Annotated in this window: 98 protein-coding genes and 2 pseudogenes (2 of these 100 running past the window's edge); 56 read left to right on the top strand and 44 right to left on the bottom strand. The window is 62.3% G+C overall.

Going from position 1 to position 115,343, the window contains the following annotated elements; translation table 11 throughout:
• The 8 genes from NG900_RS05900 to NG900_RS05935 all read left to right on the top strand — a co-directional run.
• A protein-coding gene (locus NG900_RS05900; RefSeq protein WP_252677827.1) for an SDR family oxidoreductase crosses the window boundary here: on the top strand, positions 1 to 300 show its final stretch. 504 nt of this gene lie to the left of the window's left edge; only the last 300 of its 804 coding nucleotides appear in the window; its start codon lies beyond the left edge, outside the window; its stop codon occupies positions 298 to 300.
• On the top strand, positions 293 to 2,008 hold the full coding sequence (locus tag NG900_RS05905) for a thiamine pyrophosphate-binding protein (protein ID WP_252677829.1): 1,716 nt from the start codon (positions 293 to 295) through the stop codon (positions 2,006 to 2,008). The genes NG900_RS05900 and NG900_RS05905 overlap by 8 nt, the downstream gene beginning before the upstream one ends.
• A 32-nt stretch (positions 2,009 to 2,040) precedes the next feature.
• Positions 2,041 to 2,844: an aspartate dehydrogenase gene (locus tag NG900_RS05910; RefSeq protein WP_252677831.1), complete on the top strand. Its 804-nt coding sequence runs from the start codon at positions 2,041 to 2,043 to the stop codon at positions 2,842 to 2,844.
• A gap of 16 nt (positions 2,845 to 2,860) precedes the next feature.
• Entirely contained in the window at positions 2,861 to 4,357 is a 1,497-nt protein-coding gene (locus NG900_RS05915; RefSeq protein WP_252677840.1) for an aldehyde dehydrogenase, read from the top strand.
• A 99-nt stretch (positions 4,358 to 4,456) separates the two neighbouring features.
• Entirely contained in the window at positions 4,457 to 5,722 is a 1,266-nt protein-coding gene (locus NG900_RS05920) for an MFS transporter (RefSeq protein ID WP_252677842.1), read from the top strand.
• Positions 5,723 to 5,834: 112 nt separating this feature from the next.
• Positions 5,835 to 6,797 carry a VOC family protein gene (locus NG900_RS05925; RefSeq protein WP_252677844.1) on the top strand — a complete coding sequence of 321 codons (963 nt, stop codon included), beginning with the start codon at positions 5,835 to 5,837 and terminating at the stop codon, positions 6,795 to 6,797.
• A gap of 21 nt (positions 6,798 to 6,818) precedes the next feature.
• Entirely contained in the window at positions 6,819 to 7,775 is a 957-nt protein-coding gene (locus tag NG900_RS05930; RefSeq protein WP_252677846.1) for a PDR/VanB family oxidoreductase, read from the top strand.
• 158 nt (positions 7,776 to 7,933) lie between these two features.
• A complete protein-coding gene (locus NG900_RS05935; RefSeq protein WP_252677848.1) occupies positions 7,934 to 9,043 on the top strand; it encodes a porin in 1,110 nt (369 codons plus the stop codon).
• A gap of 73 nt (positions 9,044 to 9,116) precedes the next feature.
• Here the strand turns inward: NG900_RS05935 and NG900_RS05940 are convergent, their stop codons facing one another.
• Positions 9,117 to 9,995: a 2-hydroxy-3-oxopropionate reductase gene (locus tag NG900_RS05940; RefSeq protein WP_252677850.1), complete on the bottom strand. Its 879-nt coding sequence runs from the start codon at positions 9,993 to 9,995 to the stop codon at positions 9,117 to 9,119.
• Positions 9,996 to 10,297: 302 nt separating this feature from the next.
• Here NG900_RS05940 and NG900_RS26595 point away from each other — a divergent pair, with 302 nt between their 5' ends.
• Positions 10,298 to 10,420, top strand: coding sequence for a hypothetical protein (locus NG900_RS26595; protein ID WP_289813672.1), 123 nt, complete (start codon positions 10,298 to 10,300; stop codon positions 10,418 to 10,420).
• 11 nt (positions 10,421 to 10,431) lie between these two features.
• On the opposite strand, the gene NG900_RS05945 is transcribed toward NG900_RS26595, so the two are convergent.
• A complete protein-coding gene (locus tag NG900_RS05945; protein WP_252677860.1) occupies positions 10,432 to 10,956 on the bottom strand; it encodes a cupin domain-containing protein in 525 nt (174 codons plus the stop codon).
• A gap of 186 nt (positions 10,957 to 11,142) precedes the next feature.
• On the opposite strand from NG900_RS05945, the gene NG900_RS05950 reads away from it, so the two are divergent.
• Both NG900_RS05950 and NG900_RS05955 read left to right on the top strand, forming a co-directional pair.
• Complete coding sequence (locus tag NG900_RS05950; RefSeq protein WP_252677862.1) at positions 11,143 to 11,715, top strand: DUF4337 domain-containing protein; 573 nt, start codon at positions 11,143 to 11,145, stop codon at positions 11,713 to 11,715.
• A 126-nt stretch (positions 11,716 to 11,841) separates the two neighbouring features.
• Positions 11,842 to 12,543 carry a hypothetical protein gene (locus tag NG900_RS05955; RefSeq protein WP_420804127.1) on the top strand — a complete coding sequence of 234 codons (702 nt, stop codon included), beginning with the start codon at positions 11,842 to 11,844 and terminating at the stop codon, positions 12,541 to 12,543.
• A 43-nt stretch (positions 12,544 to 12,586) separates the two neighbouring features.
• On the opposite strand, the gene NG900_RS05960 is transcribed toward NG900_RS05955, so the two are convergent.
• The gene (locus NG900_RS05960) at positions 12,587 to 13,483 is read right to left on the bottom strand and encodes an AraC family transcriptional regulator (RefSeq protein WP_252677866.1); all 897 of its coding nucleotides are present in this window, start codon (positions 13,481 to 13,483) and stop codon (positions 12,587 to 12,589) included.
• Positions 13,484 to 13,582: 99 nt separating this feature from the next.
• Between NG900_RS05960 and NG900_RS05965 the strand changes: the two genes are divergently transcribed.
• The gene (locus NG900_RS05965) at positions 13,583 to 14,332 is read left to right on the top strand and encodes an SDR family oxidoreductase (protein ID WP_252677868.1); all 750 of its coding nucleotides are present in this window, start codon (positions 13,583 to 13,585) and stop codon (positions 14,330 to 14,332) included.
• A gap of 20 nt (positions 14,333 to 14,352) precedes the next feature.
• Here the strand turns inward: NG900_RS05965 and dbpA are convergent, their stop codons facing one another.
• From dbpA to tssB, 10 genes are all read right to left on the bottom strand, one after another.
• A complete protein-coding gene (dbpA, locus tag NG900_RS05970) occupies positions 14,353 to 15,750 on the bottom strand; it encodes an ATP-dependent RNA helicase DbpA (protein ID WP_252677869.1) in 1,398 nt (465 codons plus the stop codon).
• A 13-nt stretch (positions 15,751 to 15,763) separates the two neighbouring features.
• Positions 15,764 to 15,949, bottom strand: a complete 186-nt coding sequence (locus tag NG900_RS05975) for a hypothetical protein (RefSeq protein ID WP_252677871.1) — start codon at positions 15,947 to 15,949, stop codon at positions 15,764 to 15,766.
• A 337-nt stretch (positions 15,950 to 16,286) separates the two neighbouring features.
• Positions 16,287 to 16,721: a type VI secretion system baseplate subunit TssE gene (gene tssE, locus NG900_RS05980; protein ID WP_252677873.1), complete on the bottom strand. Its 435-nt coding sequence runs from the start codon at positions 16,719 to 16,721 to the stop codon at positions 16,287 to 16,289.
• Positions 16,718 to 19,420 carry a type VI secretion system ATPase TssH gene (tssH, locus tag NG900_RS05985; protein WP_252677882.1) on the bottom strand — a complete coding sequence of 901 codons (2,703 nt, stop codon included), beginning with the start codon at positions 19,418 to 19,420 and terminating at the stop codon, positions 16,718 to 16,720. Before tssH ends, tssE begins: the two co-directional genes overlap by 4 nt.
• 109 nt (positions 19,421 to 19,529) lie before the next feature.
• Positions 19,530 to 20,015, bottom strand: coding sequence for an Hcp family type VI secretion system effector (locus NG900_RS05990; protein ID WP_252677884.1), 486 nt, complete (start codon positions 20,013 to 20,015; stop codon positions 19,530 to 19,532).
• 15 nt (positions 20,016 to 20,030) lie between these two features.
• A complete protein-coding gene (locus NG900_RS05995) occupies positions 20,031 to 21,746 on the bottom strand; it encodes an OmpA family protein (RefSeq protein ID WP_252677886.1) in 1,716 nt (571 codons plus the stop codon).
• A gap of 11 nt (positions 21,747 to 21,757) precedes the next feature.
• A complete protein-coding gene (locus NG900_RS06000) occupies positions 21,758 to 22,420 on the bottom strand; it encodes a DotU family type IV/VI secretion system protein (RefSeq protein WP_252677888.1) in 663 nt (220 codons plus the stop codon).
• Entirely contained in the window at positions 22,417 to 23,763 is a 1,347-nt protein-coding gene (tssK, locus tag NG900_RS06005) for a type VI secretion system baseplate subunit TssK (RefSeq protein WP_252677896.1), read from the bottom strand. Before tssK ends, NG900_RS06000 begins: the two co-directional genes overlap by 4 nt.
• A gap of 117 nt (positions 23,764 to 23,880) precedes the next feature.
• On the bottom strand, positions 23,881 to 25,428 hold the full coding sequence (gene tssC / locus NG900_RS06010) for a type VI secretion system contractile sheath large subunit (RefSeq protein ID WP_252677898.1): 1,548 nt from the start codon (positions 25,426 to 25,428) through the stop codon (positions 23,881 to 23,883).
• A 27-nt stretch (positions 25,429 to 25,455) separates the two neighbouring features.
• The gene (gene tssB, locus NG900_RS06015) at positions 25,456 to 25,974 is read right to left on the bottom strand and encodes a type VI secretion system contractile sheath small subunit (RefSeq protein ID WP_252677900.1); all 519 of its coding nucleotides are present in this window, start codon (positions 25,972 to 25,974) and stop codon (positions 25,456 to 25,458) included.
• A 209-nt stretch (positions 25,975 to 26,183) separates the two neighbouring features.
• Here tssB and NG900_RS06020 point away from each other — a divergent pair, with 209 nt between their 5' ends.
• From NG900_RS06020 to tssJ, 10 genes are all read left to right on the top strand, one after another.
• Positions 26,184 to 28,658 (top strand): type VI secretion system Vgr family protein, encoded by a 2,475-nt coding sequence (locus NG900_RS06020; protein ID WP_252677902.1) that lies wholly within the window; start codon positions 26,184 to 26,186, stop codon positions 28,656 to 28,658.
• Between the two features lie 95 nt (positions 28,659 to 28,753).
• Positions 28,754 to 30,328, top strand: a complete 1,575-nt coding sequence (locus NG900_RS06025; RefSeq protein WP_252677904.1) for an esterase/lipase family protein — start codon at positions 28,754 to 28,756, stop codon at positions 30,326 to 30,328.
• Positions 30,325 to 31,407: a T6SS immunity protein Tli4 family protein gene (locus tag NG900_RS06030; protein WP_252677906.1), complete on the top strand. Its 1,083-nt coding sequence runs from the start codon at positions 30,325 to 30,327 to the stop codon at positions 31,405 to 31,407. Before NG900_RS06025 ends, NG900_RS06030 begins: the two co-directional genes overlap by 4 nt.
• Positions 31,408 to 31,433: 26 nt before the next feature.
• Positions 31,434 to 32,726 carry a hypothetical protein gene (locus NG900_RS06035; protein ID WP_252677907.1) on the top strand — a complete coding sequence of 431 codons (1,293 nt, stop codon included), beginning with the start codon at positions 31,434 to 31,436 and terminating at the stop codon, positions 32,724 to 32,726.
• Positions 32,723 to 33,013 carry a PAAR domain-containing protein gene (locus NG900_RS06040; RefSeq protein ID WP_252677915.1) on the top strand — a complete coding sequence of 97 codons (291 nt, stop codon included), beginning with the start codon at positions 32,723 to 32,725 and terminating at the stop codon, positions 33,011 to 33,013. Before NG900_RS06035 ends, NG900_RS06040 begins: the two co-directional genes overlap by 4 nt.
• 57 nt (positions 33,014 to 33,070) lie before the next feature.
• Positions 33,071 to 36,553 carry an ImcF-related family protein gene (locus tag NG900_RS06045; RefSeq protein WP_252677916.1) on the top strand — a complete coding sequence of 1,161 codons (3,483 nt, stop codon included), beginning with the start codon at positions 33,071 to 33,073 and terminating at the stop codon, positions 36,551 to 36,553.
• Positions 36,553 to 38,115 (top strand): type VI secretion system protein TssA, encoded by a 1,563-nt coding sequence (gene tssA, locus NG900_RS06050; RefSeq protein ID WP_252677924.1) that lies wholly within the window; start codon positions 36,553 to 36,555, stop codon positions 38,113 to 38,115. The genes NG900_RS06045 and tssA overlap by 1 nt, the downstream gene beginning before the upstream one ends.
• Positions 38,116 to 38,119: 4 nt before the next feature.
• Positions 38,120 to 39,919: a type VI secretion system baseplate subunit TssF gene (gene tssF, locus NG900_RS06055; RefSeq protein ID WP_252677926.1), complete on the top strand. Its 1,800-nt coding sequence runs from the start codon at positions 38,120 to 38,122 to the stop codon at positions 39,917 to 39,919.
• Between the two features lie 53 nt (positions 39,920 to 39,972).
• Positions 39,973 to 40,938 carry a type VI secretion system baseplate subunit TssG gene (gene tssG / locus NG900_RS06060; RefSeq protein WP_289813673.1) on the top strand — a complete coding sequence of 322 codons (966 nt, stop codon included), beginning with the start codon at positions 39,973 to 39,975 and terminating at the stop codon, positions 40,936 to 40,938.
• Positions 40,939 to 40,940: 2 nt separating this feature from the next.
• Entirely contained in the window at positions 40,941 to 41,558 is a 618-nt protein-coding gene (gene tssJ, locus NG900_RS06065) for a type VI secretion system lipoprotein TssJ (RefSeq protein ID WP_252677928.1), read from the top strand.
• Positions 41,559 to 41,773: 215 nt separating this feature from the next.
• Here the strand turns inward: tssJ and NG900_RS06070 are convergent, their stop codons facing one another.
• Positions 41,774 to 42,193, bottom strand: coding sequence for a cupin domain-containing protein (locus NG900_RS06070; protein ID WP_252677930.1), 420 nt, complete (start codon positions 42,191 to 42,193; stop codon positions 41,774 to 41,776).
• 202 nt (positions 42,194 to 42,395) lie between these two features.
• On the opposite strand from NG900_RS06070, the gene NG900_RS06075 reads away from it, so the two are divergent.
• The 5 genes from NG900_RS06075 (at position 42,396) to dapA (ending at position 48,875) form a co-directional block, all read left to right on the top strand.
• Positions 42,396 to 43,823, top strand: a complete 1,428-nt coding sequence (locus NG900_RS06075; protein WP_252677932.1) for an FAD-binding oxidoreductase — start codon at positions 42,396 to 42,398, stop codon at positions 43,821 to 43,823.
• Positions 43,824 to 43,912: 89 nt separating this feature from the next.
• Complete coding sequence (locus tag NG900_RS06080) at positions 43,913 to 44,998, top strand: ABC transporter substrate-binding protein (RefSeq protein ID WP_420804128.1); 1,086 nt, start codon at positions 43,913 to 43,915, stop codon at positions 44,996 to 44,998.
• Between the two features lie 32 nt (positions 44,999 to 45,030).
• A complete protein-coding gene (locus NG900_RS06085; protein WP_252677936.1) occupies positions 45,031 to 46,128 on the top strand; it encodes an ABC transporter ATP-binding protein in 1,098 nt (365 codons plus the stop codon).
• Between the two features lie 99 nt (positions 46,129 to 46,227).
• On the top strand, positions 46,228 to 47,940 hold the full coding sequence (locus NG900_RS06090) for an ABC transporter permease subunit (protein ID WP_252678462.1): 1,713 nt from the start codon (positions 46,228 to 46,230) through the stop codon (positions 47,938 to 47,940).
• A 29-nt stretch (positions 47,941 to 47,969) separates the two neighbouring features.
• Positions 47,970 to 48,875, top strand: coding sequence for a 4-hydroxy-tetrahydrodipicolinate synthase (dapA, locus tag NG900_RS06095; protein WP_252677937.1), 906 nt, complete (start codon positions 47,970 to 47,972; stop codon positions 48,873 to 48,875).
• Positions 48,876 to 48,878: 3 nt separating this feature from the next.
• On the opposite strand, the gene NG900_RS06100 is transcribed toward dapA, so the two are convergent.
• Positions 48,879 to 49,706: an IclR family transcriptional regulator gene (locus NG900_RS06100; RefSeq protein WP_252677945.1), complete on the bottom strand. Its 828-nt coding sequence runs from the start codon at positions 49,704 to 49,706 to the stop codon at positions 48,879 to 48,881.
• 73 nt (positions 49,707 to 49,779) lie between these two features.
• Here NG900_RS06100 and NG900_RS06105 point away from each other — a divergent pair, with 73 nt between their 5' ends.
• Both NG900_RS06105 and proC read left to right on the top strand, forming a co-directional pair.
• A complete protein-coding gene (locus tag NG900_RS06105; RefSeq protein WP_252677947.1) occupies positions 49,780 to 50,958 on the top strand; it encodes an alpha-hydroxy acid oxidase in 1,179 nt (392 codons plus the stop codon).
• A gap of 21 nt (positions 50,959 to 50,979) precedes the next feature.
• A complete protein-coding gene (gene proC / locus NG900_RS06110; RefSeq protein ID WP_252677956.1) occupies positions 50,980 to 51,804 on the top strand; it encodes a pyrroline-5-carboxylate reductase in 825 nt (274 codons plus the stop codon).
• A gap of 454 nt (positions 51,805 to 52,258) precedes the next feature.
• On the opposite strand, the gene NG900_RS06115 is transcribed toward proC, so the two are convergent.
• Positions 52,259 to 52,495, bottom strand: coding sequence for a helix-turn-helix domain-containing protein (locus NG900_RS06115; RefSeq protein ID WP_252677958.1), 237 nt, complete (start codon positions 52,493 to 52,495; stop codon positions 52,259 to 52,261).
• Between the two features lie 83 nt (positions 52,496 to 52,578).
• Between NG900_RS06115 and NG900_RS06120 the strand changes: the two genes are divergently transcribed.
• Positions 52,579 to 53,001 carry a hypothetical protein gene (locus NG900_RS06120; RefSeq protein WP_252677966.1) on the top strand — a complete coding sequence of 141 codons (423 nt, stop codon included), beginning with the start codon at positions 52,579 to 52,581 and terminating at the stop codon, positions 52,999 to 53,001.
• 822 nt (positions 53,002 to 53,823) lie between these two features.
• Here NG900_RS06120 and NG900_RS06125 read toward each other — a convergent pair.
• The gene (locus tag NG900_RS06125; protein ID WP_252678464.1) at positions 53,824 to 54,528 is read right to left on the bottom strand and encodes a DDE-type integrase/transposase/recombinase; all 705 of its coding nucleotides are present in this window, start codon (positions 54,526 to 54,528) and stop codon (positions 53,824 to 53,826) included.
• Between the two features lie 5 nt (positions 54,529 to 54,533).
• A pseudogene (locus NG900_RS06130) lies at positions 54,534 to 54,764 on the bottom strand (transposase); the annotation flags it as partial.
• 337 nt (positions 54,765 to 55,101) lie between these two features.
• Here NG900_RS06130 and bktB point away from each other — a divergent pair.
• The 4 genes from bktB (at position 55,102) to NG900_RS06150 (ending at position 58,424) form a co-directional block, all read left to right on the top strand.
• Positions 55,102 to 56,283 (top strand): beta-ketothiolase BktB, encoded by a 1,182-nt coding sequence (bktB, locus tag NG900_RS06135; protein ID WP_252677968.1) that lies wholly within the window; start codon positions 55,102 to 55,104, stop codon positions 56,281 to 56,283.
• A 34-nt stretch (positions 56,284 to 56,317) separates the two neighbouring features.
• Positions 56,318 to 57,043 (top strand): NAD(P)H-dependent oxidoreductase, encoded by a 726-nt coding sequence (locus NG900_RS06140; RefSeq protein WP_252677970.1) that lies wholly within the window; start codon positions 56,318 to 56,320, stop codon positions 57,041 to 57,043.
• Positions 57,044 to 57,067: 24 nt separating this feature from the next.
• Positions 57,068 to 57,847: an enoyl-CoA hydratase-related protein gene (locus NG900_RS06145; RefSeq protein ID WP_252677972.1), complete on the top strand. Its 780-nt coding sequence runs from the start codon at positions 57,068 to 57,070 to the stop codon at positions 57,845 to 57,847.
• Between the two features lie 100 nt (positions 57,848 to 57,947).
• Positions 57,948 to 58,424, top strand: coding sequence for an RrF2 family transcriptional regulator (locus tag NG900_RS06150; protein WP_252677974.1), 477 nt, complete (start codon positions 57,948 to 57,950; stop codon positions 58,422 to 58,424).
• Positions 58,425 to 58,433: 9 nt separating this feature from the next.
• On the opposite strand, the gene NG900_RS06155 is transcribed toward NG900_RS06150, so the two are convergent.
• The 5 genes from NG900_RS06155 to NG900_RS06175 all read right to left on the bottom strand — a co-directional run bounded on the left by NG900_RS06155 (position 58,434) and on the right by NG900_RS06175 (position 65,124).
• Positions 58,434 to 59,636 carry an MFS transporter gene (locus NG900_RS06155; protein WP_252677975.1) on the bottom strand — a complete coding sequence of 401 codons (1,203 nt, stop codon included), beginning with the start codon at positions 59,634 to 59,636 and terminating at the stop codon, positions 58,434 to 58,436.
• 46 nt (positions 59,637 to 59,682) lie between these two features.
• Complete coding sequence (locus tag NG900_RS06160) at positions 59,683 to 60,837, bottom strand: DmpA family aminopeptidase (protein ID WP_252677977.1); 1,155 nt, start codon at positions 60,835 to 60,837, stop codon at positions 59,683 to 59,685.
• 51 nt (positions 60,838 to 60,888) lie between these two features.
• Entirely contained in the window at positions 60,889 to 62,346 is a 1,458-nt protein-coding gene (locus NG900_RS06165; RefSeq protein WP_252677979.1) for a coniferyl aldehyde dehydrogenase, read from the bottom strand.
• Between the two features lie 40 nt (positions 62,347 to 62,386).
• Positions 62,387 to 64,036 (bottom strand): 3-(methylthio)propionyl-CoA ligase, encoded by a 1,650-nt coding sequence (locus NG900_RS06170; protein WP_252677981.1) that lies wholly within the window; start codon positions 64,034 to 64,036, stop codon positions 62,387 to 62,389.
• 149 nt (positions 64,037 to 64,185) lie between these two features.
• A complete protein-coding gene (locus NG900_RS06175) occupies positions 64,186 to 65,124 on the bottom strand; it encodes a helix-turn-helix domain-containing protein (RefSeq protein WP_252677983.1) in 939 nt (312 codons plus the stop codon).
• A 263-nt stretch (positions 65,125 to 65,387) separates the two neighbouring features.
• On the opposite strand from NG900_RS06175, the gene NG900_RS06180 reads away from it, so the two are divergent.
• The 9 genes from NG900_RS06180 (at position 65,388) to NG900_RS06220 (ending at position 77,180) form a co-directional block, all read left to right on the top strand.
• Complete coding sequence (locus NG900_RS06180; protein WP_252677985.1) at positions 65,388 to 65,978, top strand: hypothetical protein; 591 nt, start codon at positions 65,388 to 65,390, stop codon at positions 65,976 to 65,978.
• A 13-nt stretch (positions 65,979 to 65,991) separates the two neighbouring features.
• The gene (locus tag NG900_RS06185) at positions 65,992 to 67,578 is read left to right on the top strand and encodes an FAD-dependent oxidoreductase (RefSeq protein ID WP_252677992.1); all 1,587 of its coding nucleotides are present in this window, start codon (positions 65,992 to 65,994) and stop codon (positions 67,576 to 67,578) included.
• Between the two features lie 15 nt (positions 67,579 to 67,593).
• Positions 67,594 to 67,791 carry a hypothetical protein gene (locus tag NG900_RS06190; protein WP_252677994.1) on the top strand — a complete coding sequence of 66 codons (198 nt, stop codon included), beginning with the start codon at positions 67,594 to 67,596 and terminating at the stop codon, positions 67,789 to 67,791.
• Between the two features lie 481 nt (positions 67,792 to 68,272).
• Positions 68,273 to 69,640, top strand: coding sequence for a DUF1329 domain-containing protein (locus NG900_RS06195; protein WP_252677996.1), 1,368 nt, complete (start codon positions 68,273 to 68,275; stop codon positions 69,638 to 69,640).
• Between the two features lie 75 nt (positions 69,641 to 69,715).
• Complete coding sequence (locus NG900_RS06200) at positions 69,716 to 71,551, top strand: DUF1302 domain-containing protein (RefSeq protein ID WP_252677998.1); 1,836 nt, start codon at positions 69,716 to 69,718, stop codon at positions 71,549 to 71,551.
• Positions 71,552 to 71,614: 63 nt separating this feature from the next.
• Positions 71,615 to 73,975: an efflux RND transporter permease subunit gene (locus tag NG900_RS06205; protein ID WP_252678008.1), complete on the top strand. Its 2,361-nt coding sequence runs from the start codon at positions 71,615 to 71,617 to the stop codon at positions 73,973 to 73,975.
• Between the two features lie 15 nt (positions 73,976 to 73,990).
• On the top strand, positions 73,991 to 74,962 hold the full coding sequence (locus NG900_RS06210) for a WD40/YVTN/BNR-like repeat-containing protein (RefSeq protein WP_252678017.1): 972 nt from the start codon (positions 73,991 to 73,993) through the stop codon (positions 74,960 to 74,962).
• A gap of 253 nt (positions 74,963 to 75,215) precedes the next feature.
• Positions 75,216 to 75,713: a hypothetical protein gene (locus tag NG900_RS06215; RefSeq protein ID WP_252678019.1), complete on the top strand. Its 498-nt coding sequence runs from the start codon at positions 75,216 to 75,218 to the stop codon at positions 75,711 to 75,713.
• 75 nt (positions 75,714 to 75,788) lie between these two features.
• Complete coding sequence (locus tag NG900_RS06220; RefSeq protein WP_252678021.1) at positions 75,789 to 77,180, top strand: NAD(P)/FAD-dependent oxidoreductase; 1,392 nt, start codon at positions 75,789 to 75,791, stop codon at positions 77,178 to 77,180.
• A gap of 362 nt (positions 77,181 to 77,542) precedes the next feature.
• Here the strand turns inward: NG900_RS06220 and NG900_RS06225 are convergent.
• Positions 77,543 to 78,705, bottom strand: a pseudogene (locus tag NG900_RS06225) (IS3 family transposase).
• 119 nt (positions 78,706 to 78,824) lie between these two features.
• Positions 78,825 to 80,381, bottom strand: a complete 1,557-nt coding sequence (locus NG900_RS06230) for an MFS transporter (RefSeq protein ID WP_252678023.1) — start codon at positions 80,379 to 80,381, stop codon at positions 78,825 to 78,827.
• 569 nt (positions 80,382 to 80,950) lie between these two features.
• Between NG900_RS06230 and NG900_RS06235 the strand changes: the two genes are divergently transcribed.
• Both NG900_RS06235 and NG900_RS06240 read left to right on the top strand, forming a co-directional pair.
• On the top strand, positions 80,951 to 81,172 hold the full coding sequence (locus NG900_RS06235; RefSeq protein WP_252678025.1) for a hypothetical protein: 222 nt from the start codon (positions 80,951 to 80,953) through the stop codon (positions 81,170 to 81,172).
• Between the two features lie 63 nt (positions 81,173 to 81,235).
• Positions 81,236 to 81,742, top strand: coding sequence for a flavin reductase family protein (locus NG900_RS06240; protein WP_252678034.1), 507 nt, complete (start codon positions 81,236 to 81,238; stop codon positions 81,740 to 81,742).
• A 32-nt stretch (positions 81,743 to 81,774) separates the two neighbouring features.
• On the opposite strand, the gene NG900_RS06245 is transcribed toward NG900_RS06240, so the two are convergent.
• The gene (locus tag NG900_RS06245) at positions 81,775 to 82,347 is read right to left on the bottom strand and encodes a nuclear transport factor 2 family protein (protein WP_252678036.1); all 573 of its coding nucleotides are present in this window, start codon (positions 82,345 to 82,347) and stop codon (positions 81,775 to 81,777) included.
• A gap of 292 nt (positions 82,348 to 82,639) precedes the next feature.
• Here NG900_RS06245 and NG900_RS06250 point away from each other — a divergent pair, with 292 nt between their 5' ends.
• The 6 genes from NG900_RS06250 to NG900_RS06275 all read left to right on the top strand — a co-directional run bounded on the left by NG900_RS06250 (position 82,640) and on the right by NG900_RS06275 (position 89,212).
• Positions 82,640 to 83,578, top strand: coding sequence for an alpha/beta hydrolase (locus NG900_RS06250; protein WP_252678038.1), 939 nt, complete (start codon positions 82,640 to 82,642; stop codon positions 83,576 to 83,578).
• Between the two features lie 46 nt (positions 83,579 to 83,624).
• Positions 83,625 to 85,301 (top strand): flavin-containing monooxygenase, encoded by a 1,677-nt coding sequence (locus NG900_RS06255; RefSeq protein ID WP_252678040.1) that lies wholly within the window; start codon positions 83,625 to 83,627, stop codon positions 85,299 to 85,301.
• Positions 85,298 to 86,068, top strand: a complete 771-nt coding sequence (locus NG900_RS06260; RefSeq protein ID WP_252678042.1) for an SDR family NAD(P)-dependent oxidoreductase — start codon at positions 85,298 to 85,300, stop codon at positions 86,066 to 86,068. The genes NG900_RS06255 and NG900_RS06260 overlap by 4 nt, the downstream gene beginning before the upstream one ends.
• A 40-nt stretch (positions 86,069 to 86,108) precedes the next feature.
• Positions 86,109 to 87,323, top strand: a complete 1,215-nt coding sequence (locus NG900_RS06265) for an ABC transporter substrate-binding protein (protein ID WP_252678044.1) — start codon at positions 86,109 to 86,111, stop codon at positions 87,321 to 87,323.
• 300 nt (positions 87,324 to 87,623) lie between these two features.
• Positions 87,624 to 88,382 carry an IclR family transcriptional regulator gene (locus tag NG900_RS06270; protein WP_252678046.1) on the top strand — a complete coding sequence of 253 codons (759 nt, stop codon included), beginning with the start codon at positions 87,624 to 87,626 and terminating at the stop codon, positions 88,380 to 88,382.
• Between the two features lie 50 nt (positions 88,383 to 88,432).
• The gene (locus tag NG900_RS06275; RefSeq protein WP_252678048.1) at positions 88,433 to 89,212 is read left to right on the top strand and encodes an IclR family transcriptional regulator; all 780 of its coding nucleotides are present in this window, start codon (positions 88,433 to 88,435) and stop codon (positions 89,210 to 89,212) included.
• Positions 89,213 to 89,255: 43 nt separating this feature from the next.
• Here the strand turns inward: NG900_RS06275 and NG900_RS06280 are convergent, their stop codons facing one another.
• The 4 genes from NG900_RS06280 to NG900_RS06295 form a co-directional block, all read right to left on the bottom strand.
• The gene (locus NG900_RS06280) at positions 89,256 to 90,734 is read right to left on the bottom strand and encodes an aldehyde dehydrogenase (RefSeq protein WP_252678050.1); all 1,479 of its coding nucleotides are present in this window, start codon (positions 90,732 to 90,734) and stop codon (positions 89,256 to 89,258) included.
• 24 nt (positions 90,735 to 90,758) lie between these two features.
• Positions 90,759 to 92,381 (bottom strand): GMC family oxidoreductase, encoded by a 1,623-nt coding sequence (locus tag NG900_RS06285; protein ID WP_252678052.1) that lies wholly within the window; start codon positions 92,379 to 92,381, stop codon positions 90,759 to 90,761.
• Positions 92,382 to 92,393: 12 nt separating this feature from the next.
• The gene (locus tag NG900_RS06290) at positions 92,394 to 93,680 is read right to left on the bottom strand and encodes an MFS transporter (protein ID WP_252678054.1); all 1,287 of its coding nucleotides are present in this window, start codon (positions 93,678 to 93,680) and stop codon (positions 92,394 to 92,396) included.
• A 455-nt stretch (positions 93,681 to 94,135) separates the two neighbouring features.
• Positions 94,136 to 95,068: an alpha/beta hydrolase gene (locus NG900_RS06295; RefSeq protein WP_252678056.1), complete on the bottom strand. Its 933-nt coding sequence runs from the start codon at positions 95,066 to 95,068 to the stop codon at positions 94,136 to 94,138.
• A 211-nt stretch (positions 95,069 to 95,279) separates the two neighbouring features.
• Between NG900_RS06295 and NG900_RS06300 the strand changes: the two genes are divergently transcribed.
• Positions 95,280 to 96,176, top strand: a complete 897-nt coding sequence (locus tag NG900_RS06300) for a LysR family transcriptional regulator (protein ID WP_252678058.1) — start codon at positions 95,280 to 95,282, stop codon at positions 96,174 to 96,176.
• A 73-nt stretch (positions 96,177 to 96,249) separates the two neighbouring features.
• Here NG900_RS06300 and NG900_RS06305 read toward each other — a convergent pair whose 3' ends face one another.
• Genes NG900_RS06305 through NG900_RS06330 form a run of 6 tightly spaced genes read right to left on the bottom strand, consistent with a single transcriptional unit; the run spans position 96,250 to position 101,634 of the window.
• Complete coding sequence (locus NG900_RS06305) at positions 96,250 to 97,032, bottom strand: SDR family oxidoreductase (protein WP_252678060.1); 783 nt, start codon at positions 97,030 to 97,032, stop codon at positions 96,250 to 96,252.
• 39 nt (positions 97,033 to 97,071) lie between these two features.
• Positions 97,072 to 97,776 carry an ABC transporter ATP-binding protein gene (locus tag NG900_RS06310; protein WP_252678062.1) on the bottom strand — a complete coding sequence of 235 codons (705 nt, stop codon included), beginning with the start codon at positions 97,774 to 97,776 and terminating at the stop codon, positions 97,072 to 97,074.
• A complete protein-coding gene (locus tag NG900_RS06315; protein ID WP_252678070.1) occupies positions 97,763 to 98,521 on the bottom strand; it encodes an ABC transporter ATP-binding protein in 759 nt (252 codons plus the stop codon). Before NG900_RS06315 ends, NG900_RS06310 begins: the two co-directional genes overlap by 14 nt.
• Complete coding sequence (locus NG900_RS06320; RefSeq protein WP_252678072.1) at positions 98,518 to 99,522, bottom strand: branched-chain amino acid ABC transporter permease; 1,005 nt, start codon at positions 99,520 to 99,522, stop codon at positions 98,518 to 98,520. Before NG900_RS06320 ends, NG900_RS06315 begins: the two co-directional genes overlap by 4 nt.
• A 2-nt stretch (positions 99,523 to 99,524) precedes the next feature.
• Entirely contained in the window at positions 99,525 to 100,406 is an 882-nt protein-coding gene (locus tag NG900_RS06325) for a branched-chain amino acid ABC transporter permease (RefSeq protein ID WP_252678073.1), read from the bottom strand.
• A gap of 22 nt (positions 100,407 to 100,428) precedes the next feature.
• Positions 100,429 to 101,634 (bottom strand): ABC transporter substrate-binding protein, encoded by a 1,206-nt coding sequence (locus NG900_RS06330; RefSeq protein ID WP_252678075.1) that lies wholly within the window; start codon positions 101,632 to 101,634, stop codon positions 100,429 to 100,431.
• Positions 101,635 to 101,942: 308 nt separating this feature from the next.
• Between NG900_RS06330 and NG900_RS06335 the strand changes: the two genes are divergently transcribed.
• The 4 genes from NG900_RS06335 to NG900_RS06350 all read left to right on the top strand — a co-directional run bounded on the left by NG900_RS06335 (position 101,943) and on the right by NG900_RS06350 (position 108,017).
• On the top strand, positions 101,943 to 103,280 hold the full coding sequence (locus NG900_RS06335) for an ABC transporter substrate-binding protein (RefSeq protein ID WP_252678077.1): 1,338 nt from the start codon (positions 101,943 to 101,945) through the stop codon (positions 103,278 to 103,280).
• Positions 103,281 to 103,313: 33 nt separating this feature from the next.
• A complete protein-coding gene (locus tag NG900_RS06340) occupies positions 103,314 to 104,564 on the top strand; it encodes an MFS transporter (RefSeq protein ID WP_252678079.1) in 1,251 nt (416 codons plus the stop codon).
• A gap of 237 nt (positions 104,565 to 104,801) precedes the next feature.
• Positions 104,802 to 106,301 carry an aldehyde dehydrogenase family protein gene (locus NG900_RS06345; RefSeq protein WP_252678081.1) on the top strand — a complete coding sequence of 500 codons (1,500 nt, stop codon included), beginning with the start codon at positions 104,802 to 104,804 and terminating at the stop codon, positions 106,299 to 106,301.
• 84 nt (positions 106,302 to 106,385) lie between these two features.
• On the top strand, positions 106,386 to 108,017 hold the full coding sequence (locus NG900_RS06350; protein WP_289813707.1) for a GMC family oxidoreductase: 1,632 nt from the start codon (positions 106,386 to 106,388) through the stop codon (positions 108,015 to 108,017).
• Positions 108,018 to 108,186: 169 nt separating this feature from the next.
• On the opposite strand, the gene NG900_RS06355 is transcribed toward NG900_RS06350, so the two are convergent.
• The 8 genes from NG900_RS06355 to NG900_RS06390 form a co-directional block, all read right to left on the bottom strand.
• Positions 108,187 to 108,642 (bottom strand): nuclear transport factor 2 family protein, encoded by a 456-nt coding sequence (locus NG900_RS06355; protein WP_252678085.1) that lies wholly within the window; start codon positions 108,640 to 108,642, stop codon positions 108,187 to 108,189.
• A 43-nt stretch (positions 108,643 to 108,685) separates the two neighbouring features.
• Positions 108,686 to 109,852 (bottom strand): CaiB/BaiF CoA transferase family protein, encoded by a 1,167-nt coding sequence (locus NG900_RS06360; protein ID WP_315862367.1) that lies wholly within the window; start codon positions 109,850 to 109,852, stop codon positions 108,686 to 108,688.
• Entirely contained in the window at positions 109,842 to 111,077 is a 1,236-nt protein-coding gene (locus NG900_RS06365) for a CaiB/BaiF CoA transferase family protein (RefSeq protein WP_252678466.1), read from the bottom strand. The genes NG900_RS06360 and NG900_RS06365 overlap by 11 nt, the downstream gene beginning before the upstream one ends.
• 97 nt (positions 111,078 to 111,174) lie before the next feature.
• Complete coding sequence (locus NG900_RS06370; protein ID WP_252678095.1) at positions 111,175 to 111,594, bottom strand: Zn-ribbon domain-containing OB-fold protein; 420 nt, start codon at positions 111,592 to 111,594, stop codon at positions 111,175 to 111,177.
• A gap of 18 nt (positions 111,595 to 111,612) precedes the next feature.
• The gene (locus NG900_RS06375; protein ID WP_252678097.1) at positions 111,613 to 112,824 is read right to left on the bottom strand and encodes a thiolase family protein; all 1,212 of its coding nucleotides are present in this window, start codon (positions 112,822 to 112,824) and stop codon (positions 111,613 to 111,615) included.
• Between the two features lie 19 nt (positions 112,825 to 112,843).
• Positions 112,844 to 113,344: a MaoC/PaaZ C-terminal domain-containing protein gene (locus NG900_RS06380; protein ID WP_252678099.1), complete on the bottom strand. Its 501-nt coding sequence runs from the start codon at positions 113,342 to 113,344 to the stop codon at positions 112,844 to 112,846.
• Between the two features lie 32 nt (positions 113,345 to 113,376).
• Positions 113,377 to 114,525 (bottom strand): acyl-CoA dehydrogenase family protein, encoded by a 1,149-nt coding sequence (locus NG900_RS06385; RefSeq protein ID WP_252678101.1) that lies wholly within the window; start codon positions 114,523 to 114,525, stop codon positions 113,377 to 113,379.
• Between the two features lie 150 nt (positions 114,526 to 114,675).
• On the bottom strand, positions 114,676 to 115,343 hold the 3' portion of the coding sequence (locus NG900_RS06390) for a LysR family transcriptional regulator (RefSeq protein WP_252678103.1). It continues 283 nt past the right edge of the window; 668 of the gene's 951 nt are visible here — the last part of the coding sequence; the start codon falls outside the window, past its right edge — the gene reads right to left on this strand; it ends in the stop codon at positions 114,676 to 114,678.

The raw sequence follows: 115,343 nt of genomic DNA on the forward strand, positions 1-115,343 counted from the left end.
CTGGTGCGCTCGATGGCCACCGAGTTCGCGCCCAAGGGCGTGCGCGTCAACGGCATCCTGATTGGGCTGGTTGAATCGGGCCAGTGGCGCCGCCGCTTCGAGGCGCGCCCCGATGAAGACCGCCACCTCGACTGGGCCGCGTGGACGCGCCGCCTGGCCGTGCAGAAACACATTCCCCTTGGCCGTCTGGGCCTGCCGGAAGAGGCAGCCCGCGCCATTCTGTTCCTTGCCTCGCCGTTGTCTTCGTACACCACGGGCAGCCATATCGATATCTCCGGAGGACACTCCCGTCATGCGTAACGAACAACAACTGGTCACGGTGGGCTATGCGATTGCCGCCTTTCTGGAATCCTGCGAGGTCAAGGCCGCCTTTGGCGTGATCTCCATCCACAACATGCCCATCCTCGATGCGATGGGCGAGCGCGGCAAGATCCGCTTCATCATGGCGCGCGGCGAAGCGGGCGGCACCAACATGGCCGACGCGTATGCGCGCACCACGGGCAGCCTGGGCGTCTGCTTTACCAGCACGGGCACGGCAGCGGGCAACGCCGCTGGTGCGATGGTCGAAGCGCTGACCGCCGGCACGCCGATGCTGCATATCACGGGCCAGATCGAAACGCCGTACCTGGACCAGAGCCTGGCGTACATCCATGAAGCGCCGGACCAGCTCACCATGCTCAAGGCCGTGTCGAAGGCGGCCTTCCGCATCCGCAGCGCCGACACCGCGATCAGCACGATGAAGCTGGCCGTGCAGACCGCGCTGACGGCCCCGACCGGCCCGGTGAGCGTGGAGATCCCGATCGACATCCAGGCCGCGCTGATTCCGATGCCGGAAGACCTGCGCCCGCTGCTGGTGCCGCAACATGTGCCGTCGGAACACGCGCTGGATGAACTGGCCGAGCGCCTGTCGCGCGCGCACCGTCCGATGCTGTGGCTGGGCGGCGGTGCCCGCCATGCCGCAAGCCAAGTCAAGCGCCTGATGGACCTGGGCTTTGGTGTGGTCACCAGCACGCAGGGTCGCGGCATCGTGCCGGAAGACGATCCGCGCTCGCTGGGCGCCTTCAACCTGCACAAGCCGGTCGAGGCGTTCTACCAGACGTGCGACGCCATGCTCGTCGTCGGCTCGCGCCTGCGCGGCAACGAAACGCTGAAGTACGAACTGAAGCTGCCGCGTCCGCTGTACCGCATTGATGCAGACGCCTCTGCTGAAGGCCGCTGCTATGCCAGCGACTACTTCGTCTGCGGCGATTCGGTCCTCGCACTGGATGGCCTGATCGCGCGGCTGGAAAACAAGATGCAGATCGACGCCGCATTTGCGGGCGACCTGCGCGCCGCGCACGAAAAAGCGGTGGGCGGCCTGATCGACGGCCTGGGCCCGTACTCGAAGCTGGTGGATGCACTGCAGGCCGCCGTTGGCCGCGAGTTCAACTGGGTCCGCGACGTGACCGTCTCGAACAGCACGTGGGGCAACCGCCAACTGCGCATTTTCGACTCGCGTGCCGGCGTGCACGCACTGGGCGGCGGTATCGGCCAGGGCCTCGCCATGGGCATCGGCGCGGCCATCGGCTCGGCCGCAACCGCATCGGGCAAGAAGACCTTCTGCCTGGCCGGCGACGGCGGCTTCATCCTGAACCTGGGCGAGCTGGCGACGGCCGTGCAGGAGCGCGCCAACCTCGTCATCGTGCTGATGAACGACAAGGGCTACGGCGTCATCAAGAACATCCAGGACGCGCAGTACGGCGGCCGCCGTCACTACGTTGATCTGCACACGCCGGACTACGCGGCGCTCTCGCAGTCGCTGCAGCTGCGTCATCGCCGTGTGTCCGATCTGGCGGACGTCGGCAAGGCGCTGGAAGAGGCCACCAGCGAGGACGGCCCGTTCCTGATGGAGATCGACATGCTCGCCATTGGCAGCTTCAAGACCGCCTTCGCTGGCCCGCCGGTCAACCAGCAAGCACCGAATGGCCAAGGCGAGCGCGCAGCCGAGCGCACTACGGTGGTGGCGTGAGCCCACAACTGAGCCAATCCAAGGAGCCGGACATGCTGCATGTATCGATGGTCGGTTGCGGAGCGATCGGGCAGGGCGTGCTGGAGCTGCTCAAGAGCGATCCGGACGTCTGCTTCGACGCCGTGATCGTGCCTGAGCACGCGATGGACAAGGCGCGTGCGGCCATCGCCCCGTTCGCCCCCAACACGCGTGTGACGACGCGCCTGGCGGCGGATGCGCGTCCCGACCTGCTGGTCGAATGCGCGGGCCATGACGCGCTCGAAGAGCACGTGGTGCCGGCGCTTGAGCAGGGCATCGACTGCCTCGTGGTGTCGGTCGGTGCGCTGTCCGAACCGGGCGTGGCCGAGCGGCTGGAAGCGGCGGCACGGCGCGGCAATGCGCAGGTGCAGCTGCTGTCGGGCGCCATCGGCGCCATCGATGCGCTGGCCGCTGCGCGCGTGGGCGGGCTGGATGCGGTGGTCTACACCGGCCGCAAGCCTCCGCGGGCCTGGAAGGACACGCCGGCCGAGCAGCAGTTCGACCTCGATGCGCTGCGTGAACCGACCGTGATCTTTGAAGGCAATGCACGCGACGCCGCGCGCCTGTTCCCGAAGAACGCCAACGTGGCCGCCACGCTGTCGGTGGCGGGCCTGGGGCTGGAGCACACGCACGTCAAGCTGCTGGCCGATCCGACTGTCGACGAGAACATCCACCACGTGGAGGCGCGTGGCGCCTTCGGTGGCTTCGAGCTGACCATGCGCGGCAAGCCGCTGGCGGCCAATCCCAAGACTTCCGCGCTGACGGTGTTCAGCGTGGTGCGTGCGCTGGGCAACCGCGCGCACGCCGTGTCGATTTGAACAAGGCTTTCGCGCCATGACTGTTTCCACCATGAACGCAACCGCAACCTCCCTGCTTCCGATCTGCATCGCGGGCGAATGGCGCCTCGGCACCGGCGAGCGCTATGTCACGCGCTATCCGGCCACGGGCGAGGTCGTCGCAGAACTCAACGCCGCCAGCGTGGCCGATGTGGAAGAGGCCGTGGCCGGTGCTTACCGCGCCTTCCTGTCCAGCGGCTGGGCCCAGCGCAAGCCGCACGAGCGTGCCGCCGTGCTGTACCGCGTGGCCGAGCTGATCCGCTCGCGCAGCGAAGCCCTGGCCCAGCGCCAGCGCCTGGACAACGGCAAGCCCATCAACGAAACGCGCGCCCTGGTGGCGAGCGCCGCTGCCACATTCCAGTTTTTCGGCGCCGCCTGCGAGACGCTGGAAGAATCGCTCACGCCCGCGCGCGGCGATTGCCTGACGATGAGCGTGCATGAGCCCATGGGCGTGGTGGCCGCCATCACGCCGTGGAACTCCCCCATCGCAAGCGAGGCGCAGAAGATGGCGCCCGCACTGGCCGCCGGCAACGCCGTCGTCGTCAAGCCGGCGGAAGTCACGCCGCTCATGGCGCTGGAACTGGCTGCCATTTGCGAAGAGGCCGGCATCCCCAAAGGCATGATCAGCGTGCTGCCGGGCAAGGGCTCGATCATCGGCGATGCCATCACCAAGCATCCGCTGGTGCGCCGCGTGTCGTTCACGGGCGGCACGAACACGGGCAAGCACATCGCCCACATTGCGGCCGACAAGATGATGCCGGTGTCGCTGGAGCTGGGCGGCAAGTCGCCGACCATGGTGTTTGAAGATGCCGACCTGGACCACGCGGTGAACGGTGTGCTGTACGGCATTTTCAGCTCGTCGGGCGAGTCGTGCATTGCGGGTTCGCGCCTGTTCGTGGCGCGCTCGCTGTACGAGCCGTTCATGGACCGCCTGGCTGCCGGTGCCGCACGCCTGCGCGTCGGCAACCCGGCTGATGCGGCCACGCAGATGGGTCCGCTGATCACCGATCGCCACCGCGAGACCATCGAGTCGTACGTGGCGATGGGTGTGGAAGAGGGCGGCCACCTGCGCACGGGCGGCCTGCGCCCCCACATCGCCGGTTGCGAATCGGGCTACTTCTACACGCCGACCATCATCGAAGGCCTGACCAACAGCGCGCGCATCTGCCAGGAAGAGATCTTCGGCCCGGTGCTCGTCGCCATGCCGTTCGACGATGAGGATGAACTGATCGAGCAAGCCAACGACAGCGTCTACGCACTGGCCGCCGGCATCTGGACGCGCGACTACAAGCGCGCCTGGCGCATTGGCCGCGCCGTGCAGGCCGGCAATGTGTGGATCAACACGTACAAGCAGTTCTCGATCTCGACGCCGTTTGGCGGTTGGCGCGACAGCGGCCTGGGCCGCGAGAAGGGTCGCCTGGGCATCCTGCAATACATGGAACAGAAGAGCCTCTACTGGGGCCTGAACGAACAACCGCTGGCCTGGGCGAACTGAAGCCGGCGCAGTGTGGAGGAGACAAAACATGAACACCATTTTGGGAAAAGGCTTCGTCATGAATCCGACGCAAGCACCGGTCACGCAAGGGAGCGCGCAATGAAATCGAACCCGCAACGCTGGCTGGGTGTCGTCGTACTGTTTCTGGTTGTCGCCATCTCGTATATCGACCGCATCAACATTGCGGTGCTGATCACGCAACACGATTTTCTGCAGCATGTGGGCCTCGCCGCCAACGACCGCAGCAGCCAGGGGCTGCTGGCCACGGCGTTCATGGTCGGCTATGGCTTTTCCGCCATCGTGTTCACCCCGTTCTGTGCCGCGCTCTTTGGTGTGCGTCGCAGCCTGATCTATGGCCTGGCGCTGTGGGGCGGCATCACCATGATCTCGCCCTGGTTCAACGGCTACGGCGAGTTGCTGCTGTCGCGCTTCATCCTGGGCTTTGCCGAGGGGCCGCTGTTCTCGCTGGGCGCGTCGTATATCAAGGCGCATTTCGACAGCCGGGAAAGCGGCAAGCCAAACGCCATCTTCAACATGGGCACGGGTGTCGGCCTGGCCGTGGGTTATCCGCTGGTCGGGTACGCCATTGCCAGCGTCGATTGGGAGGCGTCATTCCACCTGCTGGGTCTGCTCAATCTGCTGTTGGGTATTCCGCTGGTGCTGGCGTTCGTGCGCATGCCGGAACGTTATGCGGCCATGCCGAAGCCCGAGTCTGTGCCGGCAGCGTTGACGACCGTGCGGGAGATGTTCCGCGGCGCTTTCCATACGCGCCATATCTTCACCATGACGGTGCTGACGGCGGCCTTCCTGTCGTACCTGTGGGGCAGCAGCAACTGGTTGCCGACATACCTCAAGGAAGCGCGTGGATTTTCGCTGCGCGAGATGGGCTGGATGGCTTCGATGCCGCAGTACGCAACCGTGCTGGGGGTGGTGCTGGGCGGTCTGCTGCTGGATATCCTCCCGCGCCGCCGCATTCCGCTGATTTTCGTACTGGGTAGCGTGGGCGTGGCCGTGGCGGTGTTGCTGGCCATCAACAGCACCGATCGCTACGCCGCCGCTTACTGGCTGACGGCCGCCAGCCTGTGCTGGGGCCTGCAGAGCCCGGCGATTCCGAGCACCGTTCAATACAACGCGGCACCCGAGCATGTGGCTTGCGCGTTTGGCGTGACCAACGGGGTGGGTAGCCTGGTGGCGGGTTTCATGCCGGCCATCATGGGGGTCGTCATCGCGATGGGAACGGGCGGCGGTCTGGCCGCTGGCTTCGGCAGCCTGGTGGGTACGCAGTTGGTCGTGCTGTTGTGCGGCCTGGCCCTGTTGCGCAACGGCGCAACCGCAGGGCAAGCCGTTCCCGGCGGGGCGCATTGATCGCCGCGGGCAGATTTGCAGGCGCGAATCTCAAGCAGCGCGCGTAGCCCCTCAATGAATCACAGTCGCCGCTGGCCACCCGAGGCCGGTCGGCGCAAAGCAGGAGATGAAGATGAATACCATTCGGGGCATCGACGAGATCGTCTATGGTGCCGACGACCTTGCCGCCTGCAAGCAGTTCTTCCTGGATTGGGGCCTTGCGCTGCAATCGGAAGATGCAGACGGCCTGCTGTTCGAAACGCTCAACGGCTGCCGCGTGCGCGTCAAGCACAGCGACGACGCCACGCTGCCGCCCGCCATGGAAGCCGGCCCGACACTGCGTGAGGTGATCTGGGGCGCAGATTCCCAAGCCGTGCTCGACCGCCTGGCCGACACGCTGGCTGACCAGCCCGGCTACGTCAATGCCGACGGCCGCGTGGGCTGCATCGACCCGAACGGCCTGGCCGTGCGCGTGCAGCTGACCGCCAAGCGCGACGTCGACGTGCAGTGCGCCGCCATGAACACCTGGACCGACAAGCCGCGCCGCAATCAGCCCAGCCCGATCTACGAACGCGCCACGCCCATCGAAGTGGGCCACGTGGTGTTCTTCGTGAAGGACGTGGTGGCTACGGAGCGCTTCTATACCGAGAAGCTCGGCTTCGTGCCGTCTGACCACTATCCGGGGCGCGGCGCCTTCCTGCGCTGCGAACCCGAAGGCGGCCATCACGACCTGTTCCTGCTGCAAACCCCGCAGCCCAAGAGCGGGCTCAACCACGTGGCCTTTACGGTGCGCGATATCCACGAAGTGTTCGGCGGCGGCATGCATGTGTCGCGCTGCGGCTGGGATACGCAACTGGGCCCGGGCCGTCACCCGATCTCGTCGGCGTATTTCTGGTACTTCAAGAACCCCGCCGGCGGGCTGATCGAGTACTACGCCGACGAAGACCAGCTCGACGCCGACTGGCAGCCGCGCGATTTCGAACCCGGCCCGACCGTGTTTGCCGAATGGGCCATCGATGGCGGCATCGACGGCAACACGCGCCGGCAGAAGAACGTCAGTGGGCCGGAAGGCAAGTTCCTGACGGAAAAGCGCTGAACCGAAGCTGAGAGACGTGCCATGAGTACCAATCCCTTCCTCACCCTGCGCGTGCATGCGATGCGCTACGAAGCCCAGGGCATCGTGAGCGTGGAGCTGCGCGATGTCGACGGCAAGACGCTGCCGGAATACGCTCCGGGCGCGCACATCGAGCTGCACCTCGGCAATGGCCTGGTGCGCAGTTACTCGCTGTGTGGCGCGCCAGAGGTGCGAGATCGCTACGTGGTCGGCGTGCTGAACGATCGCAACAGCCGTGGCGGCTCGCGCTACGTGCACGAGCAACTGCGCGTGGGTTCGACGCTCAAGATCGGCGGCCCGCGCAACCACTTTGCGCTGGATGAAAGCGCGCCGCGCACGGTGCTGGTGGCCGGCGGTATCGGCGTGACGCCCATCGTCTGCATGGCGCGTCGTCTGGCGGAGCAGGGCAAGACGTTCTCGATGCTGTACTGCGCGCGCTCGCGTGCCGAGGCCGCCTTTGCCGATGAACTGGCTGCGCATGGCGATGCGGTGCGCTTTCACTTTGATGCCGATGCCGGCGGCCCGCCCGATCTGCAGGCGCTGCTTGCGGGGCATCCGGCCGACACGCACTTCTATTGCTGCGGCCCCGGCCCGATGCTGCGCGCCTTCGAGGCCGCATGCGAGGCGCTCGGCTACACCAACGTCCATATCGAACGTTTTGCGGCCGACCCTGGCGTGGAGTCGGTGCAGGACGGCGAATACCAGGTCAAGCTCGCACGCACTGGCTCGGAGCTGTGCGTGCCGCCAGGCAAATCGCTGCTGGATGCGCTGCTCGAGATTGGCGTGGAAGTCGAGCACAGCTGCAAGGAAGGCGTGTGCGGCTCGTGCGAAACCCGCGTGCTGGAAGGCGAACCGGACCACCGCGACAGCGTGCTGTCCAAGAGCGAGCGCGAGTCGAACCAGACGATGATGGTTTGCGTCTCGGGCTGCAAGGGCAAGCGCCTGGTGATTGACCTTTAAGGATTGGCGCGCCGGCCTGACCAGCCGCGCGTTCTTTTTTGCGTGCAGTTATTTTTTAAACACCGTTTCGTATACGAAACGCGCACAACCAGCCCGTCCATCAAGGCGGCGATAACAACTGGCGGGGCGGATACCTTGGCCAGCGGAGGAAGCAGCAAATGAAGACAACCCTGTTCGCCGTTGCGGCGATGACTTTGGCGACGGCGTCCACCATGGCTGCCGCGCAGAGCAACGTGACGCTGTACGGCAGCATCGATGAAGGCGTGGCCTACATCAACAGCCTCAAGAGCGGCGCAAACAGCGGCTCCGCCCTGCGCATGGACCCGGGCACGATGCAGCCGGACCGCTTCGGCCTGCGTGGTTCGGAAGACCTGGGCGGCGGCACGCAAGCCATCTTTCAGCTGGAATCGGGCTTCCTGGGCGACACCGGCAACAGCGTGGTGTCGGGCAAGCTGTTCAACCGCGCCGCGTGGGTCGGCCTGACGAACGATCGTCTGGGCAACATCCAGCTCGGCCACCAGGCGGACTTCATGTTCGATTACCTCGGCCGCCTGAGCAACGGCTTCCAGCTCACCAACTTCTACCTGTTCCACCCGGGCAACTTCGACAACCTGGCCAACCAGTTCCAGATCGACAACGCTGTGCGCTACGTCTCGCCGGTCTTCGGCGGGCTGCAACTGGGCGGTATGTACGGTTTTGGCGAGGTGCCGGGTTCGCCGTCCAAGAGCCGCAGCTACAGCCTGGGCGCGTACTACACCAACGGCGGTTTCCGCGCGGCTGCGGCGTACACGGCATCGAATGACCGTGCGCTCGACATCGCCGGCCGTCTGGGCATCACCAACACGCTGGGCACGACGCTGGTGCCGGGCGTGATGACGCCGATGAGCTCGGTCAAGTCGTTCGGCGCTGGCACGCTGTACCAATTCAGCGGCCTGCCGGTGCAGATCAATGCCGTCTATACGCAGACGCGCATCACGCTGGGCGGCGCCAATGCCCGCGCGCAGAACGTCGACCTGGGTACGGCATGGCACTACAGCGCGGCCAACACGCTCAACGTGGGCTATGGCTTCAGCAAGTACGAAGGCGCGCGCTGGAACATGCTCAACGTGGGCAACGTGTACGCGTTCTCCAAGCGCACGCAGGTGTATCTGCAGGGAACGTATCAGCGCGCATCGGGCGATGCGCCGTCGGCGGCCATCAACGGTGTGGGCGTGTCGGCCAACCGTAGCCAGATCGTTGTCAGCACCGGGGTGCACCACTCGTTCTGACACCCTGATGCACTGACCAACGAACGCGGCGTCGCCGGAGAAATCTGGCGACGCCGCGTTTGCCTTTGTGCGATCAGGCGACGGTGTGATTCGCCATCAGTTCGAGCGCGCGCACCATGGCCGAGTGGTCCCACGCCTTGCCGCCGTTGGCCGCGCACACGCTGAAGAGCTGCTGCGCGCCGGCCGTGTTCGGCAGGGCAACGCCGAGCTTGCGTGCGCCTTCCAGGGCCAGGTTCAAGTCCTTCTGGTGCAGCTCGATGCGGAAACCCGGATCGAACGTGCGCTTGATCATGCGCTCACCATGCACTTCCAGAATGCGTGACGAGGCAAAGCCGCCCATCAGCGCTTCGCGTACGCGCGCCGGATCGGCGCCGGCCTTGGATGCAAACAGCAGCGCTTCGCCGACTGCCTCGATGGTCAGCGCCACGATGATCTGATTCGCCACCTTGCAGGTCTGCCCGGCCCCGGATTCGCCCACATGGGTGACGTTCTTGCCCATCAGCGCGAACAGCGGCTTGGCGCGTTCGAACGCTGCTTCCTTGCCACCGACCATGATCGTGAGCGTGGCATCGCGCGCGCCGACTTCGCCGCCGGAAACGGGCGCATCCAGGTAATCGGCGCCGAGTGCTTCGATGCGCTTGGCAAAGGCCTGGGTTTCGATGGGTGAGATCGAGCTCATGTCGATGAACAGCTTGCCGGCCGACAGGCCCTGCGCAACGCCGTCTTCACCGAACAGCACGTTGGCCACGTCCGCCGTGTCCGGCACCATGGCGATGACGATGTCGGCCGCCTGCGCCACGGCGGCTGAATTGGCGACGACGGTGGCGCGTGCGCGCAGATCCTCAGGCACGGAATGCTTGCCGCTGACGATCAGGGTGTGCTCGCCCTTGAGGAGGTTGCGGGCCATATGGGCGCCCATGATGCCCAGGCCGATGAATCCGATGGTTGCCATGATGGTTTTCCGAAGGCTTGTCTGTTTGAGTGTGAAAGGGGAGATGCCGTCACGCCGCAGCGCTTGTGACAAGCGTAGATCAGATACCCCGGCGCAGGCTAGTCGGTCGCCGCGCTGTGCGCTCGAGCATGCTTTGGACCGGCACCGTACGGGTTTCTGCGGCGCGCGATGCCCATCCGGAAACCAGGTCCGGAAATAAGCGCCAAGAAGCGTCATTGTTCGCGCAATGGTTTTGCGCGGCCCCTTCATAGACTGAAGCCGTGCCGATCAGAGCGATCGGGAAGGTAGGGATGGGAGGGGATATGTCCACCACGGCAGCCAGTTGGATCGTCGTCCTGACATGCGCGTACATGGAGTACAGCACGTGGCGGGGCATGAGCGTCTACCGCCGCACGGTCGGCTACGAGAGCGTGGTGTGGTGCTAAGTCGTGCCGCCCTAGTGCGCTGCGGGCACCGCAGGCTTGGGCAGCAACCTCCGGATGAGATCGCCATGTGCAGAATGACTTGCCAGCAGCACGCCGCCGTCAGCGAGTTCGAATTCGCTGAACTCAAACCCCGGCGCGACCGTGCAGCCGACCAACGAATAGCCGTGCCCGCCGGCCACGCGTTCGGCGGCAAACCACCGGCCTGCCGGCACCACCGCCTGGTACACCGTCATCTCGTCGTCGGCCGCATGGCCCAGGCGATGCGTGCGCACCGTACCGTCGTTTTCCAACACATGCACATTGAGTGAGTCGCCTGCATGGAAGTGCCACAACTCGTCCGATTGGATCCGATGCCAGGCGGAATATGCGTCATCCGCCAGGAGGTAATAGATGGCGGTGGCAGCCGCACGTTCGACGGCAGGGATGCCGCGTTGGACGCGTTCCTCACTGCGATAGGTTTCGCGATAGAAGCCGCCTTCCGGATGCGGTTCGAGACCGAGGCGGTGGATGAGGCGCAGGGCGGCAGCGGTGGGCATGACAAGGCTCGGCTTTTCTGAAGGCGATAGGTCAAGCTCAGTATTGCAGAAGACACGCGGCGTACCGGTTTTGTTGGGCGGCCGCATCGTGCAGCGTTGCCTTTCCGCGTGAGTCCATGCATTGTGGGGGCCGCGCCTGACGGGGCGCATGATCACACAAGACCAGACTCACACCGGGGAGCCACCATGTCCGAAGGATTCCACGTGCACGGCGCGCACGATCACGTGCTGGAGCACGCCGCGGAAAGCGGCCACGCCGACAGCTTTGCCGGCCGCATCGCCGTCATGACGGCCATTCTTTCCACGGCCGGCGCCATCTTCGGCTACCAGGGCGGTGCCACGCAGAACGCCGCGCTGCTCGCCAAGAACGAAGCCGCCATCCACAAGACGGAAGCTGCCAACCGCTGGGCCTACTACCAAGCCAAGGGGCAGAAGCAGGCGATTGCTGAGCTGACCGCCCAGTTGCCCGGCACCGATCAGGCGGCCGCCAAGCGCGATGCCCAGCGCTACGCCACCGAAAAGGAGGACATCCGCCGCCAGGCCGAAGACCAGGAGCGCCAGGCCAAGGAAGCCGATGACGCCAGCGAACTGGCCGTGCACCACCACCACCGGTGGGCGCAGGCGGTGGTAGCCATCCAGGTGTCGATTGCGCTGGCGGCCATTACGCTGCTGTCGCGGCGGCGCTGGCTGCAGGCGCTTTCGTACGGCGTGGGCGCGGTCGGGGGCGTATTGGCTGTGCTCGCAATGCTGCATATCTGAGTCGACACACACACGTGCATCGCCTAGCGGTTGCGCCACACCGCGCGCAGCCGCCAGAATGGCGCTCTTGCAGGGGGCGCCCGCCTCCGTGAATCTGGAGCGAACACGATGACACTCGGAATACGGATGCGGCGCGCGTTGATGATCCTGGGCCTGTCGGCCAGCGCATGGGCCATGGCGGCCGGCCCGGCGGTCGAGCCAGGGGAGTACGTCTACATCCTGGGCGGCAGCGCGAGCGGCGCGCTCACCGTGAAGGGCAACAGCTTCAGCATCACCACCATCGGAGGCAACTGCCACACGTGCGCGGTGGACGGTACGTTCCAGGGCCGCATCGGCGTGGACAAGGACGAGGGCAAGTGCCGCATCGCCGTATCGGGCGGCAACGGTGCGCTCAAGCTGGATTCATCTGCCACCGCCGACGCCTGCCGTGAGTTCTGCGGCATGCGCGCCATGTTCGACGGCGAGTACCGCCGTGCGCCGGCTGCCTGTACGGATCGCCAGCGCCAGGCGCGCGTCGGTCAGGCGCACAAGCAATACGCCGCCAAGAACTACGACGCCGCCCGCACGACGCTGCGGGCGCTGCTCTCCGAATGCGACACCTTCATGGACTGGATCGAGCGCGACAAGGCCCGAAGCGACCTGGCCGTGACGGAGTACCACCGAGGTGACAACGCGCAATGCCTGGCGGTGCTGTCCGATACCGTTGCCGTGCGCATGCAGAAAGACAACTCGAGCTTCCTGCCGCCGTGCGACGCCGACAACTACGCGTCGACCAGCAAGGCAATCCTCTACAACCAGGGCTTGTGCAAGGCGCCGGCGAAGAAGTGACGATTACGGACTCCGGCAGGGTCCCATTGTTCATCTCGTTGCGTCAATGCAAACGCGCATAGCGGCCGGGCGGATGCCCGACGTACCGGCTGAATGCTGTGCTGAACGCGCTTGCGGAGCCATACCCCACGCGCTCAGCTACCGCCGCGATCGCCACATCACCACGCCGGAGCATGTCCTTGGCCAGTGCCATGCGCCAGGCCAGCAGGTACTCCATGGGCGGAAGCCCCACCGCAGAGGTGAACCGATCGAAAAACGCAGACCTCGACAGCGCGGCCTTCTTGGCGAGTGCATCGACGGTCCATGAGCGAGACGGGTCGCTGTGCATGAGCCGCATCGCTGTGGCCAGCCTGACGTCAGCCAGGCCACGGAGCATACCGACGGGTGCATCGCTGTTCGCGGTCGAGCGCAACGCTTCGACCAGCAGGATCTCTACCAGCCTGACCAAGACATGATCGCGGCCCGGACGCTGCGCCAACGACTCATCTCTGACGAGCTGGGTCAGCACGGAAAGCCGGTCGACACCGCGCACATGCAGGAGAACCGGCAGCAGCGATACCAGCAACGCCGCATCGGGTGAGTCAAACACGAAGGCACCGCCGAGCATGCGCACGTCTGGTCTACCACCGCGCCTGCCGTGCCGGACTTCCCCGGTTGGAGCGGGCATCACCTTGGGGTCGACGTGCTCCGGCGTTACCGGGTCGAAGCCCGATATGACAAAGCCAGGCGTTGCCGGCATCAGCACAAAATCGCCCGCCTTGAGCGTGATGGCCTCCTGCCCGTCGACGGCCAGAAGGCAACTGCCCTCCAGGACAGTACAGAAGCTCGGCTGCTCAAACGCGGCGTAGCGGATGCCCCACTGGCCGGCTCCGCTAATGAGTTTGCTGAACACCGTGCGGGGACGAAGCAAGGTGATGACTTCAGATAACGGATCCACCACGGCTGGACTCTTGATAATAAAAAATGGACTTCTGATTATAGAAAGTCCAAGCCTCGGCCGCTATCGTGACATCACCATCCACCACCCGAGCAAGACAGCATGGACACCGTACTGATTACCGGATGCTCATCAGGCTATGGCCTGGAGACCGCCCGCTTTTTCCTGGCCAAGGGCTGGCACGTGATCGCCACGATGCGAACTCCGCGCGAAGATATCCTGCCGCAAGCCGAGCGACTGCGCGTGCTTCCGCTTGACGTCACCTCGCCTGAGAGCATCGCCGCCGCAATCGGCGCAGCCGGCCCGATCGACGTGCTCGTCAACAACGCAGGCATTGGCGTGGTTGGTGCGTTCGAGGCCACGTCGATGCACACCGCCCGCGAGGTGTTCGAAACCAACACTTTTGGCGTGATGGCGATGATGCAGGCGGTCATCCCGCAATTTCGTGCCCGGCAATCGGGCGTGATCGTGAACGTGACTTCCAGCGCGACACTTGCCGCGATGCCGCTGGCCGGCGTCTACACCGCCAGCAAGACCGCCATTGCTGGGCTTACGGGTTCCGTGGCTTTCGAGCTGGCGGCCTTTGGCATTCGCGTCAAGCTGGTTGAGCCGGGCTATGCGCCGACCACGCGATTTGCTGAAAACGGTGGTGCGCGCATGCAGGGGTTGATTCCCGAGGCGTATGCCGCGTTTGCGCAACCGATCTTCAGCGCCTTCGCAAATCCGGCTGCGGTCACCACCGAGGCAGACGTGGCCGAAGTGGTCTGGCAGGCCGTGAACGATGCATCAGATCGGCTTCACTTCGCTGCTGGCGCGGATGCGCGTGCGCTGGTCCAGGCCACGTCAATGTAGCGGCATGGGGACAGTCGGCATCACTCGTCCATCAACCGGACCCGGACCTTCTTGCCCTTCAACGTGCCTGCGTTGAGCTTGCGCAGCGCGTCGCGTGCGATGCCGCGCTCGACCGCGACGTAGGTCGAGAATTCGGTCACGTTGATCTTGCCGATCTGGTCGCCGCGGAAACCCGCGTCGCCGGTCAGCGCGCCGAGCACGTCGCCGGGGCGGATCTTGTCCTTGCGTCCGCCGAGAATCTGCAGCGTTTCCATGGGCGGCAGCAATGGCCCGTCGTTGCTGGTGTCCAGCTCGTCGAGCCGATGCCATTCGACCTCGCGTCCGAGCGCCTCCTCGATGTTGCCGACACGCCCCATCTCGTCCATGCTCGCCAGGCTCAGCGCCCAGCCGTTCTCATCGGCACGGCCTGTGCGGCCGATCCGGTGCACGTGCACTTCCGGGTCGGGCGTCACGTCGACGTTGATCACCGCTTCAAGCTGCGCGATGTCGAGCCCGCGCGCGGCGACGTCGGTTGCCACCAGCACCGAGCAACTCCGGTTCGCGAACTGGATCAACACCTGATCGCGTTCGCGCTGCTCCAGCTCGCCATGTAGCGCGAGCGCATGGATACCCTGCGCGCGCAGCACGTCGAGCAGGTCGCGGCATTGCTGCTTCGTGTTGCAGAACGCAAGCGTGCTGACGGGGCGGTAGTGCTTGAGCAGCAGCCCGACCGCGTGCAGCCGTTCGTTATCGGCTACCTCGTAGAAGCGCTGGCGGATCTTGCTGTCGTCGTGGCGCTCTTCGAGCTTCACTTCCTTCGGGTTGCGCAGGAACTGCCGGGTCAGCTTCGCAATCCCCTCCGGGTAGGTTGCCGAGAACAGCAGTGTCTGCCGCTCGGGTGGGCATTGGCGCACGACCGTAGCGATGTCGTCGAAGAAGCCCATGTCGAGCATCCGGTCCGCTTCGTCGAGCACGAGCGTCTTCAGCGCGCCGAGCGCGAGATTGCCGCGTTCGAGGTGATCCATGATGCGCCCCGGCGTACCGACGATGACATGCGCGCCATGCTCAAGGCTCACCGCCTGCGGGCGCATCGGCGTACCGCCGCAGAGGGTCAGCACTTTCACGTTTTCCTCGGCGCGCGCGAGACGGCGGATCTCCTGCGCGACCTGATCGGCAAGCTCTCGCGTCGGGCAGAGCACCATCGCCTGCACATCGAAGCGCCGTGCATCGAGCCGGGCGAGCAGCGCGAGCGCGAACGCTGCGGTCTTGCCGCTGCCGGTCTTTGCCTGCGCGATCAGGTCGTGGCCCGCAAGGGCGATCGGCAGGCTGGCGGCCTGGATCGGCGTCATGTCGGTGTAGCCGAGCTGCGCGAGATTCGCGAGCACGGCGGGGGCGAGCGCAAGGGTGCTGAAGGGCGCAGCGGTCGGTTCGATAGTCATGTGGTGCGTTGGATCAGTTGAGCGGCTTGCCTTCGATTTGCTTGTAGACGACCGTGCCGTCCTTGGTTTCGATGCGCTTGACGTAGTTGCGCGCGCCGCACAGTGCGCAGCGGAACAGCGGCCCCTGGCCTTCGTCCTTGATGACGACGTCGGACGGCTCCCACTGCGTGCCGCAGCTCTGGTTGATGCAGGTGAACATGGTTTTCTCCGGATGATTCGGGCGCGTCATGGGTGATGCTCGGGGTGAATCGGGGAGGCGCACCCGCGATCGAGGTCGCAATGGTAAAAGAGTTTCGGCACAAACCTGGCTACGAGCGAGCCATAGTGCGGGCGCCGCGATGTGGATTGAACAGCGAGTCGTCGGGGTGTTACGCCGCGCATCAGCATGGCGGCATCATACCTTCCGCCGTCACTCCCCACATCCCGCCATACCGAAGGCGGCCAGATCCGGTTGGTTTCGCGCCGAGGTCGTGCTGGCGCCCAGCATGGCGCATCGCGATCCATCACGTTTCATCACGTAGTGATCGCAGGAGGGTTCAACCTCGGTCCAGTTCCGCTTTGAGCAATTGCAGCCGCGTGCCCCCGTCCGGCATGAAGTGCGTGCCATACCTGACAAGCCCAAGTTGCTGTAGATGGCAACTCATCGTGAAACTCAACAGCATTCCCGGCTCGGGTTCGTCGATTTCGATATCGATCGATTTCAGCCGCGGCTCATACGCAAGCAGTGTCGATTCGATCTCCCGCTTGAGCGTGTGCGCAGATGCGGGCAGGTGCCGATACACTTTCGAGAGATCGCCCAGCCCATAGTCAGGTACATGCGCGAGGCTGTCGCGACGGCTGTTCAGAATGCGTTGGATGTTGTCTTGTACAGACAGGAATGTCTGCGTTGCCTCATCAAACGCGTCGATTGGGGCCCCATTCGCAAAGTGCCCCGTGATTGCCTCGAACAGCCCTGGTCCACCGCGCGTCATGCTGCGACTTCAATGGGATGCTCATCGAAGCTCACCGCCATGCCATCGACCTCATCAAGAGAGAGCCGAATTGTGGCGAGTTTAGTGCGACTGCCATCGCGCAGGAGCAATTCACGGGCGAGCACGGGCAGGATCTGCTGATCGAGCAGGCTATCGATGTTGCGGGCACCGGAGTCGGGCAACTGACATGCCTGCACGAACCGCTCCACGATCGCGTCTTCGTAGATGAATGGCGCCCCGAAACGCTGGACAATGCGCTCAGCGACCTTGTCGAGCTTCATCCGCACGATTCGGCCCAATACCTCTGCTGAGAGCGGGCGGAACGGAATGGTCTGAAAACGGGCAAGTAGCGCGGGTTGGAAGTGTTCGGTTAGCAGCGGCCGGATGGCTTCCATCAGCATGCCGCCGGTGACTTCGCTGCCGGCTTGGGCCCCTGCCTCCAGCGCCGCCATGATCTGTTCGCTACCGAGGTTGGAGGTCATCAGGATCACGGTGTTGCGGAAGTCGATCACGCGGCCTTCGCCATCACGCATGAAGCCACGGTCAAAGACTTGGTAGAACAGGTTCAGTACGTCACGGTGGGCTTTCTCCGCTTCGTCGAGCAGGATCACGCTGTAGGGACGTTGACGCACGGCTTCGGTCAATACGCCGCCCTGCCCGTAGCCGACGTAGCCCGGCGGCGAGCCCTTCAGTTGCGACACCGTGTGCGCTTCCTGATATTCCGACAGGTTGATCGTGACGAGCGAGCGCTCGCCGCCGAACATCAGGTCGGCCAGTGCGCGTGCGGTTTCCGTCTTGCCCACGCCGGAAGGGCCCGTGAGCAGGAATACGGCCAGCGGTGCATCTTCGGATTTGAGCCCAGCCTTGGCTGTACGCAGGCTCTGGCCCAGCGCGGCAAGCGCCGCGTCCTGACCAATCACCACGCGGCCAAGGCGGGCCTCCAATTCCAGCAGCGTAGCCAGTTCATCTTCGAGGAGGCTGCCGACAGGCACGCCCGTCCAGTCCGCAATGACTTGCGCGATCACGCCTGCGTTGACCTCCAGCGGCACCAACGCCGCCGTGTCGGCTTGCTCGACAAACGCGGCACGCTGTGCCCGGATGGCGTGCTCCAAATCACGCCGGGCCGATTCATCGGGGGCGTTTTGCCAGGCTTCGCGCAAGCGTTCCAGCGCGCGTGCGGCATCCTGCTTCTGGGCCACCGTCAACTGCAACGTTGTAAGCTGCGCATGCAAGGCGTTGCGACGCGCCTCGATGGTGGCCAATCGCTCCCGAACATTCGTGGCCATCACACCCTCGTCCGCGAGCAGTGCCTGGCGTTCCACACCGAGTGCAGCCCACTCGCTTTCGACTTGGCTGATGGCCAAGGGCGTGGATTCGAGCCCCAAGCGCACGCGGGCGGCGGCAGTGTCGAGCAGATCGACGGCCTTGTCCGGCAACTGGCGCCCGGTCAGGAAGCGGCGCGACAGTTTGACGGCCGCCGTGACCGCAGCATCGGTGATGTGCACGTTGTGGTGCTTGGCGTAGCGATCTTTCAGGCCGCGCAGCATCAGGCAGGCGTGGTCGTCGTCCGGCTCGTCCACTTTGACCATCTGGAAGCGACGTTCCAGCGCGGCGTCGCGCTCGAAGTACTGCTTGTATTCGGACCACGTGGTGGCAGCAATGGTGCGCAACTCGCCGCGCGCGAGCGCCGGCTTGAGCAGGTTGGCCGCGTCCGCCCCACCCGCCGTGTTGCCCGCGCCGATGAGCGTGTGCGCCTCGTCGATGAACAGCAGAATCGGCGTGGCCGACTGCTGCACGGCTTCGATCACGTTCTTCAGCCGCTGCTCGAATTCGCCCTTCACGCCCGCGCCAGCCTGCAGCAGCCCGAGGTCGAGTGTGAGCACGGCCACGTTGGCGAGCACGGCCGGCACGTCGCCTTCCGCAATCTTGAGGGCTAGTCCCTCCACCAGCGCCGTCTTGCCGACGCCGGGTTCGCCCACCAGGATCGGGTTGTTCTTGCGACGGCGCATGAGGATGTCGATCATCTGGCGGATCTCCATATCGCGCCCGAAGACGGGGTCGATGCGGCCGTCGCGTGCCTTTTGCGTGACGTCGATGGTGAAGCGTTGCAGAACGCTGACGTCGGCTTGGCCGGGCAGCGGCGTGGATGGCGTGGTGCTGGCCGATTGCGCCGATGCAGACTTCGCTATGTTGGGGGTGGTGTCTTGCACAGGCGCCGTCTTGGGCGCCTCGGTAGAAATCTTGTCCAGCTCCGGCATCAGCCGCTGGATCTGGGTGGCCGACACCGACAGCAGCGGCCAGGCATCCGGCGCGCGCAGCAGGCTGGGCGACTCCACCAACGCCGCGAACAGATGCGCCGAGCGGATGGCCGATTGGCCTTCTTCCAGCGAGGCACGCACCCATGCCGCCTCCAGCAATTGGCCCAGGCGGTTCGACAGACTCGGCTTGCCGCGCAAGTCATGCGGCAGGCGCTCAATGGCAGTGAGCAGCCCGTTCCAGATGGCATCGGTGTCCAGTTCATAGCGGCGCACGATCGCCACCAGATCGCCTTCGCCTTGCTCCAGCAGTTTGATGAGCCAATGCTCGACCTCGATGTCCCGATGGGCGCGCGTTTCGCACAAGCTTGCCGCATCGGCAAGGGCTTGGGCGCAGTGCGGGTTGAGTCGACGCAGGAACGGGGAGAGATCGCGGGCGGTCATGGCGAAAGAGGGCGGCAAAAGTGAATGCAGGCGGGAACAAGCCAAAGCAGCCTGGCGTAAAAAAAGCGGCACCCGCATGCTGCAGCGGGTGCCGGTGTCGAACTAGGCGTTACGCGCGTTCGTTCCAGCTATCAGCGTGGATGATGTTGCCGTCTTTGTACGACCACGTGATCTTTTCGTAGCGCAGTTCCACGTCTTCCAGGTGGTTGTGCTTTTCGAACGCCGGGTTCTTGATGTCGAGCATCTTCGGGCGCACGGCCACGACTTTCACGTTGTCGAGCTTGGTGTTGAAGTACTCTTTCTCCTTGCCCGCATCGTCGATCTTGTACCACTTGATCTCGACCGACTTGAGCGTCTGGCCGCTGGTGACGGCCTTGTACAGATACGGCGTGGCCGCGTCGGTTTCCTTGGTGAAGGTGATCGGCTTGTGCACGCGCGTGCCGGTCAGCTTGCCGGTGTTGCCGTCGGTGGGGATGTTGACGCTGTGATCCAGCGCCACCACTTCCACGCTGCCCTCGCGACCTTGCACCGTCACCGAACCCTTGATGTCGGCGCCGCCATCGTCCTTGATCCACATGTATGCCGGAATTGCCATTGCTTAGAGCTCCTTCTACTCGAATGAACAGGCCGGTTGGCCTGGGGGGGAATGGGTTGCGCGCGCAGTTGTTCCATCGCTGCGGCAGTCGGGGATGAGCGTGATTTCGACGCGGCGGTTGGCTGCGCGCCCCGCGTCGGTGTCGTTGGGGGCCTTGGGGCGCGTGTCGCCGTAGCCCTGAATGGCGAAGTGCGAGAGCGGAATGCCCGACGCATCGGCCAGCCAGTCCCGCACGGACGCGGCGCGGGCTTCTGACAGCTTCATGTTGTTGGCCGGGTTGCCGGTGGAATCGGTGTGTCCGGCCACCAATACGCGCTTGTCGGGGTGGGCCTTGATCATCTCCAGCGCGCCGAACATCACCCGGTTGGAGCCCGGGTTGAGTTGCGCGTTGCCGGTCTTGAACAGCGACAGGCCGTTCAGTTCGATCATGGGCGGCGGCGGTTCGGGCGGCTGGTAGCTGGCGATCAGCGTGTTCAGCGTCGGCAGCAATGCCCCCGCCCGATAGAATCCGAGGCTCAGCCGGGGCGGCAGGCCGCTGCGCGCATAGCGTTCGAGTTCGGTCCGGTCACGGCGGAGGGCGGAGAGCGCATCTGAGCGTGCGGCATCATGTTCCGGTGGAACGGCCTGATAACGCATCATGTTCGCCTGAATGCGTGCCACCAGCGCGCGGTTTTGCCATGCAGAGGCGCCTGCCGCCGCGCAGAGCGCCACCGCCAGGCCAACGAACGCGTGTGCCAGTGCGCGTGGCAGGGGGTGCTGCATGGGTTGCAGGGCAATCCCGCGTAGCAACGCATCGGGCAACGGCAGACGCGCGTGTGCGGCCGTGAGCGATGGCTGCTTCAGCCCGGTGATGGCATTCGCATAGTGGCCCACCAAAGAGTCTGATGAAACAGCGCCCTGTGCGGCCGTCACACCGAAAGCCACAAGATTGACGCTGCGTGTGCCGCGCCCGCTGTCCGTCAGCCCAGGCAAGAGCGCCCCGGCCGCCCATCGCGCGGCGGCGTCGAGTTGCGCGACACGGTAGGCCCATCGCGCGCGTTCGCCTTGCGCAACCCACCGCGCATGGGCGAGTGCGGAAGCGGCAATCTGATCGGTCAGCGCACTCCGTTGTGAAGGCAGCACGCCGGACAGTCCAAACCACGGACACGGTAATTGAGACACAGCGGATTCCGCCGCATAGACCGCAACGCAAACCGGCAGCGCATACCCGACGGCACGGCTCGTTTCATCCACGGCAGTGCGCCAGCGGAGGGTTGCGGCGGTCAGGGTAGCGGCATCGACAGTGCTGTCAGTGTCGACCAGATACGCCACGGCGTCTGGCCCTTGGCCTTCTCGCCAGCGTTTGAGGGCGTCTGCGATGTACTTGAGCTGGACCGGGTCCTCCACACGCACCCAGATGGCCACATCTGTGACGTGCACGACGTCGTTGCCGAACGCGCGAGCCAATACACCGCTGGATTCGCCGACTGCGAGCACCAGTGGTGTGTTGCGCCGAATGTTGCCGGGCAGCGTGCGGAGGGCGCTGTCCATGGCGGACAGCACCTGCCGGCTGGCTGCACGGCCAGCGCGGATGCGTCGTGTTGCGGCGGCAAGCGCAATGCAGGCCACCAGCGCCACAGCGGTGCCGATGCCAAGGTTCCAGGCCACGGACCAGGGCGAGCACGCCGCCAGCCAGAACAGCGCGAGCACTGCGCCCCACACGAACACGGTGCGATACGGATAACCAGTCAAGCGTGGCCCCGTCAGTGCGGTAATGCGTCAATCGACGCGCTCAGCCAGTGTTGCGCGCCGAGATAGAACAGACCGGACACCACGCACGCCAGCACCACCCAAGTGAGTGGTGACAAGCCAGTCCAGCGGCGTGGGGTTCCTTGCCGCACCAGCACAGTGTCGGTCATGCCGTGGTCTGCCCTGCCCAGCCGTTCGTTGACGGCGCGCATCAAGGCCGCACGCGGTTCGGCTCCGTGCAGGGCGAACTTGCCCTGAAAGCCCAGGCCCAGCACCGCGCCGAAGATGGCCAGCAGCGGCAAGACCGGTTGCGGCTCGGCCAGGCGACGTTCGATGCGTTGGATCAGCGCATTGCCAGCGTCGTGGCTATTGAAATTCCGCACCTGCAACGGCTCGCGCTCCCAGGCGTCGCGGTCGAACCCTTGCAGATACTTGAGGGCGCTTTCGTCCAGCAGTGCGCATTGGGCGTACACCGCATCGTCGATCACGTCTGCTGCGCAGCCCGCGGCAGCGAGTTCGGCGCGCAACTGGGCGATTTGCGCGTCGCAACGTTCAGCAAATGTGCCGAATGCATCCGGCTGTGCGGCGCTTGCCAGGCGCGCGACAGTGAGCGCCGTATCACGCAGCGCGAGCGGCAACAGGGTAGGGGAAGAAGAGGCAACGGTCATGGATGTCATGCCGGCAGAACGGCATAGAGTTCAAGCGAGACATCGGGCACCGATGCCGGCACATAGAACTGGCACGCGCGCGCGTCCAGCATGCGGCTGAAGGCCGGGTGCGCGCGGTCGAGCGCGAAATACTGGTTCTCGATCCGCACGGGAATCGCCGCCGGCAGCCGCGACATGGTCTGCAACGGAATGCCGGTGAGCGCGGAGTTGACGATCTGCTCGACCTCGTCCGGCGCGCCGGCCTTGCACAGGCGCGGGAACTGTTCGAGCAGCGCATGCGCCGGCAGGGCCGATTGCACGGAGAGGTAATAGTCCGCCCCGTCGACCAGCCGCTCGTCGTGGATCTTGCCCGTCCACACGGTGGGCTTGATGCGCTCCAGCGCAATCGGCACGACGCGCGAAGGGACGACGGTATCGAGCAGCGCGCGGATCAGATCTTCCAGCGCTGCAAACACCGGCTCCGGCGCAGCGTGCTGATACGGCGGGATGGCCTTGAGCGTCTCGGTGGTGGAGAACGTGAGCAACGCGCCCGCGAGGCGTGCGAGCACCGCGTACAGACGCTCGGGATGCTGCTCGGGCGCGGCGCACAGGCGCGCCAGCTCCGGCCAACTGCTGTTGACGCTATGCAGCAGCCAGAACAGCGCCACATCGGCCACGGCAAAATCGGCGATCTGATCAGAACGCTCGCGCCGGCGCACGGCAAGGCTGGCGCTCTTGGCGCTGAGGATGTCCGACAAGCGCTGCATGCGCTCGGTCAAGCGCGCACTGGCAGAGAGAAACAGGCAGGGCGGCACGAAGGCGGTGTCCACTTCGAGGCGCCCCTGGGTGTTGCGCACCAGCCGCGCGATCGGGCAGGTGACGTAATCCTCGTGTGCTTCAAAGTCGAACAGCAGGGCCAGCGCATGCCGTTCCACGCTGATCTCCTCGTGGCCCTCGCCGTTGAGGTCGGGCACTTCCCGGTACTCGCGTACGAAGCGGCGTGGGCGCGCGGGCTTCTGACCGGCCTCGATGCAGTTGCCGCCTTGGGCGTCCATCAATGGCAGGCCGGCCAGCACGACGATGGCGTCAACCGACGCTGGTACATCGCCCAGGCTGCGCGCGGTTGGCAGCAGGTCAGCGGTTTGCGTATCGACCAGCGTACCGTCGGGCAGGCGCACATCCAGTGTTGTCAATTGCAGCCGATCGATGGCCAATGCATGGGTATCGACGTCGACACGGCGCACACCCCATGGGTCTGGCCACGCCAGCCGCGCGATGCGCTCATCGGCAAAGCCGTTCCACAGGGTTTGTTGCTGGAAGTGCTGGGGCGTCATGAAAATGCCCTGTGCCCACAGCGGTCTGGTGATCTTCATTGTGATGATGGAGCGTGCGAGCGGGTGCGAGCCCGCTTCGCATGAATACCGCCGCGCGGCGCCTGGACTGGCACCGCGCGGCACAACTGCGACAGATTGGAAGCGTGGCCGGCTGGCTTAGCTCTTCGCCTTCGGCATCTGCGAGACGAGCGACAGGTTGATGTCCATGCCTTCGATCTGGAAGTGCGGCACGATGAACAGTTTCACGCGGAAGAAGCCCGGGTTGTCTTCGATGTCTTCCACGATCACCTTGGCTTCGCGCAGCGGGTGCGAGGCTTGCAGATCGTCGCCCGGGTCCGTCATCTCGGTCACCAGCGTCTTGATCCACGTGTTCAGCTCCAGCTCAAGCACGCGGCGGTCCTTGGTGGTGCCGATGTTTTCGCGCTGGATCAGCTTGAGGTAATGCGCGATGCGCGAGAGCAGGAAGATGTACGGCAGGCGTGCGTTGACGCGGCTGTTGGCGGTCGCTTCCTTGGTGTCATACAGCGTGGGCTTCTGCGCCGAGTTGGCCGAGAAGAAGCACGCGAAGTCGTGGTTCTTGTAGTAAGACAGCGGGATGAAACCCAGGTTGGCGAACTCGAACTCGCGCGTTTCCGGAATCAGCACCTCGGTCGGGATCTTCGCCTGATTGCCGGTGCCCAGGTCATACAGGTGGATCGGCAGGTCTTCCACCAGGCCACCCGCTTGCGGGCCGCGAATCTGTACGCACCAGCCGTTCTTGATGAAGCTCTGCACCATGTTGGCGGCAAAGGCGAACGCGGCATTGGCCCACAGATAGCGGCTGTGGTCCGGCCCCTTGACGGCTTCCGTGTAGTTGAACGCGCGCACCGGCACCGTTTCCGGGCCATAAGGCAGACGCGCCAGGAAGCGCGGCATCGTCAGGCCGATGTAGCGCGCGTCGTCCGAATCGCGGAAGCTCTTCCACTTCAGGTATTCCGCGCGGTCGAAGTAGTTGCCGATGTCGCGAATGGCGGCCACTTCTTCCATCGACTCCTTGCCGAAGAACTGCGGCGACACCGCGCCAACAAACGGCATATGGGCCGCAGCCGACACCTTTGAGATATTGCGCAGCAGCGCGATGTCTTGCGGGCCGCGGTCGAATTCGTAGTTGGAGATCAGCGCGCCGATGGGCTCACCGCCCGGCGTGTCGTACTCCTGAATGTAGGTGTGCAGGTACAGACCGCTCTGGATGACTTCCGGTGTGTCTTCAAAGTCCTGGCGCAGCGCATCCTTCGACACGTCCAGCAGCTCGATCTTGACGTTCTTGCGGAAGTCCGTGCGGTCGACCAGGAACTTCAGGCCGCGCCAAGCCGATTCAATCTGCTGGAACTGGGCGTCGTGCATGATCGCATCGAGCTGACGGCTGATCTGCTGGTCCAGCTTCTCGATGTGGAAGTCGAGCAGGCTCTTGTCCAGACGGTCCACCTGCTGCGACGACTCCTGAATCATCTTCAGGAACACGTTCATCGCCTGTGCAACGCGCTCGTCCAGCGACGATTCCGACAACGCATCCGCGCTCTGGAACGATTCGAACGGACGCGTGGCCGTGACCGGCGTCAGGTTGATTTTCTCGCAGAGGGCCTCGTAGACGCTCTTGCCGGGTGCATCCAGCACCACCGTTTCCGCTGCACCAGATTCGAATTGGCTGTTTTCTTGTTTTGCCATGTTTGATTTACCTCAAGAACAGCGGATTTATTGGAGATTGTTAGAAACTGACGGCGTGTTTTCACCGATTTTTTGCAAATCGGCACGCAAACGATCGGACAACGTCGGGTCTTTCAGGATTTTTTCCAATTCGCGACGGAATGTAGCGTTATCCAACAGATTGGATTTCAAATCGCGCAGCAGATTGCGTGCGGCCATCAGTGCGCGCAGTTCCGGCACCTTGCCTGCCACGACGTCGGGCTTGAAGTCGTCCATCGACTTGAAGTCCAGGTCGATCGGCAGCTCGGAGCCGTCGCCCGCCAGGGTGTTCTCGACCGCCAGCTTCGCCTTGGGGTTGAGCTCCGCCAGCACCGAGTTGAAGTTGTTCTTGTCGATCGAAACCTTGGTGCGTTCGGCCAGGGGCGCGGTGCTCTGGCCGTTGCTGTAGTCGCCCATCACCAAGAGCTTGAGCGGCAGCTCAACCTTTTTCTGCGCCCCACCTGTGTGAAGGTCCAGCTTGATGTTGACGCGTGCCTTTGGCACCTCGTTCTGGAAGCTCTCGGCCATGTTCTATCTCGCTTAGATCAGAGTTAAAAAATACTAATCAACTGTATTTTTATACAGATATCACGCCGCCAAATCAGGCGTAAATCAGACGCTTGTCAAATTATGTGACTTTAGAATTGTTGATCGATTGCTGTTCACCTAACGAGAAAACTTGTTTATCGTCCGCTCCCAAACGCAAATGCGTGAGTCGGGAAAAAGGGTGAAAAACAATGACGAATTGGCAGGCGGATCCAACGGCAATCAGCACGCGCACTGCAGCGCAAATCCTGACCGGACGCCAGCCGTATCACCTCGATGTGCAAGGGCCCGCCAATGGCATCGCGCTATCCGTTGTCTCGTTCGAGGCGGTGGAGCGCATGGGCGAGCCCTACCGCATCAGCATTGAGCTCACCCACCCCGCTGACCTGCAACGTTCCGACTACCTCGGCCACGACGCCACGTTCACCATCGACGCGGCGGATGGCGCTGAACCGCGCACCTTCTGCGGCTGCATCACGCGCTTTTCCAAGCTCAAGACCACGGCGGATTTCAGCAGCTATCGCATCGTCGTCGAGGCGCACATCGCCCGTCTGCGGCTCACGCGCACCAGCCGCATTTACCAGCACCAGAGTGCGCCGCAGATCATCGATGCCATCCTGCGCCGGCACGGCTTCAAGGGGCACCAGTTCCAGTTCAAGCTTCGCCGCGAGTATCCGCAGCACGCCTTCCGCTTTCAGCACCAACTGGCTGACTGGCCGTACATCCGCGTGCTGATGGAGCAGGAGGGCATCTACAGCTACTTCCAGGCCGGCAAGCACGGCGACGTGCTTGTGTTCGCCGATGACGTCGACCACTACGAATATCAGCCCGAACTCAACGTCCCGTACCGCGAAACGGCGGGGTTGGAGGCGGGTATCGAAGCCATCTTCGCCCTGCAAACGCACACCGAGACGGTGCCTGAATCGTTTCTGGTGGCTGACTACAACCCCGCCCAGGCATGGGAGCGCATCAAGGCCGACGCCAACATCGCGCGCAAGGACACGACGACTTTCGGGCAGCCCTACATCTACGGCACACATCACCTCGATCAGGACGGTGCCAAGTGGGAAGCGCAACTGCGCCACGAAGCCGCCATCGCCCGGCAAGTGGTGTACGAGGGGCAGGGCAACGTGCTGGAACTGCGCCCCGGGCGCGTGCTGCACCTGGATGTGGACCAGCCCGACGCGCAAAACGGTCAGGTGGTGATTGAAGTCACCCACAGCGGCGCGCGCGACGTGGCCTACTGCAACACGTATCGGGCCATTCCGGCCGACCGGCGTTTTCGCTTACCGGTGGAAGAGCGCGCCTGGCCGAAGATCAACGGTACGCTGAGCGCGCGCGTGACTTCGCCCGGCCAGTACAAATACGCCTACCTCACGCAGCAAGGGCACTACGTCGTGCGCTTCGATTGCGATTTCGACGAATGGAACCCCGGCGGCGAGAGCGTGCCGCTGCGGCTGGCCAAGCCGTTTGCGGGTGGGCTGCAAACGGGTTTCCACTTTCCCGCGCTGGATGGCACCGAGGCGGTGATCGCCTTCCGCGACGGCAACCCCAACAAGCCGTACATCAGCCAGTTCCACCACAACAGCCAGCAGACAGACCTGATCACGAATCAGGACCGCTGGCTGTCACGCAACGTCATCCGCACGCAAAGCGACAACAAGTTGCAGATGGAGGACTGGGCAGGGGAGGAGCACGTCAAGCTATCGACTGAGCATTCGGGGAAGAGTCAGCTCACGCTGGGGCACATGGTCAATGGGCGGCGGGAGAAGCGGGGGGAGGGGTTTGAGCTGCGGACGTCGGGCTGGGGGGCGATTCGGGGTGGCAAAGGTCTGTTCATCTCCGCTGACGATCGGCCCGGGGCTAGTGGTACGCAGCTCGACATGGAGCGAGCCCACAGCTTGCTGCAACAGGCACTGCAAATCAGCGAATCACTAGCCGAGGCAGCCAATGCAGCTCAGGCCGTTGCTGCCGACTACGCCCGTCAAAAATCGCTTCTGAATGACACGCTCGATCAACTCAAGCGTGCAGGCATGCTTGCCAGCGCCCCGTCAGGAATGGCCTTGGTCTCCGGCGCCGACCTGCAATTGACCGCCAATGACAACCTGATCGCTACGGCGGGTGGCAATGCCGACGTGAGCGTGCTTAAGCGCTTCACTGTCGCGGCGGGTGAGTGCATCGGTATGCTCGCGCAAAAGCTCGGCATCAAGCTTGTCGCCGCCAAAGGCAAGGTCGAGATTCAGGCGCAGCGAGATGAGGTGCGCTTGCTTGCAGATCAGAACGTGACTGTCACTAGCGCCAATGGGCGCGTTGTCATCGAGGCCAAGGAGGAGCTGCTGCTTAAATGCGGTGGCTCATATCTGCGCATGTCGGCTACCGGTATCGAGGACGGTACTCGTGGTGAGCGCACGATCAAGTCCAATGGGTTCGGCCGGCAGGGGCCAGCCTCGCTGGGCCAGGAGATGAATACCTGGAAGGATGCCAAGTTTGACGAACAGTTTGTCCTGCGGTGGCCATACGACGGAAAACCCATGGCTAACCGGAAATTCTCAGTGGTACGAGAGGACGGCAGCATTATTCGCGGCGTTACCGACGCAGAGGGCAAGACCGGCTTGCAGAGGAGTCTGTTCGTAGATGGTCTGCGACTACGTGTCGATCCGGAGTAGGACGCACAGACATTCAAGCGCCAACGTCGGCAGTTTTCAGGCCAACGTCAACGAATCAAACCAGAACCAGATCAAGCGAACCGGAGCACGCCCAGATGGCAACCGAAGAACGCATTCTTCCTCATACCATCGCCAAGGATGGCGCGGTGGAGTTTCATTCCGTCACGTCTCCATCGGATGACAGCATTGCGGTGTGTCATGTGCCGCCGGATCGCGTCATTCCGGTCATCTTTGTGCCGGGGGTGATGGGGAGCAATCTGAAAAACAAAGAGACGAACAAAGAGGTCTGGGTTGTCAACAGCGAGGCGGGAATGGGTTCGTGGCTCTTCAAAAAAGCGCCGCAACGCAAGGAGTTGCTCGACCCCAAGAAAACAACGGTATTCGACGGCGGCAAACTTCCTGAAGGCACGTCCCTGACTGATGCCGAAAAGAGGAGGCGGGGGTGGGGCACAGTGGCGAGGACTAGCTATGGCGACTGGTTGGTCTGGCTGCAAAATGCCCTGAATGACTGCACGGCTGGCACTGAGTATGGCCGCAAGGGTGTGCGAAAGAGCTTGACTGAGAAACCAGTTGCTCCAGGACAGACGCCGCTGACAGACCAAGAGGTGGCTCTGTCATACCGGTATGAGTTGCCGGTTCACGCAGTTGGCTACAACTGGCTGCAATCAAACGCCGATTCTGCTCAGCATCTGGCGAACGAAATCGATCGGATCATGGCGAGCTACCGCAATGCCGGCCGCCGCTGCGAGAGGGTGATTGTCGTCACCCACTCCATGGGCGGGCTGGTAGCCCGACATTGCTCCGAGGTGCGCGGATACCGCGAGAAAATCCTCGGCATCCTCCACAGCGTGATGCCCACCACGGGTTCCGCTACGGCGTACAGTCGCGTCAAGGCTGGTTGGGAAGGCTCAGGCCTTGCACGTAAAGTGCTGGGCGAAAACGCCAATGAGATCACGGCGGTCTTTGGGCAGTCGGCCGGGCCATTGCAACTGCTGCCAAGCACAGAGTATGGCGACGGCTGGCTGCAGATTCAGAGCGCGGAGGGTCAGTTCGTGCACTTGCCGCAAAAAGGCGATCCGTACACGGAAATCTATACCCAACGCGGGAAATGGTGGGGGTTGATTGACGACTCCTTGCTCAATCCGCTGGACAAGACCAAGCGACAGATTGAGCAGGATTGGAAAAGCTATGTGGAGTTAATCAATCTGGAGGTCCGCAAGTTTCATGACGCTATCAGTCGCCGCTATCACCCGCAAACCTATGCCTTCTACGGTGACGACACCAAGCACAAGACTTGGGGGGATGTAATTTGGGCGCGCACGCTTAGGCCACACCTTCGTAATGCGCAGCCCAAGCCGGTTGTTGCACCGCTGGACCTCGCTCTTGTCGATGACAACCGCGTCGGCACTCAGTTGCTGACAGAGAACCCAAAGCTTCTCGCCAGCAGTATGGAGGAGTTCACTCTGCGATCTCCCGCAGAGAATGGTGACGGTACCGTGCCCATCCGCTCTGGGCGAGCCCCGGCTCAGTACGCCAAGGCGTGCGTCGCATTCACCGGCGTGGATCATGAGGGTGCCTACAAGCCGACCGCTTGCCGTCATTTCGCACTGTGGGCCGTGGCACGCATTATTGGCAATGTCAAGGGCACCCCCATGGAGTACACCCGATGAAACGCATGACAGCTGGCTGGCTACTTTGCCTCGCATTGTTGTCCGCCTGTGGCAGCAAGGTGCCGCCGCTTACAGAACAGGAGAAGACCGTGGTCCACGAACTTACAACGAACATGCAACCCCACTGCGTGGGGCGATACTTGATCGATCTGCCCGCAAACGTGCAGGCTGTTGGTTCTGCCAAACTCAATGGGGTTGAGATTGAGTCGAAGCCTCAGCCTCAGCGCGCTTTCGAACTGGAAATGCGTCGACGTGAGGCCGAGCTGAAATCAATGAAGAGTTTGCTCGGCTATTCACGCTTTCTATTCGACCAAGGAAAGGTGCACGGCGCGGAGCATACGCAGTATTTTGTTTCACTTGGCGATCCTGGGGCATCAAGTGACGCAAAGCGTGTGATTGAGGCCTACAAATGGGACCGAGGTTATCGGATCAGTCTGCAAATCGAGGGCGCTGATTGGACACAATCGGTGGATAAAGATCAATCCTGGGTGAAGGATATGGGCACACCCAATGACATTCCCGAGAAACTCCATCTCGCTTTCGACCTGATCGATCGCCTGCAAGGACGCGCGGAGGATGTAATTCCGACTGAACCGGGGGCTTGTTTTTTTGGAGGCTTTTTTCTAGGCAAGGCGATCTCTGAGGACGAAGTGATTACGTCGGCTTTTGCGCTACCGAGCAAGCCCGACGTCATGTTCGACTGGAAGAGCTCCATCGACCAGAGTAACGATACGCTTATCTCACGTGCCAAGACTCCTGCGGTTCAGGAACCTCTCAAAGCCGCGAACGGGCGCATTCTTCGCCTCGATTCGTTTGTTTCAAATAGTGGCATCAAGGCTGACGAGGCGTTGGCGAGTGGGCTTACCACAAATGAAGTTCATGGACATCTGTTCTCACTGGAGGCTAACTATCGGGGCAGCATGAACGCTCCACGCATCGTGTTGGACATGACGTCTGGGTACTCGACCTTTCTAGTGGAAGGCGATGCCATCCCTAAAGCCTCGCTTTCAGATCCAGAGGCCGTGGCGCTCTGGGATGCGGTGTCACGCACGTTGCGTCCACGCCCCAATGCATTCTGATGGCGCAGGAATGCAAGTGATCTGACATGGCTGTAGATTTCTCCCTGCTGCCACCCGAAGAGACCTTCGACGATCCGCCACCGAATAAGGTGTTGTGGAGCATCGTCTTCGTCGTGCTGGCTGCGCTCTGTGTGGGCGCGGTGCTCCTGCTCTGGCCCAAGGGCATGCCCGCCCACACTCTCAAATTTTGGGCCACGCTGCTCGCTTTCCCGATCGGCGTGTCGTCGCTCGTCGTCCTGCATCGCTACCGCGCCCACGAAGCTCGCAAGCTCGATGTTGAGACACGCAACCACGCCGCACGCCAGTTCACCGAGTGCGTCTTTAACGCAGCCAGCATCCCGCTCGCGGTCGCTGGTGCCGCCTATCGCTATTCCGCTGACGAAAAAGAAAACGCCCTCGCAACCATCCGCGAAGGCAGTGCCAGACTCAAAACCCAAGTCCCCTATGCGCTGGCCGCCGAGCCCGTCAAAGCGCGTTGGCTGGTCGCCCCCGAGATGCGCAAGGAGTACGGCGACCTAGGCGACGACCTCAAGCGCCGCCAGCACGTCACCCAATGGCTGTTCGACGAACTCCTCGGCGAGCTGTCGCCGCACATCGAAGCCCTGCCCGCCAAGGTACCGCTGACTGTCCAACTGCTGGTGGCCAACGGCCATCCCTACGAGCAGAACAAGCAACTGCTCGAAGAGCGTTGGTGCGCCAAGCTGCACCGAGCCCACGATGTGGCCCCGGAACCCAGCACGCCCGCCGACCTGACGGTACTCGACCAATGGATGGATCGTGCCATCGAAGGCGAGAGCCAGCACGCGACGCTGTACCTTGCCATCCAATTGCATCCTTTGCTCCACGCCGCACCACCGGAGAATGCGGCCGAAGTCGGCGTGGCGCTCTTGCTCATGCCGGATGCACAGGCCACCCAACACAACGTAGCGCGTGTGGCCAATCTGCACCGGCCGGTACGTGGCACGTTCGGGCAACCCAGCACGGCATTGTCAACAGGCCTGCGCTGGGGCGGCGCACAAGCCGACCAAATCCAAGGCGGTTGGCAAGCCGGCATCGATGTCAGCCAAGCTGGCATGTTGCGCGAACCCGCCATCAAACTTGGCCTGACCGCACACGCCACGGACCTGGACCAAACCGTTGGTCAAGCCGGTATCGCCGCTCCGTGGCTGGCACTCGCCTGCGCATCGCTTGCGAATGACGCTCCCGAGCAAATCGTTCTCACTGGGCAAGGTGAGCAGTTCGACTGCGCCGTCATGAAGTTCGCGGGCACCAAGCAAGGCGCCTCCGACACCACAACCCCACAGGAAACTCCCGCATGACCCGGCGCTACGACATCCTCAAAGGCGATAAAACCACCGCTGGCGGCACCGTTGAAGGCGGCGACCCCAACGACCGTGTCGGCAACCGCGAGCAAGCCTACGAGAGCGATCCCGTTTGGTGCCCCGCCTGCAAAACCGTGGGTCGCATCGTCTGCGTCGGTGTGCACCTGTCCATGACCGGCCCCGATGGCCGCCAGGGCGCGCTCTCCGACGACCTGTGCGTCTGCAAATGCACCCCGAGCCCGCTGCTGATCCCGTCTCAGCACAGTTCCTACATGGACGTGTGAGCGAACCGGCCCCATCAACCGGGTAAGCCGGTCAAGAAACGAAGAGATTGTGAAGTCATGAAGTTGTTGCGATTGAGCCTGCTGAGTACGCTGATCCTTGCTGGTGTACTTGTTGCCGGCATCCTGCTGTGGGGCGAGTTGATCGGCCTCAACACCCCTGAAGCGCGTAGCTCGTGGGCCGTTATCGTTTCGGGATGCGCGCTCGTGTTGGCGATCATCTTGTCGTTCGACCTTTGGGGCCGAATGGGAGGCGCGTTCCATTGGCTTGGGCAATGGTTGCAGGTCAGGGGGCCCGAGATGGCAGGCACCACGCAGGCCAGTGTGCTTGCACAGGACACACCAAAAGCCCACGCAGCCCAACCGTTTCAATCGCTGTGCGACCACCTACGTGGCGCACATGGCAGGCGTTGCCGCTACCGCCAACCCTGGCTACTGCTGACCGGCGACACCGCCACCATCCAGCGCCTACATCCCACCATCACCGAAACCGGCTGGCATCAAACCGACAACGCCATCCTCCTATGGAACGGCGCAGGCGAACACGGCCAACCCGACGCCACCTGGCTCAAGCAGCTCTACAAACTCCGCCGCCGTCGCCCCGTCGACGCCATCGTCATGGTGCAAGACGGCGAAGCCGAACTCGCCGCGCAAAAGCGTGGCGTGGGGGCCGACAGCCTTAACCTCACCCGCATCGCCGAGGCGCTCAAGTGGTCCGCGCCCGTCTATGTGCTCGATGTTGCTGACACCGATGCCGTGCATATCGGCACTACGCCCATCATCGGATGCGAGTTCGCTTCCCGCGTTGATGCGCCGGCCATCGCCAATGCGCTGCTGCGCCTACGCAACCAACTCAGCGAGCGCGGCATTGCCGAGCTCGCTGCCAATGTTCACGACGGCTACACCGCCGAGCTCTCGCTCCGCCTGGACGCTCGTAGCCTGCCGCTGGCCGCGTGGATCGCCAGCCTGTCAGGCAAACAGCGCCGCCATCAACCCATCAGCGGGGCCTTTTTCGCGCCGTACCCGCAAGCAGGGCTGGGTGAAGATTCCGCTCGCATGGACCTGTCGGTGTGGCATCACCTGGGCCGGCTCGCACGCAAGGCGCGAGGGCAGCGCGTCGGCTTCCACCCCATCACCGTCTTCTCCACGATTGCGCTTGGGATTGTCGGCGCATGGACTGCCGGCATGGTGGTCTCCGCCGCAAGCAATGCCCGCGAGGTACATCTAACCAGTTCGGCTCTGCAAGCCCTCAACAAGGCACGGGATAGCGCCACCGGCCTGCGCGCCTTGCTCGACGTTCAACACCGCATCGAGTTGTACGAACACCGCGTGGACACGCACGCCCCCCTCTGGACCCGCTTCGGTCTGAACCAGGACCGCGCAACACTGGCCGCGCTCTGGAAGCCTTACGACCAGGCAGCCAATCGTTTGCTGGTCGCGCCCATCGCGCAGAACATCGAAGCCGAGTTGGTCGACCTGACCCAGATGCAGACCGACCAGCTCGACGAGCACACCAACAAGCTCGCGCTTGAAGGCCACCACGCTCTCAAGGCTTACCTGATGCTCGCCGAGCCCAGCCGGGCCGACGCCGCCTTCCTCACCCCGCAGCTCACCCGCCACTGGCGCACCAGCGCCAACCTGAGTCCGGGTGCCAAGCTCGACCTGTCCGAGCGCCTGCTGGGCTTCTACGCGGCGCACTTGAAGACGCATGCGGACTGGCGCATCGAACCCCAAGCCGACTTGGTTGGCGAGGCACGTCAGAGGCTACTCGCCGTCATCGTCGTCAAGAACTCGGAGGACACCATCTACCAGAGCATCCTCGATGCCGTCGGTAACAAGTACCCCGACCAGACGCTCGCCACGCTCACGCCCGGCACCGACCCACGCGGTCTGTTCCGAACGAACGCTACCGTCCCCGGCGCATTCACCCGCCAAGCATACGAAGGCACCATCGCCGCCGAGATCGACAAAGCCGCCGAGCGCAGCGCCGTCGCTGGCGATTGGGTGCTCAACACCCAAGCCAGCCAACGCGAGCAAGACGGTCTGACCGGCGACGCCCTGAAAGCCGAACTCACCGCCCGCTACTTCGCCGACTACGCCGACGAATGGCAAGCCTTCATGAACAGCGTGCAATGGGAAAACGCCGCCACCATGCCGGCTGCCATCGAGCAATTGAAGCCCATGACGGACGCCCGGAACTCGCCCGTCATTGCGTTGATGAGATCGCTCGAATACCAAGGCAAGGCCGGCGCCCCCAAGGCGAGTCTCTCTGACACCCTGGTCGCCAAAGCGCAGAACGTTTTCGGCAAGAAGGACGAAACGCCCGAAGCGCAGAAGCCCGATCCCGCCGGCCCGCTCGGCCCCGCCTTCGGCCCGATCCTGCGCCTCATGGCCCAGGACACCGCAGCCGCTACCGGCGACTTGAGCCTGCAACGCTACCTCGACCGCGTCACCGCCCTGCGCCTGAAGCTGCAACAGATGAGCAACAGCCCCAACGCCGACGCGCAAGCCAAGCAAGTCGCGCTCGCCCTGTTCCAAGGCAAGGGCTCCGATTTGGCCGACATCCAGAACTACGCTGACCAGATCGCCGCCAGCCTCGGCGCGCAATGGGCCGGTATGGGCGATGCCTTGTTCGTGCGCCCGGTTGCCCAGGCCACGCAGACCGTCTTGCTGCCCGCGCAAGCGAGCCTGAACGACGCATGGCGCCAAACCATCGCTGCGACCTGGAACAAGTCCTTCGCTGGCCGCTACCCGTTCGCGAACACAGAAAACGATGCGTCCATCCCCGAACTCGCGCGATTCCTGCGTCCGCAAGGGGGATTGATCACCAGCTTCCTCGGCACCCAACTCGCCGGCGTGCTGGAGCTGCAAGGCGATCGCTGGGTGCCTGCCGGCCGCGCCTTTGGCACCGCCGCCGGTGGCGACAGCCTTGCCTTCGATCCCGCGTTCCTCAAGGCCATCAACACGCTGCAGAAGATCGCGGCGCACATGCTGGTGCAAGGCGAGCCGCAGTACCGCTTCGATTTCCAGCCGGTACCGACGCCTGGTCTGACCGACACCAAGCTCACCCTCGACGGCCAGAGCCTGCACTACTACAACCAGCGCGAAACCTGGCACGCACTCACCTGGCCCGCGAACAACCCACAGATGCTCGGCACCCGCCTGCAATGGCAGACCGAACAGGCCGGCACCAACAAGAGCTTCGAATACACGGGCCGCTGGGGCCTGGTGCGCATGCTTGAGCGCGCCAGCGTCGAACCGATCGATAACGCGACCTTGCAGTTGACGTGGCGGGCCTTGCCAGATGCAGCACCGAAGCAAGAGAAGCTGCAAGACGAAGCCCAAGTCGCGCAGGAACCGCTGACCCCGGCTCCGCAAAACGTCACCTATCCGATCCGCTACCTGATGCGTACGGAAGTCGGTGCCGGCCCGCTGGAACTGTTGGCGCTGCGCGGCTTTGTGCTGCCGCAGCAGATCTTCCTGGGCAGGCAAGGTGGTGCGTCCGCACGCGTGGCGCGCACCGCCAATCCGGAGACCTACTGATGTTCGCCAACCTCCTGCAAACGCTGTTTGGCACGCGCACGCCGTCTGACCTCGCCCGCTCCACCCAAGGTCGCTGGGACGACTGGCTACGCCCCATCAGCGAAGCGGCCCCTATCGGCACCGACCCCGCCTACGACGACGACTTTCTCGCCATCAAAGACGAAGTCGCCAAGCTGTCGGACATCGACGACACCCTCATCGTCAGCACCACGGAGCAGTTACTCAAGCACAGCGCTAAAGACGTGCGCGTCGCCGCGTACTACGTCTACGGCCGCATGCGTCGCGATGGGGCAGAAGGGCTCGCCTCCGGACTGGAATTGCTCTCCGCGCTGGTCGATCGTTTCGGCGACACGCTCTTGCCCACCCGCGCCGAAACCCGCAAAGCCGCGCTTGAATGGCTCGCCGGTACCACTTTCGCCAATCGCCTCGATCGGGTAGAAGGCCTCACGGACGTACTGCTTGAGCGCACCCTGTCAGCGCTCGCCCTGATCGCCGAACGCACCGAAGCCTGGCCAGACAACGCCCGCCCTGATCTCGGCCCGCTGCTGCGCCGCTTCGAAGACAAGGTCGAAGCCCCACAGCCCACAGCAAGCGCACCGAGCCAACCCGCAGGTATGACCAGCTTGCCCGCCGCAGGCGAAATCACCTCCACCCGCGACTTGCTCGACCGCGCCCGCCACATGGCGGCCTTCCTGCGCGAGCAACCGCAAGGCTATCTGGCGGCCTATCGCCTGATGCGCTGCGTGCGTTGGGACACCCTCACCGAAGTGCCCCCGCACGAAGTGAGCGGCAAGACGCGCCTGCCAGCACCACGTGCAGAACTGCGCGCCCACCTCCAACGCCTCATCCTGCAAAAGCAGTGGCCCGAACTGTTGGAAAAAATCGAAGCCGCCTTCGCCGAAGGTGCCAACCATTTCTGGCTCGACTTGCAGTACTACGCCTTCAAAGCGCAAGAGCAGGCCGGTGGCGAATATGCCCAAGTGCGCGACCTCGTCACCACCGACTGTGCCCTCATGCTCGAACGCTTGCCGGGCTTGGAGCGCCTGTCGTTTACGGATGGTTCACCGTTTGCCGACGACACCACGCGCGAATGGATCGCCCGCCACGCCACCGTACGCGATGTCGAGCGCGGTGAAACCATGGCACCCGTCGCCATCGACGCCGCCGGCACCGACTGGGCAGAAACCGAAACCCAAGCCGCCGAAATGGCGCACCAGCAAGGCATCGAAGCCGCCTTCGCCTGGCTGCAACGCCTGCCCGCGCAAGACGGCGAACGCGACAAGTTCCTCCGCCAACTCGTCATGGCTCGCGTCGCCGAGCGCGCGGACAAGCCCGACACCGCGCTGCACCTGCTGACTACGCTCGATGCCAACAGCGCGCGCTATCAACTCGCCGCCTGGGAGCCCACGCTCGCGTTCGACACCAAGCTCCACCTGCTGCGCTTGCTCAAAGTGCGCATCCATCGTAAGGATGCCGACAAGCCCGCGCTCGCCGCGCGCATCGAAGCGCTAACCGGCGAACTCACCGCCATCGATCCGGCCCGCGCCATTGCCCTGGCATAACACCATGCGCACTCCCACCCAAGACAACGACATCCTCCGCTACTACGAAGCGGAAATGCGCTACCTGCGCGAGGCCGGTAAAGAGTTCGCGCGTGCGTACCCCGACCGCGCGCGCATGCTCAACCTCGACCGCATCGGCGAGCGCGACCCCCACGTCGAGCGCCTCTTCGAAGGCTTCGCCTTCCTCATGGGCCGCCTGCGCCACAAGCTCGACGACGAACTGCCCGAGCTGACCGAAGGCATCGTCAGCATGCTGTGGCCGCACTACCTGCGGATGATTCCGTCGCTGTCCATCCTCGAGCTGCAACCCGCCGTCGGCACGCTGCAACGCCACGAAACCATCGCCCCTGGCCTGGAAGTCACCTCCGACCCGCTCGGCGAAGACCGCATCGAGTGCATCTACCGCACCACGCAAGACGTCGACCTGTATCCGCTCAAGCTGTCCGAAGCCAGCACCTACGCCCGCGAAGACGGCCGCTCCGTCCTCCGCCTGCGCCTGACCATCCAGCCGCAAGCCCAGCGCGAGCAACTGACGGTGCCGCGCCTGCGCCTGTACCTGAACGCCGACCGCCCCGTCGCACTGGCCCTGTACGCTGCACTGACCGCCAAACCGGTCGCCATGCAAGTGCGCGTGCCAGGTTACCCGCAAGACCGCCCCGGCGCCCCGCAACCCATGCCCGGCCTGCGCCTGGAACCCGTCGGCTTCGCAGCGGACGAACGCCTCTGGCCCAAAGCCGACAACGCTTTCGGCGGCTACCAACTGCTGTTGGAGTACTTCACCTTCCCCGAGAAGTTCATGTTCGTCGACCTGCTGGGTCTGGACATGCAAGCCATCCCACAGGAGGCCAGCACCGTCGACGTCGAAGTCGTGCTCGACAAGCCGTACCCCGACGACATGCGCTTCACCGCGGAAAACATCCGCCTGTACTGCACCCCCATCATCAACTTGTTCGAACTCGAAGCCGACCCGATCACCGCCACGCAGTTCGAAACCGAATACCGCGTCCACGCCATGGAGCAGTACGGCGAGCACGTCGACGTGTATTCGGTCGACACCGTGCAAGGTTTTGAATCCGGCAACGGCCGGCGCTTTGAATACGCACCGTTTGCCGCCTTCCGCCATCGCGGCGGCATGCTGCGCCACGAGATGCCCGAGCGCTACTTCCACACCCGCGTGCAGCGCGGGCCGTCCGGGCGCTTCGATACGTGGGTCATCCTGGGCGGCCATGCGTGGGAGCACCAGCACACGCTGCCGAAGGAAACGCTCTCGCTCTCCGTGACGGGCACCAACGGCATGCTGCCGCGTAAGAGCCTGCGGGAAGCCAGCATCCGCCGCATGCGCAGCGGCTTTACCAACGTCGAAGCCGTGCGCAATCTCACGGCCCCTACGTTGCCCGTCTACCCACCCACGGGCGACCGCTTCCACTGGCGCGTGCTCTCGCACCTCGCCCCCAACTACCTGTCCTTGCTCGACGCAGAAATTCTGCGCGGCAGCCTCGCGCTCTACGACTGGACCGATGGCGAGCTGAACAAGCGCCGCATTGACGCCATTACCGACGTCAAGCACCGCCCGCTGCAAAAGCTTGTCAAGGGCGGTTTGCAGCGCGGCGTGGAAATCGAAGTCACGCTCGACGGCGGCCAGTTCGCAGGGGAGGGCGACATCGACCTGTTTGGCGCCATGCTCAACCGCTTCCTCGGCCTGTACGCCACGCTGAATCTGTACACCCGCCTCGTCACCGTCTCGCAGCCCACGGGCAAGCGCACAGTCTGGCCGGACACCAAAGGGGAGGGCGCACCGTTTTGAATGCCCCAGACAAGCTGCCCCAACGGGACACAGGCCGAACCCTGCTGTCCGCGTTGCTCCAAGACGCCACGCAGATCAACTTCTTCCGCATCTGCGAGCTGATGGAGCTGGCGGCGCCGGAAGCCCCGCCGCTGGGCGCCACCGATTCACCCAAGACCGAACCGATCCGCTTCCGCTCCCGGCCCAAGCTCGGCTTCCCCAATCGGGAAATCGACGCCGTCGAGTTCGACCCGGACGACGCCAACGCGCCGCCCGCCGTGCGTACCACGTTCTTGGGCCTGTACGGCGTCGATGCCCGCATGCCGTCGTACTTCATCGACGAAGTGGCACAGAACCGCGATGGCGCCGAACCGTTGGCCGCGTTTCTTGATCTGTTCCACCACCGCATCGTCACGCAGTACTACCGTGTGTGGCGGAAGTACCGTTATCCAGCAGGCTTTCGCAAGGATGCGAGCGACAAGGTGTCCAGCTACCTGCTGAGCCTCACGGGGTTGGGCATCGGCCCCCCCGAGATCCGCAACGAGGTCGATACCCGCACGCTGCTCTCCACGCTCGGCTTGACCGGGCAACGGACTCGCACGGCGGAGGGCTTGTCCGGTGTACTGCAGCACGTCGTGCCCGATGCCGCCATCGCCGTTACGGAGTTCTATCCGGTGTGGGTCAAAGTGAACGATGCGGAGCCGACGCCCTTGGGCGAAAACTGCCTGCTGGGCCGTGGCTTTACCGACCGCAGCAACACGGTCCACGTGCGAATCACCCCACAGATGCGCGACACCGTACTCGGCCTGATGCCCGGCCAGCCCATCCACGACATGGTGATGGCATTGCTGCGCTACTACCTCGGCTACGAAGCTCAGGCGCAGCTGGAGATGAGCGTGCGCGCGGAGTTGATGCCACAGCCAGCCTTCAACTCCACCCAGGTGAGGCTGGGTTACAGCACGCTGCTGCCGAAAATCGATACGCCACAGGCACCTATCAGGGTGCAACTCGGCACTTGGGGTGAACAACAACCGATGTAATCATGAACGCCATACAACGACGAATCGTACTGACTGCGCCTGCCGCGCTGACGGCCATCTCTCTGGCTGGCTGCGGGGTGGGGCAGGCCATCAAAGACAACACGGTCGACGCCGCCAAATGGGCCTTTACCACGCAGGTCAAGTCCATGAACATCGACCTGGACAGTCGGATAGAACTGAATCCCAATGGCCAGGGACAGCCGCTGTCCACCGTCGTACGGCTGTACCAGCTGAAAACTGCACAAAGTTTCGAGGCGGCGGACTACGCGCAACTGCAGTCGAATGATCTGGAGACGCTCAAACCGGACCTGCTCACCACCAAAGACGTGGTGTTGTGCCCGGGCGCGGCTGTCAGCGTGGCCGAGCCGATGAACGAAGACGCTGAGTTCGTGGGCGTGGTGGCGTTCTTCCGCAAGGCCGATCAAAGCGCGACGTGGAAATTGGTCATTCCCAAGAAACAATGGAAGAAGACCGATCCGGTCAGGATTGTGGCGAGCGGCAGCACGTTGGCACTCGCAGGTGCCAACCCCGCACCCGTCAATCGCACGGCGCCGATACAGAGTGCACCAAACGCTTCGAGAACGGAATCCGCGTCTACCGTGGGCACGGAGCGACCGTAAAGGGGAGAGCGAAGATCACCCGGCGTGACATAGGGTTCTACTCTGCTTGGTTCAGCTGCCCTAAGGCGACTACCCACTGCTCTTGGCTGGATCGAGGATCGGGGACACTTGAGTGCTGCTCGTCGCGACTCCGCACATCGCGTTGTGACCGCATTTCGCGCGCTGGTGCCGGACTGGGGATAACCGGCACGGGCTTGCCCCATTCCTGCTTGGGGCTAGCACGTGCGGTCACCACCGCTACTGTGCCTTCGGATGCGTGTGCCAGGCAGAGCGGCGCCGGGCTCGAAGGTGACATACGCGCCCGCGGCTGGGATGTCGACAGGGTCTGGGTACAGCGGATCGATGCGGACCCGGCCAGCGATGTTCTGCTGCCCATCATCGACGGCCCCCTGCGCTCCAATGATGGTCACGCGTTGCGCGGCGGCGGTGAAGGGCGCGGTATCGGCACCTTCGACAAAGGCGGTTGCCGTGCCCGCGTACGGCAGGATTGCCTCCGATGCGGCGTGCCAGTGCCGTTTTGCCAGGGCGATCCAGACCACGTCGCCCGGGTGGATCACCTGAGCGGGCTGGCCTATTGCAGCTAGAAACCGCTGCCCGCCGTGACGCGCCGTGACGGTCAAGGTTTGCACCAGCATGTTGCACGCCACTTGATGCGTGCACCGGGCCCCATCGCGACTTGCAGCCGTCCCCTGACGGATCGGTGGAAACCCTTGCTTTCGCACATAGTAATTGCATAGTAATCGATTCGATTCCAATGCGAATTTTCTGATCCTATTCTTTGCCCAGCGATAGAGACCGATCACTGCGTCTCATGTGTAACCAATCGAGGGCTGGCAAATGAACACAGGTACGGCATTGATTCGCCGCCTGATTGCTGAACTGGGTGAGGATGCCGTGCTGACGGCAGCGTCGGACGTGGGCGGGTTCACCGAAGATTTCCGCGGCCGCTACAAGGCAGATGCTTTGTGTGTCGCGCAACCGGCCACGACAGAGCAGGTGTCCTTCGTGGTCCGTGCTTGCGCCGAATCCGGAACACCGGTGCTGCCGCAGGGCGGAAACACCAGTCTGTGCGGCGGTTCGATACCTTCAACTGAAGGTGCGCGGCCAGTGATCGTCAGCCTTGCACGCATGCGGCGTGTTCGACATATCGATGCGGCAAACGGCTCAATGGAGGTCGAGGCCGGTTGCGTACTGAAGGCTGTCCAGGATGCAGCAGCCGAGGTCGGGCGCCTGTACCCGGTCAGCCTTGGGGCCGAGGGCTCATGCCAGATCGGCGGAACGCTGTCGACGAATGCCGGCGGCACGAGCGTGCTGCGCTACGGCAATACCCGAGAGAACGTGCTCGGACTGGAAGTTGTGCTCGCCGACGGGTCAGTCTGGAACGGATTGCGCGGGCTTCGGAAAGACAACACCGGTATCGATTTGAAGCAACTCTTCATTGGTGCGGAAGGCACGCTGGGCATCATCACGGCCGCCACACTGAAGCTGCATCCACTGCCGACGCACCAATCGCTTGCATGGTTTGCACCGGTGGATCCTGAAGCGGCGCTCCGCATTCTGGGGATGTTTCAGGAGCGTTGCGGGTCGTCGCTATCGGCGTATGAGCTGATGAATGCGCGGCAGCTCGAACTTGTGATAGGGCATGTCCAGAATCGGCGCAACCCGCTTGACGGAAAACACGCCTGGCATGTGCTCGTCGAGCTGTCGAATTCACGCGGCGCCGATGCAATGGACGAATTGCTGGTGCAAACACTCGAACTGGCAGCCGAAGCTGGACTGATTGAAGACGCAATCGTCGCGTCCAGCGATACGCAGCGCGCAAGCCTGTGGGAGATCCGGCACAGCGTGACTGAGGCGAACAAGAAAGCCGGCGTTGGCCTGACCACAGATTGCGCGGTGCCAGTGTCTGCCGTGCCGAGGTTTATTGCCAGTGCAAGCGAGGCCGTTCGGGACATCGTACCGAACATCGATCTCGTGATTGTTGGCCACATGGGTGACGGCAATGTGCACTTCATCCCGATGTTCTCGTTCGACGAATGGCGTGCGATGCCGGATGCCGCGGCGACGGGCGCCACGCTACGGCGCCGCGTCAATGATGTTGCGCACCAGCTCGGCGGTACGTTCAGCGCCGAGCACGGTGTCGGGCAAACGGGCTTGCAGGAGATGGCGCATTACAAGTCCGACATTGAGTTGACCCTGATGCGCGCCGTCAAGCAGGCGCTGGACCCGAAGAACCTCATGAATCCGGGTCGTCTCGTTCCGTAAGGCCACACCAGTCCTATCCCTCGTCATTGCCCATTCCGGCAATTGCCATTCAAACCAAAGCGTTGGAGATCACGATGAAGTCCAAACGTATGACGAACGAATCGATTCAGAACCCGAGCCGCCGCACCGCCATGAAGACGGTCGCGGGCGGTGTCGCCGCAGCGGCCTTCCCATTCGTGTGGACGCCGTCCCGCGCTGCGAACAAGAGGATCGTCGTGCGCGACGATGGCGGTATTTATACGAAAGCCTACGAGGCGGTGTACTACCGCCCGTTCACGCAGGCAACGGGCATCGAGGTGGTTGGCGTTCAGGCCAACGCCGAGCCGACTGCGCAGATCAAGAGCATGGTCGAGGCGGGCAGCTACACCTGGGACATGGCCAAGATCAGCCAGCCGGCCATTCTGTTGCTGACCTCGGGCGGCAAGGAATATCTGGAGCGCCACGGGCTCGAATCGAACCCAGTGATTGCGAAGATTCCGCACCAGTACATGTCGCCGTTTGGTGTGGGGACGAACGTCTACACGACGGTGCTCGCGTATCGGACCGATGCGTTCAAGGGGCGGAAGGCACCGAGCTCGTGGGCCGATCTCTGGAACGTCAAGGATTTCCCTGGCCGGCGCGCGATGCGCAAGTACCCGTTTGACACCATCGAAGAAGCGCTGATGGCTGACGGAGTTCCCACCTCGCAGGTGTATCCATGCAATCTGGACCGCGCGTTCGCGAGTCTGAGCAAGGTGTCCAAGCATGTCGACGTCTGGTGGAGCACGGGCGCTCAGGTCGAGCAGATGCTCAGCTCTGGCGAGGTGGCGATGGTGGCGACCTGGGCGTCACGCGCGCAATCGGCTATGGCAAACGGCGCGCCGGTGGGCATTGTCTGGAACCAGAACATCTGGGGCTGCGACAACTGGGCGATTCTCAAGGGAACGCCAAACGCCAACGCTTGCCGTGAATTCATCAAGTTTGCCAGCGATCCGAAACGCCAGGCGGCGCTGACGGCCTTTTTCCCAGCAGGGATGACGCAACCCGAGGCGTTCAATTTCGTGAAGCCGGAGATCGCGAAGAATTGCCCAACGTTCCCCGAGAACATCAAGACCGGCCTGCAGATCGACGCCAAATACTGGCAGCAGGCCCAGAGCGGCGCGCTGGAACGATTCAACAGCTGGATTCTCACCTGAGCGGTGTGTGAACTGAACGGACGCGTATTTCCATGGCTGCCACCAACCTTCAAATTGCGGGCCTGTGCAAGCACTACGGTGATTTCGTGGCGCTTGCGCCGACCGATCTCGACGTCGCACAAGGCGAGTTTCTGACCTTGCTCGGGCCGAGCGGATCCGGCAAGACGACGCTGCTCAGCCTGATTGCCGGGCTGGCCCAACCCGATGGCGGCCAGATCCGCATCAATGGCGTGGACGTGACGCACGGCGCGCCGTACGAGCGGGACATCGGGATGGTGTTCCAGAACTACGCACTGTTTCCGCACATGACGGTTGCCGAGAACATCGCCTTCCCGCTGCAGATGCGCAAGGTGGATGCGGCGTCGGCACGCAAGCGGGTGATGGAAGCCTTGGAGATGGTCCACCTGCCGCACGTAGCCGGGCGCTATCCCAAGGAGTTGTCAGGCGGGCAACAGCAGCGCATCGCGCTGGCGCGCTGCATGGTCTACCGCCCGTCGATCATCCTGATGGACGAGCCGCTCGGTGCGCTCGACAAGAAGCTGCGTGACCACATGCAGCTCGAGATCAAGCGGATCCATCGCGACCTCGGCACGACGATCATCTATGTGACGCACGATCAGGAAGAAGCGATGACGATGTCCGATCGCATCTGCCTGATGAACGCCGGGGCCATTGCACAGCTGGGTACGCCGGCCGACCTCTATTTCCGGCCGAAGAATGTATTTGTCGCCGACTTCCTCGGGGAATCCAACCTGCTGAACGCCACGGTAACGGAGCGTACCGGCGATCAGGTGCAAGTGACCATGCGCGGTGTCGATGCGGGCCGGGCCATGGTGTACGACCCGCATGTAAAGACCGGTGCGAACGTGCGGTTGATGCTGCGTCCACAGAACGTGCGGGTCGACAGCGAATTGCATGACGTGGCCGGCGCGCCTGCGGCAATCCCCGCGACGCTCACCGACATCATGGTCACGGGCGGCATGACGAAGCTGTACCTGCGCTCGAAGACGGCCGAAGCGGTGCCGCTCATTGCTGCGTACCCCACCAACCGGCTGGGTGCGCAGTACGAAATCGGCCAGACCTTGAAGCTGTCCTGGTCGCATTCGGACGCCGTTGCGATTGCGGAGTAGACGATGAACCTTGCTCCTCTCGCTGCGCCGGCCGAAGGGCGTCCGTTGCCGGCGGCGCAACGCCGTCGTCGCTGGCGACATGCCGGCCGGATCGCCGCCATGGCCGCGCCGGTTGTGATTCTGCTGGTCGTGCTGCTGGTCTACCCGGTCGGGCAGTTGTTGTCGCTGAGCATCCGCAACGACAGCGGCTTCACGCTCGCGGAGTATCGGCGCCTGTTTGCATCGCCAGTCTACGTCGACGTGTTGCTGGTGACGCTCAAGGTGTCGGTGCTGACGACGTTGTTTGCAGTGGTGATTGCGTATCCGGTCGCGCTGCTGATCTCCACGCTCACCCGCGGGCGCAAGAACAGGCTGCTGTATTGGGTGCTGTTGTCGTTCTGGACGAGCTTTCTGGTACGCACGTTCGCGTGGGTCGTGCTGCTGGGGCGCAACGGCGTGATCAACTGGGCGCTCATGCGTCTGGGCATCATCGATGAGCCGCTCAGCCTGCTGTACAACCTGCCCGCGGTACTGGTCGGCATGGTGCATGCGCTGATGCCGCTTGCGATCCTCACGATGCTGTCCGTGATGGAGAACATCGACCGGCGTCTGCCGAGCGCGGCATCCACGCTGGGCGCACGGCCCGGCACGGTGTTCTGGCGCGTCTATTTTCCGCTGTCCTTGCCCGGGGTGGCATCGGCCGCGCTGATGGTCTTCGTCACGGCCATCGGCTTCTTCATCACCCCGACGCTGCTGGGCGGGCGTCATGAAACGATGATCACGCAACTGATCATCGACCAAGTGCTGCAGGCGCTCAACTGGGGATTTGCGGGGGCGATCTCGGTCCTGTTGCTCGTTGTCGTGCTGCTGGTGTTTGTCGTCTACGACCGCATGGTGGGGTTGTCGACGATGGCCGGCGGCAGTACCGGTGGAAATGCGGGCCGTAGCGACCGGCGCTGGAGCCGCAAGATTGGCGACCTGACGCTCACCTGCCTTGGCAATGCGACTGACCTGTTGCTGCGTGCTCTGCCGAAATCGCGCAAGCGCGCCGCAGAGGGCAGCAGCCTGTCCCTGCGCGTGGTGGTCACGCTGGTACTCGTCTTCCTCAGTGCACCCGCCTTCCTGATGATTCCGTTGTCGTTCGATTCGGCTTCGGGGCTTGCATGGCCGCCGCACGGCGTGTCGTTGCAGTGGTATCAGCAGGTGATCGATTCGCCACTGTGGATGCAGGCGATTACCCGATCGATGGTGGTGGGCATTGGCACAGGCGTCCTGTCCATGGCGATCGGCACCCCGGTGGCCTTCCTGCTGGTGCGCGGCGGATTGCGCTGGAACGCGGCCATGCTGGCGTTCGTTCTGGCGCCCATCGTGGTGCCGCGCATGATCCTTGCCGTCGGGGTCTTCTATTTCTTCGCAAAGATTGGGTTGGTTGGGTCCTCGCTTGGCTTGACGCTCGGGCACACCGTGGTTGCGGTGCCCTATGTCGTCATCACGATGATGGCCGTCTTGCGCAACTACGACGTGAGGCTCGACCTCGCCGCGCAGAGCATGGGCGCACGGCAGTTCACGACGCTGCGGCGTGTCACGTTCCCGATCCTGAGTGCAGGCTTGCTGTCGTCGTTCCTGTTTGCGTTCGCCACGTCGTTTGATGAACTGACGATCGCGCTTTTTTCGTCGGGCGGCCTGAGCACGACGCTGCCAAAGCAGTTCTGGGACGAAACCACCATGCAGATCTCGCCCGTCATTGCTGCGGTCTCGACCGGCCTGTTCGTCTTCATCTCGATCCTGATTTCGGTTGCGGACCGCTTGCGTCGACGCAGCCTGGCTTCTTGAAACATCCAACCGACAGATTCGCCATCCGTATGCTGACATCTCAGAAACTGCGCGGCATCTTGCCCGCCATTCCCACGCCGGTGAACTCCGACGACACGATCAATGTCGAGGCCGCACGCGACTTGATGCGCTACCTGCTCAAGCAGGGCGTCGATGGCGTGGTGCCGCTTGGTGGCACGGGTGAGTACGGTGCGCTGTCGCGCGCGGAGCGCGTTCGCATGGCGGAGGTCACGGTCCAAGAGGCCGCGGGTCGGATTCCGGTCATTGCCGGCGTGCTCGACCCCGGCTACCACGACGCCATGCAGGCGGCCAAGGATTTCGCGGCGGCCGGCGCGGATGGCCTGCTGGTGCTGACGCCGTACTACACGAACCCGACCCAGACCGGCATTCGAGACTATTACCTGCGCTATGCGGATGAGTCGCCGCTGCCAATCCTGATCTACGAGATTCCGTATCGCACACGGATCTCCATCGCGCCCGAAATTCTCCATGAGCTGTCGCGCCACGAACGCATCATCGGGATGAAGGCGTGCAACACGGACATGTGGCATTTCCTGCGTACGGTGGCCGGTGTCGATGATTCGTTTGCGGTGTTGAGCGGCGAAGACACCTTGTTCCCCGTACATCTCGCGGCGGGTGCCCGTGGCGGCATTGTCGTAACCGCGACATTGTTGCCGACCGCGTGGCGAACGCTTTATCAACTGGCGGTAGAGGGCAGGGTGCAGGAAGCGCTCGCGCTTCACCGGCAACTGATCCCGCTCATGAACCTGGCCTTTGCCGAGACGAACCCCGGGCCGATGAAATCCGTGATGGACCTGATTGGGGTCAATGCGCCGGAGATGCTGGCGCCTCTGGTTCAGCCGGATCCGGCGCTGGCGCAGCGTCTGCGCGGCGAGCTGGAGCGACTGCTCGCCGTGTTCGAGAAAAGCGCGTAACGCTTACCGTCGGAAGGTCGACAGACGCGACTTCGAAATCGAAGTCGCGGCAACCTGCACGTGCTTGGCCAGTTCGGCTTCAACGCGCTCCAGCGACCACCGGGTCGTCGGCACAGAGATGTTGATCGCAGCGACAGCCGTGCCGCCGTGGTCGGTGATCGGTGCCGCAATCGAAATATCGCCCAGCACCGTCTCGTTCTCGACCATGGCATAGCCCCGGCGCGCGGCAACGCGGATGCGCTCCAGCAGCTTCTTGGGGTTGATTTCGGTGAAGTGCGTCATCGGGTCGAGCGGCGTTTGCGCCAGGATCTCCTTGACGCGCTCTTCCGGTAGGCGCGACAGGATCGCAATGCCGGATGCCGTGAACATGGCGGGCAGGCGCGCACCGACCACGATGTCGATGTTGACGAGATGGCGCCCGGGGAAGCGGGCGACGAACACGATCTCATGACCATCCAGTTCCTGGAGGTTGGTGGTCTCGCCAAGCTGGCGGCTGATATCGAGCAGGTAGGGCGAGGCCTTGTCGATCAGTTCGTTGGCGCGGATGTAGTTGTAGGAAAACTGCAGGACCTTGGAGGTGAGGCCATAGTTGCGTGTCTCTGGTACTCGATACAGGTAGCCCAGTGCCTCCAGCGTATAGACGACGCGCTGCGTTGCACTGCGATCGAGACCGGCAGCGCGCGCGATGTCGACCATGGCCATGTGCCGGCTCGGGCCATCGAATGCATGGAGTACCCGGAACGTTTTTTCCGTGGAGCCAATGAAGAGTGGTGAGCGCTCCGACTCGGGCGAGTGGCCGGCCTTCGGAGGGGAAACGCTGGGCTTGGGCATATTTTTTTATCGCTAAATGATCATGTTAATTGTATTGCAATTAACATGATCGCGCGTAAGTTTGCGAGGTCATATGTTGTCCTGCGTGGAGGATTACAGGGTGGCGGCAAGGCGTCGTTTGCCGCGCATCGCTTTTGACTATCTGGAGGGCGGCGCGGAGGACGGCGACGCATTGCGGCGCAATCGGGATGCGTATTCCCGCCTGCTGTTTCGACCAAGGGTGCTGAACGACGTATCGCGTTGCTCGACCGCGACGTCGGTTTGGGGGCGCGAGATGGCCGCGCCCATGATTGTTGGCCCAACCGGATTGAATGGCCTGTTTTGGCCACAGGCCGATGAATTGATCGCGCGTGCGGCAGCAGAGGCTGGCTTGCCGTTTGTACTATCCACGGCGTCGACGTCGTTGCTGGAAGACGCGCGTGCCGCGGCGCCAGACGGAGATCTCTGGTTGCAGTTGTATGTGCAGCAGGACCGCCGCATCGCGGAAGACATGATGCGCAGGGCGCGCACGGCCGGTTACTCCACGCTCGTGCTGACGGTCGACACGCCCGTCCACGGCAATCGCGACCACGACATCCGCAACGGATTCAAACTCCCGCTGCGGATGTCGCGTCGGCTGCTTGCGGATTGTCTGCGCCATCCGCACTGGACTTACCAGGTGTTGCGATTCGGTGCGCCCGAACTGAAGAACATCGCAAAAAGCGTTGGCGAAAAGGCCGACCTGAATCGCCATGCTGCCTTGTTGAGTCGCCAGATGGACCTCACGCTGGCCTGGCGGGATATCGCATGGCTGCGCGAGCATTGGCATGGGCAGTTGATCGTCAAAGGCATTCAATCCGTCGACGATGCGATGCTCGCCGCGCAAAGTGGCGTGGATGGGGTCGTGCTGTCGAATCACGGTGGCCGGCAACTGGCAAGCACATTGGCTTCGCTGGAACTGTTGCCGGCGGTTTGCGCAGCGGTTGCCGGCAAGCTGAAGGTGTTTATCGATGGCGGTGTTCGTCGCGGAAGCGACGTGGTGAAGGCGGTCGCTTTAGGGGCGACGGGGACGTTGCTCGGCAGGGCGCCCCTGTATGGGGTGGCCGCGAGCGGCCAATCCGGCGCCAGCGACGTGCTTCGGATACTGCAAGCGGAAATGCGCACGACGATGCAGCTTCTTGGGTGCGCCGAGGTCGGGAAGCTGGAAGCTGCCCACGTCGTTTCAGCGCAGCATCTTCTCGCGCCATCGGCGGTCAACTCGCGTGTGGCCTAGTACTCGACATCAGGACTGCTTATGAAGATTGCCTTTGTTGGCGCGGGAAACATGGCTGCTGCTCTGATCGGTGGAGTGATCGGGCAGGGCATCGATCCACGCCACGTTCTTGCCGTGGACCCCAACGATGCCGCGCGAGAACGCTGTGTGACGGCATTTGGCATCGATGCTTGCGACGGGGTTGATGCTCGCATCGCAACGTACGACGTGATCGTTCTGGCTGTGAAGCCGCAGATGTTGAAAGACGTGTGCCATCGCCTAGCCTCGGAGCTCAGGAGCCAACTGATCATTAGCGTAGCCGCGGGCGTTCGCTTGACCGATCTCTGTCAATGGCTTGGGGGATACACGCAAATCGTGCGGGCGATGCCCAATACTCCCGCGCTAATCGGCAAGGGCGCGACAGGTGCATTCGCCTCGGCCGAGATGGGTGAGAAAGAACGCTCCACGGCGTCAAAGCTGCTGGAATCCGTCGGGACGGTCGTCTGGTTTGATGATGAGGCGATGCTGAATGCTGTCACCGCGATATCGGGCAGCGGTCCGGCATACGTTTTCTATTTCATCGAATGCCTGCAAGAGGCAGCCCAGGCGCTGGGCCTCTCCGAGGCACAAGGACAGGCACTCGCGATTGCGACATTTTCTGGTGCCGCTGAACTCGCTGCCGCATCGTCTGAGTCTGTCGCGGTATTGAGGGACCGTGTCACCTCGAAGGGTGGCACAACAGCAGCGGCCTTGTCTTCGTTCGAAGCGTCGGGCGTCAGGGCGGCGATCATTCGCGGGGCGTTAGCCGCGAATCAGCGCTCAATCGAGCTTGGCGACGAACTGGGCGTGGGCAGTGCGCGGAAGTAAATATGCTAGCAAAGAGCTCTCCGCAAACGGCGCCACGAAACCACTCGGGCCGAAATGCGCTGACTTTCTTTGTAGAGCAACTGCGGCCGCCGCCGTGTCGGGACGGCCATATGGAAGTGAACCTGTGCGCAAAATCAAGGCGCACTTGAGGCGCTAGGAAAAATCAGCCCAAAACGAAAGGCTTGCTGGTAGCTACCGCAACATCGCTCCATGTGCGTCTTGACGGGGCTGACGACGCGTCGTCAAAGAAAGCGGCATTGGATGACCACGGGCGTCGCTCTCCCGAAAGCGTTTCTAATGTCGTTGTTTCAGAGGGTTATAGGTTTTCGGCCAAGACTTAGGTCTGAGCCAACGTACCTGATTGTCCAACAACGGGCGGCTGTACTCCCCTTGACCCGTCTGCTATTGGGCCGGGAGCTTTATTGATTTCTTCAAGCACATATGGCGTCCAGGACTACGATCTGTGCTCTTGCAGCAGAGTGGCCGCTTCAACTCGCAGGGCTAGGGCGAGCCGCTCGATGTTGTATATCGTCACATTTTTCTCTGCGCGTTCGAGCATACCTACGTAGGTTCGATGGACGCCGGCGGTTTCGGCGAGCTCCTCTTGGGACAGTCCGAGCTCAAGCCGCCGCCGTCGAACGTTGGCGGCAAATATAGCGACGAGGCGGCATTCCTGAGGAGCGACGGGCATCTCGCAAATGTCCGTCGTTGCAGACTATGATTCTACATACTATGATTGGCAAATTGATCCGATAGAGGCGAGTGTTCGGCCACATGTTGCTTACGGAATATGGTTTTGAAGAGCATTCTCCGGGTCGGAAGCGTTCTGTACAACGATTCCAGGCATGGCGCTACGTAGGGATTTCGACCGAGTCCACCTGTTTTCTCGTCGATCGCGGCACTGACTTTTTAGGTACCGAAATCAAGATGCGGATGCAATTGTGCGCGTCCGCAACCGAGTTGCTCGAGGTATTGGATCGGCTGGGCAGCGCCGGGCATCGTGTGTACTGGTTAAATTGCACAGATGAGCTGGGCCAGAACTGCCAGCTTCCGTCGGTCGTCGCGCTTTTTCGCTACACGGTCGGTGGGGCAACATGGTTCGCTTTCATGTCCCAAGATGGAACAACGCACCTTTGCGGCATTGAACAACCCGAACCGGATGACTCTGGTTGGGTCATGGTGTGGGCAGCATGGTAGGCGGACCGTCTAAGGTAGTGTTCGTCGTTTGCGCAGCGAACTGGTCCTACTAAGGAGTGCGCCCCCGACGGGGAAGTTGCGCTTGAGTACGTATCTGGATCGTACGCTGCAGCGGATTTGGCGTTATCTCTGGACAGTCAGCTTGTAATCGGAGGTCGCCATGACGAGTAAGCAAGTAGTAATCAATCGCGAGGCCACGGCTCGCAGACTGTGCCAATTTGAAGAGTCTGTTCAACTGTTAGCCTCGCGCCTAGGCGCTCCTCGAGTGGACACCGTTGGCACACCGATATCAACGTTCCGAACACGTTATTCATCTGTGCTCCAGCGAGTCCGGACAGGGTCGATCGAGGTGATAACGCAGAATGGTGAGCCATTTGTCATTCTGGGGGTGAGCCAGCTCATCGCAATGTGCGCTCGTATCGGTTTGCCCAGAACGGCTGCGGAGATCCTGGCGGGGCTACCTTCAGTGTCGGCGTCTCCTCGCGTGCCTCGCCATACCTCGGCTCCTCTCTCCAAATCCCATCACCGCGTTGTGCCAGAGGAATAGACGTCCACGTCGCCGGAGTCGCTCATCCGATTGATGGCGCCGAGACATACGCAGGAGAGCGCTTCATGCAGGCGGATTTGGAGATCCTACGCAATTTGGACATTGCGCGATTGAGCTCTGACAAGACCCATTATGTCCGCCTGTGCGATATTCCTCAGCCATTTCGTGCGGAATTCCGCGCGTGGATGCGCTTAGGGCAGTGCCCTGTAATTGAGGGTGAGGATTGGCGCGGTTGCATGTACCAGTATGACTTCGAGGGCTACCGCCGAGAGCGACTAGCGGGAATCTACCGTAAGTGGCAAGGCCGGGCACCGTGGGAGTTGTCGCACTTCCAACCGCCAGAGATCGACGATCGAATATAAGCGATGACGTGACCGGTTGTTTCGAACCCAGGTTGAAAGAGAGAATTCAATCCCGGCAAGGAGCAATCGAACATGCCTCGCAAGAGTTTTACCCCCGAACAAATCATCGCCAAGCTGCGCCTCATCGAAGTGGCGAATCAGCGCATGCTCCAGCGCGCTCGACGCCGTGCTGGCGCGGCCGCTGCGCGACAGATGCCAACCCAGCAACTCCCGCGTGTGGCAGTCGATCACCAGCGCCAGAGTCGCCCAACCGTCGCGACCGGCCCAGACGCGGCACATGTCAGTCGACCAGCGCTCATTCGGTGCGGTGGCCACTGATGGCAGAGCTTGAACTCGCGGGCGGAAGCCAATCGGGCGTCTGCGAACCTGCCACCCCATAAGCTGAAAGATGCGCTGTACCGTGTTCTTGTTGAACCCCAGCAGATGCGCCACCGTGCGGTACCCGAACGATGGCGACTCCTCAATCATCGCCTTGATCGGCTCTGCGAACCGGGCTTGAACCTTCGGCTCCGACTTCACCGGCCGGTAATACACGGTGCGCCGTGGCACTTCGAACCAACGGCACAGCTTCGAGATCGAGACGGTGATGCCGTCGGCCTGCAGTCCCTGGCGGATCATCTCGATCACTTGTCGTCCTCGCCCAGCAGGGACTGCAATTTTTTTCTGGCGCGCAGCTCCAGCATGGCTTCGCCGTACGCTTCCTGCAGGTCCTTGATCTGCCGCTCGTACTGCTCCTTCAGGTCCAGCGGGTTGGCTCGCAGTGCGTTCTCCATGCCGCGCTTGGCGTCGTCCACCCAGCCCTCAACCTCGGAGGGCGACAGATCGTAGGCTCGGCTGGCCTGCGCTACTGTCGAGATTCACTCAACTCTGAACCGGTAGGTCGCGATTTATGAGCCTTCGCGGCGGAGTTGCTCGGTCAACTCTGAACTCTTGGTTCACTTAACTTTGAACTATCCGCGTTTTGGTTCACGTAACTCTGAACTTTCGCGGGTGCCCGGCACGCTATTACTCATAGGGCATCTTACGGGGCTGCTTTGACCCGTAGTCCACCAACGACAGGGGGGCTCCGTCTCTTACCGGCGGGGTTGACCTAGCCCGCACAAGTCTCTATATTCAAGTGAATGTTACGATAACAATAACAAACAACATGCTGTGTATTGCGTGCGCGTAGCGCATGAACTGGAGATTCTGATGAGTGACGTGTACGTGTTGGCGGCGGTTCGTACGGCCATTGGTGACTACGGTGGCAGTCTGAAGGACCAACCACCATCGCACCTTGCTGCTAGCGTGATCAAAGCGGCGGTGGAGCGGTCTGGCGTTGCTGCCGAGCAGGTTGGCCATGTGGTATTGGGTAACGTGATCCACACTGAGCCGCGCGACATGTACCTCTCACGCGTCGCAGCACTCGAAGCGGGCCTCGGCCAACATACGGCTGCGCTGACGCTGAACCGCCTGTGCGGCAGCGGGCTGCAGGCGGTGCTGACAGCATCTGAGTATGTTGCGCGCGGAGACGTTGATGTCTCCGTGGGAGGCGGTGCCGAGTCGATGAGCCGCGCGCTCTTTTCCTCCCCATCGGTGCGTTGGGGACAGCGGATGGGCGATGCCGCCTTGCTGGACATGATGGTCGGCGCGTTGACCGACCCGTTCGGAAATGGACACATGGGGATCACCGCAGAGAACGTTGCCGAGCGGTACCAGATCTCTCGTGCGCAGCAAGACGAATTCGCAGCAGAGAGCCATCGCAAGGCCGCCCATGCGGCGCAGGAAGGGCGTTTCTCTGGTCAGATCCTGCCGGTGGAAATCAAGGTGGGTCGCGAGCGCCGCGAGTTCGCGATCGACGAGCATGTGCGTGCCGACGTGAATGCCGAAGGGCTGGCGCAACTGCGCCCGGCATTCAAGAGAGAGCAAGGCAGCGTCACGGCGGGGAATTCCTCCTCGATCAATGACGGGGCTGCTGCGATCGTGCTGGCGAATGAACAGGTTGCCAAGTCATCGAACGCCGGGCCGTTGGGGCGTCTCGTTGCGTATGCCAACGTCGGTGTCGATCCAGCTGTCATGGGAATTGGGCCGATATCAGCAGTCCAGAAGGCGCTGAAGCGCGCAGGCTTGAGCGCACATGACATCGACGTCATCGAAAGTAATGAGGCGTTCGCCGCGCAAGCGTGCGCTGTGACAAAGGAACTCGGCCTAGACCCCGAACGCGTGAACCCGAACGGCGGTGCAATCGCACTGGGACACCCGATCGGCGCGACCGGCGCGATCTTGGTCACAAAGCTGCTGCATGAACTTCAGCGCATCAAAGGCAAGTACGGCCTAGTGACGATGTGTATTGGTGGCGGTCAGGGCATCGCCGCCATTTTCGAAGCCTGTTGAGAGCTTGCAATCCCCCGCATAGAGGAAACGAATCATGGCAGCAAAACGCGTGCTTATTGTCCACGCCCACCCCGAGCCCCGCTCATTCACTGCGTCGATGAAGGCTGAAGCGGAGCAGCAGTTCAGGGCGCTGGGCTACGAGGTCAGGGTGTCGGATCTATACGCACAGGGGTTCAACCCCGTGGCAAGCGCGGCGGACTTTCCCGACCGCGAAGAAGATTACCTCGTGTATGCAAAGGAGCAGCGCGTGGCCTACGCCAACGGCACGCTGCCCGACGACATTCGTCGGGAGGTCGAGAACGTTCAGTGGGCCGATCTGCTGGTGCTGAACTTCCCGATCTTCTGGTTCTCGGTGCCGGCGATCCTCAAAGGGTGGATCGACCGCGTCTTCCTTTCGGGGCCGTTTTACGGCGGCATGCGTTTCTACGACAGGGGCGGATTGCGTGGCAAGAAGGCCTGGGTGACCACAACGCTGGGTGGCCGTCCTCACATGTTTGGTGAAGACGCGGTGCATGGGCGTATTGATCTGCTGTTGTCGCATCTGCTGCGCGCCACCTTGGGCTACGTTGGCTATGAGGTTTATGAGCCGTTCTTCGGCTATCACGTTCCGTACATCACGCCCGAGCAACGCACGGAAGTGATGGAGGAATTCAAGTCAGCCATTGCCGGGCTGGATGACCGGGCCACGCTCGCGATGCCGTCGCTCGACAGTTTCGATGAGCTTCTCTACCCGAAGCCGGCCGCGCTGGCCGGTGCGTGACAGACGAGACGTCCGCTGGTTCACATGCTCGAAGTCATCCAAGCCGAAGCGTCGGAACACATTGTTGTCACGGCTGACGCCCAGATCCTGAATATCGTCATCAATCGTCCGGCACGCAAGAACGCGATGACTGGCGAGATGTACGCGTCGTTTGCTGCCGCACTTCGTGGCGCAGCGGTTCGTGACGATATCGACGTTGTCCTTGTGCACGGGCAACCTGGCACCTTCTGCGCCGGAAACGACATCACAGACTTTGTCGCCAAGCCTCCCGTTCATGCCGACGCGCCTGTATGGGAATTCTTCCGAGCGCTGATGGAATTGGACAAGCCTGTCGTGGCGGCCGTAGATGGCCCCGCCATCGGGATCGGCACAACGATGCTGCTGCATTGCGATCTGGTCTTTGCTTCCGACCGCTCGGTCTTCGCCCTGCCGTTCACCAGCCTCGGTTTGACCCCGGAGGGGGCATCGACTGTGTTGCTGCCTCTGCTGGCCGGACGGCAGCGAGCGGCCGAGATGCTTCTTTTGGGAACGAGAGTGACCGCAGAACAGGCTTGCGGCCTGGGACTCGTTAATCAGGTTGTCCCGGCAGAAGAGCTGCTCGGTGCCGCGCAGTCATGCGCGCAAAAGCTGGCGTCGCTCCCGCCTGGCATTGTTCGAGCGACGAAGCGATTGATGTCCGACGGGTTATCCCGGGTTGTCTCGCATCAGTTTGCCGCTGAGCAGGACGCATTCAGGCATGCCGTCGTAGGACCAGCGGCCGCGCAGGCGTTCGCCAAGTTCCTCGGAAAGGCTGCGAGGCCCTGACGGCAAATCGGCAGGATGACGTGCATTACACTGGTGAATGCGCTTTGGCCCCGCATCTGCATGGTGCTGGACGAAGCGGCTTCAAAGACAAGGGACATCAGTGAAATCCACCAAGTTCGTTACCGCCTGCTACATCATGTCGTTCGTTGGTGCACACCAACCGCGCATGCTCGCGACCGCCACCATTGCAAAATGGGTGGATACCCATGCGGCCCGAGCACGACAGATTGTTGCGCAGCTCGTCAAGGCTGGCTTGCTGGATGCAACGCGCGGCGGTGCCGGTGGCGTCAAGCTGGCACGCAAAGCGAGTGATATTACGCTCCTGGACATCTACGATGCCGTGGGTGAAACGGATCTGCCTTTCTTCTCTGTCGATAACCCGTTTTCCAAATGGGCCGACCACTGCAGCGTGCATGATGTCCTGACTGGCCTCCGACAAAGCATCGAGACGCAGGCAAGGCAGAAGCTGCGGACAGTCAAGCTTTCGGAGGTCTTCGTTCCCTGGGACGAAGAGACCATGGCGCGCGCCGAAGCAAAGCAGCAACGGGCCAGAGGGAAGGCGAAGCAACCTGCTTGAGTCGTACTGTCACGAAAGGGAGTGCTGTTGCATAGCGCTCTCGTTCGCTCGGCGCCTGAGCGCGGACCAGGTGGCGATCAGAGACGCCAGTGCAAAGCAGCTCGAGCTTGCTACCGCAGCAATGAAACCGTATCGCGCGGCAACCGCCCCGGCCCCGAGGGGTGCGAGTGCCAGGCCCAACCCTTGCGCAGCCGGAGTCATGCTGACCGCCCGCCCAGTCGGGTCCCACCGTCCAAGCAACGCCATCTGAACGATCATCAGAAGGTTCCAAAGGACGACGAACAGGCACAGATCGATCAGATAACCCAGCCGACCGCTAGCGCCCAATAGCAAGCCAACCGGTACCAGGGCGACCAGTACTGAACCGAGAAGAAGGACGGCACGCTCTCCGAACCTGCGACAGAACCAGGGCGCGGAAACGGAACCGGCCAATGCGGCGACATTCGAGGCTGCAAGCCATCCACCAACCTCGTCTGGTGACATTCCGGCCTGTGCGCCCGCACGCTCGATGAAGGCCCAATAGGCGCCGATCGAGCAAAAGAACAGAAAGACGGCGCCCACCATGACCCAGATCACCGGTGAAATGCGGCCTTGTGTCGATGCACTACCGTCTTCCAGAAGCGCCGGCATGGTTGTGGGAGCCAAGAACATCAACGCCAGCACACAAAGGAGCACCAACGCTCCGTAAATGCCTCCCATGCCGAGCACGTTGGCGATCGGCCCGAACGTGAACAACTCGATCGCGCTCAACGCAATCTGGCAACTCACCAACCAGGAGAACGATCGTTCCGGGTTCGATGCGCGGGAGAGCACAGCGATGGACGCGGGCAACACCACGCCCGAAGCAAGGCTGGCTCCGACCCGTAGCAGGATGAATGCCGGATAGCTCCAGGCGGTTGCACTGAGAAGCTGCAACACGAGCAGGCACTGCAGTCCAACCACCATCAATTGCTTCGGTTTGAATCGGCGGATGAACCAGGATCCGAACGTCGCCGTGAGGGCGACACCGAGTGTCTCGGCAGACGCCACTTCACCTAACTGATCGGGTGTCAGTCCACGCAACTGGGCGAGTTGTCCAATCACGACAGGTAGCCCGAGAAACACTGCGCTGCTAGCGCATGCCGCGATGATCGCAGCGACCTGCGTGCTTCGGCCAGCCTGTCTGGCGGATGTGCCTTCCTGCGTTTCGACGTCATTCATTTCGTTGATCATCGGTCACTGAATTAGGAAACTGCGTGCGGTGACATGACGCGCAGAACTAACCGTCCACGAGCCCCGATAGCGGGCGGTAGCGCTCCAGCATGTGGATCAGGCGATTCGGATCGATGGCCCGCAGCGTGAGACCCTCCGGTTTGATGCAGGACATGGCCTGTGCCGCCAACATGGCATTGATGACGGCCTCTTCGGTGGCGTGCGCAGCCGCTCGACTGATTTCGTCAACGAGGTTGTCCTCGAGGTAACTGACGGTCTTGACGTGACTGCCGTGAACCAGTTCCGCCGGGTTCCAGAGCCGGCTGTCATGGGTGGTGAAGGCCAGCATGATGTCGCCGGAGTTCACGCCGCCTGTCGTGCCCGTTCGCCCGATGCCCAACGCGCCCCGCTTGGCCAGGCGCTGCAGTTGCACCGGGTGCAGCGGTGCATCAGTGGCGATGATGACGATGACCGAGCCGGTTTCCGTCTGACCTGCCTGGGTCAGGATGGCGTCTTCAGGCCAGAAGCGCCCGACCGGCACGCCCAGCACCGAGAGCTCCTCCCGTATTCCGAAGTTGGCTTGCACGAGCACGCCAACGTTGTATGCCTGCGTGTCTACGACAACACGGCGGGAAGATGTTCCCGTGCCTCCCTTGAATTCGTAGCACTGCATGCCTGTTCCGCCGCCGACATTGCCTTCTGCAACGGCACCGCCTTTGGCGGAGTCCAGCGCAGCCAGGACGTCTGCCTCGGTGATGTGCTGTGCGGTGATGTCGTTGGTCAGCCCGTCGTAGGTTTCTGCCACGACCGGGAGGTACCAATGGTGGTGCTCTCGCATGTTGGGGACATTTCGGATCATCCACCGCGTGACGCCATGGTGGACCATTCCAACGCTGTGCGAATTCGTGAGCGCGATCGGGCCGGCGAAATAGCCCGCGTCATGAATCCAATGGCTGCCGGTCATCTCGCCATTGCCGTTCAATGAAAATTGCCCGGCCCAGACGCTGCGATCCGGATGTGCGCGCCCGCACGGAAAGATGGTGGTGACACCTGTTCGAGCGGGACCTGTCCCATGTTCGGCGTGAGGGGGCTCGTCAATGCGCGTGAAATAGCCCACCTCGACACCGGAAACATCGGTGATGGCATTGTTGGGCCCGGTTTGTCCGACAAAGGGCAGACCAAGCTGACGGCCGCGTAGTTTGGCGGGCGGGATCAAAGACATCGGGGGCTCCAGATTCAAGAAGGGCGGGCAATTCAAACGTCGAGGCTGGAATCAGCTGAGGGCCTTGAGCACTCGCACCATCCCTTCGAACACCTTGCCGTAGGGCGGATACAGCAAGCCGATGCCATTCAGCCGCGCTTGCAGGAAGACCGGCTTTTCCTTGCTGAAGGTCCGGAACCCCCATTCACCGTGATACGCGCCCATGCCGCTGGCACCCACACCGCCAAAGGGCTGTGACTCCTGGCCGAAGTGCCAGATGCAATCGTTGATGGTCACGCCGCCAGAGACGGTGCGATCGAGCACGCGATCGCGGTGATCCGTATCGGCGCCGTACCAGTACAGCGCGAGCGGCCGGTCGCGTTCGTTGACGAAGGCGATGGCCTCGTCGACATCACCGCTGTAGGTGACGATGGGCAGCACCGGGCCGAAGATTTCTTCCTGCATGACACGCATGTCGGGCCGCACGTCCAGCAGCAGCGTGGGCGGAAACTTGCGCGCGTGCCCATGTGCTGCGTCACCGGACGGGACGGAAAAAGTCGGCCGATGCGCTTTTGCCCCTTGCGCGAGCGCTTCGTCTACGAGTGCGTGCAGCCGGTTGAAATGGCGCTCGGAAATGATCGCGGAGTAGTCCGGGTTCGCTGCCGAATCGCCGTACATCCGGTGCGCAGCCCGCGAGAGCTCACCGACGAAAGCATCGCGCTGCGCATGCGGCACCAAGACATAGTCGGGTGCGATACAGGTCTGGCCGGCGTTCAACAGCTTGCCAAACGCGATGCTGCGCGCCGCCGCGGTGAGGTTGGCGCTCGGGTCGATGATCGCGGGGGATTTGCCGCCCAACTCCAGCGTGACAGGTGTCAGGTTATGTGCCGCTGCCACGGCCACCTGCCGGCCTGCGGTGGTGGAGCCTGTGAACAGCAGATGATCGAATGGCAGACTGGAGAACGCCTGGCCGACCTCCAGTCCTCCGTTCACCACGGCGAGTTCATCCCTGGCGAAATGCATGGCGACGATCTGCTCCAGCAACGCTGAAAACCGCGGTGTGTATTCCGACGGCTTGATCATGACGCGGTTGCCCGCTGCGATGGCGGCAACGGCTGGCCCCATGGCGAGTTGATATGGATAGTTCCACGGCGAAAGGACGCCCACCACGCCAAGCGGTTGCCGCATGAGGCGATTGCTGGCGGGCAGGTATTGCAGGGCGGTTTCTGCACGGCGCGTCTTCATCCACTTGGGCAGATGGCGCACGGCGTGGCGAATGGCCGTGCCGATCATGAGGAGATCGGTCAATTGCGTTTCATGCGCGGACCGATGGCCGAAATCGGCCTGAATGGCTTGCACCAACTCTGCGCCATGCCGCTCCGTCACGATGGCCAGGCGCTGGAGCTGGTCTCGGCGCAGATCGAGATCCGGATTCGGGTCGGCAGCATGCGCGGCGCGCTGCGCGCGCAGGATGACTTCCAGCTCAGCTCGGGCAATCTGTATTGCATCGAGTGTTTCATTCATTTTCATGGACCATAGCTCCTTATCGTTGTCATGCAGAGCCCGGCGTTCAGCTCGCCAGGGTGATGCAGTCTTTGCACAGCTCACGCAGCTTGTTCTTCAGCACCTTGCCAGTAGCGCCGATCGGGATGTCGTCGAGGAACAGCACGTCGTCAGGCACCTGCCAGCGCGCCACGCGCCCGGCGTACAGCGCCAGCACGTCGTCGCGCGACATCTCCATGCCTGGCTTGCGCACGATCACGATGACCGGGCGTTCGTCCCACTTCGGGTGATGCACGCCAACGCAGGCGGCCATGGCCACAGCGGGGTGTCCCATCGCGATGTTCTCGATGTCGATCGAGCTGATCCATTCACCGCCCGACTTGATGACGTCTTTGCTGCGGTCGGTGATCTGCATCATTCCTGCAGCATCGATGGTGGCTACGTCGCCGGTGGCGAACCATCCGTCAGCCAGTGCGGAGGCGGGGGCGCCGTCGCCTGCTCTTTCAGTGCCCGGGTAGTACGCGCCGACCACCCAGGGGCCGCGCGCTTGCAGGTTGCCGAAGGTCTTGCCGTCCCACGGCAATTCGTTGCCGGCGTCGTCAACAATGCGCAGGTCGACGCCAAACGGCGGGCGGCCTTGCTTGAGCTGCAGGCGCCGTTGCGCTTCAGCGGGCAGTGCCATGTGGGCTGCGGTGAGCGTGGAGACCGCGCCGAGCGGCGAGGTTTCGGTCATGCCCCAGGCGTGGACTACTTCAACGCCAAGGTCATCTGCAAACTGCGCGTACATCGCGGGGGGACACGCAGAGCCGCCAATCACGGTGCGCCTTAGCGTGCTGAAGTGCTGGCCGCTTTGCTGCAGATGCCCCAGCAGCATCTGCCAGACCGACGGCACACCCGCCGCCATCGTGACGCCCTCGGCTTCGATCAGCGCATGGACGGAGGGCCCATCCAGCGCGGCTCCAGGCAGCACGAGCTTGAAGCCGACCGCCGCAGCCGCGTAGATGAGGCCCCAGGCGTTGACGTGGAACATCGGTACGGCGGGCAGCACCACGTCACGCGCCGACAGGCACAGTGCATCGGGCAGCGAAACGCCCCAGGCGTGTAGCACCGTCGAGCGATGGCTATACAGCACGCCTTTGGGGTCGCCCGTTGTGCCGCTCGTATAGCAGAGCGTGGAGGCGGTGTTCTCGTCGAACACGGGCCACACGTAGTCGTCATCCTGGCAGCCGATCCAGCTTTCATAGCTGATCAGGCCAGGGATGTCGTCATCGGTAGGAAGGTGTTCGTCGCCGCATAGCGCGACCCATTGCCGGACGCTGGGGCACAGTGCATGCAGTTGCCGTACGAGCGGCAGAAAGGTCAGGTCGAAGCAGAGCACCTGATCCTGCGCATGCTCGATGATCCACCGGATCTGTTCGAGGCCGAGGCGTGGGTTGATGGTGTGCAGCACGCGTCCGGAGCCTGACACCCCGTAGTACAGCTCGAAATGCCGGTAGCCATTCCAGGCCAGCGTGGCAACGCGTTCGCCGAAGCCGATGGCATTTGCTTCAAGGGCGCGCGCCACTTGACGAGCGCGGTTGGCCGCCGCGCCAAAGGTGTAGCGGTGGATGTCGCCTTCCACGCGCCGGCTGACGATTTCGACATCGCGATGGAAGCGCTCCGCAAAGCCCAACAGGCTTGAGATCAGCAAGGGCTGATCTTGCATCAGTCCGCGCATGGTGGTGCATCTCCTTGGTTTGACATGGTGTTTTCCAGGCCAAGGATAGGCACCGCGCCTGTGCAGGCGCTATCGAGAATGCGCAGGAATGACGTGCGCCGGGTGCGTAGGCGAAGCGGTGTTTTCGAGTGGGAAACGCTTGCGCAGTCTTATCTGGCGGCGATGCCGCGTCCGCGCTGTAGGGTATGGGAGGGGAGTTCCCCGAAGTGGTGCTTATAGTCGGTCGAGAACTGGCCGAAATGCCAGAAGCCCCATCGGACGGCAATGTCGTAGACGCCTTCGCTCTTATCGGCACCGGCCAGCATGTCGCGCCGGACCCCATTGAGCCGAATCGCGCGCATATAGGCCAGCGGCGTGATGCCCAGGACTTCCTGGAAGCAGTAGTTCAGCTTGCGCCGGCTCGCGCCGACATGCTTGCAGACATCCAGGATGGACAGTGGCTGTTCCAGGTGACTGAGCATCAAGTCGCGGGCGCGGTCGACCACGCGTTTGCGAAGCACGGCATTGCGCTCTTCAGCCGGCGAAGCCTTGGATAGCACTTCGACCAGTTGGATCATGAACTGGTCTGCGAGCAGGCGGCGCGCCGTTTCCGCCTCCAGGGTTTCCGGGGCTTTGCCGAGCGCGCCGTGGGCAAGCGCAAACAACTGGTGCAACGCCAGTTCAGAATCGCCCGGCAACTGTGTGATGGTGACCTTGCGGTGAAGATGCGGCGCCAGTTGGGCACCGGTGCGGCCCAATGCGTCTTCGACTGCATCTGCCTCTACGATCATGAACGCGTAGTCGCAGTCCGACGCGGTGCAGAACTCGACTTCCGCGCGGTCGGACACGGCAATGTGCCCCCCCGTCATGCAAGCGCCATTTCCCCACATGGGGCCGCTTTGGCTCCACGGCATCACCAGGCCGATCGTGTCCGGCGGCAGCGTGCCAGTCTGACGCGTGCTGTTGCTGAGCTGCTCGCGGAATATCGCCATCTGGGGCAGGTTGATCTCTGCCAGGTGACCGGCAAAGCTTCCCGCGCTCAGTTGATCGTAGCGCCACTGAAAGGCATTCAGGTGCAGGGCGAGCTCATCCACATCGCCGCTGCGCACCTCGTGCCACCACGCCCTGTCCATACCTTTCGAATTCCTTTGTTGAGCCGGATTTTTTTCATCTTACGAACCGCTTCATGGCTGGCGGCACTAGGGACAACCCGCGCACCCACGACTTCAACAACGGTATGCACGTCTCGTGCCAGGTGACATGCGCACTTTGCGCAATCTCGATAACGCCGCAGGCGCCAAATCCCTAGATTAGCCCCCATAGCCTCAGGTTCGCCTGTGTGTGACCGGCCAACAGGATAGGAGAGACGAGATTGGAGCCGACCAAGTTTTTCGCAAAGCGGAGATTTCTCAAGATAGCGCTGCTGGGCGTGGGCAGCACGGTGGTTGCCGCGGCAGGCGGCGTCGGCTATCTGACGCTGACCAACCGCTTTCGCAGCCGCTACGGGACACTGCTTGTGCTCGATGGGCATCTTGCAGACGTGGTTCACGCGCTTGCTGAAGCCTGCGTACCCACCGCCACCGGATTCCCGACCGTGGAACAGGCCGAAGTCGTGACGCGGATGGACGAGGAGCTGTATTTCGTCAGCGAGGGCATCAGTGGTGATCTGAAGGCTGCGCTGTATCTGCTCGAGATGCTGCCCATGACGTACGGCCACCTGTCGCGCTTGTCGCGCCTGTCCGTGGACGAGCGCCGCGAGCTGCTCACGCGGGCCAGCGGCACGAAGGATGACACCGTACGCGCCGTCATCGCCAATCTGTCCGGGTTGATGCGCTGGTACTACTTCGGCCATCCGTCCACCTGGAATGCCATCGGCTACGACGGCCCCTTCATGAACCTGCCCGAAAAGCGCAGCGAACAGCGTGTGCTGTACGCCCGGCTCGTCGGCAAATCGGCTGATTAAGTAGAGAAACATCATGACAGGCAAACCATTCGAGTACACCGACTACGCCACGCTGGACACGATCAACGCGGAGGTCTGCGTGATCGGCTCGGGCTGCGGCGGCGCCACGGTCGCCTACAAGCTGGCCGAGGCAGGCATCGACGTTGTCGTGCTGGAAAAGGGCGGCTATTACCCCGCCTCGACGTTCGACAACCGCGAATTGAACCAGGCCGGCAAGGTGGATGCCGAGCGCAACCTCACCAGCTCCACCGACGGCTCCACGTTCTTGACCTATGGCGAACTGGTGGGCGGCACGTCCGTGCACTACTGGGCCGACAGCTACCGCACGCCGGACGATCGGCTCGCGCTGTGGAGCGACAAATACGGCATGACAGGCCACGGCAAGAGCGAACTCGCACCGATCTTTGCAGACATCGAGCGGCGTCATCACATCCACGAAGTGGAGCCGATGTACTACAACAAGATGAACAAGCTCTTCCGCACCGCGGTCGAGCAGCTCGGTTGGCAAGGCGCGCCCATCCACCATGCGCGCCATGGCTGTGCTGGCTCCGGGCATTGCATGCAGGGCTGCGCGCTCAACGCCAAGCAGAGCCAACTGGTGACGAGCATTCCGTCGGCCATGGCATTGGGCGCACGCGTCTATGCCGATCTTCGCGCAGATCGCTTCACCTTCGATGGCAAGCATGCCACCCAACTGACGGCGAGCATCATCGACCGCCGCCGCAACCGGCCCGATGGCCGCAAGGTGACGATCAAGGCCAAGCACTTCGTCGTAGCCGCGGGCGGGTTCAATACGCCAGCATTCATGCTCGCGCAGCCGGGGCTGAAGGAGGCACTGCCTGGGCTGGGCAAGCACTTCGGCATGAACCCGGCGGTCTTCGCGCACGGCATGTACAAGGAGGAGATCATCCTCTGGCGCAGGGTCCCGGCGGCCTATGGTGTCGAGGAGTTCCGGCGTGCCCGCTACGATGCCAGCGGCAAATACGTGGAAGGCGGCTACCTGCTGGTGCCCGACCAGATTCAGCCGGCATTGATGGGCTACACCATCCCCGGCTTCGACGCCGGCGCCGCGGAGTGGATGGCCAAGCTGCCGAACGTGGGTGGTGCCATCGGCTGGCTTGACGACCACCCCAACGAGCTTGGCGAGATCCGGCTCGATTCGAAGGGGCAGCGTGAAGTCCATTATCCGTACGGGCCGACCACGCAGGCCATGCTGCGCGACCTGATGAAGAAGGCCACGATCGTCAATTTCAAGGCCGGTGCCACCAAGGTCATGCTCAGCGACCTGCGCCGCACGACGCTCACCTCGATCGATCAAATTGGCCTCATTGATTCGATCGAGATCAAGCCCGGAAATCTCTTCATTGCCGCCCCGCATCCATTCGGCGGATGCCGGATGGGCACTGACGCCCGGACCTCCGTGACGGACTCCACGCACCGCGTGCACGGCTTCGACAACCTGTTCGTGTCCGACCCCTCGGTGTTTCCGACGGGGCCGTCGGTGGACCCGAGCGTGACCATCATGGCGTTTAGCTATGTCGCCGCGGGGCATATTGCAGCCGCGCTTGGCAAGCAACTGACCCCGCTGACAGCGGCTTAATGGAGATGTTTTGAAATGAAATCTACGCGGTTTGTTTTGCCTTCTGTTGTGGTCTTGTTGGCGCTTTCCTCGCAGGCACAAGCCTTCCGGGATCAGGCGCAAGAGAAGGTGATCGAAAAGGCGTCATGGAGCAAACGCAAGGCGAACGTCCAGCCGACTGACGGTGCGCGTGCTGGCACGCCCGCCGAGCCGGTTCGGTCCGGGCATCCCTGAGCGCCTGGCTGTCTGTTCTGGCGGAATTGTCGGCAGCGGCACCAACCCCCAATGGTGAGTGCGCAGCATTTTCCTTGGGGGTTTTTTCATTCCTACGGGCCGTGGTTTTGAAGAGGCCCTGCAACGCCTTGGCTCGCTTCCGCCATTTCGCCCTGTTGCGATCCCGGCCAACGGCTTGATCGAATCCATCAAAACTCGCGACCAACGATATGCACTGCCTGCTGGCTTGAAGTGAGTCGGCGTTGATTGGTCGCGCCATGTCTTGATGGCTGCGTCTGTGTGACAGGTTTGCTCATTCTCGATAACGCCGAAATACCGCGCTTTCTACACTCGATTCAACGGCGCGAATGCGTGTGGCGGGCTGGTGGTGCTGGATGCCACGCCAACGGTGAATACCCAAAGGAGGAAGCTTCAAATGCTTAAGACCGAGCTGCGACAAGACAGATCGCCATTGATTGAAGACAGCGTTGGTAGGAGACCCATGATGAAGAAGTACGGAATTGGAACCGTGTCCGCCATTGCGGCGGCGGTGTGTCTTGCGATCGGAACCGCCGCCATGGCGGAAGACCTCACGCCCGAAGGCGGTGATCGCGCGGCGAGCAAGGATGGTGCAGTGCCTGCCTACGCCGGCAAGCAATCGCCCGAAGCTGGTTGGGAGTGGGGCAAGATTCGCGGGGATTTCTGGAAGCACAAGAATGAGAAGCCGCTGTATTCGATCGACGCATCGAACGTCGATAAATACGCTGCGCACCTCACGCCCGGGCAAATCCAGTTGGTCAAGCAGAAGAAGGGCTACCGCATGGACGTGTATCCGTCGCACCGCGAATGCCAGGTGCCGGACTTCGTGGCCCAGAACTCCAAGGCGAATGCCTCTGCAGCCAAGCTCGATTCGACCGGCGAGCAACTGCAGACTGCGGCCCTGCCGGGTGTCGCTTTTCCGCAGCCAAAGAACGGCGCGGAAGCCATCCTGAACTACATCTACCGTTACCGCGGTGAAGCCATGGAATGGCCGACCGGGATCACCAGCATTTCTCCTCGGCCGGGTAGCAATGAGGGGATCGATTCCATCGGCCCGCAGATCACCTATTTCCCGTGGGGCAAGCCCGGCAAGACGAGTCCGCAGGACGTTGACCAACTGAGTCTCGCCTTCTATTTCAAGATCGAATCTCCACCGGCGCTGGCGGGCCAAGCCTTTGTGCAGCGTCAGTTCTTCAACAAGCCGTCGGAGACGTTCTACTACTTCCCAGGCCAGCGCCGCGTGCGCCGCATGCCGGCCTACACGCACGATGCGCCGTTGATTGGTTACGAAAACCAGTATCTGGTTGACGACTTCAACCTGTTCAACGGCGCGCTGGATCGCTTCAACTGGAAGCTGGTCGGCAAGAAGGAAATGATCGTGCCGTACAACGCGTTCGGCATGTACAAGTTCAAAGAGAAGCTGCATGACGTCGCTACGCCAGAGGGGATTGCTGCGGCGAACCGGCGTTACGAGATGCATCGCGTGTGGGTGGTCGAGGCCACGGTCAAGCCCAGCGCGCGCCACGTTGCGTCGAAGAAGGTCATCTACCTGGATGAAGACAGCTGGCTGGCACTCGCAGGAGAGGACTACGACGCGCAGGGCAAGTTGTGGAAGGTGCGTGAGAGCTACCCGATCCCCGTGTGGGAGCTCGGCGGCGCGTGCGACAACCAGCCGTTTGTGCAGTACGACCTGAACAACGGACGTTACGTGTTCGACTCTTCAACCATCGGGCAAGGCAAGGACCTCCGCTGGTACCAGCAGGTCAATGATCCGCGGTTCAAGCCTGATTTCTATACGGCAGAAACACTGCGGTCGGTCAGCGAGCGCTGAAGATCAGAGCATGAGCGGGGCCGGCGCGCGTTTGAGGAGGCACGCGCCGGCATCAAACGGGATGGAGGAAGGCAAATGAAAACAACGAAGATGTTCCAGCGAACGACGATCTCGCTTGCGGTGCTGGGCGCAACCGCGTCGAGTGCATACGCATACGACTTCACGCTGGGCACCGATGACGCGGTCAAGGGTTCGCTGGTCAGCAATGTCACTGCAGGGGCGGGTGTCCGCACCAAGAACCCAAGCTGCGCACTGACGGGCGATCCGAACGCAAACGGCTGCGGCGCGGCGGCCAACACCGACCAGTGGGGCGCTGGCGACAATGGCGATTTGAACTACAAGAAAGGCAAGCCGTTCAGTACGTACCTGAGCGCCACCAGCGAACTGCTTCTGACGATGCCCAGCCAAGGCCTGAAGTTCATGGCGCGCGGCACGGGCATGTACGACTTCATGGCCAAGAATACGGAGCGCACGCAGCTGTCGAGCGACGCGAAAGCGCAAGTGGTATACGACGCCCACGTGCTCGACTTGTGGGGCCAGAAGGACTTTACGATTGCGGATCGCAACGCGCACGTGCGTGTCGGTAATCAAGTGATCAACTGGGGCGAAAGCATGTACGCCATGGGCGGCATCAACGCTACCAACTCGCTTGACATCCAGAAGTTGCTGATCCCGGGCTCGCAGCTCAAGCAGGCACTGCTGCCGGCACCGATGGTGAGCGTTGCCGCCGATCTGTCGCATGGCTTCAGCACCGAGGCCTACTACCAGTTCATCTGGAACGGCAACCGCCTGCCGCCGGTGGGCTCGTTCTGGTCGGTGTCCAACATCGTCGGCCGGGGTACGGAGCCCTTAACGGTCAACACGAACAATTTCAATGCGTACGGTCCGAGCGCCGGCACGGTGGCGGGTCAGAACGGGCTGAACAGCCGTGACCCGGGCACGATTGCCGCGATCAACAATGGCCTGGTCAATGGCGACTTTGCCGGGCCACCTTCATCCGACTTCGGGCTGCCAGTGTCGAACAAGCTGCCGTCAAAATACAAGCCGCAGTTCGGCCTGAAGCTCAACTACGTGCCGAAGTCGATCGATGCGAACTTCGCGTTCTACTACGAGAATTACGTCGACAAGTCGCCGGTGCTGACCTCGTTTGCGAACAACACACTGCAGTGGTCATACCCGCAGAACCGCCAGCTGTTTGGCGTGAGCGCGAATTTCCCGGTCGGGCCGTGGGCTGTCGGCACGGAGCTGTCGTATCGCCCACGCGATGCGGTGGCGCTCTCCAGCTGCTATGGCGCGGGCGGCCCGCTCGACGCGAACGTCAACCCCGGTGGCGTCGACTGCCAGCAGTCGATCGACCGCAAGAAGCTGCAGTTCGGCATCAACGGCCTGCTGGCGCTCACACGCAGCGAGTACCCGTTCCTCAAGCTGATCGGCGCAGACTCGGCCACGCTGACCGCCGAAGCCACCTGGATCTACTACCCCGGCCTGGGTTCGAGCGTCACGCGCACGATCAACGGGCGACAGATTATGCAGGTGCCGCAGGCGGGCTACCTGAACTGGCTGAACTACAACTCGGGCACCGGTTATCCGATCGGGATGGGACAGGGCACATCCAGTTCGGTCGGCACCACGATCGACTTCAACTGGACCTACGACGGAACGCTGGTACCCGGTTGGCAGGTGACGCCTGGCGTGACGTTCAACGCCGCGCTCTACGGCTACACACCCACGTTCAACGCCAACTACATGCAGGGTGCGAAGTCGGCCAACTTCTACGTGCTGTTCAACCAGAACCCGACGGTGTGGCAGGCGGGCATCAATTTCACGGTGTTCTGGGGCGGCCACAACACGGTGGGTAACCCGTATTCGGATCGGAATTTCATCGGCGCGTTTGTCACCCGGAATTTCTAATGGGTGAAGTGGTGCGAGGCGGCGCACGCGGTGCGCCGCCGGAATACTTGAAGGGGTAGTGTCGTGTTGAATCGTCTAGTTGCGGGGCTGGAAAATGCCTTCTTCAGCCACCGCGCAATCGTGCTGGCGGTGATTGCTCTGTTCACTGCGGTGATGGCCGTCTTCGCTGTGCAACTGCGCATGGACGCCGGCTTTGAGAAGCAGATGCCGATCGGGCATGAGTACATCCAGACGTTCCAGAAGTACCGGAACGATCTGCTGGGTGCGAACCGCATCACAGTCGTGGTCAAAGCTCGCCAGGGTTCCATCTGGACGCCCGAAGGGCTCACCCGGTTGTACAACGTGACGCAGGCTGTGACGTACTTGCCGAATGTGGACCGAATCGGCGTGCGTTCGCTCTGGACGCCCAACTCGTTCGTCAATGAGATCACGGAAGAGGGCTTCCGTGCAGAACCGATCATTTCTGGCAACATCACGCCCGATCAGCTGACTCCTGAAGTCGTCGCAAGCATTCGCCGTGCGACGACACTGGGTGGCTATGTCGGCACGCTGGTCTCGCACAACGAAGACAGCGCAATGATCACCGCTGAGCTCAACGAGCGGGACAAGGCTGGCAAGACACTCGACTATGTGGCGTTCAACCACCTGCTCGAAGACAAGATCCGCAAGCCGTTTGAAGACGCCGGCTACGAAGTCCAGATCATCGGCTTTGCCAAGCAGATCGGTGACATTGCCGATGGCGCCAAGGGCGTACTTGTCTTCTGCGTGATCGCGCTGCTGCTAACGGCCCTCTCGGTGTATTGGTACTGCCACTCGGTGCGCTTCACCGTGCTGCTGATCGTGTGCTCCTTGAGCTCGCTCGTCTGGCAGTTCGGCACGTTGCGGCTGCTGGGCTTCGGGCTTGATCCACTGGCGGTGCTGGTGCCGTTCCTGGTATTCGCGATTGGCGTGTCCCACGGCGTGCAGCAAGTCAACTTCATCGTGCGCGAGATTGCGCGCGGCAATAGCTCCTACGACGCGGCGCGCCACAGCTTCAGCGGTCTGCTGATCCCCGGCGTGCTGGCTCTCGTGACGGCCTTCGTGTCGTTCATTACGCTGCTGCTGATCCCAATTCCGATGGTGCGTGAGCTGGCGATTACGGCATCGCTCGGTGTCGCCTACAAGATCGTGACCAATCTGATCCTGCTCCCTGTCGCGGCGTCGTGTTTCAACTTCACACAAGCCTACGCGGAGAACGCGCTCAAGCGCAGTGCGAAACGCTCGGCGTTCCTGCGGCCGCTGTCGCGCGTGGCCCAACCGAAGGTGGCTGGCGCCACGCTGTTGATTACGTTGATGGTGTTTGGCCTTGCCGTCTGGCAGAGCCGTGACCGTGTGATCGGTACCTTGCAACCCGGCGCTCCCGAACTGCGTGAGGAAGCGCGCTTCAATCGCGACGCAACGTCCATCGCGGGCAACTACGACATGGGCCTCGACTGGCTTTCGGTGGCCATCGAATCGAGCGGTAAGGCGTGCGACAACCCGGCTGTCGGGCTGTATGAAAACGAATTTACGGCCGTCATGCGGACTGAACCGGGTGTGGTGTCGGCCCAGTCGTACTCAGCCATGCTGCGCACCTACAACCAGGGCTACAACGAGGACTATCCCAAGATGAACGTCGTGCCCATCGACCCGGACAACTATGGGGCGGTGTCGGTCGATGTCGGGCGCCTGAAGGGGTTCATGACGGCCGATTGCAGCATGACCGCTGTCCACCTGTACCTGACCGATCACAAGGCCACGACCATCAACCGGATTCTGGACGACATCAAGCAGTACCGCGTGTCGCATCCGTTCCCCGGCATCAATATCCGCCTTGCCGCGGGCAATGCCGGCGTGCTCGCCGCCACCAACGACGAGGTGGAGAAGAGTGAGTTGCCGATGATGCTGTACGTGTATGCGGCGATCGTGATTCTCGTGTTCCTGGCGTACCGCGACTGGCGATCGATGCTGGCTTGCTGCGTGCCGTTGGCGGTGGCTACCTTCATCGGCTATTGGTTCATGAAGGAACTCAAGATTGGCCTGACGGTGGCCACGCTGCCAGTGATGGTACTCGCAGTGGGCATTGGTGTGGACTACGCGCTCTACATCTACAACCGGCTGCAGCGGCACCTGGCCGAAGGCGATCCGATCGAGCGGGCCATGGAGCGCGCGCTGGAGTTCGAGTGCGTGGCGACGATCTTTACCGCCATCACCCTAGCAGTTGGCGTGGCGACGTGGAGCTTCTCGGCGCTGAAGTTCCAGGCCGACATGGGCAAGCTGCTGGCCTTCATGTTCATCGTCAACCTGGTGATGGCGATGACGGCCCTGCCGGCCTTGGCCTCGGTACTGGAGCGGTGGTTCCCGCGTCGCAAGCCGGCGCGTGCCCCGGGCCTGCTCAGCCACTGATCGGGAGACACAGCCATGATCAAGACGATTATTACCAGCCTCGCACTGTGCGCGACCACCGCAGTGTTTGCGCAAGCCTCCTCCAAAGGAACGGTTGACGCCTGGGCCGCAAAGCCCGCGCACACGTGGAGCGCTCCCACTCACATGATGCTGCTGGACGCCACGCGCGCCGGCAAACGCATCGTTGCCGTGGGTGAGCACGGCATCGTTCTGCTCTCCGATGACGACGGCAAGACCTATCGGCAAGCGAACACCGTGCCGGTGTCCGCCACGTTGTCTGCGGTCACCTTTACGGATGACCGGCGGGGCTGGGCGGTGGGGCAGTGGGGCGTGATTCTCTCCACTAGCGACGGCGGCGAAACGTGGCAAAAGCAGCGAACGGACATCACGGTCGATCAGCCGCTGTTCTCGGTGCTGTTTACGAACGACCACGACGGCATTGCCGTGGGCCTTTGGTCGCTGATGCTGCAGACACACGACGGCGGCAAGACATGGACGCGTACCACGCTGCCGAAGCCCCCCGGCGGCGGTAAGGCGGACCGCAACCTGTACCACGTGTTTGCGGATGGCAAGGGCGCGCTGTACATCTCTGCCGAGCAAGGCACGGTGCTCAAGTCCATCGACGGCGGTGCCAACTGGGACTACCTCGCCACGGGCGGCAAAGGGACCCTGTGGTCGGGTGTGGTCATGCCCGATGGCCGGATCGTGGTCGGCGGGCTGTTGGGCAGCCTGTTCCAGAGCAGCGATGGCGGGGCGACCTGGCAGCCGCTGAAGACCGAGACCAAAAGCTCGATCACCAATCTCGTCGCCAACGGCAAGGGGCTGATGGCGGTGGGGCTCGACGGCTTGGTGATGCAGCAGCGTGAGGAAGGGGCGCCGTTCCATATCGCGCAACGGCCCGATCGCGCAGCGCTCACCGCAGCGGTGATCGATGCAGGCGGCAAGCCGATCCTTTTCTCGAATGACGGTGTGCTGGATGCGCGATGAGCGCGCGAGGTAAGGGGCGGCATGGCCCCGTGGTGCTGTGACGCAGACTTGGCGCCAGTCGGGCTTGCCGACATCACTTCTCCTAGATCCCGGTATTTGGTCTCCTCTGGGGTCTTTCCATGCCGTGTACGCACGGCATTTTTTTATAGGGTTCCGTGCCGGAATCGGACGGCATTTGAACCGAACTGCGGACGAAAGCCATCCAGCGCGGCGGCTTCTCGTCAAGCATGTGTTACGCGAGGTAATCATCCTGATGTCCACCAATACCTTCACTAAAGGCTTTAGAAGTGAGATTCAGAATCGAGCATTTGCGCTTCGCGCCATCGAGCGCCTCGCAAAGCGTCTCGATGGTGACCCGCGTCAGGTACTCTGGGCGGCCTATCTGAAATTGGAGGTGTTCAACGCCCCCATCTACCAACAAGCGGCTGCCCGGTGGGGGTTAGACGCGACTCCTGGGGCTGCAACGCTGGTCAAAGCGTGGGTGATCGGCTCGGTTCCGAGATTTCTCTTAAGACCATTCTTGAAGTATGTGCACTCGCAAACGGTAATCTATTGCGAAAAACTGAGAAAGCTCAGAAGCATTGGACCATCTGATTCTCTGGAATTCCTCGAATACATGGTGGATCAAGAGGATTTTCAAATCGAATTGATGCGGCTTTCTCTCGACGGAAGAGATTCAATTTTGGGTAACAAGATTGACGCCTTCATCCGAAAATACGAGGGAAAAATCTTGATCGGAAATAGAGGATAAGGTACCGGCGTCCATTTAGCCCCACCGGCCGAGCACAACGGTCTGGTCGCTTTGCAGTCCACACGAGAACACATCATGTCATTTGACCAAGCATCGCCTCTTCAAAGCAGATCGTTCTGGCAGCATGCCTATGGAGAGTACTCGCCCAATTCGCCCCTGGCCGAAGATCTGAAGGTCGACGTGGCGATTGTGGGCGGGGGCTTCACGGGCCTCAACACGGCGTGGCAGTTCAAGAAGGACAACCCCAATGCACGCGTGGTCGTGCTCGAAGCCGCAATCATCGGATTTGGTGCGAGCGGTCGCAACGCGGGGTTCAGCACGAAGATGTTCGGCCTGGAACCCGAGGTGGTCCTGCTACGCTGGGGCAAGCAGAAGATGATTGATGCCCATCACTACCTAAAGCTCGCGGTCGCCCATACCAAACACCTGATCGAGGACAACGGCTTTCAGTCGGATTATGAGCATCGAGGATTGGTTCGCGCCACCTATACGAAGCAGCAGTTGGGGCGAATGCAAAAGACCTACGAGCTGTTTCAGAACCTGGGCATCGACGAAGACATGGTCTGGCGCGGAGCAGAGCAGTTCCGCCAGGACTTCCATTCGGAGCGCTTTGCGGGCGGCATCTATGAGTCAAACACCGGATACCTGAATCCCTGCAAGCAAGTGCGGGCGCTCAAATCCCTGGCCGAATCGGCGGGAGTTTCCATTTACGAAACGACCCCGGTCACGAAGATAGAAAGGACATCGTCCGCGATCGTTGTCACAACACCGAACGGAAAAATTACGTCGGACAAGTTGGTCATCGCGACGAACGCCTACACGCGTCAGGTTCCAGGGCCGCAACGGCTGCGGTCGCGCCAGTATCCCCTCTGGACCTATCAGATCGTCACCGAGCCGTTGAGCGATGCGCAATGGGACAGCATCGGCTGGAAGGAGCGGCAATCCTTCGGAGACAACCGGCAGATGCTGCACTATTTCAGGCCGACGACGGATGGCCGAATCATCATGGGCGGCGGCGATGTGATCCCGTACCGGACGGGGGCCAAGGAGGAGATTCCTGCCCCCGCCGCCTGGCAGCATTGCGAAGAGCATCTGAAATGGATCTATCCCCAACTCAAGAACATCCGTATCGATTATCGATGGGGCGGGCCGGTATCGGTCACGATGGACGCGGCTCCCGAGATCAGCTTCATCGAGGATGAACGCATGATCTACTCGGGCGGGTGCTTTGGTCACGGGGTTGCGTTGACGCACCTCAATGGCCGGACCATTGCGGATCTGCTTGAGGGGAAGAAAACCGAGTTGACGGAATTCTGGATCGTCAATCGGAAGTCGCTGTCAATGTCCAGCGACACGCTCTCATTTCTCGGAGGCGGAGTCGCTCGCGGTGCACTCAAGGCGTGGGACTGGTGGGAGGAGAGGAGCCTGAAAGGTGGCCGCGTTGAGACGGCAGTTGTTGGCAGATGAGAGCCACACTTCGGGATAGTTTTCTCTCGGGTTGGCAGGCGGGTTGCGGCAGGCAGCGCAGTGATCGATACCAGAGTGGTTTCGCCGGATATACCAAGGCATGGCTCGGTAGCCCGAATCCTTGCATTGCAGGTGGGGCAACCACAAGTCAACCCATTGCGATTGGTTTCAGACCGCGCAGAGCCATCAACAGTGCGATCTTGCTGCCCGTAAGTGGTGCGATATCTCCCTCTCGCCAGTCTGGCATCGTCACGTCTACCGGCTGGACGCCCAGATTCCGGAGGCGGGCGCCGAGTACAACGGGGTCGCCGGCCGTCAATTCATTGCCATCCTCAAACGTAGCTTTGAGCATGTTGTAGTGGTCAACCCATTCCGGACACTGCGTTAAGTTTTTCTTCTGCAACGGCCGGCGCCAGTCCGTCATTGAACTGATGTGGCCGTATCCAGTTGTACCGGTGCATCAGGTAATAGCTGATGTCCCGGTGTGCTTCATGCGCCGTCATGTAACCGACTGACGGCAACCACTCGGTCTTCAGGCTGCGGAACAGCCTCTCCATCGGGGAGTTGTCCCAGCAGTTGCCACGGCGGCTCATGCTCTGTTGTATCCGGTAGCGCCACAGGCGTTGCCGGAACTTCCGGCTTGCATACTGGCCACCTTGGTCCGAGTGGAACAGCAGCCCCTGCGGTCTGCCACGCTGCTCATAGGCCATGTCCAGTGCTTGCACGACCAAATCGGCGTCGGGACGTGTCGAGAATGCCCAGCCGACGAGCCGGCGCGTAAACAGATCAAGCACTGCCGCTAGGTAATGTCAGCGGCCTTGAGCCCAGACGTAGGTGATGTCACCACACCAGACCTGATTCGGCGCATCGACCGCAAACTGACGATTGAGCCGGTTCGGGATGTCGATCCGCTCCACGGTGGCCTGCTTGTAGGCGTGGCTGCCGTGCTGCTTGCAGATCAGACCCAGTTCCCCCATCAGACGACTGACCTTGAAGCGGCCAATCACCGTGCCTTGTTCACGCAGCATGCCCATGATGCTGCGGCTGCCCGCCGAGCTTCGACTCTCGACGAACAGCTCGTGCACTCGGCTGCGCAGTGCCATGCGCTCGCTGTCGACGCGCTGGGAACGCTGCCGGTGGGCATACAGGCAAGACCGCGACACGTCGAAGACCGCGCAAGCCAACTCGACCGATTCGGTTCGGCAGATCTGATCGATTACCTCGTACGTTCGATGCCTTCCGACATCAAGAGCGCGGTAGCCTTTTTTAAAATGACCTTCTCGCGCTCGAGGCGCTCAATGCGCGCCTCCAGCTCCTGGATACGCTGCTGATCTGCGGTCATGGCCTTGCCTTGCGGCGTGATGCCCTGGCGCTCCATCTGAAGCTGCTGCACCCACCGACGCAGCACCGATTCAGCGACGCCGACCGAGCGACTCGCCTCGATATGGCTGTAGCCCTGGTCGAGAACCAGGCTGGCAGCCTGCTGCTTGAATTCGGGGGAAAACGAACGACGTTGCTTGGCCATCTGACACCTCTCCACAGCGAGCATTCTCGCCTAAGTGAGTGTCCGGATTCATTAGACCACTACACGCCAAGCCCGGCCGCAAGCCGCAGGAAGTCGTCGCGGCCCATGTACGATCACCGTCAATCGATCTGTTTTTGCCAGAGCGCAAAGAGTCCCCCAAACACCGCCACCGAAATCACAACATAGAACCCATCCAGCGTACTCAGGAAACTCGCTTGCTGCGCAACCATGCGGCTGATCTCCACAAGCGCCAGGCTCCTTGCTTCGTTTGACGCATGGCCGAGATTTTCGAAGGTGCTGGTCAGTGTGTCGATCGCGTTTTGATACACCGGATTGAACGGGTTCACAGACTCGGCCAAGCGCGTTTGATGCAACGCGACCCGATGCCGATCGAGGATGATCATGGTCGCCGTCGCGGATGAGTACGTGAGTTGCTTGACGATGTTCTTGAAACGGTAGCCGTGATTGAACTCTTCGAGCGAGAAGATCTGGAAGGTGAGGTTAGCTACTGGCAACGCGATGAACAGCAGCAGCATGCCACGCAACACGAGCGGCGGCACAAGCGACGACATGCTGACATCGGGAGGCATGTGCGCCAGCCAGCTCCCGATGAGAATGGCCAGCAGAAAACCCGGGACGATCATCCACTTCTTGTGGGTGACGCGCGCGGAATAGCGAAAGTAGATGAAGGCCATGGCCACCGAGGCCAGCGACGTGAGGCCGACCAGCCGACCTGCGTTCTCGACCGGGTACCCGAGCCCGCCTTCGAGGAAACGCGAAATGAGATAGCCAAGTGCGTTGCTCAAGAAATAGAACGCCACGTACAACAGGATGCCGACCTGGAAGGTTGTTTCGCGCAACGCATGCAGACGCACGAGCGGTTTCGGATGGTGCCATTGATGCCATGCAAACCAGCCAAGTGATACCAAACCGGCCAGCGTCAGGAATACGAGGGCGGGCGAGGTGCTGAACAGCGTAAAGCGCAGCTGCTGCATGACGATCTGAAGCGTGCCCTGGGCAAAGGCAAAGACGATGTAGGGCCATACATGTGCTTCGCCACGCTCCTCGGGATGCATGTGTCCGATGTGCGGTACGGCGAGGGATGAAAACAAGGCAAGCGTGCCCCCTGCCAATGCCGAACTGGCGAAGAGCGCGCGCCAGTCGAAGTACGCGATGAGGTAACCGCCAACCAACGGGGCAAGGGCGCTCGCCAGCAGGATCATGGTCAGGAAGAGGCGTGTTGCGCCGGCGCGCTTCTGCGGTGTGAAGCTGATCTGCAGAAGAATTCGGCAGGCGCTCATCATTGGGCCAATGAAATAGCCTTGGGCGCCACGTGCGAGCGCCAATTCAATCGATGATTCGCTGAGCGCAGCCGCCACCGAGCAGATGGAAAAGAGCAGGAGGCATCCACTGATGTAACGTCGATACCCAAGTCGCTCCACCAACCATTGCTGCTGGAGAATGCCGAGCACCGACGCTACGGCATAGGAACTCGACGACCAGACGAGTTCGTCCGGTGACGCATTCAGACCGCCCGCCATATGGCTGATGAAGAATGAAAAGGCGGTGTTGTCGAAGTAGTCAAGGCCCGTAGCGAGCGCGATGGCCCAGGGGAAGATGCTTTCGCTCAGGCGCCTTACAGTGAACAGGGCGGGAGCCGGTGATGACGTGCTCATGCGGGGTGCTCGTCAAGAGCTAAGAGCGCCACGATGGCCAAACAGGTGCCTCGCGGCGTTGTAACGAGAACTGCAACTGCGAGCGATGAGTCATTAAGACGATTCATGTCTATGAACTTCCATCCGTCGAGAAATGCCCTCATGTGAGTCAACTGGTGGTGCCCGCATTCTTGTGTGACCTTTACGTTAATAGTAGGGAGGCACAACGTGAAATGCGATTCGCTTTTTTCGATGTTGCTGTTCACTCGCTACGAATGCCGCGTGTTGGCTACAAGCCAGCAGTCCCTCCAGGCGGCCGTGGCACGGAGAACCCACGTGACGCAGCCGCAGCCGCGAATCGTCTTGTTTCCTGACGGACGAGAGTTGTGCCGGATCGATTCGATAAACGCGAATCTGTGGATCGAAATAGTTCAATCGCTTTAATCTGGGCCACGCCATAAGCTGGGAATCAGCCCCTGTGGATCGGCGATTTCGCCGGTTCGGCGGGTGGGTATCCGGTCGGTGGACGTTGACTCGCTATCAGCCGGAAGACGGACAAGAGCGGGTCACTCTCCGGAGGACATTGCCAGATGAATGCCAACCGAACTTCCTTGGGGGCGCTGATCGAGAAATGGCTCGGCGCCGGGGCGTCGACACCCAAGCGCATCATCCGGTTACGTGATTCCGGACGACACAACGTGTGCGTGGAAGTCAAAGTCGCCCGAATGGCGGGTGAAGCCTCGCTGTTCTTCTTCCGCCATGAAGATGGTTCGTGGCAGGTGTTTCCACCGAGCCAAGTTGCTTGCCGCTAGCCTTGACGAAACGCAATGGCTTTGCGTTCGGACCGTACATAAGCAAGAGGAGATGGCCTTGCCATGAAGAACGTGCCGCAACCGCTTGATCAGCGTGCCTTGCGCAATGCGCTGGGCACCTTTGTAACCGGGGTGACGGTGGTGACAACGCGCGATAGAACTGGCACGCCGCACGGTGTGACCGCCAACTCGTTCAGCTCGATCTCTCTCGATCCGCCACTGATTCTGTGGAGCCAGGCGCTGACGTCGCGCAGCTATCCGGCATTCCGCGAGAGCGACCATTTTGTGATCAACATTCTGGCGGACGATCAGGTTGGCCTCGCCGATCACTTCGCCCGAAAGAGCGAAGACAAGTTCCATGCCATCGACTACGAAGACGGCCTATTCGGAGCACCCGTGCTTCCCGGTGCTGCAGCATGGCTGGAGTGCCGGAAGGTTGCCATGCACCCAGGCGGTGATCACACTATCTATCTGGGCCGAGTCGAGCGATTTGCGAATGTATGCCGCCGGCCGCTGGTATTCGGGGAGGGCCGATACCTGATGACGGCTCCCCACCCAATGGCGGCTTGAAATCGGTTGCCAACAAGGCGGGCGTCCGAGCGTTACGGTACGTCGAATATCTCGTCACGCATAGCGTAAACCGCGTCGGCACGCGAGCGTATCGACCATTGATGGTCCGGATTTGGTCGCGGTCCATCGGCCGGCTTGCTGTCGACCGCCTCGAACACCGTCACGCGCTTCGCGATGCGCCATACGCCATTGCGGCGCTCGACACGGTCCACATAGCGGCCGCGTACCGCTACGTCCCGTCCATGCGTGCCGGCGCCAGTGCTGCTGCTCAGCATGGCGTTCTCGCTGCCGGCTTGCGGCCCGAGGCGCAGGTAAGCGCAGAAGTAGGTCTCCACCAGTGCCGTGTCGTTGTTCCCGAACTCGACCAGGCAATTCCCCAGGAAATGCATGGATTCGTCGACGGCTTCGTGTCGGCGGCTCACCCATTCGATGAAACCGTCGATGGGGCCAACATAGCCGCCGTGGTCGTCGGTGGCGTCTGGGTGATAGATCTCGCGGAGTGCCGTCCACTGGCGCCGATCAACGTGGCGCGCGTAACGCGCCATCAGATCTTGAATGGCGAGCTGATCGGCAAGGCGTTGGAGGTTGGCGGAATCGTCGGTCATGTTGGTCCTTCCACGATGCGTGCACGGTCATGGCTGTTCGGCACGGCTCTCGCCACGCCCGGTTGCCGTTGATGCTGGGGAGGACGCTGCATAGCGTCAACCCGGGGAAGGTAAGATTTCCGTACTGTGGAAATACCTTGCCAGGATCGCGCCAAAGCACTTTCAGCAGGCGCTTAGGAGGTCGACGGCTTTTTTCCGAAGTACGGAAACGCGATGGGGTGCCCATTGCTGTGCCACAAGTCCGGGTCTTTTAATGGTTTTAAGAACAAAGCCATTCAGGAGACAAAACGACATGGCCATTGACGCTGAAACCCGGTCATTCATGGCCAAGCTGGCGGCGGCTGCCAGCAAGCCGCGCCACCTGATGACGCCGGTGGAAGCGCGCGAGGCGTTCTCCCGGCTGACAACCATTCTTGCCCCAGGACCCGAGGTGCATGAAGCGCGCGACCTTAGCATTCCGGTTACGGGTGGGGCGCTGACGGGCCGCCTTTATCTGCCGCACGAAACGCCGTCTGCGCTTCTTGTCTACTACCACGGTGGCGGTTGGGTTGTGGGCAGCGTGAGCGAGTTTGATCCGCTATGCAGGGAACTGACTGTCGGCGCGTCGATGGCGGTGGTGCTGGTCGAGTATCGCAAAGCGCCTGAACACCCGTTCCCCGGGCCGGTTCAAGACGCCTGGGAAGCCATGCAATGGCTGGCAGCACAACGCGATGCGCTGCTTGGCGCCGAATTGCCGTTGCTGGTGGGTGGAGACAGTGCCGGTGCCAACCTGGCCATCGCTACAACGCTGCGTGCCCGGCTCGAGTCGGGGCCCGCGCTCGCCGGACAGTTGCTGGTGTATCCGGTGACCGACTGCCGCTTTGACCGGCCGTCGTACGTCGACCGCGATAACCAGCTTCTGACAAACCTCGACACGATGCGGTGGTACTGGTCGCTGTACGCACCGGATGAGGCTTCACGACGTTCCAGTTTCGCGTCGCCATGCCGGGAGCCCGACCTGTCGGGGTTACCGGAAGCCATCGTGTTGACCGCCGAGCATGACGTGCTGCGTGACGAGGGCGAAGAGTATGTCGCCCGATTGCAGCAAGCTGGTGTGCCGGTGCATCACCTCCGTGCCCAGGGACAGATGCACGGTTTCCTCATGTTGCTCGGCATTCTGCCGGGCAGCCACTCCGCGTTGCGCTTTGTGTGCGAGCGGCTTCGCGCCATCGCAGGCGCGGCGCGGGCCTGACGCGTTTCGCTCCGTTTCCTTCCTATTTTCAACAAAGGCAGTCCTCATGACCCAAGATTCGAGAGTTCTCGACGCCGTGATTGTCGGAGCCGGCTTTGCCGGGTTGTATGCCATCAAGCGCCTGCGTGACGCGGGCTTTTCTATCCAGGCGTTCGAAGCGGGTGACGGTGTTGGCGGCACCTGGTACTGGAACCGCTATCCCGGCGCCCGTGTCGACCTGGAGTGCTGGGACTACTCCTACTCGTTCTCGCCCGAACTGCAAGACGACTGGGATTGGCCGGAGCGCTACCCGACGTCGGCTGAGCTGATGCGCTATCTGAACCACGTGGCCGATCGCTTTCAGCTGCGTGAGTCGATCCAGTTCAACACCAAGGTGGTGTCAGCGGCTTTTGATGAACAGGCGAACCTGTGGAAAGTCACGACGTCGGACGGCAAGACGGTCAAGGCCCGCTTCTTTGTTCCCGCAACGGGGGTGCTGTCGGTCCCGAAGCCGCCGGAAATCCCGGGTATCGAATCGTTCAAGGGCGAGAGTTACCACACCGGGCGTTGGCCGCACCACGAGGTTGATTTCAGCAACAAGCGTGTTGGCGTCATCGGTACCGGGTCGTCTGGCATCCAGGTGATCCAGGCACTGGCCGGAAAGTGCAAACACCTGACGGTGTTCCAGCGCACGGCTGTGTTCGTTGTGCCGGCGAAGAACCATCCGTTGACCCCGGAAATGCGTGCGCGGGTGCGTGCCACCTACGGTGAGCGTCGCGCCATCAGCCGGCTGACCCGCTTCGGCATCGCTGTACCCATGGCCTATGAGTCGGCCCTGGACGCCACCCCGCAAGAGCGCCAAAGGAAGTATGAGAACGCCTGGGAGAACAGCCAGCTGCTGGGCTTCCGTATGTGCTACGGCGACATTCTCTCGAACGAGGCCGCCAACGAGACCGTGGCCGACTTCATTCGCGGCAAGATTCAAGAGATTGTCAAAAAGCCCGAGGTGGCTGAAAAGCTGCTGCCCCGCGGATTCCCCTTCGGTACCAAGCGCCCCTGCCTGGGCGACACCTACTACAGCATCTACAACCGCGACGATGTGACGTTGGTCGACCTGCGTGCCACGCCGATCGAACGTGTTGTTGCAGAGGGTGTGGTGACGAGTGATGGCCTGCAGGAGCTGGACGTCCTGATCTACGCCACGGGCTACGACGCGCTGACTGGCGCGCTGACACAGATTGATGTGCGGGGCATCAACGGTCGGAAGCTGACCGAAAAGTGGGCCGATGGCGCCAAGACGTATCTCGGCCTGATGACGGCGGGTTTCCCCAACCTCTTCACCGTCACGGGCCCTGGCAGCCCAGGTCCGCTGGCCAACATGTCGATGAGCATCGAGCAACACGTCGACTGGATTACCCGATGCATGGAATACCTGCGTGAACACACATTCGATCGGATCGATGCGGATGGGAACGCCGAGGCATCGTGGATGCAGCACGTGCAGGAGATCGTCGCGCGCACGCTGTACTTGAAGGCCAACTCCTGGTACCTGGGCGCCAACGTGCCCGGCAAGCCGCAGGTATTCCTGCCTTACCTGGGTGGCCACGGCACCTACCGCAAGAAGTGCGACGACGTGGCGGCGTCGGGTTACGAGGGCTTTGTGCTGACGCGCAATGCAGCCAACGAATCTGCCCACACTTTCGCCCCGCCAGTGATGCCATCGACCGCTGGAGGTGCAGCATGAGTGAAGTCAAAGGACGCCTTGCGGGCAAGGTCGCGTACATCACGGGCGCTGGCGCGGGCATTGGCCGCGCCGCCGCGGAGCTGTTTGCCCGAGAGGGCGCAACAGTCATCGTCGCCGAGTTCAATGAAGCGGCCGGCCGTGCCACCGCAGATACCATCGTCGCGGCAGGGGGCAAGGCGCATTTCATCCGCACTGATGTCACCAGCGAGGAGAGCGTTCGCAGTTCAGTCGCGTCGGCAGTCGAAGTCGCCGGCCGCATTGACGTGCTTTACAACAACGCCGGCGGTTCCAGCGCTGCGGACGCTTGCGTGACGGATTGCCCGGCCGAGGAGTTCTGGCGGGCGGTGAAGCTCGACTTGTTCGGGACATGGGTGACCTGCAAATACGGCATCACGGCCATGCTGAAAACCGGGGGCGGCTCGGTGATCAACAGCAGTTCGGTCTTTGCCGTGGTTGGCACGCGTAGCAAGGACGCCTACACCGCAGCGAAGGGAGGCGTGTCAGCCATCACGCGCTCGATGGCGGTGGAGTACGCGCCTTATGGCATTCGCGTCAATGCGCTTGCGCCTGCCGTGACCGTCACAGAGCGCGTGCAAGGACTGATCAACGCGCAGCCGGAGGTCATCAGCAAAACGAGCGAGCGACAAATGCTGGGGCTCGTCAAGCCGGTCGAGGTGGCCTACGCCGCGCTGTACCTGGCTTGTGACGAATCCCGGACCACGACCGGCCAGATCTTCCCGATCGACGGCGGGTTCTCGATTTCCTGAGCGATAAAAAGAAAGACCAACCCGTACTGGAGGAGACACCATGAAGACATTCCTGCTAGCCGCCGCCCTGGCGGTGATTGGCATTGCAGCCCATGCGCAGGCGCCTCAGCCCATCAAGATTGCGGCGCCCGTTGACCTCAGCGGCGCAGCGGCCGACGTTGGCGCCGACGCGCTGGCCGGCGCCCAGTTTGCCGTGGAGCAGATCAACAAGCGCGGCGGCGTGCTGGGGCGCCCGGTTGCGCTTGAGTACCGGGACAGCGCCAGTAATCCACAAAAGGGCATCAGTCAGGCGACGGGCTTGCTGCAGGAGGGCGCGGCAATGCTGCTGGCGCCGCAGTCCTCGGCAAGCGCGTTGGCCGTGAGCAAGGCCGTGGCGGCGAAGATGAAAGTGCCGACCTGTGTGGGGGTCTCCATCGCCGATGACTTGACGATGAAGGACTTCAATCCCTACGTCTACTCGGTCACCCCTACGTCGTACATGGAGGGCCGCGCCCAGGCCGCGCGCTTTGCCAAGCTGCCCTACAAGCGCTACGCGCTGCTGAGTGCCGACTATTCGGGCGCACGTGCCGGAGTGAACCGCTTCAAGGAGTTCCTGAAAGCGCTCAATCCGCAGGTCGAGTTTGTCGTGGAGGAATATCCCAAGTTTGGCGCCACGGACTACACCGCATCGATCAACAAGATCCTGGCGGCCAAGCCGGACTATGTTTTCTCGATCCTGTTTGGCACGGATTTGCTCACGTTCTCGCGCCAGGCGAGCGCGCTGGGATTCTTCCAGCAGATCAACAACCGGTTCATCTCGCTCTATGACTTCAACACCCTGAAGGCGATGGGCAGTGGCGCACCGGTCGGTACGGAGGGCTGGGAACGCGCACCGGCGAATCAGTTCAGCGGACACGGGAGTGCGGATGCAAAGGCGTTCGTCGATGCCTATAAGGCCAAGTCGGGCGCCTATCCCTCTGACTGGACCATCATGACGTACGACTGTGTGACGACCTGGGCGCAGGCGGCGAATATAGCCAAGTCGATCGAGCCCGCAGCCGTCATGCAGGCCATCGAGACGGGTGAGTTCAGTTCGCCGCGCGGCAAATATCGCTTCGCCAAGTACGACCATCAGGCGGACGTGCCCGTCTATTTCGGCAAGGTGCAGCAGGACAAGGCGTTCGGCCAGCCGGTGCTGGCAATCGAAGAAACGATCCCGGGTACGGTGTCGAGGCCGACCGAGGCTGTCGTGCAGAAAACGCGGCGCGGCGAGTAGCGCAAGCGCGTCCCCGGCCCCCTGAGTGGGCAGGCGCCCTCAGGGTAACCCCCATAGCCTGCCGGTGTTCCAGTCGCCAGAATCGGACTAACACTGGTAAGGCTAATGTGCAGTGTCGTCCGCGCATCTGTTTGGGGCAGCAAAGCCCCGAACCGAGGCTGAGACACCGCGAGGGTTGAGGGTCGGGGAATTGTCATGTTGCAGCCGTTTGGCGTGAGACCACGGGGTCATCATCGGGAGCTCAAGACCGACAAGGGCGGTCCGCGCCCAGTCACGCCTGAAAGAGCCGAGAGCGATGTCATGGTCACCCCGCTGGCGCGCGGCTTGGCCATACTCTCGGCCTTTGACGATGAGAAGACCTGGCTGGGCAACAAGGACATCACCCTGAAAACCGGTTTGCCGATGGCAACGGTCTCGCGTTTGCTGCAATCGCTGGTGGTGCTCGGCTATCTGCGTCATGACGAGCAGCACCGTAAATACCGCCTTGCCTCGGCAGCGTTGTCGCTCGGGTATGCCGCGATCGCCGAGAGCGAAATGCTGCAGGTGGCCGGCGGCGAAATGGAGAAGCTGGCGGAAGCCAGCGATACCCACGTGATGCTCGGCACACGCGACCGCCTCGACGTGATTGTGCTCGGCAGTCGCGCCGGCAGCCGGACGCTGCTGGCGCTCGACCTGAGGCCTGGCACGCGACTAAGCATGGCGCAGTCCATTGCCGGTGCAGCCCTGATGGCGGCGCTACCTGAAGGCGAGCGCAGCTATCTGCAAGGCGTCTTCGAACGCAAGGCCGGACGGGAGTGGCCATCGCAGCGACGGCGGATCGCCGAGAAACTCGCACAGATCAGCGAACTGGGTTTCTGCATGTCGCTTGGCGAATGGGTGCCAGAAATCACCTCTGTCGCTGTGCCGGTCTGCATTCCTGAGCAGCCGCCGTGGGTGCTGGCTTGTATCGGCCGGACTTCGCGCATGACGCAGCTTCGTATCGAGTCGGAACTGGGCCCCCAGTTGGTCGCCGCATCTGAAACCTTGCAGAAGCGGTTGACGGCCAAAGAGCGAGTCTGAATCCCCTTATTCAGGAAGCAATGGTGATGCAACGCCCATCAGGAGCACCGGTGCCCAATGCCGGCGCTGTCACGATGACGCTGGAGCGCGGACTGATGGTGCTTCGCGCATTCCGTAACGAGCGTATCCCGCTGACCAATGGCGAATTGGCGTTGCGCACGGGCTTGTCCCGGGCGACTGTGTCGAGATTGACGACGACGTTGATCCGTACCGGTTTTGTGCGCCGCGTTGCGGGTGGGCCCGAGTTCGAGCTTGCTCCAGGCGGGTACGGAATCGGACACGCTTATCTGCAGACGAATCCGATTACGCGGCTTGCGCATCCCCTGATGCAGCAATTGGCTGATCGGCTGAATGTCTCCGTTGCGCTCGCGGTGCCGGAGCATCTCGACATGCTTTATATCGGGCATCGGTCTAGCGTGCGGATTGCGACGCTGCGGCTGGGCGTCGGTTCGCTCGTGCCGATGGGGAGGACGGCCATCGGGCGGGCTTGGCTATCTGGTCTACGCGAAGAGGAGCGTCGCGATTACGTGGTTGCGATCCTTCAGGCCGCTGGCCCACAGGCCGATGTGCTGAAGCGGCGCATTGAAGCGGCCTTAGATGAGCTGCGTGACATTGGGGCCTGCGTGGCCATCGGTGAATACCAGCAGAATGCCTATGGCATCGCGCTACCGATCCGCGTTGGGCAGGCGGGTGTCCTGATGGCGCTGAGCTGCGGCGCGATTGAGGTGGCTGCCGATGCGGACACGCTGCGGCACCGCATCGTGCCGGCACTCAAAGACGCTGCCGCTGAGCTGACAGTCTTGCTGCGGGACATTGACGCCGAGCCCTGACTCTCGGCGCCGACGTGCGCGCGGCGCTTCGACGCGGACAATGTCACGCAAGCGGTTGGTCCAGCACGATGGTTTTTGATTCAACGAAGGCGTTCAGCCCTTCGACACCGCCCTCGCGGCCCATACCGGATTGCTTGAATCCACCAAAGCCGATCGAGAAGTCGGTGCGTGATGCATTGTGGCCGACGCTACCGGTGCGCAGTTGCCGCGCTACGTTCAGCGCACGCTGGGTGTCTGGCGTGAACACCACAGCATTCAGCCCGAAGATGGAGTCGTTGGCAAGTTCGATGGCATGCGCTTCGCTGTCCGCGGCGATCACGGACAGTACCGGACCGAATATCTCTTCCTGCGCAATCGTCGAGCGGTTATCGACGTTGCCGAACACTGTCGGCTCGAAATAGAACCCACGTGACAAGTGAAGCGGGCGTGCCCCACCGGCAGCGAGCGTTGCGCCTTCGGCAATGCCTTTGGCGACATACTGCTCGACCGTGTCGCGCTGGCGCGCCGTGGCAAGCGGACCGACCGTCGTATCGTCGTCGAACGGATCGCCGAGCACCATCTTGCGCGCTGCCTCGCTCAACGCTTCGACCATCGCGTTGTGCTTCGCACGCGGAACAATGATGCGCGTCAGGCTGTGACAGACCTGACCGGTGAGGTAGCTGAAGTACGAACTGCCGAGCGTTTGAGCCGCCGCGCCGATATCGTAATCATCTAGAACGAGTGCAGCCGATTTGCCACCCAGCTCCAGCGTGACGCGGGCGATCCGTCCTGCCGCCGCCGCGCTGATACTGCGGCCGGCAGCGGTCGAGCCGGTAAATGTGATTTTGTCCACGTTCGGATTGCGGACCAGCATTTCGGAAACGTCGCGGTCCGCCGTTACGACGTTGACGACACCAGGCGGCAGCCCGACCTCGTCACAGATCTGCGCGAACAAATAGGCGGAAGTCGGCGCTTCCGGCGATGGCTTGACGACGACCGTGCAGCCCGCGAGCAGCGCGGGGGCGACTTTGTAAGCGAGCAGCGCTGCAGGGCCGTTCCACGGCACGATTGCGAGCACGACGCCCACTGGTTCCTTGACCGAGTAGGCCTGGTGCCCAGTGACCGAACGGTGCGATTCGACGAAAGGATAGGTGGCAGCCATCCCCGCATACTGGCGAAATGCTGCGCCAAGAAACTGGCCGATGCGCGGCTTGGCAATCCGCTGGAGGATGCCTGATTCGATGCTCCACCCCCGCGCGAACTCGTCGTTTGCGCTCTCCACGCGCTGCGCGATCTTTTCCAGGTACACAGCGCGCTCGCCGGGTGTCATGCGAGGCCAGGGTCCGTGGTCGAACGCCCGGCGTGCGGCGTCGACCGCGCGTGTGGCGGTAGCGGCGTCGGCTCGTGCAACGCGGGCTGCGACGCGCTCGGTGCTGCAGTCGAGTACCTCAAACGTTTCAGTGGAAGACGCAGGCGTCCATTTGCCGTCAATGTAGAAACAGTCCGGGTGATTCAGCGGGATGGTCCGATCGGTTGTGTGCATGGTAGGCATTCCGTGAATGAGGAATCAGCGGGAAACAGCTCGGGCGGGGGCGGCATCCGCGCGGATCATGTCAGCGCCTTTCTCGCCGATCATGATGCAGGCCGCGTTGGTGTTTCCGGCAACAATCCTGGGCATGATGGACGCGTCGATGACGCGCAGCCGGCTAACGCCGCGTACCCGCAGCCTCGGGTCGACAACGGCTTGCCCGTCGACGCCCATCCGGCACGTGCCGACCTGATGCCATCCGCTGTTGCCGTTCTTCTTGAGATGTTCGAGTAACTGTTCGTTAGTCGTAACTGACACGCCAGGTACCAGCTCGTTGACGATCCGCGACGAAAGCGGCGCAGCTTCAGCGATACGCCGCATCAACCTCAAGCCTGCGATCGAGCGCCGGATGTCGCCCGGATCGCTCAAGTAGTTCGGATGAAATGCGGGAGCCTGGAGTGGGTCGGGCGACTTCAGCGCCAGATGACCGCGAGAATCGGGTGTCAGCAGCACCATCGACCCGCTGACGGCCGGAAAGTCGTCGACGACCGGATTACCGGATGCGTTGAACTTGAACGTCATCGGGCTCACCGTCAGTTGCAAGTCCGCTTCTGGACGCCCGGCTTCGCTGCGGGCATAGGCTGTTACGGGCGCTGCGCCGAGCGCGAGGTAGCCGCTGCCTGTGAGCAGGTAGCGTATGCCTTCCAGATATTTGTGTAGGCCGCGCAGCCGGTGGTTGTACGAGCTTTCCGGCGTGACACGCCACGCGAGCGAGCCGAACCAGTGATCCTGCAGGTCGCGGCCCACACCAGGGGATTCGATTGTTGCCGCGATTCCATGGTGGTGCAGGGCCGCGCCGTCACCGATGCCCGACAACATCAACAGATGCGGCGAGGCGAGCGCGCCACCCGACAGGATCACTTCACGTGCCGCAGCGATCTGTCGCCGCTCGCCTTGGTCGATTACCTCGATGCCGGTGGCCTGGCCGGATTCCAGCAGCACGCGGGTCACACGCACACCAGTGCGCACGGTCAGGTTGCGACGATGGCGCACCGGCTCAATAAACGCGTTGTACGACGTATGGCGGCGCCCGTTCCGGATCGTGTATTGCCGATAGGCAACGCCTTCGTGTGGAGGGCCGTTTAGGTCCGCGCTGCGCTGAATGCCGACCTGTTGCGCGGCGGCAATGAAGTCGTCGGCGGTTGGGTGGGTCACCGCAGCGTCGCTCACGTGCAGTGGACCCTGACCACCGTGATACTCGCTTGCGCCGCGCTGGTTCGCTTCGGACCGGATGAAATAGGGCAGCACATCGGCCCAACTCCATCCGTCGTTGCCGAGTGCGGCCCACTGGTCGAAATCGCTCGGCTGGCCTCGCATGTAGATCATGCCGTTGATCGAACTGCTGCCGCCCAGGCCTTTGCCGCGTGGCCAGTACACGGTACGTCCGCCAAGCGTGGGCACGGGCTCGGTATCGAAGGCCCAGTTGAACTGCTTGTTCATGAACAACTTGCCGGCACCGGCGGGCATGCGCACCCAGAGGTGATTCATGTCCGGGCCGGCTTCAACGAGCAGAACGCGAACGCCGGGATCCTCTGACAGGCGGCTGGCCACCACACACCCCGCAGACCCCGCGCCGACCACGATGTAGTCGTAGATTTCCATTGAACGCGTCTCTTATCGGGATTGTGGAATCAGCGGAACAATCGTCGCCGCGATGATGGCGGGAATCGCAAACGCGTAGAAGTTCCAGTGCAGCCCAAGATTGGAGCCGACGATCCAGCCGCCGATCATCGGTCCCAGAATCGAGCCGAAACGCCCGATGGCCTGCGCGCCGCCGAGCGCCGACCCTCTGCACGCAGTCGGGAAGTGTGCGGCGATATGACCGTAGATCAGGCTGCTGGTGCCGATCGACCCTAACCCCGCGCCAAACACGGCAAGCATCAGCCATGCGGAATCGAGCTTTTGGCTCAGCGCAATCAGCGATAGTCCGCCAATGAGGAGGAATGGGAGCATCACGTGTCGTGAGCCCAGACGATCGGCCATCCACGCGCCGCTGAGCATGCCAACGACAGCACCGAGTTGCATCACCAGCAGAAATTGCAGTGACGAACCGAGAGGGTAGCCGGCAGCACGCATTAACTGCGGTAGCCACGCGTTGAGCCCGTAGATGATCAACTGGACGCAGAAGGCCATGACCGCCAGTAGCAATATGGTGGTGCGGAACTCCCGAGAGAGTACCAATCGATAACCGCTTGCCGCATGCGCTATATCGTGCGGCGAGCGCTGGGCGTTCTTGTCTTGTAGGATTTGGTCGAGATCGAGTGCGTATCGGGCAGCAAGCTTGCGAGCCTCGTCGATGCGGTCGCGGCTCACCAGAAAATCGACCGACTCGGGAAGGAAGACGTACATCACCGGCAGGATCAGCGCGTAGAACGCACCGAGGGCGTACAACATGCGCCAGCCATGCTGATGAAGCAACTCGATTGCGAGCAGCGCGCAGACGACGCCACCCACCGAGTAGCCGGTCAGTGTGAGCGCGTTATACAGCTGGCGTCGATTCTTGGGCGCGTACTCCACCGACAGCGCGACGGCGGATGGAACGACCCCGCCCATACCGATCCCGGTGAGGAAGCGGGCGGCTCCCAGGAACGTCGGGGACGTCGCAAGCGCGCAGACGATTGAACCGATGGAAAACCACAGGACCCCGGTCATAAGCAGCTTGCGCCGGCCAATTCGGTCGGTGAGCGGACCTGCCACCACCAGCCCAACCATCAGGCCAACCAGCGTCCAGCTCCCGATCATGCCGGCGGTGGCGGGGCTCAGGTTCCAGCCGGGTTCCTCCATCAAATGTGGGATGGTTGCACCGTAAACGATGAGATCGTAGCCATCGGCTACGAGTGTCAGGAAGCATAGGATGACGACCCAAAGGCTGCTTCGGACCGGCGCTGTTGTTCGACTCACGTTGTCTCCTTACTTTTGTTTTGTATCTGCGTTGTCGCCAAGCAGACCTTGCTGGCTTTCACGGGCATGACGATCCTGCTCGCCAGACCGCGGTTGCTCAGTGGGCGAATGGAGTGCCCGGTTTTTCTTGAAGTGTGTTGGGTGCGGTCCTATGTGGTTGGCGTATCTCGCGCGAGTACGTACCGGGTGCATGGAATGAGGGTACGCACCGCGAGCATGGTGCGGACCACCTATGCGGATGAGCCGTATGGCGTCCAGGAAGAGGGCGTTCAACGCTGCCGCCTGATCGGGTGATCGACGAGCCCCTGCGGCAGGTCGCCCGCCGGATTCGAACAGGCTCCGGCTCGTAATAGACAGCGTACGAGCATGCTCGTGGCAAACCAATTGAGCGTTTACGAAGCAGTAATTCGATTGGGTCGAATCCGACAGGTGCGAGCCGGGAAGAAGGCGCAGCCTTACATGTTGAGATGCTTACGGAAGAACGGCACCAGTTGGGCCAACGCCTGGCTGGTGGGCTCGGGCTTGTCGTAAAGGTCGTAGTGGGTGGCACCGTCTACGACCTGAAGCGTCTTTTGGCTCGATCGGGCGCGGCTGAACAGTTCGAAACCGTCCCGATAAGAACCGAATGCCCCCGGCTCCCCACCGCCGATGACAATGTGCAGGGGCTGTGTCAGCAGGTGCTCGGCCAGGAAGAAGGCATCCCAGCCGACCGCCGGCGCGAGGCTCGAAAATCGCAGTTTGTTGGGCGAGCCCGGCTGCTGGCCGCGCGGCGTCTTGTAATAGTCGACTGCCTCGACGATGTCCACATTGCTCAGGCCTGCCTGTTCGCGCTCCTGTTGCGAGTTTGGAATGTAGGTCGTCAGCATCGGCTCGGCGCCCCTCGCTTCTGCCGTGCGCTGCTGGGCAATGGCATCCAGCGTCTTCAGCGCTGCATCGGGCGTCATGTCGCCCTCGCGCATCAGCCGGCCGTAATTGGCGGCAACCACTGTTCCCACCGCTTTGAAGCGACGCTCGGTCATCGCGGCGTTGACTGCGTATCCGCCGCCGCCGCAAATGCCCAATACGCCGATGCGGTTCTCGTCCACGTAGGGGAGTGTGACAAGGTAGTCCACCGCGCAGCGGTAGTCTTCCACCCGCGTTGCAGGGTCCTCACTGAAGCGTGGCTCGCCGCCGCTCGCGCCTTGGGTAGACGCGTCGAAGGCCAGTGTGATGAAACCCTGCTCGGCGAGTTTCTCCCCATAGATGGCGCCCGACGTCTGCTCCTTGCAGCTACTGATGGGATGGCCGCAGACGATCGCGGGATAGGTCTTCTTCTCGTCGAAGTCCCTCGGGAAGCGAAGGTCAGCAACCATATCCCACGTGCGGTTCTTGAATGTTACGGTTTTCATGGTGATGTCCTGTCATTTGCGCTAGCCGGATGCCTTGCCTTTCAGGCGGTGCGGCCATGGATAGATTCGGAGGCGTTTCTCGAAGAGCGCGTCGACTTCGACAGGCTTCATGGAGACTACGCCGTGGCTTTTTGTACGAACAAGTTTATGCTTGGACGAACTCGGTGATAATCTCGAAAAAATTGGATGCAGTTATTAGTCAGGCTTCTGAATGAACGGCAGCAACCTCAAAGATCTCACGGCATTCCTGCTTGTCGCCGAGGAAAGCAGCTTTACCCGCGCTGCTGCACGCCTGGGCATATCCCAGTCGGCACTCAGCCAAGTCATCCGGGGGCTTGAAACGCGGCTGGGCCTGCAGCTGTTCGCGCGCACCACGCGCAGCGTTTCGGTGACGCCGGCAGGTGAGCGGCTGCTCGAGTTGATCGGCCCTGCCATGGGGGAAATCGACTCGGGTCTGGAGGAGATCACCCAACTGCGCGACAAGCCAGCCGGGACGATTCGACTCAACGCCGATGAATATGCGGTACAGCAGGTACTGCAGCCTGCAATCACGCGATTCCTGCCGACCTATCCGGACATCCGCGTTGAACTCCATATCGACTATGGGCTGACCGATATCATTAGTGGCCGCTACGATGCGGGCGTGCGTCGGGGCGGATTGGTGGCGAAGGACATGGTCGCTGTACAGATCAGCTCTGCCCATCCTATGTCGGTAGTCGGAGCACCGGCCTATTTCATCCGGAAACCGATACCGAAGCGCCCGAGCGACTTGACCGAACATCTGTGCATCAATCTCCGTCTGCCGACACATGGCGAGCACTTCGCATGGGTGTTCACAAAAGCAGGGAAGGAGCAACGCATCAAAGTGGATGGCCAACTGGTCAGCAACAGCATCGCGTCTGCACGCGATGCGGCGCTGAGCGGACTCGGCTTGGCTTATCTACCGCATGCCTATGTTCGTGATCATCTGTCCTCGGGGCAGTTGACCGAAGTGCTGTCGGGTTGGCGCAAGACCTTCGAGCCCTACTACCTCTACTACCCGCGACGCCGTCACGCTTCCCCTGCATTTTCGCTGCTGGTCGATGCACTTCGCTGGCGCATTGATTGATCCATCGTGTTGCCAGGCCTTGGAGAGGCCGAGATGGCATTTACGTATTCGACCGCGCTGCAAGAAGCCCCGATCAAGAAACGGATCGCTTCGACGTGATGCCACCATCGACCGTCACGATCGTGCCTGTGGTGTAGTTCGAGCGCGGGGAAGCCAGATAGACGAACAGATCTGCGACCTCCTCGACGGTGGCGGGGCGGCCCAGCGGATACCGAGCCAGTAGTTCGGCGCAACGCGCTTCATCGCCGAGCAGGTGGGCCGCATGGCTCTTGAGTACCTTGGCGATGCGTTCGGTGGCGACAGGCCCTGGGTTGACGCCCACCACGCGAATGCCGTCGTCGAGGCTGCGGCCGCCCAGGGCGCAGGTGAACGCCATCAATGCGGCGTTGCCCGTCGTCCCGGCGATGTAGTTGAAATCGAAGTTCTGGCCGCCGTTTCCGATGTTATTCAGAATGACGCCGCGTCCGCGCGTCTTCATTTCCAAATACATGGAGCGCGTCAGGTTGATGTAGCCGAACACCTTCAGCTCCCAGCCCTTGCGCCACGCATCTTCGTCAACGTCCCACAGCGTGCCGCCCGGAATGGCACCGGCGTTGTTCACGAGAATGTCGGCATGACCCGCCCATGCAACGATGTCGGCAATCGCGCCGGGCCGGGTCATGTCCAGTGCAAGTACATCGACCTCCACGTTGTGCGAGGATCGAAGTTCCTCAGCAAGCGCATGAAGCTTTTCCGCTGACCGGGCAACCAGCGACAGATGGCAGCCTTCACGGGCAAAAGATCTCGAAAGGCCTTCGCCGATACCTTGTGACGCTCCGGTGACCAGTACGCGCTGGCCTGCGAGTCTCATATCCATGCGTTGCTCCTGGCCTTCGTCTCCACGAATGGTCTAGATCTAGTGTGCTGCTGCCACCGACGTATCCTGAAGCGCGTCACGTGCGACGACCTGCTCGACGGTAGAGATGTCACCCTTGTCGATGGCATACCAGCGATGGCAGATCAGGTCCGTGAACTTGATGTTCTGCTCCGCGAGCAGGATGCCCATGCCGCTGGCGCACAAGGACTTGATCGCCTCTGCCAGGCGCAGTACCACGATGGGTGCTAGGCCTTCACTGGGTTCGTCCAGCAACAGCAGCTGAGGTTGCAGCAGCAGGGCGCGGCTGATAGCCACCATCTGGCGCTCACCGCCCGACAGCTTGCCCGCGTAGCGGGTGCGCAGTGCCGTCATTTCAGGAAACAGTCCGTACACGGTCTCGAGCTGCTGCGCCGAGGGGCGCGCGACGCCGATCGTCAGGTTTTCCTCGACGGTGAGCGAGCGGAACAGCCGGCCACCGCTCGGCACAATGGCAACCCCGGCAGCAACGCGCTTGTTGGCCGGCACGCCACGCAGGTTCTGCCCATTGACAGTGATGGCCCCGCTGCTGGCCGTGACCAGCCCGGCCACCGCGTTGATGAACGTTGTCTTGCCCGCACCGTTGCGGCCCACCAACCCAACGACTTCGCCGGCGCGCACGGAGACATTGGCGTTGCGCAGGACCCTGACGTGACCGTAGCCAGCGTCCATGGCCTCAACGCGTAGCACCTCGTCAGATGTCTTCACCAAAATAAACCTCCTTCACGCGAGAGTCCGCCCGCACGGCTTGCGGCGGGGCGTCGATTAGGACCTTGCCTGCGGCCAGCACGACAACACGCGTAGCAAAGGAAAACACGATGTCCATGTCATGTTCGACAAAGACGATGGGAAGCTGCTCGCTGGCAGCAATCGAACGGATCAACCCAAGGCACTCGCGCGACTCCTCGCGGCCCATGCCGGCGGTCGGCTCATCGAGCAGCAGCACGCGCGGCTTGGTCGACAGGGCAACCGCAAGTTCCAGCGTGCGCTGATCTCCGTAAGAGAGATCCCCGGCGTAGACGTGACGCTTGGCCCCAAGGCCGACCTTGTCCAGGATCGACTCGGCTTCCGCCTTGAGCAGGACCGAGGCGCGTTTGAACATGTTCCATGAGTGCCCCTGCGCCAACATCAATCCGATCTGCACATTCTCCAGTACCGTCGAGGAGCGGAATACGCTGCTGACCTGGAAGGATCGGCCCAGCCCCCGTTTGACGCGCTGCCAGGGCGGCATGCAGGTGACGGGCTCACCAAACAGGCGCACCTCACCGCCATCGGGGATCTTGCGTCCCGTCAGCAGATCGAAGAACGTGCTCTTGCCGGCCCCGTTGGGGCCGATGATGGCGACAATCTCGCCCGGATTGACTTCGAGCGAGACGCCGCCCACGGCGGTGAAGTCACCAAAGGACTTAGACACATTCGATGCGCTGAGCACCGGTTGCAGGCTGGCAGTCATCGATGGCCTCCCATGGTGTTCTTCGTGTCAAGTGGTGCCAGTGCAGCGGTGTGGCCTTTAGTGCCGCGCCGTGCAAGACGCTTGCCGATGTAAGCCACCAGCGGCGTGCCCAACCCTTCGGGGAACAGCAACGCACAGACGATGACGAGCACGCCCACAACCAGGTCTGAGTTTTCCGAGTGCATCTGGACATACACCCGCGACAGTTCCAGGACCACGGTTCCCAGGATGGGACCGAGGAAGATCGAGCGACCACCCAGCGCCACCATCATGAGCAGCATGGCGCTGGTCATCCACGAGAACAGGTGGGGATCGACGTTGCCCTCCGTCGTGGCGGAAACGATGCCGAAGATCGTGCCCAGTACGCCCGCAATCACCATCGCCATGATCTCGTACCGTTTCGGATTGCCACCCAGCGAAGCGATGCGGTCGGAGTTGTCTCGCACGGCCGCCAGCATGGTGCCGAAAGGGGAGGCCAGCAGTCGCAACAGGAACAGGCCTACCGCGACCAGCACGCCCACGGCAAACAGATGCCGCGCCATGTCGGATTCCAGCCAGGATGGAATCGTCACGCCCACCAGCCCATCGTCACCGCCGGTCAGCTCGTAGCTACGGGCAACTAGCACGAATGCGACCTGACCAATCGCCAGTGTCAGCAACCCGAAGAAGAGGTGCTTCGCCCGCAACGAGATCACAGCGGCTACAAGCGAAAGCGGTACGGACAGCGCGAGCCCGATCAGCGCTGCGTACTCATAGCGGAGCCCATGCTTGATCGTGCCAATGGCAACCGCATAGGCACCGAGGCCGAAGAACAGGCCCTGGCCCATGGAGATGAGCCCGGTAGCCCCCACCAGCAGGTTAAGGGTGATGGCCGCGCCAGCCAGCACTGCGAGCCGGGTGATCTCAGGCAGCATGGTTGCCGGAAGAACAAACGGCAGAACACAGAATGCGATGCCCACTGCCAGCAGGGCACCCACTCGTTTTGCGTCGAATTGGAACATCGCTACTCCCTGCCGACAATCGTGCGAAAGCCGGTTGGCTTGAACAGCAGAACGATGACCATGACGGCGAAGATGATGATTTCGCTGCCCTGGTCGATGACGAGGGTCGATACGGTTTCGGCAACGCCGATCAGCATGGCCGCGGCAAGGCCCCCCCAGACCGAGCCGAGCCCACCCACCACGACCACGGCGAATGCAATGAGCACGATCTGCACGTCCATCCCGGTGTTGATCGCCCCCCGCGGGACGGCGATCGCACCGGCCACGCCGGCCAGCATGGCGGCAATGGCCATCACGGTCGTACGCAGACGCAGGACGTCCACACCGACGGCTTCCAGCATCTGCGGATCATCGACCGCTGCCCGGATCAGGCGGCCAGTGCGGCTGCGCGTGAGCAGGGCCCACAGGTAGATAGCCACGGCGGCCGTGAGCGCCAGCACGACGAGTTGATAGCTTGCGAGCTTGAGCGGACCAAGCTCGACAAAACCCGAGAGCTGAGGCGGCGGCGCCATGGAAAGCGGTTGGGCACCAAACACCAAGCGCGTGACATTGTTCAGCACCAGCAGCAGGCCGAACGACACCAGCAGCTGGCCCCACATGCCGGAGCGATAGACGCGCCGGAAGAAGGACACCTCCAGCGTGGCGCCAAGCGCCGCAACGACTGCCGGAACGATCAAACACGCGGCAAGGAGGCCGGCCCCTGGCCCCCATTTTTGAATGCATGCCGCTGCGCCAAACGCCGCCAGCATAAAAAACGACCCGTGTGCAAGGTTCACGACGCCGAGTGCGCCCCATAGCAGCGTAAGGCCCGACGCCACCAGGAAGTACAGGCCGCCGTTGGCGATACCTGCCAGCACCTGGGCCCACAGCAAATCCCAATTCATGTCTGTCTCCGTTGATGCACGCTTACTCTTTGCGCGCTTTTTCGACGGTCGCCCGCGATGGGCGTGTCATGCTTGCCGGAACCACTTCGTCGATGTCGAGGACAGGTTGCCCATACTCCTTGCCCGCTATGATCTTGCCGAAGTACACCGGTACGCCGGCTTCATGGTCGAATTTGCCGAAGCGCAGCGGGCCTCGCAGCGTTGCAAATTCGTTGTCTTCAATGGCGCGCAGCACGGCATCTGTGTCGGTAGTCTTTGCCAAGGTGACAGCACGTGCCCAGGTCGTTATGCAGTCATAGGCGGCGAATGCCCAGTCCGACGGGTAACTGCCGGTCTGCGCTTTGTATTGCGTGACGAAGTCCTTGCCCTCGCCAGATTTGCCGAGGTAGTTGAACGGCGCGTATTGGAAACCTTCGATGCCCAGCGGCGCGTTGTCCCCGAGCATCTTCAGTGTGTTGGCGTCCATCACGGTCATGAAGCGGTTGTTGATCTGCTTGAAGAAGCCCAGCGCTGTCGCCTGCTTAGAAAACGTCAGAAGATCACCCGAGAAGACTTGCGACCAGACATAGTCAGGTTTTGCCGCCAGGATCTTATTGATGCTGGCGGTGTAGTCGGTGGCGCCCAGCTTGGGGTACTCCTCAACCACGATCTGCGCTTGCGGGTTGAGCTCTTTCATGAACTCCTTGAAGCGCATGGCAGACGCCCGGCCGCCGGCGTAATCGGGGACCATCAGCGCGTAACGCTTGTAGGGCTGCTTGGCCAATCGCGTGGTGACCGCTCGCATCAGCATGTATGTCGTCGGCGCTACCGAGAACATGTAAGGCTGATAGTCCTTCATGGTGATTTCTTCGGCCGCAGCGGTCGACACGCACATCGGCATCTTGAGCTTGCCCGAGACGGCTTTAGTGACCGCAAGCGTGGCGCCGGACGTCATCGGAGACAGGAGAACATCCGCGCCTTGCTGCGCCAGTGCGCTCGCCTGATTGACAGCGCGCTGAGGGTTCGTACCGTTGTCCTGATAGTCGAAAAGGATCTGTCGTCCAAGCACGCCCCCCTTTTTGTTGAGCGCGTCGATAGCGAACTTGAAGCCTCCGAGTGAGTCGGCGCCCAAGTTGGCGGCGGGCCCGCTCAGGTCGAGCGAACCGACAACCTTGATGGGCTGGCTTGCCTGCGCGAGGGCAAGCATCGGGCATAGCGCAAGCAGCGCGCCTGCGGCGATGGTTTTCATGCTGAGTCTCCTGTGGTTTCTTGGTGGAGGAGCTCGCGCTTGCTCGATTGGCGTGGCGCTCGGCATCGCCTGGGGCGACCACTCGGGTTCGAGCGAATGCTGCCCTGGCAGGACGCCGTGTCTCCTTTATTTGTTGCATCCAAGGTTATGAAGCCTCCCTGGGCGCGGCAATGGACATATCCAAGCCGTTCCGTACCTTGGAAACGCCTGCTAAGCAATGCGCAAGAAGGCACGCTGGGCCTCGCTACTGCGGCTGTTCACAGTACGGAACAGGGCCGGAGCGGAAATTGACACGCCGATGACCGGCAATGAATCTGTCCGAGCGCCTCGCAAGGTCGAACGGCCTGCGCTGCGACATCCGGTTCGGGCATGGCGGGCGCGTTCTGCGCGCGGAATTGCGACAGCAACAGAAAAATGAAGGAAGGAGACACGACATGAAAAAGGCGATGTTCGCGGCGTTGGTTGCTGCTAGTTCTGCGCTATGCAGCGCGCAAACGGGTACCCCCATCAAAATGGTGGGTTCCCTGGACCTGTCAGGGCCAGTGGCCGAGGTGGGCAAGGACACCTTGCTCGGCATCCAATTCGCAGTGGATGCCTTGAACAAGGGCGGTGGCGTGCTCGGGCGCCCTGTCACCTTTGATTACCAGGACAACGGCAGCAATGCCCAGCGCGCGATTACGCAGTCCACGACCATGGTGCGTGATGGAGCCGTCTTTCTGATGGCGCCGCAGGCTTCCGGCAGCACGCTGGGCGTAACCAAGATGGTGTCGGCAAAGCTGAAGGTGCCAATGTGCGTGTCGGCATCGGGGTCGGAGGACATCACGATGAAGGACTTCCAGCCGTACGTGTTCTCAGTCACGCCCAATGCTTACACCGAAATGCGCGGGGCGGCCATGCAATTGGCCAAGCAACCGTATAAACGCTATGCGCTACTCGCAGCCGACTACAGCGGCGCACGCACGAACGAAGCCCGGTTCAAGGCGTTCTTGAAGGAGCTCAATCCGCAGGCGGAGATCGTGATCGAAGAGTTTCCGAAACTCGGTGCCATTGATTACACGGCCAGCATCAACAAGATCCTGGCGGCCAAGCCTGACTACGTGTTCACCATTCTGTACGGTACCGATCTGGTGACCTTCTCCAAGCAGGCCACGGCGCTGGGCTTCTTCAAGCAGATCAATAGCAAGTTCTTCGGCATCTACGACGAATCGGTCCTGAAAACGTTGGGTGACTCTGCTGCCATTGGTGGCAACGGCGTGCAACGGGCCCCGGCGGACTATCTGCTGAAATCCGGTCCGCAGGCAAAGGCATACGTCGATCAGTTCAAAGCCAAGAACGGCTTTCCTCCGTCTGACTGGAGCACATTGGCCTACGACTGCGTGATGACCTGGGCCCAGGCTGTGAACACCGCCAAGTCGACCGATGCTGATGCCGTCATCCGCGCGGTTGAGGGGGGAGAGTTCAACACGATGCGGGGCAAGCTTCGTTTCGGCAAGCTCGACCACGCAGCCGATGCACCGGTCTTCTTCGGCCGCCTCGAACGCGGCAAGGAGCAAGGGCATCCGATCATGGCGGTGACAGATGTCATTCCGGGCAGTATGGTCCGACCAACGGAAGCCGAAATCCGCAAATCCAGACAGCCTGAATAGGCACATGACCTTGACGACTCTGCTGGACGCCGTATGACGGGGCCGCCACGGGAGCCGACGGACGTCGTGGCGATCACAGCATGGAGCCCGCTGCGCAACCGGCGGTTCTCTGTGCTCTGGTCGGTCTGGGTGGCTGGCAACGTGTGCACGTGGATGAGCGACGTTGCCGCGGCGTGGTTAATGACCACACTGACAGAGAGCAAAGCCCAGGTGGCCCTGGTGCAGACGGCGACCGCACTTCCTGCGTTTCTGCTGGCGCTCCCAGGTGGAGCGCTTGCCGACTTGCTGGATCGACGGCGGTGGTTTCTCTTCACGCTCTTATGGACGGTCGCTACGACCACCGCACTGGCATTTGCAGCTGTGACGGGTGTCTTGACCACGCCTTTGCTCCTGGCGCTGGTGTTCGCCAGTGGCGTAGGGGCAGCGTTGCGCTGGCCAGCGTTCTCCGCCTTGGTGCCGGAAGTCGTGTCGCGGCCCCAATTGCCGCAGGCGATGGCCTTGCATGGGCTTGCGGTGCATGGTGGGCGCGTGGCCGGGCCGCTGATCGCCGGTGTCTTTCTGGCGATATGGGGTGGTGCCTCGGTGTTCTTCTTTGGAGCGCTGCTATCGCTGGCATCTGCACTGGCGATCTGGCGATGGCGATACGATGCACCACTACGTCGCCGCCGTGTGCCTTTGACTCGGGCGATTCGTGCAGGTCTGCGTTTCGCTTGGCGTAGCCACCGGCTACGGGCCGCAATCGTGCGTATTTGGGTGCTCTTCATGACAGTAACGGCGTTGATGGCACTGCTGCCATCGCTGGCGCGGGCGTACGGCATTGGCAACGCGACCGTCTACACCACGCTGCTGGCATGCATCGGCGCTGGTGCCATGACTGTGGTGATGGTGTTGCCGCGTGTGCGAGCACGCATGGGGTCGCACTGGGTGGTCACGACAGGACCGTTCGTTCTCGGGGCTGCGATGGCTGGCGTTGCCCTTGCGTCGCGAGCTTGGTCTGCCGCCCCCATGCTTTTCGTCGCCGGGGCAGCCTGGCTCGCCGTCGGCAACTCACTGAACACCGGTGCGCAACTGGCCCTGCCAGACCGGCTCCGCGCACGCGGGATGGCGATCTTCTTCATGGCTGCCATGGGCGGAGGAGCATTCGGTGCGGCGGTATTCGGCGCGCTTGCCGATCACGTCGGCGTACGTCCTGCCCTGATGGCCTTGGCCGTAATGACGTTCGGGCTGGGCTGGTGGATGCGTGACCGCTGGGCAATCGCATTTGAAGATCGAGAGCAACGTTGAGCACCGCGGAAATGCGAGGGACACAGAGGCTCACTCCTGGCTGCCAACCGTAGTCCGCGCCTGTATGGATCGAGTAGGCCTCGCCGCTGCGGCTCATTAATTAATGTCGCAGAGGTGGCCCGCACATCAGAATCGGCACACCACGATTCGATGTACGGAATCTCGGTTGCTAAGGCATTGACCTTCTCGCACTGTCCCTCTGAACATCTGCAGTGACAAAGTCGAAGAGAGAACAGCATGCCGATTAGCTTGATTCCCATCCGCGATGCCCTCGATATTCGTCCTGGCCGCCTGTTCATTGACGGCCAATGGCGAGACTGGGACGGCGAGCGCTTTGATCAGATCCATCCTTCAACCAACGAGGTCATGACGAGCCTCGCAGAGGCTGGCGTGCGCGGTGTCGACCTAGCCGTGGCTGCCGCTCGGCGTGCTTTTGACGAGGGGCCCTGGCCGCGCATGCGTGCGCAGGATCGCAAGAGAATGCTACAGCCGATTGTGGAGCGGATCTACGCGGCCGAGGAGGAGATTGCACGCCTCCAGACGCTGGACAACGGCATCCCATTTTCATTCAGCCGCAATTCTCGCGTCTCCCCCAAGGCGGCAGCGGACATCTTCGACCACTTTTTCGGCTGGATCGACAAGATCAACGGAGAAACGTATCCGCTGTTCTCGGACGCATCGAACACGCAATACATGACGTTTCGCGAACCGGTCGGCGTCGTGGCCGCGATCCTTCCATACAACGGCCCCGTCATGACCTTCGCGATGAAGGTAGCTCCCGCACTCGCGTGCGGCTGCACGGTGGTTGTCAAGCCCTCCGAATACACGAATCTGGCGGTACTGAAGCTCGCGGAAATTATCGCGGAAAGCGATCTGCCTCCCGGTGTCTTCAACGTCGTCACGGGCGGTTCGGCAGCCGGCGCAGCGCTGTCTTCGCATGCGGGCATCGACAAGGTCACATTCACCGGTAGCCCCGTTGTTGGTGAGAAGATCACAATGGCGAGCGCGTCGAGCATGAAACGCCTGTCGCTTGAACTGGGCGGGAAAAGCGCGGCGATCGTATTCCCGGATGCAAGCAGCGTAGCGACAGCAGCGACTCGGCTGATGGGCCTGTGCTCGACGTTTCTGTCGGGGCAGGTGTGTTCGACGCCCACGCGGGCGATTGTGCATCGGTCCGTCATGGACGAATTCCTGCATCACGCAGCAGAACAGGTCAAAACGGTGCGCTTTGGCGATCCGTTTGATCCGGCGACGACGTCCGCGCCGATCATTTCGAAGCGGCAGAAAGACAAGATTCTCGGGTACATCGACACTGGCAGGCGCGAGGGCGCGGAGCTGATGTTTGGCGGTGCAACGCCGGGCGGTGACCTTGCCAATGGCAACTGGATTGATCCGGTGCTGTTTGCAAACGTGCGCAACGACATGACCATCGCGCGCGAGGAAATCTTCGGGCCCGTGCTGTCTGTGATTCCGTTCGATGCAGAAGAGGAAGCCATCCGCCTTGCCAACGAAAGCGACTATGGCCTGGCGGGCTGTGTGTACACGGGCAACGTCAATCGCGCATTCCGTGTTGCGCGCGCGATTCGCAGCGGCTCGATCGGCGTGAATGGCTACGCGAGCATTCCGAATGCTCCGATGGGTGGTATCAAGCGCTCAGGAGTGGGCCGCGAAGGCGGCTGGCCGACGATCGAGGCATTTACAGAACTCAAGACGATCAGTTTTAACCTCGATGGCTGAGCCCATTCGCAAGTGACGGCCCGACCTGCGTACCACGCACGTCGAGCTTTCGAATCTCGATCTCCCTATGCGGATGCGATAACCATGAGTGATACGTTTGACTATGTGATCGTCGGCGCCGGGAGCGCTGGCTGTGCAGTGGCCATGCGGCTGGCGGAGGCTGGCCACTCGGTGTGCGTGCTTGAGGCAGGCCCGAAAGACAGCAGTCCGTACATCCATATTCCCGCGGGCTACATCAAGAACATCTTCAACCCCAGGCTGATCTGGGATTTCAAGAGCGAGCCGAATCCCGCGACCGGCAATCGCAAACTGACGCTTACGCAAGGCAGGGTGCTCGGCGGATCGGGATCGATCAATGGGATGGTCTACAACCGCGGCCAGCAAGCCGATTTCGACGGCTGGGCCGAACGGGGCAATCCAGGCTGGCGCTATGAGGAGGTGCTGCCATATTTCAAGAAGGCCGAGACACGCATCGGGGTCGGCGACGACCGGTATCGGGGCCGTGGCGGCCCGCTCCCGGTCACCGACCCGGTGCACTCCAGCCCGCTGTGCGACCTGTTCATCGAAGCGGTCAAGAGCCTAGGCTATCCGCATGTTCCGGACCATAACGCCGAGACGCAGGACGGTGTCGGCCCTTGGCAGTTCACGATCGACTCGCGTGGTCACATCATGCGGCGCATGAGCGCCGCGCAGGCGTATCTGCGGCCGGCCGTGAAGAGCGGGCGCGTTAACGTACGTACCGATAGCCCCGCGATCTGTGTGTTGCTGGAGGGCCGGCGTGCGGTCGGTGTGCGCTATCGCGCGGGTGGTACTGGCGCGCCGGAGCGCGAAGTCCGGGCGCGGCACGAAGTGATCGTGTCGGCGGGCGCGCTGAACACGCCCCGCCTGCTGCAGATTTCCGGCATTGGTCCGGGTGAGCATTTGCAGGCCATCGGCGTGGACGTCATCGCGAACCTCCCTGGCGTCGGTGCGAACCTGTGCGATCACTACAACTTGCGTGTTGCTGCGAAGGTCAAGAGCGTTACGACGATTAACGAGCGCGGCCGCGGGTTGCCGCTCTTGTGGGAGATCACCAAGTATTTTGCGGGGCGGCCGAGCATTCTCAGCATGGGCCCCGTGCCGATGCGCTTCTTCTTCCGTTCGGATGCGTCACTGCCCACGCCGGACCTGCAGGTATCGTTCACGCCAGGCAGCTATCAGGAAGGGTTGCCCGGCTTGCTTGACCACTATCCGGGCATGACGCTCGGCGGGCACAAGCAACGCCCGGAAAGCCGGGGCTATGTGAAGGCGCAATCGAAGAACATCGACATTGACCCCGTGATCCAGCCGAACTACCTGGCGACCGAATCGGATCAACGCGCGATCGTTGCCGTCGTCAAGATGGCGCGTGCGGTGCTCCAGGCGCGCCCGTTTGCAGAGCACTACGTCGACGAGGTGTTCCCAGGAAATGATGTTCGCACCGACGACGAGATACTCGATTTCGCGCGGCAGCGAGGCGGCACCGTGTATCACCACAATGGCACTGCACGGATGGGCCCGGACAGCGATCCGATGGCCGTCGTCGACGCGCGATTGCGCGTCCGGGGTGTCACAGGGTTGCGTGTGGCGGACGCGTCGGTCATGCCGGCACCGATCTCTGGCCCGACCAATGCATCGGCGATCATGATCGGCGAGAAAGCGGCGGACATGATTCTCCAGGATGCCGCTCAGCCATAAGTGCACGCAGCGGGTTCGCCCAATCGTCCAGGTCTGGTCGACGCGTTGACGAGGCCGTCGGTAGGGCGATTAACTAGGGCGAAAGTCAACGTGACCGGCGCCGTCCGAACTATTGCCAATAGGCGATCTTGGACGGCACGCAAGCTCTTACCCTCGTGAAGACGGGATATCACCCTTGGATGTTTTCCTTGAACACCGGGCTGATGGTTTCAAAGCTTGTGAACTTCAGGCGCTTTGTCTTCCAAACGCCGGATCGCTTTACGTACTCAAATGCGTAGGTGCCGGAAAGCAGCTGTAGGACGCCATCGTCCGTTTGTCGATAGTAGATGACGTCTGTCTTGGCACTCGCCTGGTCGCCATCGACATCAATCAGCGGATTGGTGATGTGGTGATGGCATTTCGGCACCTCTCTCCACACCTTGTGGACGAGCTGCCGGATGCCTTCGATACCAGACGTCTGACCACGGGGTAATTCATACACACCATCATCGGCCCAGATGCTCATGAAGGTTGCCTCATCCTTCTTGTCGATTCCGTGACAGTACTTCGACATCAGCGTCCTGATTTCCTCGATATCAATCACTTTCTGAAGCTTCTCTTCGAAGCTGATGGCGTTGTTTGCCATATTGCATGTCTCCGGATAGAACGTCGGGCAAGATGTCGTGGGACTACGCCCGCCTTGGGCTAAGCTGCTGCGCTGCCAGAAGCTTGTCGAGCGCGGGGTTATCTGCGCCAATATCGTGCGCCGACGACAGCGGTGGCGGGCGTTTGCCGTTGAAAGACAGGGGCAGGCCAACCAACTCGATTTCATCGTCTGCAGGTTTGCCAAGGATGCCCAGCGCACGCGTTTGCTCGTGCTTGACCGCTTCTTCCGTCGTCTGTATGGGGGCACAGGGTAGGCCGGCAGCGCTCAGTTGTTCTTGCCAGTGCGCGCGTGGGCGCCCGGCCAGTCGTTCTCCAATGAGTCCCTCGAGCAGCGCTCGGTGTTGCAGGCGGCCGGCGTTCGTGGCGAACCGCGCATCCGTCGCCCATTCTGGGTGGCCGAGAACGTCGCAGAGCTTGGCAAACAGCGGGTCGTTCGCGCAGCTGACGATCAAATGGCCGTCTGCCGTGGCAAATGCGCGGTGAGGCACGATGAAGGCCACACCGGAGCCATGCCGACCGCCCGGCTCGCCATCAGCGTTGTAGTTGGCGATGCCAATAGACATCCAGGCCATCGCCGTCTCCAGCAATGAGCTGTTGACCGTCGACCCAGTGTGCTTCAACTGTCGGCGGTAGAGCGCCGAAAGGATGCCGATGACTGCCCACATACCGGTGCCGAAGTCGACGATGGAGACCCCAGCGCGCACAGGCGATTGGCCTTCCTCTCCGGTGAGGCTCATGATGCCCGAGAAGGCCTGCATGAGCGGATCGTAACCGGGCTCCGTGTTGAGCGGGCCCACGTGGCCGTAGGCGCCGACCTCGCAGCAGATGAGTTCAGGCTTGGTGACGCGCAGGTTGTCGGGGTCGAGACCGTACTTCGCGCTCGTGCCGGGCCGCAGGTTGTGGATGAAGACGTCGGCATGCTCCGCGATGAGCCGATGCAGCGTCGCCAGATCGCCAGCCTCCTTGATGTCGAGACAGATAGCCCGCTTGCCGCGATTCAGCGCGTGGTACGCCGCACCGCTGCCTCGCCATTTACTGGGCCCCCAGCCGCGTGCCGAATCCCCCGTCGGACGCTCGACCTTCCAGACTTGCGCACCGAGTGCCGCGAGAATCTGCCCGGCAAAGGGCGCCGAGGCGCTGTCGCTCAGTTCGACTACGACAACGCCTTCGAGAGGCAAGTCACGCATGATTGCCACCCTCCAAATTCGATATTTCGTGCTGCATGAGAGCTTGCGCTCCGCCGGAGCTCAGCAGTAAGCGGACCTCCTCGTCGGTGAATCCGTATTCCGTGAGCAGTTGCTCTGAATGCTCGCCCAGGCGCGGTGCGGGGTAGCGCAGGGCGGGTGGGCTTTCGCTCCATTGCTGGGCAATGCCGATAGTACGGATCGTGCCCTCGGAAGGGTGCTCCTGCTTAGAAAAAAATCCCACCGCAGCCATATGTGGGTCCTCCAGCAATTGCTCTGGGGTATTCATTTCGATGATTGGCACATCAGCTTCGCCTAGCAGCTTGACCCAGTCGGCGGTGGTTTTGGTTTCGAACGTGCGTGCCAGGAACGCATAGAGTTCGCCAATGTGTCGCGTCCGCCCATGGATGTCGGCATAACGCGGGTCGCTCGCCATTTCGGCGTGCCCGCTGATCTCGAAGAAGCGCTGCCAGTGGCGATCGGTATAGACCTGCGCGCCGACGTAGCCGTCCAGCGTGCGATAGGGGCGCCGTTCGGGCGTCATCATCCGCGCATAGCCCCAATCGCCAATTGGCGGAACGAAGGTATGGCCGTACAGATGGTCGCCCATGACGAAGTGCGCGAACGTTTCAAACATCGGCACCGAGACGGACTGGCCAACACCCGTTTTCTCGCGCCGATAGAGCGCCATGGCTACGGCATTGCTGGTGGCCATGCCGACCACGCGATCGGCAATGGCGGTGGCGACATACGCTGGCGGGCCGGATTTGCGGCTTTGCAGCACCGGCATGCCGACGGCCGCCTGGATCAGGTCATCGTAGGCGGGGCGGTCTGCGTAGGGCCCGTTCTGGCCGAAGCCGAACGCGCCGCAGTAGAGAATGCGCGGGTTGAGCTGCCGTACGTCTTCGTAGCTCAGGCCGAGCTTGGCCATCGTTTTCGGGCGCAGGCTGTAGAGCAGCACGTCGGCCGAGCGCACCATCTGCCTGAGCGCGTTGATACCGCTGGGCTTCTTGAGGTCCAGCACCAGGCTGCGCTTGTTGCGGTTGAGGTGAAGGAAGATCGCGCCCATGCCCGGCGTGCGGCTTGGCCCGACCTTGCGAGTCGTGTCGCCTTCCGGCGATTCGATCTTGCAGACCTCGGCGCCCATGTCGGCCAGCAGCAGCGACGCATAGGGCCCCATGAAGTTGGACGTCATGTCCAGGATGCGGACGCCTTCCAGTGGTCCTGTCACGGTCACTCCTTGTTGTCTTTCCCAGTAGCGCATGGCGCGCTGCCAGTGCTGTGGGGGTGTCCCCACAGCAGTCTCCGTTTTCTTGGATCGGTGAGTGTCAGGCCAGGACAAACACCGGCAAGTTTTGCTCGCCTCGCTGGATCATCCGGGCTTCGACCCGACTGCCCACTTTCATCGTCTCAGGTGCTCCCTCGATTTGGGCGAAGAAGTAATAGCCTTCGTCCATTTCGACAAAGCCCACCGTGTAGGGCGCAATCGACGCAAAGGCCGGCGTCGGGCCGCGCAACACGGTGCTGTAGGAATAGAGCGATCCGCGCCCGCTTGCGGACTGCCACTCCAGCTTGTCGGCATCGGCGTTGCAATGAGGGCAGAAGGAATGCGCGGGCCAGACGGCCTGATGACAGGCAGTGCAGCGCTGGAATTTCAACTGCCCAGCCGCCAGTCCTTCCCAATAGGGTTGGGCATCGAGCAGCCGGTAAGGCTGCGGCCAACCATCGTGCGTGTGTGTGTGGCTCATGACAGGCTCCGATGAGATTCAGGTGGCGGTGGACAGCAGCAGCACGCTGCCGGCTGCGAGCATGCCGCCCGCGCCTTGCACCAGCACGGTCTTGGGCCGGCGCGAGGGTGCGAGCCCCAGAGGCTGCCCGCGCAACTGGCGAACGGCTTCGACCATGCTGTCCATGTTGCAGGAGATGCCGGGTTGGCCGAACGACAGCCAGCCACCGTTCGTGTCGGTAGGCAGGTCGCCGTCGACGCCGGTGCGGCCTTCGCGATACAGGTTGATGCCTTGCCCCTTCTTCGCAAAGCCCAGGTCTTCCATGACGATCGGCCCCATGTGGGCGAAATTCACGGAGATCTGCGCCATGTCGACGTCGGATGGTGCCAGCCCGGCCATCTGGAACGCTTGGCGTGCGGCTTCCGCCGTTGCCGTGTGCGTGAGATTGGGCAACGCACCGAGCCCGGGGAAGGCGCACGAACGCAGGTTCATGCGATCGGTCAGGTACTCATGCGTCGTTGCTGAGCCGTACCCCAGCAGATACACCGGGTTGCGTGCGGTCTTGGCGCGTTCCGGGGACGTGACGATCAACGCACCACCCGTGCCACCGCCCCAGGTGGAACACATCCAGCGTCGCAAGGGCGAGGCGACATACGGCGATGCGAGCACCTTCTCGCGGTCGATCTCGCCATACTTGGCCTTGGCCGCATGGGGGTGATGCACCCCCCAGCGCTGGTTGGCGATCGCCACGTCTGCGAGATCGCTTTCGGTGATGCCGAACTCGTGGAAGTAGCGGCACGCGGCCTGCGCGTACAGCGCCGGGATCGTGGGCCCATACGGAATCTCATACTGTGGGTCCGCATCGGCTTCCGCGCCCATGGCCACGGCATCGACAAACAGTTCCGTGGCGTCGCTTTGCAGGCAGAGCACGTATTCCGCCTGGCCGGCGGCGATCATCTCGGTGGCCCACGTGAGCGTGGCGGTGAGCCCCGCGCCGTGCATGGTGAACTCGCTCGTGCGCTTCACCGGCATCTGCATGTGCGAGATGAAGATGTTGCTCCACTGCGAGCGCTTGTCCGCCCAGGGCGAGCGGCCCGTGTACACGGCGTCGACCTGGTCCTTGCGGATACCGGCGTCCTGTAGCGCGAGCCGCGTGGCTTCTGCGGCGAGCTGCAACGGGTCTTTGGGGTTCTTGAGTGACGCATACGCGTCGCCCATCCCAATGATGGCTGCGACTGGTTTGGGCGACATGGTTGCCATTCCTTCTGGCTCAGGCCGCTTTGAGAGCGGGCAGCGTCGAAGCCACCAGCGCGTCGAGGTCTTCGCGCTTGCGCAGCATCAGCAGGCTCCATTCGCCTTGCTGCACGATGTCGCCATCCTGGTTCAGCACCTGGATCAGAAACTTGATGACGCCGTACTTGTCGTCCTTGACCTTCTTGCCAATGACGGTGGCGCGTGCGTACACGGTGTCGTCAATCAGTACGGGCTTGAGAAAGCGCATGTTGTCGATGCCGTAGTTGGCCTGGATGCCCAGACCAAACTGGATCAGGCCGGTGGCGATCGAGTAGGTCAGGGCACCCTGCACCAGGCGCTTGCCGAAGCGGGTTTTGGACGAATAGACGATGTTCGAATGGATGGCGATCCAGTTGCCGGTCAGCGCGCAGTAGTTCACCACGTCCGTCTCGGTGATGGTGCGGCCGCCCGAGTTGAACACCTGGCCGTCCACCAGTTCATCGAAGGTCTGGCTGATTTGGTTGTTGATCAGACTCATGGTTGTTTCCTTGGTTGGTGGCTGACTCGGTATTAATTCAGGCGCATGGATTTAGCGATGATGGTTCGCTGGATCTGCGAGGTGCCGCCACCGATGGTGCATTGGATGCTTTCACGCAGGTAGCGCTCCATGTCCGCCTCGGGCAGGTTGGCGAAGCCACCGAGAATCTGCATGCCGTCGAGCGCGCACTGCTTGAGGGTTTCGGAGGCGTACAGCTTGGCCATGGACGTTTCTCTCGGCGCGGGCTGGCCCTGGGACTTGAGCGCTGCAGCGCGGTAGACGAGCAGGCGGGCCGCATCGACGCGGGTCTGGTTATCGGCCAGCATGTGCTTGAGCACCTGGAAGTTGAAGATCGGCTGGCCGAACTGAGTGCGCTGGTGCGCGTAGCGGTTGGCGTTGTTCACGGCCTCCTGCGCGTTGCCGGTGTAGGCGCCGGCGACGGCGCACCGCTCGAGTTCAAGATGGTTGAGGATGATCTCGTGCCCCTGGCCCTCGACGCCAAGGATTGCGTCTCCGGGCACGATGACGTCATCGAGGAAGATCTCGGTGGTACCGGTCGCATGGCGCGACAGCGTTGGCAGCTTGTTAATGACCATGCCCGGGGTGTTGTTCGGGATGAGCAGCATGGTCAGGCCGCCGTGCTTGTCGTTCATGTCGGTGCGCACGAGCATCGCGATGACGGTGTTGTCGGCCTGTGCGCCGGAGCAGAACATCTTCGCGCCGTTGATGACCCAATCGCCGTTCTCATTTCGGCGTGCGTGGGTCTTGGTGGCGAACACGTCCGAACCTGCGTCGGGCTCGGTCATCGATACCGAGAAGCGGATCTTGCCTTCGATGAAGGGCTGGATGTACTTGTCTCGCTGCGCCTGGGTGCCGTACTTGGCGATGTTCATTGCCGTGAAGGTTGGCACCAGGATGGCGGCGGCGAAGTCGAAGCCGTACTTGCCCAGTCCTTCGGCCATCAGCGTGTAGTCGAAGATGTCGCCGCCCGCGCCGCCTTCTTCCTCGCTGAACAACAGACCAAGCCAGCCTTGCTTGGCGATCTTGTCGTAGGCCTCGTAGGGGTAGTCACGGTTCTGATCGCACTTGCGGATGTATTCCACCGTGATCTCGTTGTCCATGAAACGGTTCACGGTATCCAGCCACATGACCTGCGACTCATTCAGAAAATTGGGTTGCACTCCAGTCTCCTCGCGTTGAAGGGTTGCATCGGCGCGATGCCGCGGTGATGCGTGCTGGAAGCGTATGCGTGGACGGCCGCTGAACCTATTGGCCTTTTTCGAACCGCAAATTCGGGTAGCCCGAAGAAGTACGGCTGGTGGGCGTTCCGCTCAGGCTGAGTCGGTGCCGGCGGCCCCGTCGGCATTGGCGCGTGGGCGATCGAGCAGCTGCTTCATCAGCGCCTGCGCAGGCGGGCTCATCGGCCGCCCACGTGCCGTGGCAATGTGGATCGCGCGTGCGGCCCAGGGCTCGGCCAGCTCGACGCTGGTAACGTGCTCGAAGAGGTCGTGGCTGAGCAGGCATTCCGGCAGCACCGTCACCCCAAGCTTTGCCTGTACGAGGCTGATGGCCACGCCGGCGCTCCTGACGCTGAAGGCAGGTGTGTAGTCCTGGCCTAGCCGCTTTGCTGCGGCGCGGTAGGCGCCCATCATCGCGCTGACGGGAATGAGGTTTTCGGGCAGGAGGTCGGCGAACGTGACGCTCGCGCGTTCGCTCAAGGGATGTAATCGTGGCACAACGGCAACGAGGCGGTCCCGGCGATAGGGCGTCACGTCCACGGCGCCAAGCTCAAGCTCATACGCCATGGCAAACACGCCGATGTCAGCGTCACCTCGGGAGACTGCCTCGACGATCTCCGCGTTCTCAACTTCGCGCAGCACAAGGTCCACCATCGGGAAATCCCGAGCGTAGTCTCCCAGCTCCCGAGCAAGAAATGGAACGATGATAGAACGGGCCGAGGCGAGGGTGACCTGGCCCCGCATGCCCTCGGTAAAGGCGG

This window comes from Ralstonia soli (genome assembly GCF_023955655.1).
GTDB lineage: Bacteria > Pseudomonadota > Gammaproteobacteria > Burkholderiales > Burkholderiaceae > Ralstonia > Ralstonia soli.

Excerpts from the sequence above, each read along its gene's own strand:
- NG900_RS06085 (WP_252677936.1), top strand. The coding sequence starts at position 45,031 with ATGGCTGCCACCAACCTTCAAATTGCGGGCCTGTGCAAGCACTACGGT.
- dapA (WP_252677937.1), top strand. The coding sequence starts at position 47,970 with ATGCTGACATCTCAGAAACTGCGCGGCATCTTGCCCGCCATTCCCACG.
- NG900_RS06045 (WP_252677916.1), top strand. The coding sequence starts at position 33,071 with ATGAAGTTGTTGCGATTGAGCCTGCTGAGTACGCTGATCCTTGCTGGT.
- NG900_RS06125 (WP_252678464.1), bottom strand. The coding sequence starts at position 54,528 with ATGATCCGCCAGGGACTGCAGGCCGACGGCATCACCGTCTCGATCTCG.
- NG900_RS06230 (WP_252678023.1), bottom strand. The coding sequence starts at position 80,381 with ATGAGCACGTCATCACCGGCTCCCGCCCTGTTCACTGTAAGGCGCCTG.
- NG900_RS06140 (WP_252677970.1), top strand. The coding sequence starts at position 56,318 with ATGGCAGCAAAACGCGTGCTTATTGTCCACGCCCACCCCGAGCCCCGC.
- NG900_RS05925 (WP_252677844.1), top strand. The coding sequence starts at position 5,835 with ATGAATACCATTCGGGGCATCGACGAGATCGTCTATGGTGCCGACGAC.
- NG900_RS05930 (WP_252677846.1), top strand. The coding sequence starts at position 6,819 with ATGAGTACCAATCCCTTCCTCACCCTGCGCGTGCATGCGATGCGCTAC.
- NG900_RS06350 (WP_289813707.1), top strand. The coding sequence starts at position 106,386 with ATGAGTGATACGTTTGACTATGTGATCGTCGGCGCCGGGAGCGCTGGC.
- tssJ (WP_252677928.1), top strand. The coding sequence starts at position 40,941 with ATGAACGCCATACAACGACGAATCGTACTGACTGCGCCTGCCGCGCTG.
- NG900_RS06260 (WP_252678042.1), top strand. The coding sequence starts at position 85,298 with ATGAGTGAAGTCAAAGGACGCCTTGCGGGCAAGGTCGCGTACATCACG.
- NG900_RS05935 (WP_252677848.1), top strand. The coding sequence starts at position 7,934 with ATGAAGACAACCCTGTTCGCCGTTGCGGCGATGACTTTGGCGACGGCG.
- NG900_RS06375 (WP_252678097.1), bottom strand. The coding sequence starts at position 112,824 with ATGTCGCCCAAACCAGTCGCAGCCATCATTGGGATGGGCGACGCGTAT.
- NG900_RS05915 (WP_252677840.1), top strand. The coding sequence starts at position 2,861 with ATGACTGTTTCCACCATGAACGCAACCGCAACCTCCCTGCTTCCGATC.
- NG900_RS06330 (WP_252678075.1), bottom strand. The coding sequence starts at position 101,634 with ATGAAAACCATCGCCGCAGGCGCGCTGCTTGCGCTATGCCCGATGCTT.
- NG900_RS05965 (WP_252677868.1), top strand. The coding sequence starts at position 13,583 with ATGGACACCGTACTGATTACCGGATGCTCATCAGGCTATGGCCTGGAG.
- NG900_RS06115 (WP_252677958.1), bottom strand. The coding sequence starts at position 52,495 with ATGCCCGTCGCTCCTCAGGAATGCCGCCTCGTCGCTATATTTGCCGCC.
- NG900_RS06165 (WP_252677979.1), bottom strand. The coding sequence starts at position 62,346 with ATGAAAATGAATGAAACACTCGATGCAATACAGATTGCCCGAGCTGAG.
- bktB (WP_252677968.1), top strand. The coding sequence starts at position 55,102 with ATGAGTGACGTGTACGTGTTGGCGGCGGTTCGTACGGCCATTGGTGAC.
- NG900_RS06040 (WP_252677915.1), top strand. The coding sequence starts at position 32,723 with ATGACCCGGCGCTACGACATCCTCAAAGGCGATAAAACCACCGCTGGC.
- NG900_RS06285 (WP_252678052.1), bottom strand. The coding sequence starts at position 92,381 with ATGGAAATCTACGACTACATCGTGGTCGGCGCGGGGTCTGCGGGGTGT.
- NG900_RS06100 (WP_252677945.1), bottom strand. The coding sequence starts at position 49,706 with ATGCCCAAGCCCAGCGTTTCCCCTCCGAAGGCCGGCCACTCGCCCGAG.
- dbpA (WP_252677869.1), bottom strand. The coding sequence starts at position 15,750 with ATGACTATCGAACCGACCGCTGCGCCCTTCAGCACCCTTGCGCTCGCC.
- NG900_RS05910 (WP_252677831.1), top strand. The coding sequence starts at position 2,041 with ATGCTGCATGTATCGATGGTCGGTTGCGGAGCGATCGGGCAGGGCGTG.
- NG900_RS06025 (WP_252677904.1), top strand. The coding sequence starts at position 28,754 with ATGGCAACCGAAGAACGCATTCTTCCTCATACCATCGCCAAGGATGGC.
- NG900_RS06370 (WP_252678095.1), bottom strand. The coding sequence starts at position 111,594 with ATGAGCCACACACACACGCACGATGGTTGGCCGCAGCCTTACCGGCTG.
- NG900_RS06345 (WP_252678081.1), top strand. The coding sequence starts at position 104,802 with ATGCCGATTAGCTTGATTCCCATCCGCGATGCCCTCGATATTCGTCCT.
- NG900_RS06090 (WP_252678462.1), top strand. The coding sequence starts at position 46,228 with ATGGCCGCGCCGGTTGTGATTCTGCTGGTCGTGCTGCTGGTCTACCCG.
- NG900_RS06355 (WP_252678085.1), bottom strand. The coding sequence starts at position 108,642 with ATGGCAAACAACGCCATCAGCTTCGAAGAGAAGCTTCAGAAAGTGATT.
- NG900_RS06080 (WP_420804128.1), top strand. The coding sequence starts at position 43,913 with ATGACGAACGAATCGATTCAGAACCCGAGCCGCCGCACCGCCATGAAG.
- NG900_RS06235 (WP_252678025.1), top strand. The coding sequence starts at position 80,951 with ATGAATGCCAACCGAACTTCCTTGGGGGCGCTGATCGAGAAATGGCTC.
- NG900_RS06210 (WP_252678017.1), top strand. The coding sequence starts at position 73,991 with ATGATCAAGACGATTATTACCAGCCTCGCACTGTGCGCGACCACCGCA.
- NG900_RS06250 (WP_252678038.1), top strand. The coding sequence starts at position 82,640 with ATGGCCATTGACGCTGAAACCCGGTCATTCATGGCCAAGCTGGCGGCG.
- NG900_RS05975 (WP_252677871.1), bottom strand. The coding sequence starts at position 15,949 with ATGTTCACCTGCATCAACCAGAGCTGCGGCACGCAGTGGGAGCCGTCC.
- tssB (WP_252677900.1), bottom strand. The coding sequence starts at position 25,974 with ATGGCCGAGAGCTTCCAGAACGAGGTGCCAAAGGCACGCGTCAACATC.
- NG900_RS05905 (WP_252677829.1), top strand. The coding sequence starts at position 293 with ATGCGTAACGAACAACAACTGGTCACGGTGGGCTATGCGATTGCCGCC.
- proC (WP_252677956.1), top strand. The coding sequence starts at position 50,980 with ATGAAGATTGCCTTTGTTGGCGCGGGAAACATGGCTGCTGCTCTGATC.
- NG900_RS06335 (WP_252678077.1), top strand. The coding sequence starts at position 101,943 with ATGAATCTGTCCGAGCGCCTCGCAAGGTCGAACGGCCTGCGCTGCGAC.
- NG900_RS06215 (WP_252678019.1), top strand. The coding sequence starts at position 75,216 with ATGTCCACCAATACCTTCACTAAAGGCTTTAGAAGTGAGATTCAGAAT.
- NG900_RS06195 (WP_252677996.1), top strand. The coding sequence starts at position 68,273 with ATGATGAAGAAGTACGGAATTGGAACCGTGTCCGCCATTGCGGCGGCG.
- NG900_RS05950 (WP_252677862.1), top strand. The coding sequence starts at position 11,143 with ATGTCCGAAGGATTCCACGTGCACGGCGCGCACGATCACGTGCTGGAG.
- tssK (WP_252677896.1), bottom strand. The coding sequence starts at position 23,763 with ATGAAGATCACCAGACCGCTGTGGGCACAGGGCATTTTCATGACGCCC.
- NG900_RS06070 (WP_252677930.1), bottom strand. The coding sequence starts at position 42,193 with ATGCTGGTGCAAACCTTGACCGTCACGGCGCGTCACGGCGGGCAGCGG.
- NG900_RS06280 (WP_252678050.1), bottom strand. The coding sequence starts at position 90,734 with ATGCACACAACCGATCGGACCATCCCGCTGAATCACCCGGACTGTTTC.
- NG900_RS06315 (WP_252678070.1), bottom strand. The coding sequence starts at position 98,521 with ATGACTGCCAGCCTGCAACCGGTGCTCAGCGCATCGAATGTGTCTAAG.
- NG900_RS06295 (WP_252678056.1), bottom strand. The coding sequence starts at position 95,068 with ATGAAAACCGTAACATTCAAGAACCGCACGTGGGATATGGTTGCTGAC.
- tssC (WP_252677898.1), bottom strand. The coding sequence starts at position 25,428 with ATGGCAAAACAAGAAAACAGCCAATTCGAATCTGGTGCAGCGGAAACG.
- NG900_RS05990 (WP_252677884.1), bottom strand. The coding sequence starts at position 20,015 with ATGGCAATTCCGGCATACATGTGGATCAAGGACGATGGCGGCGCCGAC.
- NG900_RS06160 (WP_252677977.1), bottom strand. The coding sequence starts at position 60,837 with ATGTCTTTGATCCCGCCCGCCAAACTACGCGGCCGTCAGCTTGGTCTG.
- NG900_RS06340 (WP_252678079.1), top strand. The coding sequence starts at position 103,314 with ATGACGGGGCCGCCACGGGAGCCGACGGACGTCGTGGCGATCACAGCA.
- NG900_RS06255 (WP_252678040.1), top strand. The coding sequence starts at position 83,625 with ATGACCCAAGATTCGAGAGTTCTCGACGCCGTGATTGTCGGAGCCGGC.
- NG900_RS06155 (WP_252677975.1), bottom strand. The coding sequence starts at position 59,636 with ATGATCAACGAAATGAATGACGTCGAAACGCAGGAAGGCACATCCGCC.
- NG900_RS06265 (WP_252678044.1), top strand. The coding sequence starts at position 86,109 with ATGAAGACATTCCTGCTAGCCGCCGCCCTGGCGGTGATTGGCATTGCA.
- NG900_RS06380 (WP_252678099.1), bottom strand. The coding sequence starts at position 113,344 with ATGAGTCTGATCAACAACCAAATCAGCCAGACCTTCGATGAACTGGTG.
- NG900_RS06320 (WP_252678072.1), bottom strand. The coding sequence starts at position 99,522 with ATGTTCCAATTCGACGCAAAACGAGTGGGTGCCCTGCTGGCAGTGGGC.
- NG900_RS26595 (WP_289813672.1), top strand. The coding sequence starts at position 10,298 with ATGTCCACCACGGCAGCCAGTTGGATCGTCGTCCTGACATGCGCGTAC.
- NG900_RS06245 (WP_252678036.1), bottom strand. The coding sequence starts at position 82,347 with ATGACCGACGATTCCGCCAACCTCCAACGCCTTGCCGATCAGCTCGCC.
- NG900_RS06020 (WP_252677902.1), top strand. The coding sequence starts at position 26,184 with ATGACGAATTGGCAGGCGGATCCAACGGCAATCAGCACGCGCACTGCA.
- NG900_RS05955 (WP_420804127.1), top strand. The coding sequence starts at position 11,842 with ATGCGGCGCGCGTTGATGATCCTGGGCCTGTCGGCCAGCGCATGGGCC.
- NG900_RS06220 (WP_252678021.1), top strand. The coding sequence starts at position 75,789 with ATGTCATTTGACCAAGCATCGCCTCTTCAAAGCAGATCGTTCTGGCAG.
- NG900_RS06170 (WP_252677981.1), bottom strand. The coding sequence starts at position 64,036 with ATGCGCGGACTGATGCAAGATCAGCCCTTGCTGATCTCAAGCCTGTTG.
- NG900_RS06000 (WP_252677888.1), bottom strand. The coding sequence starts at position 22,420 with ATGACATCCATGACCGTTGCCTCTTCTTCCCCTACCCTGTTGCCGCTC.
- NG900_RS06120 (WP_252677966.1), top strand. The coding sequence starts at position 52,579 with ATGTTGCTTACGGAATATGGTTTTGAAGAGCATTCTCCGGGTCGGAAG.
- NG900_RS06075 (WP_252677932.1), top strand. The coding sequence starts at position 42,396 with ATGAACACAGGTACGGCATTGATTCGCCGCCTGATTGCTGAACTGGGT.
- NG900_RS05920 (WP_252677842.1), top strand. The coding sequence starts at position 4,457 with ATGAAATCGAACCCGCAACGCTGGCTGGGTGTCGTCGTACTGTTTCTG.
- NG900_RS05940 (WP_252677850.1), bottom strand. The coding sequence starts at position 9,995 with ATGGCAACCATCGGATTCATCGGCCTGGGCATCATGGGCGCCCATATG.
- NG900_RS06105 (WP_252677947.1), top strand. The coding sequence starts at position 49,780 with ATGTTGTCCTGCGTGGAGGATTACAGGGTGGCGGCAAGGCGTCGTTTG.
- tssE (WP_252677873.1), bottom strand. The coding sequence starts at position 16,721 with ATGACGCGCGGTGGACCAGGGCTGTTCGAGGCAATCACGGGGCACTTT.
- NG900_RS06185 (WP_252677992.1), top strand. The coding sequence starts at position 65,992 with ATGACAGGCAAACCATTCGAGTACACCGACTACGCCACGCTGGACACG.
- NG900_RS06145 (WP_252677972.1), top strand. The coding sequence starts at position 57,068 with ATGCTCGAAGTCATCCAAGCCGAAGCGTCGGAACACATTGTTGTCACG.
- NG900_RS06325 (WP_252678073.1), bottom strand. The coding sequence starts at position 100,406 with ATGAATTGGGATTTGCTGTGGGCCCAGGTGCTGGCAGGTATCGCCAAC.
- NG900_RS06240 (WP_252678034.1), top strand. The coding sequence starts at position 81,236 with ATGAAGAACGTGCCGCAACCGCTTGATCAGCGTGCCTTGCGCAATGCG.
- tssF (WP_252677926.1), top strand. The coding sequence starts at position 38,120 with ATGCGCACTCCCACCCAAGACAACGACATCCTCCGCTACTACGAAGCG.
- NG900_RS06190 (WP_252677994.1), top strand. The coding sequence starts at position 67,594 with ATGAAATCTACGCGGTTTGTTTTGCCTTCTGTTGTGGTCTTGTTGGCG.
- NG900_RS06300 (WP_252678058.1), top strand. The coding sequence starts at position 95,280 with ATGAACGGCAGCAACCTCAAAGATCTCACGGCATTCCTGCTTGTCGCC.
- NG900_RS06035 (WP_252677907.1), top strand. The coding sequence starts at position 31,434 with ATGGCTGTAGATTTCTCCCTGCTGCCACCCGAAGAGACCTTCGACGAT.
- tssA (WP_252677924.1), top strand. The coding sequence starts at position 36,553 with ATGTTCGCCAACCTCCTGCAAACGCTGTTTGGCACGCGCACGCCGTCT.
- NG900_RS05945 (WP_252677860.1), bottom strand. The coding sequence starts at position 10,956 with ATGCCCACCGCTGCCGCCCTGCGCCTCATCCACCGCCTCGGTCTCGAA.
- NG900_RS06305 (WP_252678060.1), bottom strand. The coding sequence starts at position 97,032 with ATGGATATGAGACTCGCAGGCCAGCGCGTACTGGTCACCGGAGCGTCA.
- tssH (WP_252677882.1), bottom strand. The coding sequence starts at position 19,420 with ATGACCGCCCGCGATCTCTCCCCGTTCCTGCGTCGACTCAACCCGCAC.
- NG900_RS06270 (WP_252678046.1), top strand. The coding sequence starts at position 87,624 with ATGGTCACCCCGCTGGCGCGCGGCTTGGCCATACTCTCGGCCTTTGAC.
- NG900_RS06030 (WP_252677906.1), top strand. The coding sequence starts at position 30,325 with ATGAAACGCATGACAGCTGGCTGGCTACTTTGCCTCGCATTGTTGTCC.
- NG900_RS06200 (WP_252677998.1), top strand. The coding sequence starts at position 69,716 with ATGAAAACAACGAAGATGTTCCAGCGAACGACGATCTCGCTTGCGGTG.